The organism is Flavitalea plasmicola (assembly GCF_030546645.1).
Taxonomy (GTDB): domain Bacteria; phylum Bacteroidota; class Bacteroidia; order Chitinophagales; family Chitinophagaceae; genus Puia.
Window position 1 is genome coordinate 115343 of record NZ_JAUOTO010000003.1, and the last position, 115343, is coordinate 230685.

At 51.7% G+C, this 115343-nt stretch carries 88 protein-coding genes (2 of these 88 running past the window's edge); 57 read left to right on the top strand and 31 right to left on the bottom strand.

What is annotated here, in order from left to right:
• The 5 genes in view from Q4E93_RS10530 to Q4E93_RS10550 are tightly spaced (at most 34 nt apart) and all read right to left on the bottom strand, a layout consistent with a single transcriptional unit that may run on beyond the window.
• A protein-coding gene (locus Q4E93_RS10530) for a DUF3570 domain-containing protein (RefSeq protein ID WP_303584964.1) crosses the window boundary here: on the bottom strand, positions 1 to 633 show its 5' portion. It extends 612 nt beyond the left edge of the window; only the first 633 of its 1245 coding nucleotides appear in the window; its start codon is at positions 631 to 633; the stop codon falls past the left edge of the window.
• Positions 634 to 638: 5 nt separating this feature from the next.
• Positions 639 to 869, bottom strand: coding sequence for a DUF4266 domain-containing protein (locus tag Q4E93_RS10535; RefSeq protein ID WP_303584966.1), 231 nt, complete (start codon positions 867 to 869; stop codon positions 639 to 641).
• Entirely contained in the window at positions 856 to 1779 is a 924-nt protein-coding gene (locus Q4E93_RS10540) for an FAD:protein FMN transferase (RefSeq protein WP_303584968.1), read from the bottom strand. Before Q4E93_RS10540 ends, Q4E93_RS10535 begins: the two co-directional genes overlap by 14 nt.
• Before the next feature lie 2 nt (positions 1780 to 1781).
• Positions 1782 to 2228: a thioredoxin family protein gene (locus tag Q4E93_RS10545; protein ID WP_303584969.1), complete on the bottom strand. Its 447-nt coding sequence runs from the start codon at positions 2226 to 2228 to the stop codon at positions 1782 to 1784.
• Between the two features lie 34 nt (positions 2229 to 2262).
• Complete coding sequence (locus Q4E93_RS10550; RefSeq protein ID WP_303584970.1) at positions 2263 to 3777, bottom strand: T9SS type A sorting domain-containing protein; 1515 nt, start codon at positions 3775 to 3777, stop codon at positions 2263 to 2265.
• Positions 3778 to 4028: 251 nt separating this feature from the next.
• On the opposite strand from Q4E93_RS10550, the gene Q4E93_RS10555 reads away from it, so the two are divergent.
• Positions 4029 to 4469, top strand: coding sequence for a carboxymuconolactone decarboxylase family protein (locus tag Q4E93_RS10555; protein WP_303584972.1), 441 nt, complete (start codon positions 4029 to 4031; stop codon positions 4467 to 4469).
• 81 nt (positions 4470 to 4550) lie between these two features.
• On the opposite strand, the gene Q4E93_RS10560 is transcribed toward Q4E93_RS10555, so the two are convergent.
• From Q4E93_RS10560 to Q4E93_RS10570, 3 genes are all read right to left on the bottom strand, one after another.
• Positions 4551 to 6851: a transglycosylase domain-containing protein gene (locus Q4E93_RS10560; protein WP_303584974.1), complete on the bottom strand. Its 2301-nt coding sequence runs from the start codon at positions 6849 to 6851 to the stop codon at positions 4551 to 4553.
• A gap of 68 nt (positions 6852 to 6919) precedes the next feature.
• Positions 6920 to 7648 carry a LytR/AlgR family response regulator transcription factor gene (locus Q4E93_RS10565; protein ID WP_303584976.1) on the bottom strand — a complete coding sequence of 243 codons (729 nt, stop codon included), beginning with the start codon at positions 7646 to 7648 and terminating at the stop codon, positions 6920 to 6922.
• Positions 7627 to 8664 carry a sensor histidine kinase gene (locus tag Q4E93_RS10570; RefSeq protein WP_303584977.1) on the bottom strand — a complete coding sequence of 346 codons (1038 nt, stop codon included), beginning with the start codon at positions 8662 to 8664 and terminating at the stop codon, positions 7627 to 7629. The genes Q4E93_RS10565 and Q4E93_RS10570 overlap by 22 nt, the downstream gene beginning before the upstream one ends.
• A gap of 189 nt (positions 8665 to 8853) precedes the next feature.
• Here Q4E93_RS10570 and Q4E93_RS10575 point away from each other — a divergent pair, with 189 nt between their 5' ends.
• The 6 genes from Q4E93_RS10575 (at position 8854) to Q4E93_RS10600 (ending at position 15044) form a co-directional block, all read left to right on the top strand.
• Positions 8854 to 9660 carry a DUF3108 domain-containing protein gene (locus Q4E93_RS10575; protein ID WP_303584979.1) on the top strand — a complete coding sequence of 269 codons (807 nt, stop codon included), beginning with the start codon at positions 8854 to 8856 and terminating at the stop codon, positions 9658 to 9660.
• Positions 9661 to 9984: 324 nt separating this feature from the next.
• Positions 9985 to 11370, top strand: coding sequence for an ammonium transporter (locus tag Q4E93_RS10580; protein ID WP_303584981.1), 1386 nt, complete (start codon positions 9985 to 9987; stop codon positions 11368 to 11370).
• 144 nt (positions 11371 to 11514) lie between these two features.
• Entirely contained in the window at positions 11515 to 12642 is a 1128-nt protein-coding gene (locus Q4E93_RS10585; RefSeq protein ID WP_303584983.1) for a sensor histidine kinase, read from the top strand.
• Positions 12639 to 13331, top strand: coding sequence for a response regulator (locus tag Q4E93_RS10590; RefSeq protein ID WP_303584985.1), 693 nt, complete (start codon positions 12639 to 12641; stop codon positions 13329 to 13331). Before Q4E93_RS10585 ends, Q4E93_RS10590 begins: the two co-directional genes overlap by 4 nt.
• 39 nt (positions 13332 to 13370) lie before the next feature.
• On the top strand, positions 13371 to 14018 hold the full coding sequence (locus Q4E93_RS10595) for a YdcF family protein (RefSeq protein WP_303584987.1): 648 nt from the start codon (positions 13371 to 13373) through the stop codon (positions 14016 to 14018).
• Positions 14019 to 14084: 66 nt separating this feature from the next.
• Positions 14085 to 15044 carry a TonB family protein gene (locus Q4E93_RS10600; protein WP_303584989.1) on the top strand — a complete coding sequence of 320 codons (960 nt, stop codon included), beginning with the start codon at positions 14085 to 14087 and terminating at the stop codon, positions 15042 to 15044.
• A gap of 5 nt (positions 15045 to 15049) precedes the next feature.
• Here Q4E93_RS10600 and Q4E93_RS10605 read toward each other — a convergent pair whose 3' ends face one another.
• From Q4E93_RS10605 to Q4E93_RS10615, 3 genes are all read right to left on the bottom strand, one after another.
• Complete coding sequence (locus Q4E93_RS10605) at positions 15050 to 16204, bottom strand: acetyltransferase domain-containing protein (protein ID WP_303584991.1); 1155 nt, start codon at positions 16202 to 16204, stop codon at positions 15050 to 15052.
• 112 nt (positions 16205 to 16316) lie between these two features.
• Positions 16317 to 16979: a LytR/AlgR family response regulator transcription factor gene (locus Q4E93_RS10610; protein WP_303584993.1), complete on the bottom strand. Its 663-nt coding sequence runs from the start codon at positions 16977 to 16979 to the stop codon at positions 16317 to 16319.
• Positions 16976 to 18070, bottom strand: a complete 1095-nt coding sequence (locus Q4E93_RS10615) for a sensor histidine kinase (RefSeq protein WP_303584995.1) — start codon at positions 18068 to 18070, stop codon at positions 16976 to 16978. The genes Q4E93_RS10610 and Q4E93_RS10615 overlap by 4 nt, the downstream gene beginning before the upstream one ends.
• A gap of 77 nt (positions 18071 to 18147) precedes the next feature.
• On the opposite strand from Q4E93_RS10615, the gene Q4E93_RS10620 reads away from it, so the two are divergent.
• Complete coding sequence (locus tag Q4E93_RS10620) at positions 18148 to 19083, top strand: hypothetical protein (RefSeq protein WP_303584997.1); 936 nt, start codon at positions 18148 to 18150, stop codon at positions 19081 to 19083.
• On the opposite strand, the gene ppk1 is transcribed toward Q4E93_RS10620, so the two are convergent.
• Positions 19075 to 21147, bottom strand: coding sequence for a polyphosphate kinase 1 (gene ppk1, locus Q4E93_RS10625; RefSeq protein ID WP_303584999.1), 2073 nt, complete (start codon positions 21145 to 21147; stop codon positions 19075 to 19077). The two genes, Q4E93_RS10620 and ppk1, sit on opposite strands and share 9 nt — an antisense overlap.
• Before the next feature lie 54 nt (positions 21148 to 21201).
• Between ppk1 and Q4E93_RS10630 the strand changes: the two genes are divergently transcribed.
• Entirely contained in the window at positions 21202 to 21543 is a 342-nt protein-coding gene (locus Q4E93_RS10630; protein WP_303585001.1) for a hypothetical protein, read from the top strand.
• Positions 21544 to 21612: 69 nt separating this feature from the next.
• Complete coding sequence (locus tag Q4E93_RS10635) at positions 21613 to 21807, top strand: YqaE/Pmp3 family membrane protein (RefSeq protein WP_303585003.1); 195 nt, start codon at positions 21613 to 21615, stop codon at positions 21805 to 21807.
• Positions 21808 to 21812: 5 nt separating this feature from the next.
• Here Q4E93_RS10635 and Q4E93_RS10640 read toward each other — a convergent pair whose 3' ends face one another.
• Complete coding sequence (locus Q4E93_RS10640; protein WP_303585005.1) at positions 21813 to 22721, bottom strand: AraC family transcriptional regulator; 909 nt, start codon at positions 22719 to 22721, stop codon at positions 21813 to 21815.
• A 161-nt stretch (positions 22722 to 22882) separates the two neighbouring features.
• On the opposite strand from Q4E93_RS10640, the gene Q4E93_RS10645 reads away from it, so the two are divergent.
• The 20 genes from Q4E93_RS10645 to Q4E93_RS10740 all read left to right on the top strand — a co-directional run bounded on the left by Q4E93_RS10645 (position 22883) and on the right by Q4E93_RS10740 (position 51404).
• Positions 22883 to 25969: a SusC/RagA family TonB-linked outer membrane protein gene (locus tag Q4E93_RS10645; RefSeq protein ID WP_303585007.1), complete on the top strand. Its 3087-nt coding sequence runs from the start codon at positions 22883 to 22885 to the stop codon at positions 25967 to 25969.
• Between the two features lie 16 nt (positions 25970 to 25985).
• Positions 25986 to 27557 (top strand): RagB/SusD family nutrient uptake outer membrane protein, encoded by a 1572-nt coding sequence (locus Q4E93_RS10650; protein WP_303585009.1) that lies wholly within the window; start codon positions 25986 to 25988, stop codon positions 27555 to 27557.
• A gap of 3 nt (positions 27558 to 27560) precedes the next feature.
• On the top strand, positions 27561 to 29747 hold the full coding sequence (locus Q4E93_RS10655) for an alpha-amylase family protein (protein ID WP_303585011.1): 2187 nt from the start codon (positions 27561 to 27563) through the stop codon (positions 29745 to 29747).
• Between the two features lie 11 nt (positions 29748 to 29758).
• The gene (locus Q4E93_RS10660) at positions 29759 to 33058 is read left to right on the top strand and encodes a DUF5107 domain-containing protein (protein ID WP_303585013.1); all 3300 of its coding nucleotides are present in this window, start codon (positions 29759 to 29761) and stop codon (positions 33056 to 33058) included.
• Positions 33052 to 34119: an aldose epimerase family protein gene (locus tag Q4E93_RS10665; RefSeq protein ID WP_303585015.1), complete on the top strand. Its 1068-nt coding sequence runs from the start codon at positions 33052 to 33054 to the stop codon at positions 34117 to 34119. Before Q4E93_RS10660 ends, Q4E93_RS10665 begins: the two co-directional genes overlap by 7 nt.
• Positions 34120 to 34129: 10 nt before the next feature.
• Complete coding sequence (locus Q4E93_RS10670; protein ID WP_303585017.1) at positions 34130 to 35461, top strand: sugar porter family MFS transporter; 1332 nt, start codon at positions 34130 to 34132, stop codon at positions 35459 to 35461.
• 131 nt (positions 35462 to 35592) lie between these two features.
• Positions 35593 to 38805 (top strand): SusC/RagA family TonB-linked outer membrane protein, encoded by a 3213-nt coding sequence (locus tag Q4E93_RS10675; protein ID WP_303585019.1) that lies wholly within the window; start codon positions 35593 to 35595, stop codon positions 38803 to 38805.
• Positions 38806 to 38822: 17 nt separating this feature from the next.
• On the top strand, positions 38823 to 40739 hold the full coding sequence (locus Q4E93_RS10680; RefSeq protein ID WP_303585020.1) for a RagB/SusD family nutrient uptake outer membrane protein: 1917 nt from the start codon (positions 38823 to 38825) through the stop codon (positions 40737 to 40739).
• 22 nt (positions 40740 to 40761) lie between these two features.
• A complete protein-coding gene (locus tag Q4E93_RS10685) occupies positions 40762 to 42036 on the top strand; it encodes a DUF5000 domain-containing lipoprotein (protein ID WP_303585022.1) in 1275 nt (424 codons plus the stop codon).
• 42 nt (positions 42037 to 42078) lie between these two features.
• Positions 42079 to 43284 carry a DUF4998 domain-containing protein gene (locus Q4E93_RS10690; RefSeq protein ID WP_303585024.1) on the top strand — a complete coding sequence of 402 codons (1206 nt, stop codon included), beginning with the start codon at positions 42079 to 42081 and terminating at the stop codon, positions 43282 to 43284.
• A 20-nt stretch (positions 43285 to 43304) separates the two neighbouring features.
• Entirely contained in the window at positions 43305 to 44525 is a 1221-nt protein-coding gene (locus Q4E93_RS10695) for an enolase C-terminal domain-like protein (RefSeq protein ID WP_303585025.1), read from the top strand.
• Position 44526: 1 nt separating this feature from the next.
• Positions 44527 to 46173: a sodium:solute symporter gene (locus Q4E93_RS10700; RefSeq protein WP_303585026.1), complete on the top strand. Its 1647-nt coding sequence runs from the start codon at positions 44527 to 44529 to the stop codon at positions 46171 to 46173.
• A 21-nt stretch (positions 46174 to 46194) separates the two neighbouring features.
• On the top strand, positions 46195 to 46998 hold the full coding sequence (locus Q4E93_RS10705) for an SDR family NAD(P)-dependent oxidoreductase (protein WP_303585029.1): 804 nt from the start codon (positions 46195 to 46197) through the stop codon (positions 46996 to 46998).
• A gap of 222 nt (positions 46999 to 47220) precedes the next feature.
• Positions 47221 to 47802 (top strand): phosphatase PAP2 family protein, encoded by a 582-nt coding sequence (locus Q4E93_RS10710; protein ID WP_303585031.1) that lies wholly within the window; start codon positions 47221 to 47223, stop codon positions 47800 to 47802.
• Positions 47803 to 47870: 68 nt separating this feature from the next.
• Entirely contained in the window at positions 47871 to 48551 is a 681-nt protein-coding gene (locus Q4E93_RS10715; protein WP_303585033.1) for an NUDIX hydrolase, read from the top strand.
• A gap of 48 nt (positions 48552 to 48599) precedes the next feature.
• A complete protein-coding gene (locus tag Q4E93_RS10720) occupies positions 48600 to 48752 on the top strand; it encodes a hypothetical protein (protein ID WP_303585034.1) in 153 nt (50 codons plus the stop codon).
• A complete protein-coding gene (locus tag Q4E93_RS10725; RefSeq protein ID WP_303585036.1) occupies positions 48749 to 49162 on the top strand; it encodes an ADP-ribosylation/crystallin J1 in 414 nt (137 codons plus the stop codon). The genes Q4E93_RS10720 and Q4E93_RS10725 overlap by 4 nt, the downstream gene beginning before the upstream one ends.
• Complete coding sequence (locus Q4E93_RS10730) at positions 49159 to 49701, top strand: RNA 2'-phosphotransferase (protein ID WP_303585038.1); 543 nt, start codon at positions 49159 to 49161, stop codon at positions 49699 to 49701. Before Q4E93_RS10725 ends, Q4E93_RS10730 begins: the two co-directional genes overlap by 4 nt.
• A gap of 31 nt (positions 49702 to 49732) precedes the next feature.
• Positions 49733 to 50674, top strand: coding sequence for an ADP-ribosylglycohydrolase family protein (locus Q4E93_RS10735; RefSeq protein WP_303585040.1), 942 nt, complete (start codon positions 49733 to 49735; stop codon positions 50672 to 50674).
• 1 nt (position 50675) lies between these two features.
• Positions 50676 to 51404 carry a metallophosphoesterase gene (locus Q4E93_RS10740; RefSeq protein ID WP_303585042.1) on the top strand — a complete coding sequence of 243 codons (729 nt, stop codon included), beginning with the start codon at positions 50676 to 50678 and terminating at the stop codon, positions 51402 to 51404.
• A gap of 2 nt (positions 51405 to 51406) precedes the next feature.
• On the opposite strand, the gene Q4E93_RS10745 is transcribed toward Q4E93_RS10740, so the two are convergent.
• Complete coding sequence (locus Q4E93_RS10745) at positions 51407 to 53725, bottom strand: glycoside hydrolase family 31 protein (RefSeq protein WP_303585043.1); 2319 nt, start codon at positions 53723 to 53725, stop codon at positions 51407 to 51409.
• A 142-nt stretch (positions 53726 to 53867) separates the two neighbouring features.
• On the opposite strand from Q4E93_RS10745, the gene Q4E93_RS10750 reads away from it, so the two are divergent.
• The 10 genes from Q4E93_RS10750 to Q4E93_RS10795 all read left to right on the top strand — a co-directional run bounded on the left by Q4E93_RS10750 (position 53868) and on the right by Q4E93_RS10795 (position 67269).
• On the top strand, positions 53868 to 54449 hold the full coding sequence (locus Q4E93_RS10750; RefSeq protein WP_303585045.1) for a TetR/AcrR family transcriptional regulator: 582 nt from the start codon (positions 53868 to 53870) through the stop codon (positions 54447 to 54449).
• Positions 54450 to 54509: 60 nt separating this feature from the next.
• Positions 54510 to 55256 (top strand): SDR family oxidoreductase, encoded by a 747-nt coding sequence (locus tag Q4E93_RS10755; RefSeq protein WP_303585047.1) that lies wholly within the window; start codon positions 54510 to 54512, stop codon positions 55254 to 55256.
• Between the two features lie 12 nt (positions 55257 to 55268).
• On the top strand, positions 55269 to 56822 hold the full coding sequence (locus Q4E93_RS10760) for a DHA2 family efflux MFS transporter permease subunit (RefSeq protein ID WP_303585049.1): 1554 nt from the start codon (positions 55269 to 55271) through the stop codon (positions 56820 to 56822).
• Between the two features lie 98 nt (positions 56823 to 56920).
• Positions 56921 to 57523, top strand: coding sequence for an RNA polymerase sigma factor (locus Q4E93_RS10765; protein WP_303585051.1), 603 nt, complete (start codon positions 56921 to 56923; stop codon positions 57521 to 57523).
• Between the two features lie 63 nt (positions 57524 to 57586).
• Positions 57587 to 58759 carry a FecR family protein gene (locus Q4E93_RS10770; RefSeq protein WP_303585053.1) on the top strand — a complete coding sequence of 391 codons (1173 nt, stop codon included), beginning with the start codon at positions 57587 to 57589 and terminating at the stop codon, positions 58757 to 58759.
• A 287-nt stretch (positions 58760 to 59046) separates the two neighbouring features.
• Positions 59047 to 62409, top strand: a complete 3363-nt coding sequence (locus tag Q4E93_RS10775) for a SusC/RagA family TonB-linked outer membrane protein (RefSeq protein ID WP_303585054.1) — start codon at positions 59047 to 59049, stop codon at positions 62407 to 62409.
• Between the two features lie 10 nt (positions 62410 to 62419).
• Entirely contained in the window at positions 62420 to 63889 is a 1470-nt protein-coding gene (locus Q4E93_RS10780) for a RagB/SusD family nutrient uptake outer membrane protein (protein WP_303585057.1), read from the top strand.
• Between the two features lie 10 nt (positions 63890 to 63899).
• Entirely contained in the window at positions 63900 to 64712 is an 813-nt protein-coding gene (locus Q4E93_RS10785; protein WP_303585059.1) for a DUF4843 domain-containing protein, read from the top strand.
• Positions 64713 to 64731: 19 nt separating this feature from the next.
• On the top strand, positions 64732 to 66153 hold the full coding sequence (locus Q4E93_RS10790) for a PKD-like family lipoprotein (protein WP_303585060.1): 1422 nt from the start codon (positions 64732 to 64734) through the stop codon (positions 66151 to 66153).
• A 24-nt stretch (positions 66154 to 66177) separates the two neighbouring features.
• Positions 66178 to 67269 carry a TlpA disulfide reductase family protein gene (locus tag Q4E93_RS10795; RefSeq protein WP_303585062.1) on the top strand — a complete coding sequence of 364 codons (1092 nt, stop codon included), beginning with the start codon at positions 66178 to 66180 and terminating at the stop codon, positions 67267 to 67269.
• A gap of 10 nt (positions 67270 to 67279) precedes the next feature.
• On the opposite strand, the gene Q4E93_RS10800 is transcribed toward Q4E93_RS10795, so the two are convergent.
• Both Q4E93_RS10800 and Q4E93_RS10805 read right to left on the bottom strand, forming a co-directional pair.
• Positions 67280 to 69532: a response regulator gene (locus Q4E93_RS10800; RefSeq protein WP_303585063.1), complete on the bottom strand. Its 2253-nt coding sequence runs from the start codon at positions 69530 to 69532 to the stop codon at positions 67280 to 67282.
• Positions 69529 to 70137 carry a DUF6436 domain-containing protein gene (locus tag Q4E93_RS10805; protein ID WP_303585065.1) on the bottom strand — a complete coding sequence of 203 codons (609 nt, stop codon included), beginning with the start codon at positions 70135 to 70137 and terminating at the stop codon, positions 69529 to 69531. The genes Q4E93_RS10800 and Q4E93_RS10805 overlap by 4 nt, the downstream gene beginning before the upstream one ends.
• A 194-nt stretch (positions 70138 to 70331) precedes the next feature.
• Here Q4E93_RS10805 and Q4E93_RS10810 point away from each other — a divergent pair, with 194 nt between their 5' ends.
• The 4 genes from Q4E93_RS10810 to Q4E93_RS10825 all read left to right on the top strand — a co-directional run bounded on the left by Q4E93_RS10810 (position 70332) and on the right by Q4E93_RS10825 (position 76162).
• The gene (locus Q4E93_RS10810; protein ID WP_303585067.1) at positions 70332 to 72185 is read left to right on the top strand and encodes a sensor histidine kinase; all 1854 of its coding nucleotides are present in this window, start codon (positions 70332 to 70334) and stop codon (positions 72183 to 72185) included.
• Between the two features lie 71 nt (positions 72186 to 72256).
• The gene (locus tag Q4E93_RS10815) at positions 72257 to 73366 is read left to right on the top strand and encodes an NHL repeat-containing protein (protein ID WP_303585069.1); all 1110 of its coding nucleotides are present in this window, start codon (positions 72257 to 72259) and stop codon (positions 73364 to 73366) included.
• A gap of 101 nt (positions 73367 to 73467) precedes the next feature.
• Positions 73468 to 75795 (top strand): glycoside hydrolase family 95 protein, encoded by a 2328-nt coding sequence (locus tag Q4E93_RS10820; RefSeq protein WP_303585070.1) that lies wholly within the window; start codon positions 73468 to 73470, stop codon positions 75793 to 75795.
• A gap of 127 nt (positions 75796 to 75922) precedes the next feature.
• Positions 75923 to 76162 carry a recombinase zinc ribbon domain-containing protein gene (locus tag Q4E93_RS10825; RefSeq protein ID WP_303585072.1) on the top strand — a complete coding sequence of 80 codons (240 nt, stop codon included), beginning with the start codon at positions 75923 to 75925 and terminating at the stop codon, positions 76160 to 76162.
• Between the two features lie 10 nt (positions 76163 to 76172).
• Here the strand turns inward: Q4E93_RS10825 and Q4E93_RS10830 are convergent, their stop codons facing one another.
• On the bottom strand, positions 76173 to 77522 hold the full coding sequence (locus Q4E93_RS10830; protein WP_303585074.1) for a vanadium-dependent haloperoxidase: 1350 nt from the start codon (positions 77520 to 77522) through the stop codon (positions 76173 to 76175).
• An 83-nt stretch (positions 77523 to 77605) separates the two neighbouring features.
• Here Q4E93_RS10830 and Q4E93_RS10835 point away from each other — a divergent pair, with 83 nt between their 5' ends.
• Positions 77606 to 77965, top strand: coding sequence for a SnoaL-like domain-containing protein (locus Q4E93_RS10835; protein WP_303585076.1), 360 nt, complete (start codon positions 77606 to 77608; stop codon positions 77963 to 77965).
• Positions 77966 to 78003: 38 nt separating this feature from the next.
• Positions 78004 to 79686, top strand: coding sequence for a GMC oxidoreductase (locus Q4E93_RS10840; protein WP_303585078.1), 1683 nt, complete (start codon positions 78004 to 78006; stop codon positions 79684 to 79686).
• Here Q4E93_RS10840 and Q4E93_RS10845 read toward each other — a convergent pair.
• From Q4E93_RS10845 to Q4E93_RS10880, 8 genes are all read right to left on the bottom strand, one after another.
• Complete coding sequence (locus Q4E93_RS10845) at positions 79681 to 80958, bottom strand: DUF1501 domain-containing protein (protein WP_303585080.1); 1278 nt, start codon at positions 80956 to 80958, stop codon at positions 79681 to 79683. The two genes, Q4E93_RS10840 and Q4E93_RS10845, sit on opposite strands and share 6 nt — an antisense overlap.
• Positions 80959 to 80969: 11 nt before the next feature.
• A complete protein-coding gene (locus tag Q4E93_RS10850; RefSeq protein WP_303585082.1) occupies positions 80970 to 82793 on the bottom strand; it encodes a DUF1800 domain-containing protein in 1824 nt (607 codons plus the stop codon).
• A gap of 78 nt (positions 82794 to 82871) precedes the next feature.
• Complete coding sequence (locus tag Q4E93_RS10855) at positions 82872 to 83663, bottom strand: hypothetical protein (RefSeq protein ID WP_303585083.1); 792 nt, start codon at positions 83661 to 83663, stop codon at positions 82872 to 82874.
• A gap of 53 nt (positions 83664 to 83716) precedes the next feature.
• Positions 83717 to 84157, bottom strand: a complete 441-nt coding sequence (locus Q4E93_RS10860) for a hypothetical protein (protein ID WP_303585084.1) — start codon at positions 84155 to 84157, stop codon at positions 83717 to 83719.
• A 327-nt stretch (positions 84158 to 84484) separates the two neighbouring features.
• Complete coding sequence (locus Q4E93_RS10865) at positions 84485 to 85348, bottom strand: creatininase family protein (RefSeq protein ID WP_303585085.1); 864 nt, start codon at positions 85346 to 85348, stop codon at positions 84485 to 84487.
• An 8-nt stretch (positions 85349 to 85356) separates the two neighbouring features.
• A complete protein-coding gene (locus Q4E93_RS10870; protein WP_303585087.1) occupies positions 85357 to 87159 on the bottom strand; it encodes a RagB/SusD family nutrient uptake outer membrane protein in 1803 nt (600 codons plus the stop codon).
• Positions 87160 to 87180: 21 nt separating this feature from the next.
• Positions 87181 to 90441, bottom strand: a complete 3261-nt coding sequence (locus tag Q4E93_RS10875; RefSeq protein ID WP_303585089.1) for a SusC/RagA family TonB-linked outer membrane protein — start codon at positions 90439 to 90441, stop codon at positions 87181 to 87183.
• Between the two features lie 63 nt (positions 90442 to 90504).
• A complete protein-coding gene (locus Q4E93_RS10880; protein WP_303585090.1) occupies positions 90505 to 91698 on the bottom strand; it encodes an ROK family protein in 1194 nt (397 codons plus the stop codon).
• An 87-nt stretch (positions 91699 to 91785) separates the two neighbouring features.
• Here Q4E93_RS10880 and Q4E93_RS10885 point away from each other — a divergent pair, with 87 nt between their 5' ends.
• The 3 genes from Q4E93_RS10885 (at position 91786) to Q4E93_RS10895 (ending at position 96184) form a co-directional block, all read left to right on the top strand.
• Positions 91786 to 92433 (top strand): bifunctional 4-hydroxy-2-oxoglutarate aldolase/2-dehydro-3-deoxy-phosphogluconate aldolase, encoded by a 648-nt coding sequence (locus Q4E93_RS10885; protein ID WP_303585092.1) that lies wholly within the window; start codon positions 91786 to 91788, stop codon positions 92431 to 92433.
• A 71-nt stretch (positions 92434 to 92504) separates the two neighbouring features.
• On the top strand, positions 92505 to 92729 hold the full coding sequence (locus Q4E93_RS10890; protein WP_303585094.1) for a hypothetical protein: 225 nt from the start codon (positions 92505 to 92507) through the stop codon (positions 92727 to 92729).
• Between the two features lie 77 nt (positions 92730 to 92806).
• Positions 92807 to 96184, top strand: coding sequence for a polysaccharide lyase family protein (locus Q4E93_RS10895; RefSeq protein ID WP_303585095.1), 3378 nt, complete (start codon positions 92807 to 92809; stop codon positions 96182 to 96184).
• 21 nt (positions 96185 to 96205) lie between these two features.
• Here the strand turns inward: Q4E93_RS10895 and Q4E93_RS10900 are convergent, their stop codons facing one another.
• A complete protein-coding gene (locus Q4E93_RS10900) occupies positions 96206 to 96685 on the bottom strand; it encodes a hypothetical protein (protein ID WP_303585096.1) in 480 nt (159 codons plus the stop codon).
• 432 nt (positions 96686 to 97117) lie between these two features.
• Here Q4E93_RS10900 and Q4E93_RS10905 point away from each other — a divergent pair, with 432 nt between their 5' ends.
• The gene (locus Q4E93_RS10905) at positions 97118 to 97720 is read left to right on the top strand and encodes an RNA polymerase sigma factor (RefSeq protein WP_303585097.1); all 603 of its coding nucleotides are present in this window, start codon (positions 97118 to 97120) and stop codon (positions 97718 to 97720) included.
• An 8-nt stretch (positions 97721 to 97728) separates the two neighbouring features.
• Positions 97729 to 98487 carry a tetratricopeptide repeat protein gene (locus tag Q4E93_RS10910; RefSeq protein ID WP_303585098.1) on the top strand — a complete coding sequence of 253 codons (759 nt, stop codon included), beginning with the start codon at positions 97729 to 97731 and terminating at the stop codon, positions 98485 to 98487.
• A 331-nt stretch (positions 98488 to 98818) separates the two neighbouring features.
• Here the strand turns inward: Q4E93_RS10910 and Q4E93_RS10915 are convergent, their stop codons facing one another.
• The 3 genes from Q4E93_RS10915 to Q4E93_RS10925 all read right to left on the bottom strand — a co-directional run bounded on the left by Q4E93_RS10915 (position 98819) and on the right by Q4E93_RS10925 (position 105644).
• Positions 98819 to 101605 (bottom strand): CHAT domain-containing protein, encoded by a 2787-nt coding sequence (locus tag Q4E93_RS10915; protein WP_303585099.1) that lies wholly within the window; start codon positions 101603 to 101605, stop codon positions 98819 to 98821.
• 82 nt (positions 101606 to 101687) lie between these two features.
• The gene (locus tag Q4E93_RS10920) at positions 101688 to 102620 is read right to left on the bottom strand and encodes a hypothetical protein (protein ID WP_303585100.1); all 933 of its coding nucleotides are present in this window, start codon (positions 102618 to 102620) and stop codon (positions 101688 to 101690) included.
• 213 nt (positions 102621 to 102833) lie between these two features.
• On the bottom strand, positions 102834 to 105644 hold the full coding sequence (locus tag Q4E93_RS10925; protein WP_303585102.1) for a TonB-dependent receptor plug domain-containing protein: 2811 nt from the start codon (positions 105642 to 105644) through the stop codon (positions 102834 to 102836).
• Positions 105645 to 105997: 353 nt separating this feature from the next.
• Between Q4E93_RS10925 and Q4E93_RS10930 the strand changes: the two genes are divergently transcribed.
• The 4 genes from Q4E93_RS10930 to Q4E93_RS10945 all read left to right on the top strand — a co-directional run bounded on the left by Q4E93_RS10930 (position 105998) and on the right by Q4E93_RS10945 (position 112512).
• Entirely contained in the window at positions 105998 to 109708 is a 3711-nt protein-coding gene (locus Q4E93_RS10930; protein WP_303585104.1) for a histidine kinase, read from the top strand.
• Positions 109705 to 110460, top strand: a complete 756-nt coding sequence (locus tag Q4E93_RS10935) for a LytR/AlgR family response regulator transcription factor (RefSeq protein WP_303585106.1) — start codon at positions 109705 to 109707, stop codon at positions 110458 to 110460. Before Q4E93_RS10930 ends, Q4E93_RS10935 begins: the two co-directional genes overlap by 4 nt.
• A gap of 249 nt (positions 110461 to 110709) precedes the next feature.
• A complete protein-coding gene (locus Q4E93_RS10940; protein ID WP_303585108.1) occupies positions 110710 to 111927 on the top strand; it encodes an acetyltransferase domain-containing protein in 1218 nt (405 codons plus the stop codon).
• Positions 111928 to 111978: 51 nt separating this feature from the next.
• Complete coding sequence (locus tag Q4E93_RS10945; protein ID WP_303585111.1) at positions 111979 to 112512, top strand: type II secretion system protein; 534 nt, start codon at positions 111979 to 111981, stop codon at positions 112510 to 112512.
• 11 nt (positions 112513 to 112523) lie between these two features.
• Here Q4E93_RS10945 and Q4E93_RS10950 read toward each other — a convergent pair whose 3' ends face one another.
• Positions 112524 to 113159: an HAD family hydrolase gene (locus Q4E93_RS10950; protein WP_303585112.1), complete on the bottom strand. Its 636-nt coding sequence runs from the start codon at positions 113157 to 113159 to the stop codon at positions 112524 to 112526.
• Positions 113160 to 113210: 51 nt separating this feature from the next.
• The gene (locus Q4E93_RS10955) at positions 113211 to 114680 is read right to left on the bottom strand and encodes an aminotransferase-like domain-containing protein (RefSeq protein ID WP_303585114.1); all 1470 of its coding nucleotides are present in this window, start codon (positions 114678 to 114680) and stop codon (positions 113211 to 113213) included.
• Positions 114681 to 114765: 85 nt separating this feature from the next.
• On the opposite strand from Q4E93_RS10955, the gene Q4E93_RS10960 reads away from it, so the two are divergent.
• Together Q4E93_RS10960 and Q4E93_RS10965 are read left to right on the top strand one after the other, a co-directional pair.
• Positions 114766 to 115209, top strand: coding sequence for a carboxymuconolactone decarboxylase family protein (locus Q4E93_RS10960; RefSeq protein WP_303585116.1), 444 nt, complete (start codon positions 114766 to 114768; stop codon positions 115207 to 115209).
• Positions 115210 to 115222: 13 nt separating this feature from the next.
• Positions 115223 to 115343, top strand: partial view of an MBL fold metallo-hydrolase gene (locus tag Q4E93_RS10965; protein ID WP_303585118.1) — the 5' portion only. It continues 671 nt past the right edge of the window; 121 of the gene's 792 nt are visible here — the first part of the coding sequence; its start codon is at positions 115223 to 115225; its stop codon lies off the right edge, out of view.

The following is a 115343-nucleotide window of genomic DNA, read 5'->3' on the forward strand; positions in this document are numbered from 1 at the left end:
AAAGGAAAGGTTGTAGGAGTTGCGCCGGAAGTTGTGAAACCAGGCGGTATCCCGCAGCTCGGCCGGGTAGATCAGCCCTACCGGATATCCATAGTCGGCGCTGATCCGGCCGTAGCGGAGATCGTCGAAATAACATTGCAGCGCTGCACTCCATTCCTGCGACCCCGTCCGGCTGATATGGCTTACTGACACCCCGGCAGGAAACGAAAGATAAGCGGACTCGACGGAAATGCCTGTCCCCAGGGTTATGCGTGTATCCGATCTTTTAAGTTTCCAGGTGTATGAGGGGCTGATATGCGTCCGCGCCGAAAGCTTCGAGGCCGAAGAGACGATGAAGTCGATGTTATCCAAAGACGCGGAGGAGATGACGTCCACTCCGGCGTTAAGCGACCAGCTACGGGTGGAATCAAGATGATGCGTGATAGTGAATTCCGGGGAATAGACATGGAGCTTTTCCGTACCAGTTCCGCCCGTGATGGCGGAATGGTTGCCATTCTGGGTGTAATACCCGAACAGCACCTGTATATCTGTTTTGGATATGCGTTGTTGCTTATAAAGACTGTCCTGGCGTCGCTGCCCATGGGTATGTATTGCGGCTGCCAGCAGTGCGAGCGTAAGGTATTTGTGCTTCATGAGGATCAGTTGCAGCCGCAGCCTCCGCTGGCTTTTCCGTTGCCGCCTCCGCTGGCGCCTTCCCGGTATGTATGTGCGCTTATGTCGAATTTTTCCACATCGGCCCTGCCCGGCCGCATAGCGGCGTCATTGAGGAACGCCCGTTGGTAGGGTTTCACCGGCGTGCAGCCAGGAAGGATGCCGACAGCAGTAAGCAGCAGGGTTGCGAGGATAACAGGTTTGTCAGGTAGGTGCATGTGTCGTGATGTTTTTGGATGAAAAGAGCTGGTCCTTATCATCAATAATTATACCATGGACATGCGGCAGCTGTCCGATAAGGTGCAGACCCGCCGATACCCCCATGACAGTGACAGCCGTGGCAAGCGCATCGGAAAGCTCTGCTGAAGGACTGACGATGGTAACACTTTTAATGCCTTTCACCGGCAGGCCAGTGCGGGGATCGATATTATGCGAATAACGGACGCCGTCCAGGTCGAAATATTGTTCATAATTGCCCGAGGTGGCCACAGCCATATCGTCTACGGGCAGCCAAAGCAGGATGCGGGAAGGATCGTGGGGGTCCGCCACACCCACCCGCCAGGGACTGCCGTCGGGTTGTTTGCCCCAGGCCGTGAGATCGCCGCTGGCATTGATGACGCCAGCCTTCACCTGCTGTGACTTCCATAACGTCCTCACCCTGTCCGCAGCATATCCCTTGCCGATGGCTCCGAACCCAATGCGCATACCTTCCCTTGATAGGAATACCGTATCGGGACCCAGCTTAATGTACCGGTGACCGACAGCTGATAGGACATCCGACAGCGAAGCAGCGTCCGGCCAACGGGCCTGCCGCTGCTTAAAATTATACAAGACTTTCAATGCGCCAGCCGAAATATCGAAGGCGCCCTGGGTAATGGCGGAAAGCCGGAGACAACGCCCGATCAGTTCGTGGACTTCCGGGTCTACGCTGACAGGCCCCACTCCGGCATGCCTGTTGAGTAAAGCCGTTTGCGAATCAGGGCTAAACTCCGTCAACAGCGCCTCGATCCGCCGGATCTCCGCGACGCCCTCCTCCAGCCGACGGCCGGCGATGACCTCGTCTTCTTCCACCACGATCAGCTCGAACGAAGAGCCCATCAACCGGGTATGGATCTGGCGTTTGACCATGGCTAAGGGAGGGGAGAGGCCGCCTCCTTCAGCGACTTCTTTACTTCTCCGATGAAGTCGGCAGGCGTCTGGCCAGTGTAAGGAAGGACGGCCAGCAGGGCCTTATCGGGATTGAGCAAAATGATCTTTGGAAAGGCCCCTTCTGCATTGAATTCGCCGGCCAGCGCCTCATACTGTGCCTTCATCTCTTCAGGGATCTTCTTACGCTGGGGAAAATCGGCTTCCAGAACGACAAGGCGCTGACCGGCGAATTGCCGGAAAGCGCTGTCTGTCAAAATATTCTTTTCAAATCGTATACATGGAATACACCAGTCGCTTCCGGAGAACACCAGTAAGATCTTTCTGCCGGATTGCCCGGCCTCCCGGAAAGCGCTGACCGGGTCCCGTTGCACCTGTGCATGGGCGGCGATCAGGGTCGATAAGGATAACAAGAGAAATATGGTACGCATGCTGCACGCAAAGGTACACTTTTGCATGCATACGCTAGCGCACGATGACCACCTGTTGGGCAAGGATCGAACGTCCGTCCGTCAGCCGTGCAACATATGCGCCTGCCGGCAGATGGCCATTACTCTTAACATTCACCTGCCGGCGACCGTCCAATTCGGACCAGGCCGCTGACTGGATCCTGTTCCCTCCCATATCAAACAGCTCGAACTTTACTGCGGTAAGGGGCTTGCTGGTCTCGACAGTAAGATCATTCTCCACGACGGTGGGGTAGATCTGTATGGATGAAGTATTGTGCAACGAAATGCTGATGATCTTTGAATAGTCCACCGCACCGTCGATATCTACCATCATCAGCCTGTAGTACACGGTGCCGCTGTTGGCATGATTGTCCGTATAGGAGTAATCTTTGAGGTTGTCGCCGATACCTTCGCTGGCCGCCGTAGTGTGTTCATTAAGGAAGGTCACCCCGTCCGTGCTGCGCTGGATAACATAGTGGTCAAAATTCACCGCATTCGTCGCCTGCCAGGTCAGCCTGGCTTCGTTGGTTGCAATGGCGCTGGCAGACCATCTTGTCAGCGTCACCGGAAGCGTCGTGGAGGTCAATGCAAAGCTCACCCTGTCGGCTCCGCCATTGTCATAATATTCCAGCACCATATTATAGGTGCCATTCAGCAGCGCACTATAGCTGGAAACCGAATAAGTTTGATCGTTCCATTTGTTGATGACCCAGGTAGCGCCGCCATCCAGGCTCAATCGATAGCCGTCATCGCCCCCTACCGTGAAAACATAGTTCTTATTGGTAAAGGTCTGCGTCAGCCTGTAACGTGCGCTGAACTGGTAGGTCGTCACGGCGCAGCTGCTGGTGTTGTAAATGGCGGTATTGCTGTTGGAGGTATTGCCGAAGTTCTCATCGAAGTTGGGACTGGCCGCCGAGCCTTCCGTCATCTTTCCTTTGAACATGCCAAAGCTCATGCCCTGGTAGATATATCCATTCCATATATTATTGGTACCATAAACCGCCGGATCTTCCGTGCCCATACAGATCTGCGTGATATTGAAGGCTACGCGGTTGTCACCCCCATTCTCATAATATTCCAGCACCAGATTGTAGGACCCGTTGAGGGTGACCGTGTAAGTAGTAGTGGTATATGAATGGTCATTCCAGTTATTGATAACCCAGGTAGCGCCGCCATCCAGGCTAAAACGGTAACCATCGTCGCCACCTACGGTGATCGAGTAGCTGGCGTTTGAAAAAGTCTTTGTCAACTTATAGCGCATGGCGAAATCCTGCGCGGTGATGGGACATCCGTTCGTGTTATACGTACCTGAGACTGTTCCGAAATTTTCATCGAAATTGGGACTGCCGGAAGCGCCTTCGTTGACATAACCCGAATAAGTGGTGAAGGCTCGCCCCTGGTAGGCATAACCGATCCAGGTATTGCCTGTGCCGTAAGTCGTCTGGTCGCCCAGGGCGGTACAGGCGTGTGTATGTAACGAGGAGAGCAGTAGTACTAGCGTAAGTGAGCAAAGGGTGTTAATAGTTTTCATAACTATGGACTTTTAAGGGACAAACACCTTATTTCCATTGATATGCCATTTTTTAAGTTTTTGGTTATTAATATATTAAGAACGGTTGTTCGAAATCTTTATTCTAGAAAACGGAAGAGATTCCATGAAAGGGAAGGAAGTTCATGAGGGGGAATACCGCAGGGCGAATGCTGGCCCACCCATTTTATCGCATCTGGCCCCCTTTTGCAGGACGGCGCGCAATAATTTTGTGGTATAAAAGACGAATTAAAATGGAAAAAAGATTCAGGATGCGGGAGGTACAGCCCGCTGCTTACAAACCACTGATCGAGCTGGACAATTTCATCGCTACAACGGAGATATCTCCCCTACACAGGGAGATGATAAAGATAAGGGCCTCCCAGATCAATGGCTGTGCCTATTGTGTCAACAAGCATGCGAAGGACGCGCGGAAAATCGGAGAAACGGAGCAGCGTATCTATCTGCTGTCCGTATGGCGGGAATCTCCCCAGTTCACGGAAGAAGAACGGATAATTCTGGAAATGACGGAAGAGATCACCCTTATTCACCGGCATGGGCTTTCAGGACCGGTGTATCAAAAGGCTATTGCGCTTTTAGGTGAAGAAAGGACGGCGCAGATCATTATGGCCATCATCAACATCAACGCCTGGAACCGGATTGGCGTCAGTTTGCATATGCAGCCGGAGCTTTGAGCTACAAGCTACAAGCTGCAAGCGTCAAGCTGGTCTTATTAGGTCTTTACTTGTAGCTTGTAGCTGGTAGCTTGCAGCTTCTTAGTACTGGCTCGGATTTACGCGGGCGGCACTGTCCACGATGTACTGACTGGCGTTCCCATTCCCCTGGTCGACGCCTTCCGCGCCAGGGGGAGGGACCTTATCGATCAGATTCTGATAGTCATATTGCGGCCCCAGGCTGTCAGGCCGGGCGAAAAGCGCTTTTTTATCCAGGCCCAGGGTGCCGTCGGCGAGGGCTTTGGCGAAGAAGTACTCCCATACGGGCCTGGCCACGTGACCGCCATCAGCCCTTCTGCTGTCCAGACGGATAAAGCGATCGTCACAACCTACCCAAACGCCTGCCTGGAGCTGGGGGGTATAGCCCATGAACCAGGCGTCGGAATTGTCATTAGTCGTGCCCGTCTTACCGCCCATCTCGGTAATGCCTAATCGCTGGCGTAATCCTGCCGCCGTACCGAAGTCCACCGGACCCTGCATCATCCGGGTCATCGTAAATGCCGTCGCATGGCTCAGCACCTCCTTGTGATCCGGAGGAAAACGTACCAGGACATTCCCATGCTTGTCCTCGATCCGGGAGATATAATAGGGCTGCGTACTGATGCCGCCCGAAGGAAAGACCGTATAGCCCCACATCATTTCGTACAGCGATAGTTCGCAGGCTCCCAGGGCCAGGGAAGGGTAGGGCTGCACAGCCGTAGGGATGTTCATCTGGCGGATGAACTCGGCAAAACGTTTGGGGCCTTCGGGCCCAAACTGTTTCATGATATAGGCTGCCACCTCATTGATGGACCAGGCAAGGCCATTGGCCATGGTCCGGGTCCCGCTGACCTTCGGGTTGGCCCTGGCAGGCACATAGGCCTTGTATTCCGGGAAATATTGTTGAACGGCATCACATTGTGTCTGCGGCGTAAAGTTGAAATCCTCGATAGCCAGGCTATACAGGAAAGGCTTGATGGAGCTGCCCACCTGCCGCTTAGTATTGATATTGACGTGGTCGAACTTATAGTTTTTGAAGTCAATTCCTCCTACCCAGGCTTTTACGGCGCCCGTAACAGGGTCCATTACCATAAAGCCTGTCTGCAGCATCTGCCTGTAGTATTTGATGGAATCGAGGGGTGTCATCACCGTATCCTTTTCATGGGCGGCATTCCATGCAAAGACTTTCATCCTCATGGGCTGATGGAAGCTGTTGCGGATAGCCGGCACCGACATGCTATCCTCTTCTTCCAGCTTCCAGCGCTCACTGTTCCGCATAGCTGCTTCCAGCACGTTGAGATGCCCTTTCCAGATGTCGCCGTTGACTATATTGGGCTGTGCGTTCAATACCTTCTGCCATTGCGGCATCGCCTGCATGACAGCTTCGTCGGCATACAGCTGCATGCGGGGATTGATGGTGGTATAGATCTTCAATCCGTCCTGGTAAAGATTATAGGGCTCTCCCGACTCAGGGTTCATGTGTTCTTTGCACCATTTTTTCAGGTCGCCTCTGAGCACATCCCGGAAATAGGGGGCCAGCCCATTGTTCTCGTCCGCCTTACGGTAATGCCCGATGTCGATGGGCTTTACCTTAAAGACAAGCGCATCTCCTTCCGCCAGGTAGTGATTGGTCACCATCCTGTTGATCACAATATTCCTTCTCTCCATTGCGGCCTTGGGATTGGTACGGGGATTGAAGAAACGGGGATTATTCACCATACCTACCAGGACGGCCGATTCATCCACGCTGAGTTCCGCCGGCTCTTTCTGGAAAAAGGTCCTGGCGGCGCCCCGGATGCCATATACGTTGTCACTGAAAGAAACGTCGTTCAAATAAAGCGAAAGGATCTCTTCCTTCGTGAAATTCCGCTCCAACCGAATGGCGATGATCCATTCCTTCAGTTTCTGGATGACCCTCAGTACCCTGTTATGGCTTCGTTCTCCATTGAACATGTTGAGGGCCAATTGCTGGGTGATCGTGCTTCCCCCGCCGTCCCTGCCAAATCGCAGCACTGCGCGCATGACGGCGATATAATCGATACCGGAGTGCTCATAAAAGCGCACGTCCTCCGTTGCCACCAGCGCATGGATGATATTGGGCGAGATGTCTTTATAGTCCACATGGGTCCGGTTGCCTTTCTCGGTATAAAACTTTCCCATGGAAGTGCCGTCATCGGCCAGTACTTCAGATGCCAGCACCAGCGTAGGATTTTCCAGCTCATGCAGGGATGGCAGCTTGCCAAAAGTGCCCATGCCGATGAGCACCAGCAGCAGGATAAATGCCAACAGGCCGCTGAAAAAGCTGATCCAGAAGATGCGGACGAGCCGGAATTTCTTTTTTGGGGGATTTTTTACAGGCGCCAATGCTTCAAGGTTTTGAATATTAACGTCAAAGGTCTGGCATTAGTACTAAAAGTAAGTCTTGATCCCTGTTAAAAAGTCCTCTCCCGGATGATATTCATAAAGGGGTCCCTGAATTTTTCGCTGATGGGGATCTGCTTGCCCCCGATGAAGATATGGTTGTCCCGGATACTGTCCACCTTCGCCACATTGACGATGTAGGAGTTATGCACCCGGGTAAAGGAGGGAGACAGCTGTTCCTCAATGTCTTTCAATCTTTTATAGATCAATATTTTATCCTGCGTGCTTACCAGCCGGGCATACTCCTTTTCCCCTTCAAAATACAGGATATCCTTCAGCAGCACCTTGCTCAGGGTCCTTCCGGATTTAATAAAAAAATACTCTTCCCTGGAAGGGATGAGAGGGGCAGGGGCGGTCTGGGACTGTTTTTGGCCCTCCAGCATGCTGAAATGGGCCTCTATTTTCTGCAGCGAGGAGTAAAACCTACGGAGTGTGATGGGTTTAAGCAGATAGTCGATCGTTTGAAAGGAATAGCTTTCCGCCGCATACTCGGAATAAGCTGTGGTAAATACGATGCGGATATCCGGGGGTAGGAGAGAGGCCATTTCCATGCCCGAGAGCTGCGGCATATTGATGTCAAGAAAAATAAGGTCCAGCGGGTGTGCCTTTATAAAGGTCAGGGCTTCCCGCGCGTTGTAACACTTGCCCAGCAGCTGCCAGGAGGTGTTTTGTCCAATGAACATCTCCAGGAGGCTTACTGCATTGGGTTCATCATCCACTATGAGGCAACGGAGGGGCATAACAGAGGAATTTTTAGATAAGCATGAAAAGTCCTTTCAGACTTCGAAACACTTAGTTGAGCATGGGTACCGTATAGTAAGGTAAGCCGTCTTTTCAGATTTTCAAGCCCGAAACCCTGTGGCGCAGCCACTACCGGAGGTTCCTGCAGCTCATTTTCCGTCCGGAAGATAAGGTAGCCTTCGTTTTCCAGCAGGGAAAGCGTCACCTTGTTCTCCGTACCCGCGCGATCGATCCCATGCTTAAAGATATTTTCTACAAAGGTCATCAGCAGCATCGGCGGGATAAGATGCCTGACATTGCATTCCCGCAAGAAAACGACTTCCACGCCATGTCGGATACGGATCTTCTCCAGCGCGATGTAATTTTCCAGGAACTGTATCTCCGTGGCCAGCGCTACTTTTTCTTTGGGGCTTTCGTCGACGAAATAACGCATGATCTCGGATAGCCGGCCGATGAGCAGGGCTGTGCGGGGCGCTTCGCGGAAAGCCTCATAATAGATATTATTCAGCGTATTGAAAAGAAAATGCGGCTGGACCTGGGACTTCAGCAGGTGCAGCTCCACCAGGCTTTTCTGCTCCTGCATCTGCTGGGCCTGGCGTTTCAGCGTGAAATAAGCCAATGCGATACGGAATACAAAGCTGAGGATGAATACGACGACGCATCCTACGGTCACGTAGACCGTGTTCTCCCAGGTGAGCGCATAATGTTTTTTAGCAAACCAGGCATTGTAGATCAGCTGGCTGATCCAGGTCTTCAGCAGACCGGTTGCCGCCAGCAACAGAATGGCCGAGACCACATACCATCCTGTCCTTTTGCTTTGATACAGCTTCGGGAACAGAAAATAGATGTTGCCATAAATGATCACGGCATAGAAGAAGGTGTTCAGAAAGGTATAGGCGATGGATTGCAGGAGTCCATCCATCGGCAGCAGGGAAAAGAAGTTGATCAGGAAGATCACCCCCCAGATAAGAATCTGTAATTGACGCGGGCTTGCTTTTTCGTTAAAGATGTTCATCAGCTATGGTTCGCAAATTACTAAGGTTTCGGCGGCTGACGAGTGATTTTCAATGATCGGCCCCGCCCATTCAACGACGTTGGTATTGAACGATCTTCCTGCCTGGTTAAAAAGGAGCGCGCGGCAATTGAATGGAGTTGTGTATTCCGCCGGGTATAGGGAGATTTGGCCACTGTTAAAATCATCCATATGCGCACATTCATCTATATTTCCCTGCTGTTGATCCATTTGCTGGTTGCCGCCATTTCCCGGGGACAGGTCGGCCAGGCCGACACTATACGACCCGGTGAAGGGCACCTGCTGACGACTGTATTGAAGCCGGGTTTGCGTCAATACCTGGTCTATTATCAATATCCTCAAAAGGCGGACAGGCTGGGGTTCTGGTACTGGATGCGGGATATTGCGATGGAAGACAAAGGCGGCAAGCGCTATTTCGCGATCACGCAGCATTGGTATGGCGGCGACTCCGCCTCTTACAGAAAAGTGTACTCACTGAACAGTGTGACGGATTTTGCCCCTGTGTACCACTGCGAGACAGTACGGGGAAAGATAGCAGCCTATGACTGGAGCGGAGAGAATATCAAGGGCGCTGACACCGTGGCGGACAATGATAAAAAATCCTTCAACCTCAGATTTTCCGAGCCCAACTTCAACTGGAACCTGGACATCGAGACTTTCGAGATGCTGCCATTGGCCGCAGGCAAGTCCTTTTTGATCAATTTCTATGATGCCGGCGCGGCACCCCCCAAATACCTGCTCTACCGGGTGACGGGGAGTGAGGCGCTCACCTTAATGAATGGGGAAAAAATGGACTGCTGGAAGCTGTTCACTGAAGGGGAAAGTCCCCGGGGGCCTTACACTCAAACTTTCTGGATCAGCAAGGAGACCCATGAGTTCCTGAAAGAGGAGGATGCTTTCGGCGGCAACTACAGATATAAGGTAAAAATGCCGGGCACCGCACCCGACCTCCTGTCCAGGTTTGCTACAAAAGATTAGCTGTCAATGTGGACGATGCATCCATTCATGGCTGTCGGTGTGTTACCGGCGGCTTTTGTCATATGAATACTTGCTAAATATGATATAGGTAATGAATATTTTGCAATTTCGACCCCCCTTTAATAAAGAATTAATAAAAATTTTTTGTACCATTTATTGTGTAAGAATATATAAATACCTAATAATAATGCAATTGTAGAGTTATTTACATTGTATTATAATTTTAATGCATACAATAATCTTATTCTATTTTATAAATTCTTTATAACTTTCCATTCTGGTACAACAAATTATTGTTTTTTCTAACGTGAAATCTACGAGATTATGCAAAAATTCACTCTTAAAAGCACTTTGCCATTTATTACGCTGGTAGTGATAGCTGTCGCAGCTATATTCGTTCCGACACTACCTAATTTTGACGAGGGGAAATACAATGTGGCCGACATCGCCTGGATCCTGGTCGCGACCGCCCTGGTTTTTTTAATGACCCCCGGTCTTGCTTTTTTCTACGGCGGTATGGTTAACCGGAAGAACGTACTTTCCACTATGATGAAAAGCGTAGTTGCGGCAGGTGTGGTAGGAGTGTTGTGGATCGTGGTCGGGTATAGCCTCTGCTTTGGCGATTCCATCCATGGGATCATTGGGAGCCCCGCTACACATTTGTTTTACAAAGACGTCATGTCCGGTAAGCCCTGGGTTGCCGCGACCTCTATTCCCAAGGGGCTCTTCTCCATGTTTCAATTGATGTTTGCCATCATTACCCCCGGTCTGGTGGTAGGCGCCATTGCTGAGCGCATGCGGTTCTCAGCCTATGTGCTTTTCACCGTGCTGTTCAGCCTGCTGGTTTACGCTCCCCTGGCTCACTGGAGCTGGCATCCCGATGGGTTCCTCGCCAAGATGGGCGCCCTTGACTTCGCCGGCGGTACCGTAGTGCATATCTCCGCCGGTTGCGCCGCTCTGGCAGGCGCCCTGGTGCTGAAACGCAGGAAGTCTCATATTGACAATCTGACAACGCATCCAGCCAACATACCTTACGTACTTATTGGCACCGGCCTCCTGTGGTTTGGATGGTTTGGCTTCAACGCAGGTTCTGCCGTAGCTGCCAATACCCTGGCCGTTTCAGCTTTTTCCACTACCAATACAGCTGCGGCGGCGGCCGGCCTCTCCTGGATGTTCTTCGACGTAGTGAGAGGCAAGAAGCCATCTGTGGTTGGTTTCTGCGTAGGCGCTGTTGTTGGCCTGGTGGCCATCACGCCCGCAGCCGGCTTTGTCGCCGTGCCGCAAAGTATTTTCATTGGTGTATTTGGAGCGCTTGTTTCCAATATCGCCGTACATATTAAAGCTACCAAAACGGTGTTGGATGATACGCTGGACGTATTCCCCTGCCACGGTATCGGCGGTATGGTAGGTATGCTCATGACGGGCGTCTTTGCTACCAAGGCCGTGAACAGCGCCGGCAACGACGGCTGGTTCTATGGCAACTCCGCTTTCTTCTTTACACAGCTGAAAGCTATGGCCATTGCGGTTGGATATAGCTTTTCCGTATCCTTCGTCATCTTCAAAGTGATCAATGTCATCGTTCCCCTCCGTGTAACAAGTGATGAGGAAGAAGAAGGCCTGGATGCCAGCCAGCATGATGAGAAATACGTACAGGGCACCTTGCTCGTGGCAACGCCCAATGGCTTAAAAGAGCAGGAAGCAATGCATTAGAAATTGTTAAAATATTTGGTTTACTCCCATTTTGCACCTAGAAAGAAGGCTCCCAGGCCTTCTTTCTTATTTTATACATATATTGCCTAGAATATATTACGCTTATTTCGTAAATTAGATATATCAATTTTATTATTATATAGCATGCAGGATGCATATGTTCCTCCGTTCTTAGGCTCCAGGATTAGTAAACGCTGGCAATACCTGCTCAGCATTCAGTCCGTTTGTCTCGTATCCGCCGTCTGCTTCCTTTTTTCCGCTTATATTGGTGCTGAAGTCGTCGCCTTTGTCCTGCTGCTGACCCTCTCGCTGATCGCCATGTTCTTCGATATTCTCCCCGTCCTGCTAACTGCGGTGCTCAGCGCCCTGATATGGGATTATTTTTTCCTTTTACCCCGCTATAACTTCCGGGTAGGCAATACGGAGGACGAGATACTTCTGTCCATGTATTTTGTTATTGCGCTGGTGAATGCCGTTCTTACTTTTAAAATAAGGCAGATTGAAAAGATCGCCCGTCAAAAAGAGGAAAAAGCTAAAACCCTGAAATTGTATAATACATTGCTGAACTCCCTTTCTCACGAGTTCCGGACCCCCATCGCCGCGATTATCGGCGCAACGGACAACCTGCTGGAAGAGCCATCGCGCCTGTCCAGGGAAGATAGTAAAAAGCTCCTCACCGAAATATCCGTCGCATCCATGCGTCTCAACCGGCACGTGGAGAACCTGTTGAACATGTCCCGTTTGGAATCCGGCTTTATACAGCCTAAAAAAGATTGGCACGACATCCATGAGATGGTCTCTTCCATCCTGCATCAGCTGGAAGAGCCGCTGTTCCTCCGAAAGCCTGAAGTGGCCATCAGCGATGGCTTCCCCCTGGTCCGCCTGGACTATGGTCTCATGGAGCAAGTGCTGTATAACCTGCTTTTTAACGCCGCCCTCTATACGCCTGAAGGAAGCTGGATACGCATCAGCGCAGAAGGTTTCGACGAGCTCCTGGTCATCATCGTGGAAGATGACGGCCCAGGCTTTCCTGAAGAGGAGATCGATAGAGTGTTTGAGAAATTCTACCGTCTGAAGGACTCCCGCATCGGCGGGTCAGGCCTGGGGCTGTCTATTGTCAAAGGTTTTGTGGAAGCGCATAATGGCACGATAGCGCTGACTAACCGGCCCTCCGGTGGCGCCCGCTTTCTCATCAGCCTGCCGGCATGTCTCCCTGCCCGCTGCAATCCATTGCCCAGCGAAAACCTAACGCTTCAACTATCCGTATCATGAACCCTACAGCAGAGATCCTGGTCATCGATGACGAGACCTCCATTCGTAAGATATTGGAAATCACCCTGCAATCCAACGGGTATACGACCCTCCAGGCTGCCACCGGCCGCGAAGGGCTGCAGATGACAGCCGTACATTCTCCTGATCTGATCTTACTCGACCTCGGCCTGCCGGATGAAAGTGGACATGCCACTTTGAAAAAAATGCGAGAATGGTTTGGCAAGCCCGTCATCATCCTTTCCGTGCTCAACAGCGAAGAGGACATCGTGACGGCCCTCGACAATGGCGCCAACGATTATCTCATCAAGCCTTTCCGCACCGGCGAACTGTTGGCCAGGATCCGATCTGCCCTTCGCAGCGCCGGACCGGAGGACGATGGTCCCATCATCCGTCTCAACGGGCTGGAGATCGACCTGGCCACCCGCACCGTAAAAAAGGACAACGAGCTGCTGAAGCTCACCGCTACCCAGTACGCCCTGCTGGCGCTTTTTGGAAAAAATGCGGGGAAAGTCCTCACCCATCAATATCTGCTCCGCGAAATATGGGGCTCTGACTTTGTCGATCAGCTGCAATACCTGCGCGTATTCATCGCCCAGCTGCGAAAAAAGATCGAAAAAGACGTCAATTATCCTGAACATATCATTACTGAATCAGGGGTAGGTTACCGCTTTCTGGCGGGCAGCAACTAAAATTACCGCTATATTTGCGCTGTCCATTATATCCCTATTATGATCACTCAGGAAGTACTCATCGAAGCCAGGAAACTATGGGACTATCATCATTTGAATCATATCCCTGAAAAAGCCGATTGCATCCTTGTATTGGGCAGCCATGATCTGCGGGTTGCCGACAGAGGGGCTGATCTCTACCTGCAGGGCTGGTCGCCCATCCTCATCTTCTCCGGCGGCCTGGGCAACGTGACAAAAGGGATATGGAAAGATCCCGAGGCCGACAAGTTTGCCCGCATTGCCCTCGACAAAGGCGTTCCGTCGGAAGCTATCTTCATCGAGAACCAATCCACCAATACAGGAGAAAATATTCTGTTTACGCAAAAGCTGCTCCGGGAGAAAGGCCTTGACCCTCAAACTTTCTTACTTGTGCAAAAGCCTTATATGGAAAGAAGGAGCTATGCCACTTTTAAAAAGCACTGGCCTGACAAAAAGCTCATCGTCACCTCTCCGCAGATCAGCTTCGAAGGTTATCCCACCGATGAGATCCCCATGGAAAAGGTTATCAATATTATGGTCGGCGATCTCCAGCGCATCCGGATCTATCCTGCCAGGGGGTTCCAGATCCCGCAGGACATCCCTGATGAGGTCTGGGCGGCTTACGAACGGCTGGTCGCATGGGGTTTTACCAGTCACCTGGCTACCTAAAGGTGCCTGGCTCCATTGACAGGATGCGAATTAAAAACTATCTTTAAGGCGTAGAGAGCAAAAGTCATGACCAGACCCCTTGTGTTCGCATTGCTCTGTTCTTTGGCTGTACCCGCAGCCCGTTGTCAGAAGACAGAGAAATATTTCGACTATCTCTGGCGTGCCACGGATGTCGCTCATGCGCGTTTTTACAGCATCGCCGAAAACACAGATTCCGGCTGGCACAGGAAAGACTATTATTTACGCAGTCTCACTTTGCAGATGGAAGGTCTCTATACGGACAGTTCCTGTAAGGTCCCTTCCGGCTATTTCCGTTATGTCCATCCCACACGTATTGTCGAATCGTCAGGTACTTACCGCAACGGTAAGAAGCAAGGCCTATGGCTGAGCTATTTCAGTGACGGCCTTATGGCGGATTCCACCGTATATGACAACGGCATTCCCATTGGCGTCCGCATCGGCTGGTATCATTCCGGCTATCTGAGAGACTCCGGTAACTACAAACCGGATGGCAGTGGAGTACATATTGCCTGGTTTGACAATGGTAATCCCTCTGTTGCCGGCCGCTATGCGCCCGGATATAAAAAATACGGTAAATGGCAATACTTTTATAAGGCAGGAGGGCTCAGCGCTACAGAGATCTACGATGCCGGGGGAAGGTTGCAGGCAAAAACATTTTACGACGAGAAAGGGGCGCCATTGACTGACACGACCAATGATGACAGGGAAGCATCATTTCCCGGTGGACAGAGGGCCTGGGCCAACTACCTGGGCAGGGCCCTGTATTTTCCCGATCAGTATAAGATCTCCAACGCGGACGAAGCAACAGTGGTAGTAAGGGCCACCATCAATGAAGATGGCAAGGTGATGGACGCGGAGGTGGAAGTCCCTTTTTATCCTGCCTTTGACAAGATAGCTCTCGAAGCCATACGTCGTTCTCCTGACTGGATCCCCGCCATGGATCATCACCGGAAGGTGAAAGGCACCATCCGGCAGCCTGTCACCTTCAGCCAGCCCGTCCAATAGCCCGCCTACAGGTATCTCAGCCAGCGCTTTTCGGGGTGAAGGGTCTTGTAACGCCCATACCAAATGCATAGAGGATACAATGATGCGACCACGCATAACCATACCAGGTAGACCCATGGAAGACTGATCCCGCTGTTGGGGGGCCTGCCGAACTGAAACGTCCCAAATTCCAATTGATCGGCATGGAAGCCTTGTAAAAAGACCATTGCCAGCATCAGCAGATGAATAAGGTTCCAATGTATCAGGTAATAGAACATCGGCACTTTGCCATACACGGTTGCTATCCGCGTAAAGGCGCTTTCCTTTCCGTCGATGAAGGAAAGGAAGAGAAACAGGAGGCCCAGGGTCACCAGCGTATAAAGCAGGGAAGGCGGGTATTTGCTGACATTCATAAAGGACATGAAAGTGAATATAGGGCTCTTCTGCACGCTCCACGGGGCCTGGTCCCCATATACATTGGCGGCTCTCAGCAATATGAAGAGGCCCAGGGCGATCAGCCCGATACGGCGCAATTGTTTTTTGCGCACCTCGATGGGTGATTCGAATAGCCTGCCGCAAGCAAATCCCGCCAGCATGAGGCCGAACCAGGGCAATACGGGATAGCCAAAGATCAGGGTCACATTACCCAGTTTGACAATGCCGCCTCCGAAGGACCAGGCGCCTGCCACCTGCAGGCCCGTAATGGAGGTCATGGGTATCAGCAGCAGGAGATCATGCAGACATATGATCGACAGTCCTATAATGCCCAGCGTTTTGGGTGAAAGCTTATACATCAGTCCCAGGCCGATGAACCCAAACCCGATGGCGGCAATGACCTGGAATATAATAGACCGGAAGTGAATGTCATACCAAAGGCTGAAGTTGACAAGGGTCAGCTCCAGCGCTACGAGAAAGATCCCCCTTTTGAACAGCCACCGGCGGCTTTCCCGGGCATCTCCTTTCCGGGCAGACAGCCACGCGGAAGCACCTGACAGGAAGACAAAGCTGGGAGCGCAAAGATGGGTGATCCAACGCGTAAAGAAAAGAACGGGCGTCGTGGTGGCCAGGTTAGTGGGACTTTGGACGATGGAATCTGCATGCAACAGGTCCCTGGTATGGTCAAGTGCCATAATGATCATCACCAGCCCCCTGGCGATGTCGATGGAGTAAATTCGTTTCATAAATACTAAATGTACCAACCCTCCCTTGCCGGAACAAGTAAAAATTCAACCTCCGTGCAGAAATTCGACAAAGTGTGTTTTTTTGTCGACGGATGACAAGGTCCGTGGTCACTTATGCCTGCAGCCGACGTTTCACTTCCTGACTATGCTCCCTGGATACAGGGATGGCTTTGCCGTGGATATGCACGCAATTGTCCACGAACAGGTTGATCTTGTCCAATGCCACGGTATAAGAACGATGGAGCCGAAAGAATTTTTCAGGTGGCAGCTTTGCCGTGATATCCGTGAGCGTCTGATGGCAGAGATATTCCCCCGCTGCCGTAAGCACCTTCACATAATCTTTCCTGCTTTCAATGTACAGGATATCCTTCATCGCCACCTTTACCAGCTCTTTGTCCACTTTCAGGAAAATGTGATCCACTCCTTTCCAGCGGTTGAATTTTTCCATGGTCTGCTGCAACCGGGGAAAAGAAAATGGTTTTACCAGATAGTCCAGGACTTCCAGCTCAAAGCCTTCCACGGCAAAATCCCGGTAAGCGGTGGTGATGACCACGGCAGGCCGGTGAGCCAGGCTTTTCAGCAGGCTGATCCCGTTGAGGCCCGGCATCTCAATGTCCAGGAACAACAGGTCGAAATGGCCTTCCTGCAGGCGCCTGAGCGCTTCGATCCCATTCCCGCAACAGACTGGGCGGATCTCCAGCCTTTGCAGATAGGTTACTACCACATCGATTGCCAGCGGCTCATCATCCACGACGAGGCAATGGAGCGCGTTCATGACAGCGGGATTTTTAGTTGTACTTTGAATATACCATCCATCCGTCGCAGGTCGAGAGAATAGCCAGTCCCATAAAGTATGTCCAGTCTGCGGGAGGCATTCTTCAACCCTATGCCCCCTTGTTCTTTTTCTTCCGGCTCCTGTTGTGCGGGATTGGAGACCTCGAAGAATAGCCAGTCTTTCCGTACATCCAGCGACAGTTCGATCCGTACAGGACCCATCCGGTCTTTGAGTCCATGCTTAAATCCGTTTTCCACGAAGGCCAGCAGCAGCAGCGGCGGCGTCCTTACGGCGGCAGTATCCCCCTTTTTTTCAAAGCAGAGCGTCAACCGTTGCCCGAAGCGGAGCTTTTCCAGCGCCATGTAATTTTCCAGGTTGGCAATTTCCTTGTCCAGCGGAACGGTGGCGGCGCCGGATTCATATAACATATAGCTCATCAGGTCGGAGAGCCGCAGCACTACTTCAGGCGCTTCTTCGGACTTTCGGATGGTGAGTGAATACAGGTTGTTCAACGTGTTGAAAAAAAAGTGAGGATGGATCTGGGATTTAAGGAAGCTCAATTCCGTCTCGATATGCTGCTTTTCGCGCTCCCGCCATCGCTCCTCCTGCAACATCCAGTCCTTCAGGAATTTAATGCCCGTTGTCAAACCGACCAGGGAAAGGATATTCAGGCTCTGGATGCCCCAATTACCCAGCGTAAAATCCATCACGTAGGCAAAGGCCGTTTCCCCCGACAGCATATATTGTCTGTGCAACCAGATAAACAGCGCCGTTTGCAGGAATATGCATGCCAGCAGGGTGGAAAAATAAAGAATGTATTTTTTCCTGAACAAAAGCAATGGGATCAGCACATAGATATTGAGGTATACCTGCAGCATGTCCGGCGGCAGCAGGGTCAATAGCTGCAGAAAAAAGGTCCAGTGCCGGACCTGGCGAACGTTCACCGCGATTAGTGCCGCCGAAGAAAAGAAGCATAGCCAGAACAGTGAATGATACAGCCATCTCCTGCGGAAAAGCCCTGCATAACCTTTACCGGCGGAAAAGGCAGGCAGCTTGTTAAGCAAGACGTGCTGTTGGGAGGAATAAGACAATTTTGTTGGGATTGCCTGGTAAAAGTACGGCGGATAGCTTATATTTAATCGCTGGAAAATAGAAAATGAATAACACTATGATCCTTAACCCGGGTAAAAAATACATCCTACTTCTGTTTCTGCTACCGGCATCGATGCTGTCCCAAGCGCAGGGGGGTATGAACCCGGAGCCGGCCGCCCATTCTTCCCGTCTCTCCTTCACTCTCTCCGCCGGGTATCAGTCCGAAGATCTCCGTTGGTCCATTGCAGGCAACACACAGGGCGCCAACCCGAATATCCTCTCGGAGTTGAAATGGAAGAAACTGGCCGGTCCCACCCTGGAGGCTGCAGTGAAATGGAAATGCTGGAAGTCATTCGAATTAGGCTCCACATTTTCCCATCATTTTATTACCTCCGGCAGCGTCACCGACATGGATTACCAGGGAGACAATAGAACCAACCGTTCCTATTATGGCGCATTCGATGCCAATAAGGGCATGAGCTTTTCCTGGCGGACAACGTTGGGATATCCGTTCCACTTAAGCCGTCTGGTCACGCTTACTCCCAGCCTGGGCTATGCGCTGCACAGGCAATCACTTTATTTGTTGTCTTCGGACCAGTCGGGTGCAGCAGCAGGGCTTAAGAGTACGTATGCCACAAAATATGAAGGCGCCGTCATAGGTCTGCGGGGAGATCTTCACTTTTCTGCGCGTCTTTCCCTGGAAGCCGCCTTGTTTTACGACATCGTGCACTATAGGGGAAGAGCCAACTGGAATCTTATCTCCACTTTCCGCCATCCCATCAGCTTTGAAGACCAGGCGAATGGATATAATCTTGAAGGGAATGTAAAATTGAACTATTCCCTCAACGGCAGGTGGATGTTCTTTCTTGCCGCGGGCATCTTACATAGCGCGACCGGCACGGGTACCGACTGGCTTTATTTGCAGACGGGGCAGAATATTCCTACACAGTTCAATGGAGCAGTGAGGGACTACGTCAGGTCGGCAATAGGCGCCCGGCTGTCTTTATTCTGATCTTTTTTGGGTGATATAACGATAAATCGCTTCCTGCGAACGCACCTGCAACTCTCCTGCGGTGACCGGCACATTATTGAGGCCCGCATCCAGCATAACCGCCGCGACATTATCCGCCGTCTGCAATCGAAGGATCTCCTTTATTTCCTTGCGCAGCTGCTCGTCATATAACGGGAAGCATACTTCGATCCTGCGGTAGATATTCCTATTCATCCAGTCGGCAGAACCGAGGAAGATCTCTTCCTGTCCATTGTTGTGAAAGACGAATATACGACCGTGTTCCAGGTATTTGTCCACGATCCTCCGGATGACGATGTTTTCGCTCAACCCGGGTATGCCCGGGATACAGCAGCAAATGCTGCGTACGATGAGCGTGACGGATACGCCTGCATTGGAAGCCTCATACAATTTATTGATCAATACCCGCTCTTCCAGGTTGTTGAGCTTGATGGTGATGGAGGCAGGCAGTCCGAGCCGTACATTGCCGATCTCCCGGTCGATGAGTGAAAGGAACCTGTCCTGGAGATTGAACTGGGCCACCAACAGATGTTTGAACGGTATCTTTTCAGCATTGCGGGGTTCCTTGCGCCGGCTGAGGAAAATGAACAATAGCTCCAGCTCCCGCATCAGATCGTGATTGCCTGTCAGCAGGATATGGTCCGTATAGAACCGGGCCGTTTTTTCATTCAGGTTCCCTGTTGCCAGCAGACCATAATAGACCATTCGCCCCTGCACCTTTTTTTTTACCAGTGCTACCTTGGCATGCACTTTCAGGGCAGGGATGCTGTAAATGATCCTGACGCCGGCCTGCTTCATCTGTTTGGCCCATTGGAGATTATTGGCTTCGTCAAACCGGGCTTTCAGTTCTACGAATACCGTGACCTTCTTGCCATTACGGGACGCGCTGATCAGGGCATTGGCGATCCGCGAGTCCCGGGCTATACGGTACATGGTGACATAGATCTCTTCCACGGCGGGATCGATGGCTGCCTCATTAAAGAATTGAAGCACGGGATCATAGCTCTCATAAGGGGCATGCAGGAGGATGTCGCCTTCAGCTATGCGATCAAATACCCCGGGATCACTGTCCCCCTGGAACCGAACAGCCGGCCAGGCAGGATAGGAGAGGTGTTTGTCCTTTACAGGGAAAGAGGCCAGATCCCGCAGATTATGATATCGGCCTCCTTGCACAATGGATGCATTATGAATTCCCAGGGCATCGACCAGCGACTGCAGTATGCCTTCGGGTATGCCCGGCTGGTGTAAGAACCTGGTGGCCAGGCCGGCGTCTCTTTTTGCCAGCTTCTTTTCTATTTTATCCGCGATATCTCCTTCGTATTCGTCTTCCAGCTCCAGCTCTGCATCCCTGGTTATTTTTATACTACAGGCCCCCTTCACCGGCAGACCTGGAAAGATAAAGTCCAGGTTGTCTCTTATGATGTCGTCGATGAAGAGAATGTATTTGCGTCCCTCATCTTCCGCGGTAAAAAAACGGGAAACGCTGTCAGAAGGTATGTTGAGGATATAAATATCCTGTGCCGGTTCGCCAAGGACAACCGCAAAATAAAGTCTTTCATTCCCCGGGAAAAAGCTGTCTTTTGCCATGGATAAATGCACTGGCTGCAGAAAAGCCAGCAGCTCCGTATGGAAGTATCCGGCAGCGGCCTTTTTCACCGCAGCAGGCACGGACAGGGAATAAGGCATGGCCGTTTGAGCCGCAGGCTCATAAATGAATTCGATTCCCTGTTGAGACAGCTGGGGCAGCACATTATCTACCAGGAGCTGGCCATAATGCGTCAGTTGACGGTCCACCTCCTGCGTGATCTTTTGCAGCAAGGCAGCGCTGTCAGCGCCGGCCACCGTCTCTTTCGCTTTTTTGATCTTGCCCAGGGCGGCCAAAGCAGGCACCCTGACCCTATAGAACTCATCCAGGTTGGAGGAGTAGATGGACAGGAAATTCACCCGCTCCAGCAACGGCGTCGCTTCCCGGGCTGCTTCTTCCATTACGCGGTAATTAAAGGAGAGCCAGCTCAGGTCGCGGTCGAAAAAGGAGGTATCAGGCATAATATGTAACTTGGCCGTTCGGTTGGTATTCTTATCCTCCGCAAAATACTGATTTTGAGAACAGAACTGAAGAAATTAGACGAGCAGCGGGATCTATTCAGAGGGGTGTTTAAAAAATACGGCCTTAAGTCCGGCTATAAAGGGTCTTCCACCGAGACCGTCCTGCTGACGGGCATCCGTGATGGTAATGGAAAATTAATATCGGACCATCTCTGGTTCAATATGACGAAAGGCTTTGAGAAGTTGGGAACATTGAAGGAAGGGGATATCGTTCAGTTCGAAGCGCGGGTGAAAAAGTACAGGAAGGGTTATGTCAACCGGCAGGCTGGGATCGATCAAAGTAAATTCGACTATAAGCTGAGTCATCCGACGAAGATCGAGCGGGTGCCGCAATAGTTTTATACCAGCGGTAACTACATCTTTCCTGTTTTTCTTATTTTCGTATAAACCAGCAAAACGGCCATCATGCTCCTCCTCGCCATCCTTCTTCCATGCGTGTCATTCCTTCTGCGAGGCAGAATACTGCACTTCATTGTCTGTTTGATCTTACAGATCACCCTCATCGGCTGGCTGCCCGCCGCCATCTGGGCCGTCGTCGACCTGCAGAATTCCAGGGCTGAAAGAAGGAACCGCCGTCTTATCAGGGAGATGAAACGCTGACCCACTCACTGACTTGCCGACTTATTCCTTTTCCTGTATTCCACGGGAGAATACCCCATTAGTTTGGAGAACATCCGGGAGAAATAATATTGATCGTCCACGCCCAAACTGATCGCCATCTCCTTTACGGTCATGTTGGTGAGCAATAGGTATTGGCAAGCCTTCTGGATCTTCAGGTGGTTGAAATATTCGATAGGCGAATAGCCTGTCTTTTCCCGGAAAACTGCGGAAAAGTGAGATACTGATAACTTGGCGAAGTCCGCGAATTCCTGCAGAGACACGATCGTGTGGATCTTTTTCTGCATGAGCTCTATCGTAAGCGCGATGACATCCCCTTCTTTCCTGTTCTCTATATAATTGAACTTATCCTCATACAGCAAGGAGGAAAGGAAATGGTAGAAGATCATATTGACGTAGCGAAGATTGTCCTGGCTGTAGCCCTTCTCGAGGTTGGCATAGATGTCCGCGAATAGCTTTATCCTGTTCTCGTTATAGGCAAGCTCCGGTTGATAGTTCTTCGAGTTCTGCAGGATGAGCTCCACGATATAGGCCGCAATTTCACCTTTGAAATGTATCCAGTAAATAGTCCATGGATCCTTCTCATTGGCCGCATACTTATGTGCGACATTGGCGGGAATCGCAATGAACTGGGAGGGGCCGATCTCCATTCTTTTTTTGTCGATCTCGATCCAGCCCCTTCCCTCCACACAATAGATAATGATATGCTGGCTGATGCCGCCGGGCCTTTCAACATAATGAAATTTAGCCTTTGGATAATGTCCGATGTCAGTGATATACGTCTGCCGGGTGATGGGATCTTTGGTCAAAAACTCCGTCATGATCTTCTTGGGAAGAACGATGAGCTTTTGCCCTTCGAATCCCTGCCGCTTGCGTAGCGATCTAGTTCTTTCCAATTCATATGGATTTTATGCAAAGTACGAAAAGCAGAAAAAAGTCCATCATTTTCATAAAAAATACTATTCTTTTTCATTGGCTTAAAGTCGAATTTTGATGAACTGAAACTAAATCTCTCACTTAACGCAAGAATTAACTCTTATTGTCTAAAACGATTGTAATGCCACTAATACAAACATGTAAGGTTGGTGGACGTGACCGGTTTTTCCGTAGCATTGTCCATCTGATTTTTTTTATCGCCTGCCTAGGTACTTTCCACCAGGCGGCTGCCCAGCAGCGGCAGGTCCAGGGACTGGTCCAGGACGCTTCCACCCACGCGCCCCTGCCACTGGCGACCATTAATATTAAAGCAAAAGGCGCCGGTACTGTTACGAAAATTACAGACAGCCGGGGGAGGTTCAGCTTCCCGGCTGCATCCGGTGTAAGTATCGAAGTAAGCTATGCCGGCTATAAGACCCGCGAGGTTGTCGTGCATGACGACAGCACTTCCATCACCATCCTGCTGGAAACAAGCGATCGTAAACTGGACGACGTCGTGGTCATCGGTTATGGCAAGGAAAAAAGGACCGACCTTACCAGCGCTATTTCCAGCATTTCCTCTAAAGAGATCAATGAGTTGCCCGCTACCAACCTGGCCAGTGCCCTTGCGTCAAGGACCCCCGGCGTGGAAGTCCACAGCTCGGGGTATGCGCCGGGGTCAGGCAACAGCATTAATGTACGCGGTCTCAACTCCATCACGCAAAGTGAGGGTCCTCTTTACGTAGTGGATGGGGTGGCGATCACAGGGGATATCCGGGACCTCAACCCTGCTGACATAGAGTCGGTGGACGTCCTGAAGGATGCGGCGGCAGCGGGGATCTACGGCTCGCGGGCGGCGGCAGGTGTCATCATCGTCACGACCAAACATGGCAAGGCCGGCGTGGCTACCATCGACTTCAGCATGTATTATGGTATTCAAACCATGAACAACCCTTACCATATGCTGGATGCGAAAGGATATGCTCAATTGAAGAAGTTTGCTTTCAATGACGCTGACCCCATCACATTTGGCGTGGACAGCCCGGACGCCAAATTCTTTAATCAATATGAGCTGCAGAGTATTGCCAAAGGATACAAGAGCTACGACTGGCTGAAAGCTGTCACCCGCCGGGCAGCGCCCATGCAGAACTATTCCATCGGCATCTCCAACGGAGTAGGGAAGAACAAGGTCTACTTCAGCGGCAACTACCTGGATCAGAAAGGCATCATCATCAATACCGGCTTTACCCGGTACAGCGGCCATTTCAGCATCGAGTCGGAGATCAATAAGGTGTTCAAACTGGGCGGCAGCGTCAATGTGGACCATAACTTCACCAAGGGCGTTACATCCAACGTATACCAGCAGGCGCTGACCCAAAGCCCCCTGATGCCTATCTTCGATTCCACGGGTGCTCCCCTGGTCGTCACGGACAACAGCACGGGTGCGCTGACCATTCGCAATCCCATGACCTCGGCTTTGTATTCGGTGAATAATTACACCTCCAACAGGACTTTTGCCAACTTTTATGTCGAGGTTACACCCCTCCGCAATCTCTTGTTGAGGAGCAGCGTCGGCGCCGACCTGCTCAGCGGTGAAAACGATTATTATTATCCCAGAAATACGGGAGAAGGATTTGCTGTCAATGGGGCTGCCGAGGTATACCAGACAAAGTCAACGGATGTACTGTGGGAGAACACGGCTACCTATACGCTTAGTAAAGGCGATCATGACCTCAATATTTTGGCTGGCGCTACTTACGAACGAAGAGAGAATACGGCCATGGATATGAAAGGTCAGCAGTTCCCCACCGACCTGCTTACTTTCAAGAATATGGGCAGTGCCGGTATCAAGACCCAGGACAATACCAACTACGACGGCTGGATCGTACAATCTTTCCTGGCCAGGGCGATCTATAAATTTAAAAAGCGCTACATTCTGAACCTGACTGGCAGGCGTGATGGTTCTTCGCGTTTCGGCCAGGAGAATCGCTATGGCTTCTTCCCCTCCGCCAGCGTCGCATGGCGGCTGATAGACGAGCCCTTCCTTGGATACAGGCTCAAATCGACATTAAGCGACTGGAAGATCAGGGCCAGCTACGGGCTCATCGGCAACCAGAACCTTCCATATGACGCCATCTACACCCGCTATAACAATGCACAGTATCCTTTCAACGGCAGCAATGCCACCAGCGGCTACCAGGTCGGCGGCACGGCCGGCAACCCCACCCTGGAATGGGAACGTCAGCATCAGACCAACCTGGGCATGGACATCGCCGCTTTTAACAATCGCATATCCCTTAGCGTGGACCTTTATAACAAGAAGATCACCAGCCTGCTGATGCCCTTCACCCTGGCGCCTTCCTCCGGCTTTTACAATGAGCAGGTGAATGTTGCCGCCATGAATACAAAGGGCATCGATATCAATTTCCAGGCTACGCCTGTAAAGACAAGGAACTTCGAATGGCAGATGACGTTCAACTGGTCGAAATACAAGAGCAAGGTCACTCATCTGTTGCCGGGACGTGATTCGGTCAGTCTTGCTTTACGGGTAGGTGAGCCACCCAGCGGCGTACTGGTCAATTATGTGTTCAACGGGCTTTACCAGGAAGGCGATGACTTCAGCCTGAATCCCAACGGCAAGCCGGGAGACGTTAAAATACTGGACCGTAACCATGACGGCAAGATCACCCCGCAGGACCAGACCATCGTAGGATACAATATTCCCGGCGGCTGGGGCGGGTTCTGGAACTATTTCCGGTATAAAGGGATCTCGATGACCGTGCTGGCTTCCTATGAGTATGGTCAGCAGCTGAACAACCTGCCCTATACCAACCTTACGTGGTACAACACCTGGTTTGGTAATATTGGCAACGTTACGAAGGAGGGGGCCAACTACTGGACGAAGGACAATACGCATACCAATATTCCCAGGCCCAATGCATTTGCCACGTCGCTGAAGCCGCTGCCAGGCGGACCCGATCAAGGCTCCAGCTATTCCATTCAGAAAGGGGACTATATCCGGATAAAGAGCATTAACCTGGCGTACGATATCCCGGGCAGCGTGACGCAGAAGATGAAGCTGAGGAGCCTCAACGTATACGTCCAGGCCATCGAGCCATTCCTTTTCACCAAATACAAGGGACTGGACCCTGACAACGGCAACCCTACCCAACTGGAAAATTATCCCAGGTACAGGACCTGGCTGATCGGCGCAAAACTAGGCCTCTAATCATCAAAAACATTTTATGCAATTCATCCATCCATATAAAATAAGAACATACCTGGCAGCACTGTCCGGCCTGGTGATCATGGCCGCCGGCTGCAGGAAGGGGCTGAACTATACCCCGGAGGTCTTCGTAGCGCAGCCCCAGGTTTTTAAGGATCAGGCCGGCGCAACTGCGGCCGTCACCGGGATCTATACGCAGCTGCAGACGCTGAAGAAGTCGGACTATGCACTGATCGGCGTCGTCGGCACCGACGAGGTCCGCTGTACCTACCAATCCCAGGGCTATGGGGATTATTGGGCCAATGTCACCGGCCTGGACGTCTATGACATAAAGTTCGGCAGCCAGAACTACCAGCTTTCCGGCTTCTGGCAGGACTGCTATATTGGGATCGCCAATGCGAATGCTGCCATCACAGGTATCCCGAACGCTTCGATCGCCGACCCCTCTGTAGGCAACCGGCTGTTAGGGGAATCCAGGTTCATGCGGGCCCTCTTCTATTTCTACCTCGTGCAACTCTATGGAGATATACCGCTGCGCACGGAAACCACTCCCTTTTCCGCCGGCGTCAGACGTACTCCTGCCGCTGATGTTTATGCCCTGATCGTCAGCGATCTTAAATTTGCAATTTCAAACCTGTGGGCCAGGAGCAAAAATGCCGACAAAGGCAGGGCCAGCATCGAGGCCGCCAAGGCGCTCCTGGGAAAGGTATATCTCACCATGAAGAATTACAATGATGCAAAGACCTTATTCGAGGATCTGCAGACCAATAACAGCCTGACGCTGCTGGACGACTATGCCCAGCTTTTCGACGGCCAGCATGAGAACAACGCCGAGTCGTTGTTTGAGATCCAGTATTCTACGGACCCCAACAATACGCAAGGTCTTCAGAACCTATTCGGCTCTTATGCAGGTCCGGGTATTCCCGGCAGCGCCTTTAATAACCATACGCCCGGCGCCGGCGGTACGGTGGTGATGGCTACTTCCTTTTATTCCGACACTGTGTTTGACAAGGCCAATGACAAGCGCTATCTCGCGTCCATCTGGCCCCACCGTTATGATGGCAATGGAAACACGATGGATTGGTGGGTTGATCCGGGCCTGCCTACGGTGAAGAAATACGACATCAGCAGTTCGGATATCGATATCTATAATTCGGGGAAGAACGTGTATTACCTCCGTGCGGCGGATGTCTTCCTCATGTATGCAGAAGTGCTGAACGAATTGGGACAGCCGGGGGCAGCGCTTATCCCGCTGAACAAGGTACGGAGCCGAGCGGGCCTTGACAAACTGGAGAATGTCCTGGGACATACACCCACCCAGACGGAGCTGAGAACGGAGTTGCTGGATGAGCGCACCCGTGAGCTGGGCGGCGAAGGCTGGCGTTGGTTCGACCTCAAGCGGACTGGTACCCTGGTGACGCGTGTACAGCGATATAACAACCCCAGAGCCTACTATGTGCCCATCAATGGAACGGGCGATCCGCATCCGGCGCAGAATGTTTCCGAAAAGAATAATCTATATCCGATACCTTTAAGCGAGCTGCAGACAAACGCCGCTCTGTCTTTGAATGATCAGAACCCCGGCTACTAATATATGAAGATACCTGCCATCGTCGCTTTGTCGTTCCTGTGTATGCCGGGGCCATCCCTGCAGGCTCAAACCCTGCGCGAGTATCCGGATAGTGTTGTACTGGGCAATGAACAGGCCCGTGTGATCCTGCGCCTGGCAACGGGGAAAGTGGACTATCGATTTTCAGGGGCCACCCTGACAAACACCGTGGGATATCTGAGCGAACCGGGGGGCGATGTTCTTTCCACGTCAGATCTCGCGCAACATCCTTATAGCATCGATGCCGTACAGGACAGTCTGGGCAATGGCATACGGATCAACATCCGCCACATGGATGGCAAGCACGCCATCTATCTTTTGCAACGTATCACCCTTTATGGTGAACATCCCTGGATATTGACAGACCTGCAGGCAGGCAGGACGGACCAGGCGCCCGTGGAAACAAGGAATATCAGTCCCATGGCAGTAATGCCCGGGCAAAAAGGGCAGCTGACGATCTCCGGCAGCGAGCCGCGCATACTAGACGAACCCTTTGACAATGACGACTGGGTAGGGATCGTCGAAAGGCACTGGCCGGGAGCGGCGGGCATCAGCTATGAGTTCAGCAGCGTATATGATAACAACTCCCTTTCCGGCATGGTCGTGGGTAGTGTAAGGCATGACTTTTGGAAAACCGGGATAACGTACAGAACCGCTGCTATCAAAGGGCAGCTGGATTCCTTTGTGATATATGGGGGAGCTGCCACGCCTGATGTGGCTTCGCTACCGCGCACTGACGGCGGACTGGACGGTACCCATGATCATATGCCTCACGGCACTATGATGGGCAGCACGGTTACGTCTCCGTTGATCTATCTCAGTGGCGGGAGCGATGTTCGAACTGCTTTCATCGGGTATGGACAGGTGAATGCGCAGCTGAATGGCAGTCTCTCCTGGAAAGAATATGCTCCTGTCTACTGGAATAGCTTTGGTGTGGAAGGTGTATTGGGCTATGAAAAGGTGATGATGCCACCGGGAGCAGGGAAAATATCCGACTTCCTTCACACGCTGGATAATTTCAGCCGCCGGGCGCATCCCGTTCTCAGCATCGACTCTTACGATCAATCGATCTATACCACTGAGCTGCTAGCCTCCCTTGGTAAATATGCGAAGCGGAACGGCCAGCAGATGGGGTTTTATTTCATCCCTTTTGCTATTTGGACCTGGAAGAACAACATGGACAATACGATGGTGGCAGGTACGACATACCCATTAAAAGAAGTGATCCTGAAGGATGCGAATGGTAAACCCATTGCTTATAAGGACGGAGACTGGGGCGCTTTTCCCCTGGACCCGACCCATCCGGCTACGCGCCAATCCATCATCGCCCAGCTGCAGAAAGCCAAAGCGATCAATGCCGCTTTTTTAAAGATCGATTTCCTGACGGCCGGAGCGCTGGAATCTTCCAGCCGATGGGATCCAAAGGTTCGCACGGGCATGCAGGCTTACAACGAAGGCATGATGATGCTGAAGCATCTCATCGACTCCATCCTGGGGCCTGATATATTCATCACCCAGGCCATATCGCCCATGTTCCCTCACCAATATGCGCATACACGATTTCTGTCCACCGACGTCTACTCTCATTTAAGGGACGATGAGAAAGGATTTCCCAATTGGGGCAGCACTGAAGCTTCCCTGGCGACGGCCTCTCACCTGGGCTGGGTGCAGGGCACATTGTGGCCCTATACCAACCTGGATGTATGCATCATGCAGCATTTTCAGAAGAACCCGGACCTCAGCGAGCAGGAGATCAGGGTAAGGCTGTACGCAATGATGACAATGGGCAGTATCCTCGGTGACGGATCTGACTTCCGGCAGCCCCTGGCGGCAGAAAGAGCAAAGAAGTTCCTCGATAATCCAAAATTTTGCGCTTTCTTCAGCAAGCCGCGGGCTTTTACGCCGTTGAGATTCTCCGATGGCGACAGCTTCGATCAGCAGATGGCCTTTTTTTTAAAGGATAGTTTGCTCCTGTCTCTTTTTAACTTTAACCTGCAACAGCCCTACAGCCAGGTGATCCGGCTGCGGGAAATCGGGCTTAGCAAGGGCAACTATATACTAAAAGACTTTATCACGGATGCCCCATTGGGCCGGATAGAAAAGGACCAGGATGCATTTTCCCTGACCGCACCTCCGAAAGATGCGCTGATGGTGAAGGTGGTCCCGGATTAAAAAATATGATTATGACGGATGCAAAGGCCTGGGTGGAGAAGATCTCCATCCCTACTTACAGGATCGGACAGCCAGAAAAAAATCCTATGTTCCTGGAAAAAAGAGTCTACCAGGGCAGCAGCGGAGTGGTGTATCCTCATCCTGTGATCGAACAGATCGACGACAGGAAAACAAGCCAGGAATACACTGCTGTATTTTTAGAGAACGAGTACCTTAAGATCATGATCCTTCCGGAGCTGGGAGGCCGGGTCCAACGTGCCTATGATAAAGTGAAGGAACGCGACTTCGTCTATTACAACCAGGTGATCAAACCTGCGTTGGTGGGGCTGGCGGGACCCTGGATCTCCGGGGGCATTGAGTTCAACTGGCCCCAGCATCACCGTCCCAGCACCTATAGTCCTGTCGACTTCACCATCGAAGAGAACCCCGATGGAAGCAAGACAGTTTGGGTGAACGAGATAGAGCTCATGTTTCGCACGAAAGGTATGGCGGGATTTACTTTATATCCGGACAAGGCTTATCTGGAGATCAAGGGACGGCTGTTCAACCGGACCGCTTTTCCCCAGACCTTTCTCTGGTGGGCCAACCCGGCTGTAAAGGTCAACGATCATTACCAGTCCGTCTTTCCCCCGGATGTTTACGCCGTCTTTGACCATGGCAAGCGGGATGTGTCCGACTTTCCCATCGCCACCGGTACTTACTATAGGGTCAACTATGCTCCCGGAACAGATATCAGCCGGTATGCCAATATCCCCGTACCTACTTCCTATATGGCCATCCGCAGCAAATACGACTTTATGGGTTGTTATGAAAATGATACAGAGGCTGGTATGCTGCATGTGGCCAATCATCACTTTTCCCCCGGCAAAAAGCAATGGACCTGGGGCAATGGCGATTTTGGACAGGCGTGGGACCGCAACCTCACAGACGAGGATGGTCCCTATATCGAGCTGATGACGGGTGTATTCACCGACAACCAACCGGATTTTTCCTGGCTGCAGCCCAATGAAGAAAAGACCTTCGAACAATATTTCATGCCATATAGCCAGGTGGGTGTGGTGAAGAATGCCACAAAAGAAGCCATGCTGAACATGGAATGGGAGGGGGATCGATTGCACATCAGGACCTATGGTACGGCGAAATATGAAAAGGTAAAGGTCTCTCTGCTGAAAGACGACAAGCCCGTAAAAGAGTTTATCACAGATCTGTCACCTTACCATATTTTCGACGAATGGTGCGCAGCGCCGGGCGAACCGCAGCAGTGGAAGGTCGTCATCAGCGAAGAGACTGGTAGCGTCCTCGTATCATGGCAACCGGAATCATCCGAAAAAAGAGAAACACCGCCGGCGGCTACGCCCGCCCTGGCGCCCGGTGACATTCAACAGGTGGAGGATCTATACCTCAATGGCCTGCACCTCGAACAGTACAGACACGCGACCTTCAACCCGGTGGATTATTATGAAGAAGGGTTAAAAAGAAGTCCCGGTGACGTTCGTTGCAACAATGCCATGGGCCTGCTGCTCCTTCGCCGGGGGCAATTTGAAAAGGCCGAGTCTTATTTCAGGAACGCAATCAGGACCCTCTCCAGCCGTAACCCCAATCCTTATGATGGGGAACCTTACTACAACCTGGGATGGTCGCTGAAACTACAAGGTCGTCCCGATGAAGCCTTCGAGTCATTTTATAAGGCCACCTGGAATGACACATGGCAGCACAGCGCCTTTCTGAATTTAGCCAGGATCGCCACGGCGCAAAAGAAATATGCAGAAGCTCTATCGCTCATAGAAAAATCCCTTATCCGGAATTATCACAGTCACACGGCACGGCACCTGAAGGCTGTGTTGCTGCGAAAAACGGGAAAAGACAACCGTGCGTTGATCAGGGAATCCATGGCCATTGATCCCTTTAATTTCGGCTGTCTTTTCGAAGCCTATCTTCGGGATGGCGATCCGTCACCTTTAAAGGCGTTGATGCGGAACAGCGTGCAGAATTATCTGGAGATATCTTTGGATTATGCGCAGGCCGGGCTTTACGATGAGGCTGGCCGGCTGCTGTCGTTCTTCAGCGGAGAAAACACATTGGCGGCCTATTACAAGGCATGGTATGCACACGAGGATGGACGCGTTGAAGAGGCAAAGAACCTTTACATTTCAGCCGCGGCACAACGTCCGGAAGGCACCTTCCCCAACAAGATCGAAGAGATCCTGATCCTGAAAAAAGCCATCGAATTAAATCCGTCGGATGCCAGGGCCCGTCATTACCTGGGCAATTTATGGTATGACAAGCGCCAATATGCCGAAGCCATCTCCTGCTGGGAGGAGTCTGCCAGGATAGACGCAAGCTTTCCTACTGTCTTCCGCAACATGGCATTGGCTGTCTGCAACAAGCTGGGGAAAAAAGAGCTGGCATTGCAGTACCTGGAAAAAGCCTTTTCCCTTGATACCTCCGACGCACGTGTGCTGATGGAGCTGGACCAACTGTATAAGATCATGGGGCGGTCGTTCGAAGCGCGGCTGTCGCTGCTTGACACCTATCCGCACCTGGTGGAGCTGAGAGATGATCTCTACCTGGAAAAGGTCACCCTTTATAACAACCTTCGGCAATATGAAATGGCCCGTCACCTGATGGCCGCCCGAAAGTTTCATCCATGGGAAGGAGGGGAAGGAAAGGTGGTGGGACAATACCTGCTCAGTCATATCGAACTGGCAAAGCAGGCGCTGTACAAAAAGGAATACCAGCAAGCCATCGGGCTATTATCTGCCACGCGATCTTACCCGGCGAACCTGGGCGAGGGCAAGCTCTTTGGAGTTCAGGAGAACGATATTGACTATCTTATGGGATGTGCTTATGAGGGGCTGGGGGACGTGGATACCGCAATTATGAAGTTTAGGGAAGCCACGGTCGGCATCAGCCAACCTGCCCAGGCCATCTATTACAATGACCCGCAGCCGGACAAGATCATCTACCAGGCGTTGGCCTGGATCAAGCTGAACGACCCGGACAAGGCCGCCGCCATCTTTCGCCAATTCATCTCATTCGGTCAGCAGCATATGGAGGACCATATCACCATCGACTATTTCGCCGTGTCACTGCCCGATATGCTTGTATTCGATACGGATCTCAACCTACGCAACAAGATCCATTGCACTTATCTCATCGGCCTGGGACATCTTGGACTGGGAGAAGAGCGCACCGGTCGCAAATACCTGGAAGAAGTCCTGCAACTGGATATGAACCACCAGGGCGCAGCCGTTTATCTACAGATGTCCTCCTTTATTACACAAGCAATAAAACAGGATCTGTCATGTTGAGCACTGAGCGTACATATACTGCCGGAACCTTATCCTGGTCCAATACCCTTTATGACAAACTGGACGGTCAGGAGGTGTACTGGATCACGCTGAAGAATGGTGCAACCACGGTCCGTATCACTAACATAGGCTGCTCGATCACGTCCATTCATACTCCGGACCGCCATGGGGTGCAACGGAATATTGTTGCGGGCTTCGACAGCCCGGTCGATTACCTCCGGAACCCATGGTATTTTGGCTGTATCATCGGCAGGTATGTCAACCGTATTGGCGGGGGCCGTTTCCACCTGGACGGCCAGGCCTTTCAACTCTCCAGGAATGATGATGGCAACCATCTGCATGGCGGCTTCGGAGGCTTTCATAGGAAGATCTGGGGCATGGGAGGCGCCATACTCAATGCACAGGAGGTGGGAGTTATCTTCGAATACACCAGCCCGGATGGAGAAGAAGGGTATCCCGGCAATTTGCAAGTACGGGTGAAGTATACCTTAGATCAGCAGAACAGATTAGCCCTCAGCTATACGGCGGTGACAGACCGGCGGACGCCTGTCAACCTGGCTAATCATTCCTATTTCAACCTGACGGGTTTTGACGATCCCCTGATCGCGAATCACAGGCTGATGATTCATGCAAAAGCTTATACGGAGAAATCCACACACAATCTGCCAACAGGCAACCTTCTGCCTTTGGCGGGCACGCCGTTGGATCTGTCGGCGGCTGCACGTATTGGCGACCGCATCGGGCAGCTGGCAATGGACAAAGGGTTTGACCATAATTATGTGCTGGATGGCATTCGTCCGGCGGCAGCGCTTTATGACCCTCTTTCAGGGAGGATGTTACGGGTGACGACTGATCAGCCCGGGATCCAGGTGTACACTGCCAACTGGTGGGACGGCGCCATAAAAGGAGCGCACCCGGAACCCTACAGGCAGCACGGCGCTATAGCCCTGGAGACACAGGCGTTTCCAGACAGCCCTAACCGGCCGGATTTCCCCAGTACCATCTTGAACCCTGGTGAGACCTATCATGCCAATACGGTTTTTGAATTCGATTTAATATAAATTGCTGTCTATGCCACGATCCGCCTATAACAATGCCTATATCCTGGGGATCTCCTTTATCTCCGCATTGGGAGGATACCTATTTGGATTTGATTTTGCCGTGATCGCAGGAGCGCTGCCTTTTTTACAGCGGCAGTTTGGGCTGGATGAGTATTGGGCGGGATTTGCCACGGGCAGCCTGGCCCTAGGCGCCATCCTGGGCTGCCTGATCGCCGGCGCCCTCAGCGATAGGTATGGCAGAAAGAGAGGGTTGCTGACGGCTGCCGCCATCTTTGGGCTCTCTTCCCTGGCGATGGCTTTTGCACCGGTGCGTGGTATCTTCATTGCCTCCCGTTTTATGGCAGGCATAGGAGTTGGTATGGCATCCATGCTTTCGCCGATGTATATAGCAGAGATATCACCGGCCCATTTACGCGGCCGCATGGTAGCGATCAATCAGCTGACGGTGGTCACGGGGATCCTCGTCACCAATCTCGTAAATTATTCTTTGCGCAACATGGGCGAAGACGCATGGCGATGGATGTTCGGCCTGGGGGTAGTGCCTTCCGCCTTATTTTTCGCCGGTGCATGGTGGCTGCCGGAAAGCCCCCGTTGGCTGGTGAAAGCAGGCAGGTCCGACCTTGCCAGGACCACGTTGGAGAAGATCGGGGGACAAGCTTTCGCACAATCCAGCCTGGCCGATATACAGCGGACAACCGGGAAAAACGTTCGCATAAGCTACGCGGCTGCATTTCAAAAGGCAGCGCTGCCAGCAGTGCTTGTCGGCATTGGCCTGGCGGTATTCCAGCAGTTGTGCGGCATCAATGTGGTGTTTAACTACACCACGCTCATCTTTCAAAGCATCGGCGTACCCAGGGATGGACAATTATTGCAGACGGTCTTCATAGGCGGTGTGAACCTGCTGTTCACCTTACTGGCAATGCTGCTGGTGGATAAGATAGGCCGCAAACCCCTGATGCTGCTGGGTGCATGTGGACTGGGGATCTTGTATATCGTTGTCGTCCGCATGCTGGCCGTAAGATCATCGCAGGTGTCCTGGTACCTGCTGGCAGCTATCGGCACCTATGCCATGTCGCTGGCGCCCGTCACCTGGGTGCTGATCTCCGAAATATTCCCCAATAAGGTCCGCGGCGCCGCTACTTCCATTGCTGTACTGAGCTTGTGGACCGCTTATTTTATATTGGTTTTCACCTTTCCCATTCTATATCGTCATTTACAGGACAGCACCTTTTATATTTACGCCGGTATCTGTGCATTAGGGGCGCTGTTCATCGGCCTGAAAGTTAAAGAGACAAAGGGAAAGACATTGGAAGAGCTGGAAGAAGTGATCATCGGTCACTAGCCGTCAGCCCCCATGTAATAATCGAATTATCCATCAAAATAAACGAATCCACTATTCTCCGCGGTTAGCTTCACGTATAATTTTGGTGTTATTCTGCTTTATTAAATAACTACCAAAACGATGCTTGTATTATGAAGAAATTCGGCTACTATGGAAGCCTGATGATTTTCTTTCTTGTTATCTTCTGTAAAGCTTTCTCCCAGGCCCCTCCCAGATCCCAAGGAACCAAGATCACCGTCACCGGCACTGTCACTGATACGGCCGGCAAAAAAATTGAAGGCGCCAGCGTCGTCTCTCAATCCCAACGTAATGTAGGTACGTCTACGGATGGCAACGGCAGATTTATCCTGGACGTAGCGCCGGGTTCGGTCATTGTCATTTCTTATGTTGGCTATTCGGATGAGAAGATCCAGGTCTCCGAGAACCTCAGGACGTTGAATGTGGTGATGAGGACGGCCCCTGCAGGTGAGACGGTGATCGTAACCGCTTATGGACAGAAACAACGTAAAGAGGCGGTGGTGGGGTCAGTCTCCAGCATCAACCCCGACCAGTTGAGGACGCCTACCAGCAACCTCACTAATGCCCTGGCAGGACAAGTCGCCGGGATGATCGCTTTTCAGCGTGGAGGCCAGCCGGGACGTGACAACGCCCAGTTCTTTATCCGGGGCGTCACTACTTTCGGGTACAGTCCCAGCCCGCTGATCCTCGTGGACAATATCGAGCTCAGCGCCAATGACCTGGCCCGCCTCAACGTAGACGACATCGCCAGCTTTTCCATTCTGAAAGATGCCAGCGCCGCCGCGCTCTACGGCGCCCGTGGCGCCAATGGCGTCATCCTCGTTACCACTAAAACAGGAAAGACAGGCCGGGCCAGAGTAAATCTGCGGTATGAGCGCTCCATATCCAAACCAATCCAGAACGTGGAGCTGGCGGATCCTGTCACGTACATGAAAATGTTCAACGAGGCGGTAACCACCCGCAGCGAATTGGCGACGCCTCAATTCACGCCCAACGATATAGCGGGCGCCCAGGCCACCTGGACCCATGCACCCGGCAACGATCCCTATAGATATCCTGCTGTCGACTGGATGTCCACCCTTTTCAGAAAACAGACCACTACCCAACGAGCGGATCTGGGCCTCAGTGGTGGTACGGATTTTTCCCAATATTATATTTCCGGCTCCTATAGCAGGGACAATGGTATCATGCAGGTCAACCCCGTGAATAACTTCAACTCCGGCATGAAATATGAAAATTACCAGCTGCGGGCCAACGTCAATATGAAGCTGACCAAGACCACCGAGGCTGTCGTCCGGCTTTGGGGTAATTTCAACGACTACACAGGTCCGATCACGGATGATGCATCCGGCTTTGCTACAGACCTTTATGACAGGGCCCTCCACACCAGCCCCGTCGCTTTCCCCGCTTTCTTTCCTCCGGACAGCGCCAACCGGCTGACCAGGCATATCCTTTTCGGTAACAATGGGCGGCTTACCGGCGGTCTCCAGGATAATCCTTATGCCGACCTGATGTACGGCTATAAAAGCTTTTCGGAGTCGCGCATGTCCGCCCAGTTTGAGCTAAACCAGCACCTGAATTTTATTACGCCCGGATTGAACTTCCATGGATTGTTCAGCACCAACCGGTATGCCTATTTCGATCTTACCCGGTCTTACAAGCCTTTCTATTATGCCGTCAATGAATATGAGCCGGCCACCAATAAATATTCGCTGACATGGCTGAACAACCAACCCGGGTCCGCACAGGAATACCTCAGCTATTACCCCGGCTCCAAAAACGTCAATACATATATTTACTTTCTGGGAACGGTGGACTATAGCCATAGCTTCGGCGATCATAATATAGCAGCCACCCTGGTGGGCACCCGGGAGCAGACCCTCACTGCCAATGCAGCTACCTTACAGCTTTCGTTGCCTCACCGGAACCTGGGCGTGGCGGGCAGGCTCACGTACAACTATAAGAGTACCTATTTCGTCGAAGGTAATTTCGGCTACAACGGCTCCGAGCGATTTTCTGCCGATCATCGTTTCGGCCTTTTCCCTACCATCGGGGCAGGCTGGATCGTGTCGAACGAGAAGTTCTGGCTGGACGGCAACATCGGCAACATCCTCACCCGGCTGAAGCTGAGGGGCAGCTATGGATTGGTCGGTAATGATAACATCGATAAGGTGGAGAACAATCGTTTCTTCTATCTTTCCAGCGTGACGCCCCATGCAGGCCCGGGCGCCACTTTCGGCACCAACAACAGCTTTACCTTAAATGGTCCCAGCATACAGAACTATCCCAACCCGGACGCCACCTGGGAAACCGCCCACAAAAGCAATCTTGCCGTGGAGTTCTCTCTTTACAAGAAATTCAACGTCATCGCCGAATATTATTGGGAGTACCGGGAAAATATCTTTCAGCCACGAGGGTATATACCCGTTACGGATGGACTGGAGTCCACCATCAAGGCGAATTTAGGTACAGCCTATGCCAAGGGGCTCGACCTGCATATGGATTATAAGCAGAATTTTACAAAAGATATTTGGGTTTCCATGCTGGGCAATTTTACCATTACTTCCAGCAGGTATGGACACTATGAAGAACCACAGTACAAATATCCCTATCGCTTTCAGTCCGGGCAACCTATCAACCAGCCCTTCGGGTACATTGCCGAGCGGCTCTTCGTCGACGACAAGGAAGCGATCAATTCCCCTCCCCAGACCTTCGGCTCGGCATTACAGCCGCAGGGCGGAGATATCAAGTACAGGGACGTCAACAAGGACGGCATCATCAACCAGGATGACCAGGTCCCTATCGGGTTGCCTACCACTCCGCAGATCATTTACGGTTTCGGCATATCCACCGGCTATAAAGGCTTTGACATCAATGCCTTCTTCCAGGGCCTGGCAAGGGAATCCTTCTTCATCAACCCGACCTCGCAGAACGACCGTTATAACGGGTATTATGGCACCACACCCTTTGTCAACAATGCCCAGATCCTGAAAGCCTATGCGGATAATCATTGGTCCGAGGAGAATCAAAACCTATACGCCCTCTGGCCCCGGCTCTCCACGTACGACAATGTCAACAACCAGCAGCAAAGTACCTGGTGGTTGAGGGACGGCAGCTTCATGCGCCTGAAATCCCTGGAGATCGGTTATACTTTTCCCAAGAACCTGGTAAGGCATGCGTTCATGGAAAACCTCCGTATCTATTTCAATGGGCTGAACCTGGTGACCTGGAGCCATTTCAAATTATGGGACCCCGAAATGGCAGGGCAAGGCTTCGGATATCCCATCCAGAAAGTCTTCAACGTAGGGATCAATGCCAACTTCTAAAAAAGAAAAATTAAAGGATGAAAACGATTGTAAAAATATTGCTGACCGTGTCGCTGCCGGTGGCCATGCTGTCATCTTGTAAAAAGTACCTGAATGTCGTGCCGGACGACGTCGCCACGCTCGAAAGCGCTTTTGTCAATGCCAATGAGACGCAGGCCTATCTTTTCGGATGTTACAGTACGCTGCAGAACCTGTCCGATGTCCGGCGCAATGCAGGCTTTACTACTTCCGGTGAGATCATTTTTCCCTATCCCCTGCAGGATCAGTCCATCCTCGGCGGGCCAGGAGGGGATGACGGTTTCCAGATCCTCCGGGGTACGCAGAACAGCGCAAACCCGATCCTGAATTACTGGGACGGGTACAATATGGGGCTGAACCTCTGGCAGGCCATCCGGCGATGCAACACCCTCATCGCAAATATCAATATACCGCAAGACCTGCCGGCTTACAATAAGACCAGGTGGGTAGCCGAAGCCAAGTTCCTGAAAGCCTATTATCACTATTGGCTGATCCGTCAATATGGACCCATTCCCATCGTGGACGTAAGCCCTTCCGTCGACGCTACGACGGAGCAGGTGCGTGTCAAACAACAAACAGTGGATTCCTGCTTCAATTATGTGGTTGGCCTCCTGGATCAGGCAGCCGCCGACCTCCCTGCCGTCATTCAGAATACGGCTCTGGAAGCAGGCCGGATCACGTCTACCATCGCGCTGGCGGTGAAGGCTGAAGTGCTGGCCACCCAGGCCAGCCCGCTGTTCAACGGCAACCCGGATTATCTTGCGATGAAAGGCAAGGATGGCACCAGTTTCTTTCCCGCCACCTATGATCCAGGCAAATGGCAAAAGGCCCTCGCGGCGACGAAAGCTGCCATCGATGCGGCCAATGCCGCCAACGCCAGTTTGTACAGTCTGAAGCTCACCGGTAATATAGCCCATCTCACGGATTCCGTCCGGCAGCTGCTCACCATCCAGGGCGCCTTCGTAGACCCCTGGAACCAGGAACAGATATGGACCCTGAACCCCCAGTTCGGCTGGCAGTACATGGCTTCTCCCCGCGTAACGGCAGATGCGGCAGCCAATGTCTTTGCAGTGTATTCCAATTTTTCCGTGCCCATCGCCGAATCCGAGCTGTTCTATACCGATCATGGTGTGCCTATCGCCGAGGACAAGACCTGGGATTATGCAGGCCGGTACGCGGTGCAGTATGGCGACCAATCCCATTACTACTATCTTCGTAATAACTATCCCACTGCAAAGGGGAATTTCCACCGCGAGCCCCGCTATTATGCTGACGTGTCTTTCGACGGCGCCAATTGGTTCGGTTCCGGCAATACGGATGACAGGAACATGAACTACGTCAATGCCGTCAATGGATTTGCGGCTCCTCCCGACAAGCTGAGATACAACACAACAGGCTATTGGGCGAAAAAACTGGTGCCTTATCAATCCACAGCCGGGCAAAGCAGCGTCTGGCAGGGATATTCCTGGCCGTTCATGCGGGTCAGCGGTCTCTGGCTCCTGTATGCGGAATGCCTGAACGAGGTGAACGGGCCCAGCGCGGAGGTGTACAGCTGGATCGATAAAGTGCGGGCAAGGGCCGGACTGCAGGGCGTGGTCGATTCCTGGAATAATTATTCCATCAACGCGGGCAAACCTTCTACCAAAGATGGTCTCCGGTCGATCATCCACCAGGAAAGACGCATCGAGCTGTCCTTCGAAGGGCAAGCCGGATGGGACCTTAGAAGATGGAAAGAGCTGCAAAGCGTTCTCACGGGTCCGGTGCAGGGATGGAACGTCTTTAACAAGACGGTGAATGGATACTACCAGGTAGTGAATGTATTCCAGCCCATCTTCGGACTCCGGAATTATTTCTATCCTATACAGGATTATGACATCCTCACGAACCCCAACCTCACACAGACCCTATATTGGTAAATCAATGCTCAAAGAAATTTATATGACAGCATACACATTATTCACACAGCTGCAACGTCATCGCCTCCTCGGAGGAATGATGATCCTGCTGCTGGCCCTGCAGCCGGGCTGCAAAAAAACGGACGGGTATAACACCATCATTTCCACCGACAAGACCAAGCCGGGCGTCGTGACGAATATTAAGGTCGCCAACTTCAGCGGCGGAGCCTATATTACCTACAGCCTCCCCGAGTCGAAGAATATACTCTATGTACAAGCCCAATACAAGATCAATGACAAAGCCAGCCGGCAATCCAAATCTTCTTACTATTCCGACAGTATTACAGTGGGTGGTTTTGCAAAAAGCCAGGATTACCAGGTGGTGCTGTGGACGGTGAGCAGGGCGGAAGTCCGCTCGGACTCTGTAGTCGTGACCGTGCATCCCGATACACCCGCCTATATGAAGGTCGGACGTACCGTGAAGATGGCCAATGATTTCGGAGGCGTGCATATCATGGCCGTCAACAAAGAGCATGCCCCCGTCGGCGTTATAACTATTTCGCCGGACGCACGGAATAAATGGCAGATCGTATCACAGAACTATTCGGACCAGGATACCATTCAATTCAGCCTCAGGGGATATGACACGGTATTGAGAAAGTTCGGCGTATACGTTACTGACAAATGGGGGAATATATCCGATACGGTATTTCAGGACATACTTCCCATTTTTGAGGCGCAGATGAGTAAATCGAAGTTCCAGCCCTATGTATTGGGCACCGACGTTGCCACCGGCTTTGGTTGGATACTGCAAAATATATGGGATGGCAACACCGGCTCACCCGGCTATCACACCGCTCAGCCCATTCAACCCCTGGTCTGGCCAGCTGTGATCACCTTTGACATGGGACAGGATGCGAAATTGAGCCGCTATACGATCTGGAACAGGGGCATCGATGGCAGCGGTAACTGGCTATGGCAGGCGGGCGCTCCGCTCACCTGGGTATTGTGGGGCCGCACCACCACGCCCGTCGATGAAACGATGCCGACGGCGGACAACCTGCCGCCTGTCGGGGGTACTACACCTGGCGGATGGATCAACCTGGGCACCTTTGTCCTGCCGGATAAACCTTCCAAACTCCCCAATCCTCAGTATACCAATGAGGACCTGGCTTTCTGGAATGCAGGCTTCTCCTATAATTTTGACCTGGCCCTTCCCAGAGTGCGGTACATGCGGTTTGAATGCCTGGAGAACGTATCGCAGACCAATAACTTTTTCAATATAGCGGAGATGACATTCTGGGGCGACCCAAGATAGTGTGCATATCAGGCGCGAACACTAACGGTTAAAAATATGACAATGAAAAAATATTATAAAAATTCCTGGATTTTACTCGCCTGCTTCCTCGCAGTTGGGGGATGCAGTAAAAAGCCTACGGACTACCGGTCCTTTCTCAACAATACGGAGATCACCTATCCGGGTAAAGTAAACGGCACTCAGGTCCTGCCTGGCAACGGAAGGCTTATGTTGACATGGCATCCCAGCCCGGATCCCAGCATTGCCAAATATGTGGTCACCTGGAACAACGGCGCTGACTCGGTGGTAATGCCGGCGGCTTCCCATAATACCAGCGACACGGTGAAATGTATCATTAACAATCTGTCTGAGTACTCCTACACATTTTTCCTGTATTCCTATGATGGGGAAGGCAACCGGAGCGTCGTGACGGAGATCGACAACGCCCAGGTATATGGCAACATCTACCGGTCAGGATTGCATAATCGCATGCTGGACTTTTCCAAACCGAGCCTTCTCAACGGCGATGGGTCTGCGACCCTGAACTTCCTGCCGCCAACGGACACGATCAATATAGCCACCCGCTGCAAATATGTCAACAACAGCGGTGATACGGTTTACGCTTATTTGCCCTCAAGCAATAGCACTGTCACCCTGCCGGACTTTAAAGAAGGTACGAAAATTACTTTTCAATCCTCTTTCATACCTTCCATCGGCGCGATTGACACCTTTTACAGCATCATCAATGACAGCGTTCCGTATCTCATGTGCGATAAGACCATTTTCACGGAAGTTCATCTTCCCAACGACCTGAACCCGTACGGCAGCGATACCTACCTGGCACGTATCTGGGACGGCAATATGCAGCCGAGGGGTTATCCAGAGATATTCCATAGCAGTGGCGGCCCGGGCATACCGGGTACGATCACGTTCGATATGCACAAGATATATAGCAACCTGGGCAAGATCGAGGAGACAGGGAGGAGCTGTTGTCACAATCCCCTGGATTTCGAGATCTGGGGCATCGCTGATACCACCGGCGCCATCACAAGCCTGACGCCTGGTGATGGGGGATGGGCAGCGGATATGACAGCCAAAGGTTGGACATTGTTGAAAGAAGTCGTAAGAACCGACGATGGGGTCGCGCCATATGATGCGATCCTCAATAATCCACCCACGCCCGTGAGGTTCGTCGTCATCCGTATAAAGACCGTTGCAACCAACCAAAGCTATACCAATATCAGTCAGGTGACGTTGTGGGATAAGTAATAATCAAAGCGCAGGCGATCATGATAAATAAGATATCCGTTGTTGATACCCGTTATCCCCTCGGCAATGGCGCCGGAAGCGACGCCATTCACCGGGACCCCGTCTACTCCTATGCAGTCACCCAGCTACATGATGACAGCGGTCTCACGGGCGTCGGCCTTGCCTTCACCCTGGGAGAAGGGAATGATATGGTCTGCAAAGCCGCGCAGTTATATGCCGAGAAACTAAAGGGAAAAGATATAGAGGAATTGATGAGCGACTTTGGCAATATCTTTAACAGCCTGTCCAACGAACAGCAGTTGCGATGGCTCGGGCCTCATAAAGGCGTCGTGCATCTGGGGCTGGCTTCCGTGACGAATGCCTGCTTCGACCTCTGGGCGAAAAAAAGAGGCGTCCCGTTGTGGAAACTGCTCATCGACCTTTCCCCGGAAGAACTGATCAGGACCCTGGACCTTTCGTACCTGGAAGACGAGCTGACAAGGGGGGAGGCCCTCGCCCTGCTGAAAACAAACGGGAAAGGGAAAGATGTCCGGCAGGGAATATTGACCGCAGGCTATCCCGGGTACGACACTTCCATCGGCTGGTTCAATTATCCTGACGATAAGGTGAGGGAAAATACGGTGAAGGCGGTTGCCAATGGATTTACGGCCATGAAATTGAAGGTGGGTTCGTCCGACCCGGAAAGGGATATACGCCGTGCCCATATCGTAAGACAGGCGGCGGGCGACAAGGTGAAAGTGATGCTGGACGCCAACCAGCAATGGACACTGCCACAGGCTTTCCGCATATGCCGGCAGCTGCAGGATATCGATCCCTATTGGATCGAAGAGCCGACGCACCCCGACGATGTCCTTGGACACAAGACCCTGGCCAGGAGCATTGCGCCCACAAAGCTGGCGTTGGGCGAGCACGTACCCAATCGTATCATATTTAAGAATTACCTTCAGGCGGAATGTGCCGGGTTCATACAGGTGGATGCCGTCAGGGTAGGGGGAGTGAGTGAGTTCATAACAGTGAGCCTGCTTTGTCGTAGATTTGGGATTCCTGTAGTTCCGCACGTGGGGGACATGGGGCAGCTGCACCAGCACCTCGTATTGTTCAACCACATCACTCTTGGACATCAGGCCTTATTCCTTGAACATATTCCCCATCTTCAAAAGCATTTTGTACATCCGGTGGTCATTGCCGGCGGTGTTTACAAAACACCGCAGGAGCCGGGTAGCAGCTGCGATCTGAAATAGCATGATAAAGAAGCCAGATATCATTATCAGTGTGCTTTATATACTCGGCATCGTCACCGTGGGGTTATGGGCGGGCATCCGCCGGAAAAGACAGGAGGCGTCGTCCAATGATTATTTCCTGGCAGGAAAGACCCTGCGCTGGCCCATGATCGGGCTGGCGCTCTTTGCTACCAATATATCCTGCCTTCACCTGGTAAGCCTGGCGCAGAGCGGGTTTGACACGGGATTGCTCAGCGGTAATTTCGAATGGATGGCCGCTTTTACGCTCATCCTGCTGGCGCTTTTCTTTGCCCCGTTCTATATCCGCAGCGGTGTCAGTACCCTGCCTGATTTCCTGGAAAGACGATACAACCGCGCCTGCCGGGATTGGCTGACCTTTGTGTCCATTCTTTCGGCCATTATCATTCATATTGCCTTTTCATTGCTTACGGGAGGGATCGTACTGGAAACGCTTTTTGGTATCGATATGTACACCAGCGTTACTGTGATCGCCGTGGTCACTGCTGTGTATACCATCATCGGAGGGCTCCGGGCCGTAGTCGTTACCGAAAGTATCCAGACAGTGGTGCTCGTAGCCGGCGCCGTTGTCATCACCATTGCCTGTTTCACAAAAATGGGCGGGTGGGGCGCCATGGTAGCTACCTTGCAGGAGACGCACCATTTGGAGAAGCTGTCCATGCTGCGTCCACATGGCGATGCCGGCGGACTGCCCTGGTATGCGGTATTCCTGGGATATCCCGTCCTGGGTATCTGGTATTGGTGCGCGGACCAGACGATCGTTCAGCGTATTTTGGGAGCGAAGGATGTCAACGAGGCCCGTGCCGGGGCGCTGTTCTGCGGATTCATAAAAGTATTGCCTGTCTTCATATTCATCGTGCCGGGGCTGCTGGCCTATACGCTGTCGCAAAAGGGCTTGTTGGACATCCATACTTTGCAGAAGACAGATGCCGCCGGCAATACGATCACCAACAGTAAAAGCATCTATACATTGATGATCACCCAACTTGTGCCCACGGGCTTTGCAGGCATTATTGTGGCGGCCTTGCTGTCCGGCCTCATGAGCCAGGTGTCCGGAGCCCTGAATTCCATCAGCACCCTGGTAAGCTTTGATCTCTACAAACGCTTCCGGCCGGCGGCTGATGAACGGCAACTGGTGAGGATGGGGCGGATAGCGGCAGGCATCGCGCTGGTACTCTCCATTTTTTTATTGCCTTTGCTCAATAGCTATGGCAGCATCTTCAATGGGATCAACGATATTATCGCCCATATCGCACCTCCCATCACCTGCGTATTCGTATTGGGCGTTTTCTGGAAACGTGCTTCCGCAAAAGCGGCACAGATCACTTTGCTTGCGGGGTCGCTCATGGGCGCACTGGTCTACGTGGTCAACAAGCTATATCCTCATACTGCCATGGCGGCTATCCCTTTTATGATGATAGCGTTCTACCTTTTCATAGTCTGCCTGGTCATGCAGGGAGTACTATCTTATGTATATCCGGTGCACCATACCCCGGAAAGCGCGGCCCTGTATTGGAAGTCGCCCCTGGAGCCGCTGCGGGATAAAGGATGGAGCGGGTGGGGCAATTATAAAATGCTGTCCGGCGTACTGCTGGCAGTGATGATAGTATTATATTTCATATTCTGGTAAAATGGAAAAGCAAACCTTATAATGAAACTATTAGAAGATAAAGTTATATTCCTCACCGGAGGCTCGAAGGGAATTGGACTCGAATGTGCGAAGAAATATGTGGAGGCAGGCGCCCGGGTGGCTATCGTATCCAATGATCTCACCTCTATGACGGAAGCCGTCGGGATCCTGGGGCATTCCGGCATGGGCATACTCTGTGACGTATCCAATCCCAGGGATGTAAAGGCCGCCATACAGCAGACCCTGGATAAATATGGGCGAATCGACGTCATTCATAACAATGCAGGTATCGCACATCCGGCCAAACCTCTGCACGAGACGGAAGAGATGGAATGGGATGCGCTGTTCAATGTCAACCTTAAAAGTATTTTATATACGACGAAACACGGGCTGGAAGCGTTGCAGCGGTCTGAAGGCTGCATCCTGAATACCAGCAGCCTTGTGGGGGATATCGGGCAGGATAACCATGCCGCTTACACGGCCACTAAGGGAGCCATCAATGCGCTTACCAAATCGATGGCGCTGGATTATGCTCCTTTCAGGATACGGGTGAATGCAGTCGCGCCTGCGGGGGTTTGGACGGTCATGCTGCGCGAGTGGGGACAAGCCCAGGAAGATGCAGCAGGCATCGAGCAATACCTGGACGGCATTCATGCACTGGGCTACTGCCCCGAAGGAGACGTAGTGGCCGATGCCTGTGTATTCCTCATATCCGACAAGGCCCGCTTTATCACCGGCAATATACTGCCCGTCAGCGGCGGAGCAGAACTGGGATATCGTCGAATCATGCATCGGGGCGACCAGGCTGCGGTGCCAAAAAATTAGCCGCCCCCGAAGGGGCGGCCCTCTTCATGAACCCTGCCTTTTGTGTTGCCTGCCATAAGAAACGTCTTCCGAATGCCTGTCTTTATATTGCTGCCATTTCAATGCCTTATCTGCTAAGATCCGATGAGACAAAGATAACACGTATGCCGCCCCGTGGCAATGGCTGTATCCCCCCATCTGTTGTACAAATCCTCTCTTTATTTTTTTCTGTATCTTCCGGGCATGATGAAGCTGATCCTCGGTGGTGCCCTTTGTATGATGTTTTACACCATACATGCGCAATCCGGCCTGCAGTCATTGGACGAACATATCCTGGAATACCTGGCTGCCCATAGGACTCCCGGACAGACAGCATTCTGGCGCGCCCTATCAAATGCGAACACCTATGTGGATGTGGGCATCCCCACCGGCCTGCTGGCAGCCGGGCTTATCCGGAATGATGTGGATATGAAGAAAAATGCCTTGTATACAGCCAGCAGCACGGCCTTGTCTATTTTAGTGAACTTTACCATTAAGCGCATTGTCAAACGTCCCCGTCCCTTTATCACCCACGTTCACTTCACCCCTGTATACCGCCCCGGGGATTATTCATTTCCGTCCGGGCATGCTGCTTCTTCTTTCGGCGCTGCAGTCGCTCTCGCAAGGGCTTATCCGAAATGGTATGTGATGGCGCCGGCTCTTTTATGGTCATCCGGTATCGGCTATTCCCGCATGTATCTCGGCGTGCACTATCCGACAGATGTCGGCGCAGGAGCGCTTCTGGGTATTGGCAGCGCTTTTGGGATGGGATTTTTACGTCCTTAAGATCTTTTCCGCTGAAAACTTGGTTGGAACAAAAGAAAGTGCTTACTTTGCGTCATATTAACGCAAACATGCTTAAATTTCATGAATACCGGAACCCCGCACTTGCCATCGACCTGGTGGTGTTTGGGTATTACGAGAAGGTGCTATCTGTCCTTCTGCTCAACAGGAACGAGGAGCCGTTTAAGAATGGCTGGACCCTGCCGGGCGCTTTTTTGCAGATGGAAGAGCGATTTTCGGAAGCTTGTGGCAGGATACTGAAGACGAAGCTGGGGATGGAGCATCTGTTCCTGGAGCAATTGTACAGTTTTGATGAGCCGGGAAGAGACCCTCGCGGCAGGGTAATATCCGTGACCTATTTCGCCCTGGTAAACCCCAGGAATTTCGGGCTCGCGGCGGGGAAAATGGCCAACGACGTATCCTGGCATGATATTAAGAAAATGCCGGAACTGGGATTCGATCATAAAAAGATCTTTAAAAAAGCGCTGGAGAGGCTTCGTTCGAAGATCCTTTACTTCCCGGTGGGATTCGAGCTGCTGGATGAGATGTTTACGATGACGGAGCTGCATGAGTTGTATGAATGTATCCTGGATATCAGCATTGACCGGAGGAATTTCCGCAGGAAGATCCTGGATTCGGAATATATCATAGATACGGGGCAAAAAAGAGAAGGGCTGCAGAACAGGCATCCTTCCTTGTATAAGTTCAATAAAAAACTAAAACAGCATAATTTTAACCTTAATGTTTCCTGATCATGCGCAAGACAGACGGTGGTACGAAAAAGTTGGCGAAAGGGCTGAATGATGTATCGCTCTGGGTGGGGGAAAAAGGAGAATCAGCAAAAAGTCCATGTAGACAACAAACGCCTGGACCTGCTGGAAGTACCTGTGGAAAGAGTATGGGATGCCTTTGACAATGCGCTTAAAAGGAAAATAGGGGTCAATATTTCATGAGAACGACAACATTATACAGGCCCGTTGGATTAAAGGAGCTGGAACTTATCAAACAGTCCGGGTGGAGAAAATTTCCGCCAAGATTGGAATGGCAACCCATATTCTATCCGGTGCTGAACCATAAATATGCGGCACAGATCGCGTCCGAATGGAATGCTCCGGATGAATTTTCCGGGTACTGCGGTGTTGTTACAGAATTCGATGTGCTCGAATCTTTTTGTTCGAAATTTACTGTTCGGAATGTTGGAGGCGAGATGCATAATGAATTGTGGGTTCCGGCTGAAGAGCTGGAGGATTTTAATAGCAACATAATTGGCCCTATTCGGATAGTGGAAGTCTACTTAGGGAGCTCTTTTCAGCAGCCAGCTGACATTGAGCTTGCAAATGAGTTGCAAAAATTTAAGAAATGAACGAGGAAGAAAAATATAGAACCAGCAAATTTTTGAGTCTTGTCCTGCGGCATAAGCCGGAAGAGATAGGTCTCCCATTGGACGTAAATGGCTGGGCGGATGTTGATGAGCTGATCAGCAGGTGTGCTGTGGCAGGAAAAAGATTTTCAGCTCAGGAACTGGAAGAGATCGTCGCCACAAATGACAAGAAACGTTTCGCCTATAATAGTGACAAGTCGAAGATAAGAGCCAGCCAGGGTCACTCTATTGATGTAGAGCTGCAATTGGAAGTGAAAGAACCTCCGGAGCTGCTATTCCATGGAACAGTTGAAAAATTTTTACCTGCCATCAAATCTCAGGGACTGCTGAAAATGAAGAGGCAACATGTGCATTTGAGCCGGGACAGGGCTACCGCTGAAAAGGTGGGAGAGCGGCGGGGCGAAGCCATCATTCTCATCGTTCGGAGTGACGAAATGAACCAGGATGGTTTTGTCTTCTATCAGTCGGCGAACGGGGTATGGCTGACAGACCACGTGCCAGCGAAGTATATTGATTTTTAAGGCCTAGGAAGTGGGATAAAATCATTAAGAAATGAACCGGGATTTTGTAAAGGACGTTTTATTGGGTGTAGCAACCGGCGATGCCATCGGTGTGCCGGTGGAATTCAGATCTCGTACTGAGTTATTGGTAAATCCTGTCACAGGTATGAGGGGATACGGCAGCCATAATCAGCCTCCGGGAACGTGGTCGGATGATAGCTCATTGACCTTCTGCCTCGGGGAAATGCTCTGCGGAAAATATGATCTTGAGGACCTTGGCAACCGTTTTATAAACTGGGCGGATCGTGGCTACTGGACCCCTTATGGTGTAGTCTTTGACAAAGGAATTGCGACAGCCAGCGCCATCACCAGGCTGAAAATGGGGGGTTCCACCATTCTTGCGGGAGGCAACGAGGAAAGTAGCAATGGGAATGGATCATTAATGCGGATACTGCCGTTGTTGTTCTTAATAAAGGACAAAGGGATTGACGAAAGGTTCCTGATCATAAAGGATGTTTCTTCATTAACACATCGCCATATCCGCTCAGTACTGGCTTGTTTTATCTACCTGGAAATTGCAATGGAGATACTTTCAGGAAAAGAAAGGACTGAAGCGTATCGGCAGGCTTGTATTAGGGTACAAACCTTTCTTGATGAGACAGCCACCTGTACAGAAAAAGAGAAAGCCAATTTTACGAGGATACTTTCAGGAAACTTGTACAAAGACGCAGAAGATGACATCTTGTCCAGCGGTTATGTGATACACACACTGGAGGCCTCAATCTGGTGTTTGTTGAAAACCAACAATTATAAAGATGCGGTCCTGAAAGCTGCTAACCTGGGACAAGACACGGATACGACCGCGGCAGTAACAGGCGGGCTTGCCGGATTATTGTACGGCTGGGAAACCATACCCGAAGAGTGGCTTGCTGTTCTGGCAAAAAGAGAAGAAATAGAAGAGCTTTGCCGCAGGCTCAACAAAAAATTTAAATAGTATGTCAAGGACCTATGTAATAGGCGATATTCATGGCGCACTCAGGGCACTCGACCAGTTATTGGCCAGGATAAGCCTGAAAAAAGGCGACCGGCTCATTTTCCTGGGCGACTATGTGGACGGCTGGTCCCAATCCTCAAACGTATTGGAAAGACTGATGGAACTGGATGAACAATACGCCTGCATCTTCATCAAAGGCAACCATGACGTCTGGTGCGAAGAATGGCTGGCAGGAGAAACCCCGGACGTTAACTGGCTCTTACACGGAGGGCTGGCTACCGTCGCCAGCTATGAGCCGCTTAGGCCGAAAGAACGCCAAAAGCATCTCGCGTTCTTCAATCGCATGCGGAACTACTACATCGAAGAGGATCGTCTTTTCATCCATGCCGGTTTCTCCTCTATGCACGGCCCGCAGAACGAACATTATTCCAGCAATTATTCCTGGGACAGGACTTTGTGGGAGATGGCGCTGGCGTTGGATACAAGGATAAAGAAGACCTCTTATAGGTACCCTAAAAGATTGCTGCTTTTCGACGAGATCTACATCGGCCACACACCCACTGTGAATTATAACATATTTGAACCTATGCGTGCGCACAATGTCTGGAATGTTGACACGGGCGCTGCTTTCGACGGCAGGCTTTCCGCTCTTGAAATACATACGAAGGAATTCTGGCAGAGCGATATTATTCTAACACTTTATCCCGGTGAAAAGGGAAGGAATAAATAAATTCAGAACCTGACACTCGTAGCTTTCCCTTTAAATTTCATCGTCTTTTCCGCACCTCCGGTCATCAACTGTACACGGAACATCTGCTCTACTTTCATGTTGCCAGGGTTCCCGCCGGGTTTCATCCTTAGTACGCTGTGCGCATCATCCCATGTCATATGGATCAGTGAAGCCTTCCCCTGCAGATAGCCAAGGCTGATGCCATCATCCTGGTAAAGTGTAAAAGCTCCATCTGCACCCGGATAGATCCGTAAACACATCGGCGCCGTCACCACCTCATCCGAATACTGCCGCACCGGATCGAAAGGCAGGATGGCCCCTGCACGTACATAAACAGGCATGACAGACAGGTCGACCTCCCTGAGGACCCACTGGCCGCCCGCAACGGGGACTCCGCTCCACCAGTCATACCAGGTTCCCTTCGGCAGGTAAACATTGCGGTGGGTGGCGCCCTTTTCAAACACAGGCGCTATCAGCATGTCCCGCCCCCAGAGATATTCGCTGCCGAGAGCACGGGCCGTAGTGTCGTCCGGATAATGCAGCCAAAGGGCGCGCATCAGCGGCATACCGGACCGGCGGGCTTCCCATGCCAGAGTATAGGTGTAAGGCAGCAGCTGGTAATGCAGCTCATCATATTTTTTGGCCACCGGTTCGATGGCCGGGTTGTTCATCTCGGATGCCAGCACATTGCGGCGGATATTCGTGCTATCGGCGGGATTGGTCTCGAGCTCTCCCCGGTCGCCCTGACCCCAGCCCCAGGGCAAGATGGTCATGGTCGTACGGCCATGACTGCGGAAAGAGGGGCAAAAAGCGCCGAACTGGAACCAGCGGGCAAACAGCTCTCCCGTTTTTTCAGCGTTGGGATAGAATCCTCCGATGTCCGAACCCCAGTAGGGACTTACACTAAGGGAATAATTGATGCCGACTGCCACCTGCGCTTCCAATGTCTTCCACGAAGATTCCGTGTCACCCGACCATACCCAGCCGCCCCAGCGGGCTATGCCTAAGTAACCATTGCGATGAAGGCTCCAGGGGCGGACATTGGGAAGCGTGGACAGCGGTCCCTGGTAGTACAGCTGATGACGCTTTATACGCTCATAAAGATTGAACCAATCTCCTTCGTCGGGCCAAAAAGCATCTGCGCCTGCCTTCATCAGGGCCACATGCTCCTGCCAGTAACCTTGTATATGTCCGTTGTCGATTGGTTCCCCGGCAGCTGGTGGTATCGACCCATGCAACGTAGGGAGGCGATCCCGGTCCCACGGTACCATATGCAATACTACTTTTACATGCCTGGCATGGAGATCCGCCAGCACGACGGCAGGATCCCGATGAAAGATTTCCGGGTTAAACTGAAAGGAAGGCTGCCTGGTATTCCAACCCCGGGGAGTAAAGCCGGTGCCCAGGTAGATGACGGCATCCACCGGGATCTTTTTCGCGCGAAAGCTATCCACGATGCCCAGCATCTGTGACTCATCCTTCAACGTACGATGCGACTGCATATATCCCAATGCCCATTTGGGGGGCATGACCGCGGGGCCCGCCAGGAGAGAAACATCCGCCATCAGGAAGGATGGATCATGGGCATCGAAAACGAACACATCATAAAGCCCTGGAATGACAGTAGACGCGGGAGGCAGGCCTTTGGCCTGCGCCAGTCCCTGGTTCCTTTCATTCTGTTGTACCGAATCCTTCGCAGTGGGCTTCCACGGAACAAAGATCCCCTTGTGCGCGTCCCGGAGGTCCACCTGTACCCAGGGAGATGCAATGAACAGGGCCCAACCGTCCGTGCCGATCAGCAGGGGGACAGGGTTCCGGGAACCATAGGCATCGCTCTGCCAGCGGGGCTGCATTTCCTGCCATCTTCCCCTGCGATCGAATTCGATGGCAGCATGCCGCCAGTCCATGCCAGGCTCAGGCCGGCGTCCTCCTTCGCCCAGCCCCAGCACCGGGGAGTTGCCGCACCGGAAAGCAAGGGTATTATCATCCCCGAAGACCAGCTCCTGTACAGGACGGCCATCAGCTGTTTTTACGACGACCGTCAACGGATGGGGCAGGACCTCCACCAGCAGGCTGCCTATGCGCCGCCTGACAGGGGCGGAAAGGTGGGTAAGCCGAAGATCCGCAGGGGCATAGTGATGGTCCGCCAACGCGGGAGACCAGGGGAATTCCTCGCGAAAGGTCTCCGGCTTAAGCGTCACCCGTATGCTGTGGCGTCCTGCCTGCCGGATCGTCAGCACGGCAGGAGCGCCCGCTGTCGTTATGGGTTGTGCCCCGGTGACACCAGCATATAAGAGGATCAGGCAAAGAAAACATCTCATGTGCATAAAGATGAATAATTCTCCCCAATGGCCAAACCTGCATTTTACCAGGGGGCAATCACATTTTAACCCGGATCCCGGAAAAAAAGATTTGGAAAATAATACCAATCGGTATAATTTTGCTTTATCAAATTAGTCCAGCATGAGCAAGGCCGAAAAAACAAAACAGTTTATTGTGGAGAAAACGGCGCCCATCTTCAACAAGAAAGGATATGCCGGCACGTCTATCAGCGATATGACGGAAGCAACGGGCCTTACCAAAGGGAGCATTTACGGCAACTTCGCTAACAAGGATGAGGTGGCCCTGGCCGCTTTCGATCATAACGTGCGGAAAGTGACTTCCATGATCCGCGCCGAAATGGATAAGAAAAAGACCATCCGGGAGAAATTGCTGGTCTATGCGGATGTATATAATAACACGCATGGCTTTCCTGAAGGCGGCTGCCCCATACTCAATACCGCCGTCGAGTCGGACGATACGCATGAGGAACTGAAGAAGAAAGTTGTGGACGTCCTCATCTCCTGGAAAGACCTTATCATATCCCTGTTGCAGCAAGGCATTGAGAACAAAGAGTTCAGGGAGATCCGGGACCCCGAACAGACCGCCCTCTCCATCATCGCCACCATCGAAGGCGGTATCATGATCGCCAGGGTGACGGGCAAGCCTCACTACAGAAGACAGGTGATGGACCACGTGGGAAAAATGATCCGGAACCTGAAGTAAATTTTTTTGACTAAAAATATACCGATTGGTATAATTTATAAACATTTAAAAAAACAATGTATGAACACGACCAACAACACCGTCCTTATCACAGGCGGCAGCGCAGGCATAGGATTCGAGATCGCCGCTTTATTATCGGAAAAAGGGAACAGGGTGATCATCACCGGCAGGGATGAACAACGGCTGAAAGCCGCCGCCTCGAAGCTCAAAAATACGACGGCCATTGCCGGCGATGTATCGGACCCCGCACAGGCGGACGCCCTGGCCGAAAGGATCGGCAGGGAATTTCCTGACCTGAATATTTTGATCAACAATGCGGGTAAAGCATATTACTACAAGCTGGGCGAGGAGATCGATGTAGCCCAAAAAGCGGATGAAGAGATGCAGACGAACTATATTTCTCCCATACGCCTTACGGAAAAATTATTACCTCTCCTGAAGAAACAGGATGAAGCCGCCGTCATCAATGTAACATCCATCGTGGCCTTTGCCCCCGGCCGCCGCCTGGCCACCTACGCCGCCAGCAAGGCCGCCTTGCACGCTTACACACGAACCTTAAGACTGACTTTAGAAAAAACAGCGCCCAATGTCAGGGTATTCGAGCTGATGCCTCCGCTGGTCAACACCGACTTCTCCAAAGAGATCGATGGTCACAACGGCATTCCGCCCCGGCAGGTGGCAGATGAGCTCCTGACGGCATTGGAGAACCACCAATACGAGATCCATGTAGGTAATACAGCTCAGCTCTATCAACTTTCATTGTCTTCACCCGCCGAGGCTTTCCGGGTGATGAATGCAGTTGAATAAAAAAGTACGAATATGACCGGGCTAAAAAGAAATATCCTCCTTTTCACCGTCATCGGCGCCGCCATGATGGAGCTGATAGATACGTCGATCGTCAATGTCGCCCTTTCACATATGAGCGGCAACCTGGGAGCTACCCTGGAAGATACTTCCTGGGTCATCACTTCCTATGCGATCGCCAATGTGATAGTCATTCCCATCACCAGCTTCCTGGCAGTGAAATTAGGCAGGCGTAGTTATTACATCGGGTCCGTGATCCTTTTCACCCTCTGTTCTTTTTTATGCGGACAGGCCACTAATATCTGGATGCTGGTGGCCTTCCGCTTTCTACAGGGCATGGGAGGAGGGGCGTTGTTGTCCGTATCCCAGGCCATCGTATTCGAGCTGTTCCCGAAGGAAAAGAGAAATGTAGCCAGCGCGCTTTTTGGCATCGGCGTATTCATAGGGCCTACTATCGGGCCGACGCTGGGTGGTGTCATCACGGAGTATCTATCCTGGCCCTGGATATTTTTCATAAATGTTCCCATCGGTATTGCCGTGGCCGTGCTTTGTTTTATGCTGCTGGGAGAGCCGGCATTGAAGCAGGAGGCAGGCCGGATCGACTGGGCGGGAATATTTTTGCTCGCTGTGGGCGTGGGATCATTGCAGACGGTGCTGGAAAGGGGGGAGACGGAAGACTGGTTTGATACAACCTATATCATTTATCTCACCGCCACGGCTGTCCTGGGTATTTTCCTGTTCATCTGGTGGGAGCTGCGGGTAAAGGAGCCTGTGGTGAACCTGCGTGTATTGAAGAGCCGTAATCTGAGCGTTGCGGCCATCCTCACCTTTGTCTCGGGCGTAGGCATATTTACTTCCGTCTTTATAACACCCGTCTTCGCTCAGCGCCTGCTGAACTTCACGCCGACACAAACAGGGCTGTTGCTGCTGCCCGGAGCTATTCTCGCCCTCGGCGGCCTGATGATCTCAGCGCGGCTGCTGCAAAGAGGGCTCTCGCCCCTGGTGATGATCTTTACAGGCATCGGGCTCTTCATCCTGTTCAGCTGGCAGATGTCCCGGCTGAATATAGCCGCGGGCCGGGCCGATATTTCCATACCGCTGATCTGGCGTGGCGTGGGACTGGCCATCATCACGGTCCCGCTCACCGCCCTGGCCGTCTCGGGGCTCGAGCCCAGGGACATGCCCCAGGGGGCTGCCCTCAACAATATGATGCGACAGCTGGGTGGCTCGTTCGGCATCGCGCTGGTCAATACGTATCTGACCAACCGCAACGCCATCCACCGGACAGACCTCCTCTCCAATCTTACCCCCGGCAATCCGCTGCTGGCAGAGCGCTTGTCAGGATATACCTACTATTTTACTACTAAAGGCGCGACCGCTCCGGAGGCGCAGCAACAGGCATTGAAATTATTGGATAATGCCGTGGTCCGACAATCGAATGTGCTGAGCTTTGGAGATGCGTACCTACTGATCGGGACCGTATTTCTTGCGGCGCTGCCCCTGCTGCTGCTGGCTGTCCGGAAAAAACCGTCGGCGCAACCTGCGCCCGTTATACTATCGGATCATTGAGAGAAACGTCGTATCTTCACCCGCTGCCACCTGCACCTTCGACCATCTGACTTATCCTTTGAGCAACGCGTAATTGCCATCCAAACAAAATTTTAATATTGTCTCTATCTGCATCCAATACAGATAACGACCTGTTTCACCGGATCGCCCGGGGAGATGAAAGGGCCTTCGAAGAGCTGTTCCGCCGGTGGGACCGCCGTATCTATCCTTTCGTGCTTAAAATGATCCGAACCCCGGCACTTGCCGAAGAGCTCACCCAGGAAATATTCATAAAGATCTGGCAACACCGGGAAAAACTAGTCGAAGTGGTCAACACCGAGGCATATATCCTCACCATTGCCACCCGCCACACACTGGACCAGATCAAGCGCCAGCTGAATGAGAGCCGGATGCTGGAAAAATTCTCCGCTATCAGGCCTCTTTCTCACAATGATACGGACGAGATGCTGCTCTTTCGTGACCGGGCTGCCCTTGTACAACAGGCTGTCGATCAACTCCCCCCGCAACAAAAAGCCGTTTACCTGCTCAGTCGCCAGGAAGGGCTGGACTATGATGCCATCGGGCGGCAGCTGCAGATCTCTCCCAACACGGTCCGCAATCATCTCGTAAAAGCCCTGCAGTCCATCCGGGCTTACCTGCATGACCAGGACCTGCTTCCCACTTTCCTTCTCACCTGCGCCTTTCTCCTGGTGAAAAAATAATTTTTTCATAAGACTAGTTCAAGCCTTTTTTTCGATCGTCTTTCATATATAAGATAACCAGACATGACTGCCCGCGAAAGGATCCACGAGCTGATAGATAAATACGCCGCCAATGCCGCCACCGTCGCTGAGCAGGAAGAACTGGCCCATTTGCTGCAGCAATCCGAGGGGGACGAAGCGGCAAAAAATTATCTGCTGGGGCTCCTGCAACAAACAACACCATTAGCAGAGCACAGCGATGCGAGATGGCTGGCCATTCGGGCGGCCATTGGTCTCAGCGCTCCCGGACCCCGGATCAGGAAATTCTCCCTGATCTTCCGGTGGACAGCAGCCGCAGCCATTATCGCGGGCATCACCACCTGGTACCTGTTCATGCCTGGTCCAACGATCAAGACACTGCCGCCATCGGCGGCTGTCCGGCACGATCGCCTTCCCGGCGGCAACGTCGCCCTGCTTACGCTGTCCGACGGCTCCGTCATTGCGCTGGACAGCGCCAGAACAGGACTCTTGACGCAACAAGGCAACACAAAGATCGCCAAGCTCAACAATGGTCAGCTGGCATACAAGTCATTGAACGAAAAACCAACCGCCCTTCTTTACAACACCCTCACCACACCAAGGGGCGGGCAGTACCGGCTGATCCTGCCCGATGGCACAGGCGTCTGGCTGAATGCCGCTTCCTCCATCACCTATCCCACCGCTTTCAACGGGGATGAACGGGTCGTGCGCATTGCGGGAGAAGTATATTTCGAAGTGCAGAGAGATCCCGCGCACCCCTTTAAAGTAACCTTCAACCCCGGCGCCGATTCGGGTTCCGTTGAAGTCCTGGGAACGCACTTCAATATCAATGCGTACCCGGATGAGACCACGGTGAAGACGACGCTGCTGGAAGGCAGAGTACGCGTGGTGAGCAAAGCCACCACGCTCCTGAAGCCGGGTCAGCAGGCAAGCCTGGACAATACGGGCCATGCGGCTATTTTCCAGGACGTGGATCTGGATGAGGTCATCGCCTGGAAGAATGGGCGTTTCCACTTCGAGGACGCAGACATCCGCACGGTGATGCGACAGATCGCCCGCTGGTATGACGTGGAAGTGGTTTTCGAGGGAACGATCACGACAGAAAAATTTGTCGGTGACATCCCGCGCAACAGCCGGCTGACAGAAGTATTTAAGATATTGGAATTAAGTAACGTGCATTTTAAAGTAGAAGACAAAAAGGTCACTGTTTTACCCTGACCTATTCAACAAACCAAACTAACATACTGAAATGAGAAAACTTCCCAACGCCCGCGAGGCCCCCTAAGTTATTGCACCGTCCCCTCGACGCTCAGGCGTCGTGGAGACCCCCACATAAAAGAAGCCGGGAGTGGTAGCACACCCCCGGCCGAAATGGGCCAACTTCATAAAAAGCATTGCAACTATTTTATTCGCTTAAACCCAATTTTTATAAAAATATGGTATTTACCGCTTTTTGCAAAGCCGGCCTGTTCAGCCTGCCTGCAAAGCCCAAAACTATGCTGGTTATGAAATTAACCACGATACTTATACTGGTTGGTTGTCTGCAGGTGTCCGCCGCAGGCTTTGCGCAGAAGGTCTCTATTACAACAAGGAATACACCCCTCAGGAAAGTCTTTTCGGAAATAAAAAGGCAAACAGGCTACCTGTTCTTCTATAATTCCGGGCTCCTGGAAAAGTCTCACAATGTCACGGTCTCTGCCAATGATGAGGAGCTGAAGGCCGTATTGGACGAATGTTTCAGGGATCAACCACTGACTTACGCCATTGTCAACAGGACTATTGTCGTCAGCGCCAGACCCCTGGTGGAAATGCCGCCAGCCATACAGCCAGATACGACCCCGACGCTGATACGTGTCAACGGAAAGGTCACCGAAGCACAGAACAATACGCCTCTGGCGGGCGCCAACATCACCGTGAGGGGCTCGGACATGGGGACGCCCTCCGGCTCCGACGGTTCCTTCACTATTCTGGTAAAGCCCGGCGCCGTGCTGGTCATCAGCTACGTGGGCTTTCAAAACCGTGAGATCCGGGTAAGGGACAACAGCTTCATTGCCGTCAAATTGTCCCTTAATGCCAATAAGGATCCCCTTGCCAATATGGTCGTGACAGGTTACCAGGTCATCAACAAGGAAAGCTTCACCGGCAATACCACCGTCATATCCGGCGAAGACCTGAAGAAGGTCAACCCACAGAATTTCCTTCAAAGTATACAGGTCTTTGATCCCTCCTTTGCCATCGTGCAAAATAACCTGGCAGGCAGCAATCCCAACATTCTGCCCCAGATCAATGTGCGCGGCTCCACAGCCCTCCCCAGCGGCAACGGCGACGTGCTCAGCAGGACCAGCCTGAACAGCAATGTCAACCTACCTACCTTTATCATGGATGGCTTCGAGGTGTCCCTGGAAAAAGTATATGACCTGGATGTCAACCGCATTCAGTCTGTCACACTGCTGAAAGATGCTGCCGCCACCGCCATCTATGGTTCACGCGCTGCCAACGGCGTGCTGGTCATCACCACTAAAGCGCCCAAAGAAGGCAAGCTGCAGATGTTCTACAACTACGAGCTCAATGTTACGGGCCCGGACCTTTCAGGCTATCATGTGCTGGATGCACGGCAAAAGCTGGATTATGAAATGCTGGCTGGCCTCTACAAACCCGTAGCCGGCATCACCCAGGACGATCAGGATGTTCGCTATTATGCCAAGGACAGAAATGTGGTCAGCGGTGTCAACACCTACTGGCTGTCTCAGCCTTTACGCACCACTTTCGGGCACAAGCACACCCTCTACCTGGAAGGGGGCTCTAGCTCCGTCCGTTATGGCCTCGACCTTCGTTACCAGACCTCTCCTGGTGTGATGAAAGGATCCACCCGTGACAGGTATACGCTGGGAATGGATCTTGCTTACAACCCCAACAGGGTCTTTTTATTTAAGAACGTGCTCACCGTCAACCAGGTCAATTCCAGCGAGTCCCCATACGGCGGTTTCTCCACCTACGCGACGATGAACCCTTATTATCCAAAGACGGATTCTGCCGGTCGGGTCATACAGGAGCTGGATTCCTGGATCATCGATACACATGGTTATGGAACGTCGCAGTATGTGACGGATGTCGTTCTCAACCCGTTGTACGACGCCTCCCTTCATAGCTTTAATAAATCCTCTTACCTGGAACTGATCGATGCGTTTTCGGGAGAGTGGAATATCTCCAAAGGCCTGCGCTTACGTTCACTGATCAGCTATACCAAAAAGAAATCTTCCCAGGACGTTTTCGAATCTCCCCTCAGTAACAAATATTTTTTCTACCCCACCTATCTCTTGTCGCAAAGAGGCGCCTATGCTTATCAGTCCATTGATGAGAATACGTTTGACGGCAGCGTAACGCTGAACTATAACCAGCAGTTGGGTGACCACTATGTCAACTTGATGATGGGATCCAATATCCGCACCTATACCTCGGACCTCAAAGGCTTCGGCGCCATTGGATTTACAAACGATAGATTTACGAACATCGGATTCGCCAATAGCTATCCACTGACCGGTTCACCCGGCGGCAATTTTAACAGAGAAAGATTGTTCGGAACGTTGCTGGGGCTCAACTATTCGTGGAAGAATAAGGTCTTGATGGACGTTAACCTGCGAGCTGACGGCTCTTCTAAATTCGGGTCTGACAACAAGGTGGCTCCCTTCTGGGCGGTCGGCTTGGGCTGGAACGCTCATAAAGAATATTTCTTCGCCCATAACTTCCCTGCCATCAGCCAGCTTCGTTTTAGGGTCAGCACAGGTATGACAGGCTCCGTATCCTTTCCGCCCTACCTGTCCAAAACGACCTACAGCTATTATTCCAGTTACTGGTACAGCACCGGTGTAGGTGCTTCGGTCAACAACTATGGCAACGATGCTCTCAAATGGCAACGCACCCGGGAAAGCGACATCGGTATGGACCTGGGATTGTTCAACGACAAACTGTTGTTCTCCCCACGCTATTACTACAAGATCACCAATGGCCTGCTGGCGGATATCAACCTTCCGCCGTCTACAGGCTTTGACTCCTATAAAGCCAACCTGGGCGACATGGCTAACCGTGGTTTTGAGCTGAATGTAAAATATACCATCGTTCAGAATAAGACCTGGACGGTCAACGTATTTACCAACCTCGTGCACAATGCCAATAAGATCCTAAAGATCTCCGATGCTCTCAAGGCATACAACAATAAGGTAGATCAGGCCCAGCAGACCGACAGCCTCAAAGCATCGCCGCTGTTGCGTTACAACGAAGGCCAGTCGGTGAATACCATCTACGCCGTACGCTCCCTGGGCATCGATCCCGAGAATGGTAAGGAGATCTTTATAAAGAAGGACGGCACCCATACCTACACCTGGGATGTGCGTGACATCGCACCGGTAGCAGACCCCACTCCAAAGGTCACCGGCAGCTTCGGGACCTCCATCGGCTATAAGCGATTCCTGTTCAATGCCAATTTCTTTACCATGCTGGGCGGAAAGGATTATAATCAAACGCTGATCGACAGGGTGGAGAACGCCGACCCGCGTTACAATGTGGACAGCCGTGTGCTGGCAGACAGATGGAAGAAGGCAGGAGATAAGGCGCTCTTCAAGAACATCTCGGACCTGAATACGTCCGAGCTCTCCGATCGTTTTATTCAGAAAGACAACGAGCTAACCTTGCAATCCGTCTACCTGAGCTACGACCTGGTCCCGGCCTCCACCGCACGGCTGGGTATGAGGACCTGCCGGCTGGCATTCACTATGAACGATGTGTTCCATTGGAGCACCATGAAAATTGAACGGGGTATTGACTATCCGTACGCCCGCAGCTTTACTTTTTCTGTACAAACAAGCTTTTAAACGTAGTAATATGAAGATATTTATTTGGACCCTTCTGCTTGCCGTCATGTTCTCCTCCTGCAAAAAATGGCTGGACGTGAAGCCCGAGTCCCAGATAGAAAAGGATGAATTATTCCAGACTGAATCGGGTTTCCAGGAGGCGCTGAACGGCGTATACACCAACTGTACCGATGCGAATTCCTATGGCTATCAGCTGACCTTCGCCATGCAGGACGTAATGGCCCAGAACTATACCATACCTCCCAAAGATTATTTGAAATATCTGCAACTTTCGATCTTTAATTACCTGGATCCGCACGTAGTGGAAATAAAGGACATTGCCTGGAGCAAACTGTACAATGCCATCGTGAATTGCAACCTGATCCTGCAGAACGTCGAGACGCACAAGACCTTGCTCAGCAACATCAATTATGGCTTGATCAAGGGAGAAGCATTGGCCCTGAGGGCTTACATCCATTTCGACCTGCTCCGGCTGTTCGCGCCTTCCTATGCTTCTGGAGCGACGGCAAAAGCGATCCCCTATGTCAAAGACTTCTCCAATACGGTCACACCCACTTCCACCGTCACGGAGGTGCTGAATGCAGCCATTGCGGATCTCAACGCAGCGAAGGATATCCTTAAGTCCGTAGACCCCATCCTTTCACCCGGCTACATCGTCGGTTACCCGGCTGCTAATGACGTCACATCTACCGAAGAGTCGCTGTCATCCCTCTTCTGGCAGAACAGGCGGCACCGGATCAATTACTACGCCGTGTGCGGAGAACTGGCCAGGGTCTATCTGTACATGGATAAAAAACAGGAAGCGCTGACCAATGCGCTGGAGGTCATCAACTCACGGAAATTTCCCTGGACAAAGGTCCCGGATTTCATCTCTGCCAATCCCCAGACTATCGACCGTATCCTCTATAAGGAACTTGTCTTTGCCTGGTACGATCCTTATAGGAAGGACGACCTGGTCTACCTGTTCGGCTCCGGCCTGTCCAGCCTTTACATCGAGAAGAATGCAGGCAATACATTATACGAAACGGGCGGTGTAGGAGGGGAGGATCTCCGCTTCAAGCAGTGGTTGAAGCCAGTGTCTGATGTATCGGGTGATCGGTACGAGCTGCAGAAATATGTCCGCGACAAGGATGCCAATCTACACTACCTGATGGCGCCTGCCCTTAGGCTGAGCGAACTTTACTATATAGCCTCCGAGTGTACTTACGACATGGACCCTGCAAAAGCCACGGCATACGTGGACTCCGTACGGTACCACCGGGGCATCAATGCGCCGTTGGCAGTCTCGGATAAGACGTCTTTTCTGAACGAGCTGGTAAAAGAGGCCCGCAAGGAGTTCTATGGAGAAGGTCAGATCTTTTATATGTACAAGCGGCTGAACATGAACCTGGTCGGACTCACCGGGATCAGCTACCCAACCTCCGATAAGATCTTCGTTCTGCCCTTGCCTAACACAGAGATCGATTATGGTCACCGATAATCAAATGAACATGAAAAAAATATTCCTTATAACAGGCATTTTTGTCATCCTCCTGGCATCCTGCCGCAAGGCGGCCTACATGCCCTATCATTCTTCCGATAATATCTATTTCGATTTTGACCCTGCTACCAGCGATAGGGACAGCATCGTTTACACTTTCGCCTATACGCCGGGAAAGGAGCTGGACACCGTCTGGCTTCCCGTTCGCATCTCCGGCAACAGGATCGACAGTCCCCGCACCTATAAAGTCGCGGTGACCGACAGCGGTACAACGGCCAAACCAGGGGTCCACTATGCCGCCTTGCAGCCGCAATATGCCATGCCGGCACATGAAGGCTACAGCGTCTTCCCCGTCGTGATCTACAATACCGATACATTGCTTACCACACGATCGGTAGCACTCAACCTTCATCTGGCGCCCACCGGCAGCCTGGGCACGGCCTTCTCCTCGCTTATTAAGGCGCGTATCATTATTTCCAATAAGCTGGAAAAGCCCTACTGGTGGAACATGTGGCTCGGGGGCTATTATTCGCAGGTCAAGCATGAATTATTCCTTATTTCCGTCGGCGTGCTGGACCTGTCTACAGATGGACTGGATGCACCAAAGAACCTGTACTACGTAGGGAAGCTGAACAGCTTCCTGGCCAACCCCTTCACATGGATCAATAACAACCCCGATAAGCATTACGTGCTGGAGCTCCGGCCGGACGGGAACTATGACTTCTATAATGAGAATACGCCTAACCACCGCATCCTGTACAAGAAAGATCCATCAGCCGGCAAATTCTTTTTTATCGACGAAAATGGTGCCAACGTCATTTGACCTGTAAAAACATACTGCAATGAAAAAACATCTTATATATATACTGGCGGTCTGGGGATTATTTGCCGCCTCCTGCTACAAGGACAAAGGTAACTATAGCTATCATATACCTCCCGCACCGGTGTTGAAGAACTTTGACACAGTGTACAGCGCCATAGTAGGGGATAGCCTCATCATTGCGCCGACAGTGACCATCGACGGCCCTGATCACAAGCTGGGATTCGAGTGGAAGATCGCCGTTCCCGAGGAGATGAGAGAGCTGGAATTTCATGGGCCCGCGATTCGCACCGTGTTTGGCCTGAAGCCCTCCCGCTATTTCGGACGTCTGACCATCATCGACAGCTCCAACGGTATGAAATATTTCTATGATTTCGCCGTCGACGGCAAGACCGTGTTCGCCACCGGTACCACCGTCCTGAGCAATGAATCGGGTAAATCGCAGATATCCTTTATATCGCCGGATGGTACGGTATTGCCCCGTCTCTACAGCGCCATCAATAATGGCGAAGAGCTGCCCGGGACGCCCCAGCAGGTGGTGGCCATGCTCAACCAGTACATCGTACCTACGGTCATCAATAGCTACTGGTTCTTCTTCGGAGACGGCACGGACAGGGGTATCCAGATAGATGCCAACACCTTCAAAAAGATAAAGACACTGCGTAGCAACTTTTTTGACCCTCCCACAGTGCCCGTGGCAGGCACCTTCTTTAACAGCCCAAATGGTGTCCTGGAAGGCGTCATCAACGGGAAATTATATGTGGGTGCAACACAGACCTGGTCCGGAAGCCCCGTCTACGGCATGTTCGGCCAGGCCGCAGACGGCGACTATACCATGTTTAAGGAAGCCATCTTCAACACCGTCATGCCTTATTTCGTAGGGTATGACATTAATCGCAGGCAATTCCTCTCCTTCACTAATTTCGGCAGTCCCGCTTACGCAGGCAATGATTACCCGGTGACGGATACGACGGCATTCGATCCCAGGAATACCCGCCTGGACCTTTGGCACCTGGAGCAGATCAACAACAACAACTGCTACGCGTTTGGGAAGGCTGCCAACGACTCGATATACCGGCTGAAGTTCGGGGTCAATTTTATCGGTGTCACCCAGTTCGCGCCCATGGAGAAAAAGCCCTTCCCCCGGCAGGATCTGGTCAGCGTAAACGCAAAATGGACCTCCTCGCCGACAGAGATCTTTTATTTCACATCCGGCTCGCATATCTACAGGTACAATCCGCTGAATGAGGAAGTAAAGGTGCTGATCACAGATTTCGGCGGCAAGGATGTCTCGATGATAAAAGCCATCGAAGGCGGCAATACCCTGATTGCAGGCGTAGACGGTGCCCTGTATATGCTGGATGTCAGCACAGGGAAGTTCGGAGATATAAAAAAGAAGATCGACGGAATACCCGGTACACCGGTGGATGCAGTGGTCAAATAATCAATAACAAAGTAAATCATCAATATGAAAAAGTCCCTCTTTATCTTATTTGTACTCTTATCGGCAGCAAGCTTTGCCCGCGCAGACCGTGGCTTTATCGTCACCGGACAGCTCACAAATTTCAAGGACAGCATCCTCTACATGAACTATGGATCTTTTGCCGGCTCGAGGACGGACACCGTCAAAGTCATCAATGGCCAGTTCGTATTTAAAGGCTCCGTGTCCGAACCCGTGCCGGCCATGATCTTTACACCTACATTCCGGGTCAAGATCGACCTGTATGTAGACAATACGACCATTAACATCACTGGCAACGCAGATTCCATGTCCTCTGTAAAAGTAATGGGCAACGCGGCCGTGGATGAGTTCGAAGCATTCAACCAGGCCGTGCAGGCCAACAGGCAGGCCACCATCGCCCTGTTCAACGAAGCCTATAACAAGAAGATAGCAGGTGATACGGCCGCCGCCGCAAAAATACAGGCGCAGGCAGACAAACAGTACGCCTACGAACACGAGATCCGTCTGAACTTTATAAAGACGCACCCCGCCAGCTATATCAGCGCGCGGGAGCTCCTGCAGATGACAAACAACGAGTCCCTGGCCGAAAGCCGGAAACTCTACGCCGCGCTGGACTCGAAGGTGCAGCAGTCCGCACAGGGTAGGGAAGTAGCCGACCGCATAGCTCTGCTCAGCAAGATCGAAACAGGCCGCCAGGCGCTGCCCTTTACACAAAGCAGCGTGGATGGCAAAACCGTCACCCTCGCCGACTTCCGCGGAAAATATGTGCTTCTGGAATTCTGGGCCAGCTGGTGCGGACCTTGCAGGGCGGAGAACCCCAATCTCCGCAAACAATATCAGCTGTATAAGGACAAAGGCCTTGAGATCGTCGGCGTATCACTCGACCATGACAAGGGTGCCTGGGTAAAGGCCATCGAAAAGGACCAGCTGCCCTGGGTGCATGTATCGGATCTGCAGGGTTGGAAGAACGCCGTATCCACTTCTTATGGCATTATGGGTGTACCCGCGAATTTCCTGATCGACCCACAGGGAAAGATCGTGGCACAGAATTTAAGGGGCGAAGCGCTTAATAAAAAGCTGGAAGAAATATTGCATTGATGCTTCCTGGTCACTGGGGATATAGCTCCCGGCTCCATTTCCCGAGCTTTTCCACCAGTTCCTCCAGCTTCACCGGCTTGCCGATGTAATCATTCATGCCTGCATTCAGACATTCCTCTTCATCGCCCTCCATGGTATTGGCCGTGAGGGCGATGATCACAGGCTGCGATCCGGCTGTTTCACGTATGAGACGAGTCGCCTCCAGTCCGTCCATTTCAGGCATCTGGAGGTCCATAAAGACGATGTCATACGCCTGCTCCAATATGAGATACACGGCTTCCCGGCCATTGGCCACCAATGTGGGCGTATAGCCCAGCTTCTGTAAAATATGTTGTATCACCTGCTGGTTGATCACATTATCCTCGGCCACCAGTATCCGCAGCGGATGCTGCTTCGACATATCGGATGGCAGCCTGGTCTGGAACGACGTACCGCCGGCGGCCTGCGCCGGGCGTTTCTGCAGGGCCGCAAGGATATTGCGGTACATCAGCTGCTGTTTGATAGGCTTCGTCATGATGGCGCTGAAGAGCTTCATATGCGCCTTCTTATATTCGTCCCCAACGGAGCTGAGCAGGATAATGGGCAGGTCGGGATGCTTATCACGGATGCTTCGTGACAGCTGTAAACCGTCCATATGCGGCATCTGCATGTCTGTCAGCACCAGGTCATAGTCATCCTCTTTTGCCAGCAGGGCTAAAGCTTCCACGCCGGACACGGCCGGCACGGGTACCAGGTTCCAGTATTCCAGCTGGCTCTGAAGGATCGTGCGGTTGGTCTGGTTGTCGTCCACGATCAAGACCCTCCGGCCTGCATAAGCGGAAAGGCCATTGCTGGTGTAATTCGGCACTACTCCTGCGCCTGCCTGTGTAAGGATGGTAAAAAAGAAGGTAGATCCATTGCCTGGCCGGCTATCCACGCGGATATCCCCTCCCATGAGCTTGACCAGCTTGTCGGAGATGGCCAGTCCCAGGCCTGTACCTCCGTACTTGCGGGTAGTGGAAGTGTCCACTTGTGAGAATGCTTTGAAGAGGCGTTCGTGCTTGTCAGCCGGAATCCCGATGCCCGTATCCTTCACCTCGAACTCCAGCTGCATGGAGCCGTCCTGGTAGGTGCCGGCATTACGCACTCTGACAAAGATCTCTCCTTTCTCCGTGAATTTCATAGCATTCCCAACAAGATTGGTAATGACCTGTCGCAGGCGAAGGTCATCTCCCCGTATAAACATCGGCACATCCCTGTCCACCTGGTACAGAAGCTCCAGGTCCTTTTGTGCTGCCCGCATGCTGAAAATATCCAGTATATGCTCGATACTGTCATAGAGATTGAAGTCCTCATCTTCCAGCTCCATGCCACCTGATTCGATCTTGGAAAAATCCAGGATATCATTAATGACATTCAGCAGGGTCTCTCCACAGGTGGCAATGGTCTCTGCATACGTCTTTTGCTGTGAGGTGAGGTTGGTCTCCATCAGCAGGGAAGACATCCCGATCACTCCATTCATGGGGGTGCGGATCTCATGGCTCATCGTTGCCAGGAAAATGCTCTTGGCCTGGCTGGCTTTCACGGCTTCCTGGCGGGCTTTTTCCGCATTCAAATAGGCCTGCTCCAACATTTGCTCATTTTTCTTTCGTTCTTCATGCAGTATCGCCTCCTTCTGCATTCTGCCCATTTCCACCGCCTGGCGGATCTGGATAGCTCCGCTTTTTTTCAGCTGATAAGCCCATAGCCCGCAGATGAAAAAGACGATCCCTGCCAGCACAATATGTATAATGAAGGTGGAAAGGTCCAGGTATTCCAGCCGGGTGAAAAAGATACGATCGTTGCCTGAAAACTGTAAATAGTCGAACACTGCGTGGTGCAGAATAACAAAGATCATAATAGGTATCTGCAACTTCCAGTTCTGATAGGTGATAAGGATAGCGCTGCCGATAAAAGCAAAGAAATGCATCTCGAAAAGACCATGCATCTGGTAGATGTATTGGGCCATAAAGATGGCAATGACCAGGCTCAGGACGTATTGATAAAGGGTCGAGTCGGGCAGCAGAAGCTTGACGGAATAGTAGGCCAGCAGCGATAGCCCTCCCACGCCCCAGGCAATGGTCCAGGTATCGAACCAGGGGGCGAAAACGAGACCGGCCACGAAAAAGCCGGTCAAAAAGAAATTCATAAGCACGTCAGATCTCCGTTTCACCTCCAGGAGGTAATGGGCGGCCTGTTGATGGAGCGCTGAGTCTGCAGGCAAGGTATTAAATAAGGGTGTCATTGCGTACAGGTCGGAAGTTTACAGCCATATGCCTTCAAGGCCATGGGATCAAAAATGGGATGAAAATTATGGTGCAGCAGGTCTTCCATGGCGAGCCTGGCATAGCTGCTTTTTTCATCCGTGCAGTACCGGTTGCGGTTATAATTGCCCCTGTAAAATAATTCACAGTTCGAATCCAGGATCACGGCCTGCGGGGTGGAATAAACGCCACAGGCGGCGGCGATCGATGAGTCCCTAAGAACAGTCACGACTTCCGGCAGATCAAACCGCTGCCGGATCCCGGCAGGTGTATATTTTTCATGGGTCATCAGGACCATTGCAAAATCCGCCTGTTGTTCGTATCGTTTCACCAGATCTCTGAAATGCGGAACATTAAAACGGGAACAGGGACAATCGGGATTGAAGAAATGCAGGAACAACGGCTTGCCTGACGGCAGCGCTGCGAGGGCGCTCCGCGACAGGTCGACCTTTGTACCCGCTGCCACCGGATGATAGTTGGCGGGAACAGGGGTAGGTAGCGCATATACCCATTCGCTTCTCCAAAAAAAGCCTCCAATAGCCGTAAGCAACAGGATCAACCAGGCTATTACTATCCCTTTTCTCATATGAATCATTTCTTTAAAATAAGGACGCAGATAAATTGCCCGACTTTAAATAACGCAGGATGCAACCCCTTTATTAGGTATAAACCCCTAATTATTTTAGGTTGGCGGTAGATAATTTTACTTAAAATTATAATTTGAACAGCTCGAGGACGTTGAATAGTTACCATCAACCTGATCCTTAAAACCTGACCTGATTGCAACACCTGTTAAAAACCAAAGCGCTTATACTTTTAAGCGTACTGCTGCTATTGACGGCCGGCGTTCCGCTGCCGGCGCAATCCCGTGCTCAGGCAACTACCGATAGTATGCTTCTCCGGCTGAATGCAGCCGGCTACCGCCTGCTGTATACCAACCCGGACAGTTCGATCTTCTATAGTCTCAAGGCCCGGCAGAGGGCGGAAGAATTGCAGGATGGGCTGGCGCTGACAAAGGCGCTGGACCACCTGGGATATGCGTATTATGTCAAAGGATCTTATGAGCAATCATTGAAATACACCATCGGCGCCCTGGCCCAGGCTGAAAAGATCGGCGACAGGCCAGGCCTGGCTTCTGCTTACAATGGAATAGGGCTGATCTATCTTGGGCATGATCAATATGACCTGGCGCTACAGGAGTTTCGCCGGGCCGTTGACCTGGCAGGCGCCGACGGAGATTCATCTCATATCGCACCCTATCTTTTTAATGCCGCCATTTGCTTCGAGCAGACCGGTGAGTTCGCAAAAGCGCTGAGCTACTTCAACAGGGCCCTTGTTTCCGACAGAGGGCATCATGTTTCGCTGATGTCCCTCAACAGGCTGGGAGAGACCTGGCTGCACATGAAGCAATATGACACGGCGGTGCGGTACTACCGGCGTCTGCTGGCGGACCCCCGGTCACAGGACGACACCTGGGAAAAAGCATTCGCTTATGCAGGCCTGGCCCAGGTGTCTTCCGCCCGCGGGCAACATGATTCGGCCATCATCCAGGCCAGGCTAAGCCTGGCTTTTGCCCAGCAGATCCACGCAAAATGGGATGCCGAACGTGCGGCCAGGATACTGGCGGACAGCTATGCGGCCCTTCACCAATATCAAAAGGCCCATGAATACATGGTGATAGATAAGATCTATAATGACAGCCTTTACCATGACAGCCGGGAACAGATAGTCAATTTCCTGAAATTACAGCAAAGAGAAAAAGAGAACCAGCTGCTGAAAGATCTTTCCGGACAGGACCAGAAGACCATTCAATTGCGGACCGTGCTGCTGACGGGCGCCTGTTTCCTGGCTGTGCTGCTGATAGGTCTTGCCCTGCTGTTCTATCGTAACTACACCGTGAAGAGCAAGCTGAACCAACAGCTGGCCACTTCCAATCAGCTGAAGGACCAGATGTTCTCCGTCATCAGCCATGACCTCCGCAGCCCTATGGCGGCCATGCAGCAAATGCTGGAGCTGATGAAGGCGCGCAACCTGCCCGAGGAAGAAAAGAACAAGCTCTATGACCTGTTCTACAAACAGGTGATCCTCAACAACAACATGTTGAACAACCTGCTCCAATGGGTCTCCACCCAGCTGGCCGGGCCGGGCATCGTGGCCAGGAAAGAAGAGGTGGATCCCTCACAGATCATAGAAGAGGTGCTTTCCGTATATACCTACCTGGCCGGACAGAAAAAGATAAGTATGGAGAATGAGATCAAAACAGGGATGACCATCCGGGGGGATAAAGAGCAGTTGAAGATCATCTTCCAGAACCTCATCGGCAATGCCGTCAAGTTCACTCATCCCGGCGGCACCATCCGGCTTTTTCATACGCTGGAAGATCATACCGTCACGCTTCATGTAAAAGACAATGGCGTAGGGATCCCCGCTCCGAAGCTGGCGACGCTCCTCGACCATTCGGGACCTTCTCAATCCACCTACGGCACTGCCAGGGAAAAAGGAACGGGCATTGGACTCTTCCTCGTCCGGCAATTCGTAGAGCACAATGACGGAAAGATATTTATCTCCAGCACCGAGAACAAAGGCACCGAGACCTGTATCTCCTTTGCCTGCGTCGGACTGAAGGAATCTTAAACGGACAATTATGGTGGCCAGACGAATTTATCTTAACTTGTTGTCTGAAAAACCCTATAAAGTTTGCCATCATGACATCCAGAAGAGAATTTATCCGCCATTCCGCCCTTGCCTCTGCCGCAGCAGTTGCAACACCGGCCAGTACTTTTGCCATCCTTCATAAAGACCGTCAACCTGAGGATATCCTCGCCGGCCACGGCTCCCACACCTATAAGGTAGACAAGGGCTGGGCCAGGATCAGCATCAATGCAAACCCCCTTTCCAATTGCCATGAGATGGTGCAGGACAGCAAGGGCCGCCTCATCATGCTGGGCGATTGCACCATGAACAATATCCTCATCTTCGATAAGTCCGGCAAGCTGCTGGATTATTGGGGCAATTCCTTCCCCGGCGGACATGGTCTGACCCTCTCCAAAGAGGGAGGGGACGATTTCCTGTTCCTCACCGACTGTGGCTGGTACCAGGACAGGACCGGCGCCACTAAACGCCAGGCCGGGCAGGTGATCAAGACGGATCTCACCGGCCGCCTAATATTTGCCATCGGCCATCCCAGGACCATCGGCGTCTATAAGGACGATGAATATTTCCAGCCCACTGAGACGGCCGTGGCGCCGAATGGAGATATCTATGTAGCGGACGGCTACGGCTCCGACTATATCATCCAATACAATGCCAGGGGCCAGTATATCCGGCATTTTGGCGGACACCACAATGCCAACCCGGAGCACAACCTGGTAAATGCCCACGGTGTTTGTGTCGATCTCCGGGATAAGGACAAGCCCACGCTCATCTGCACTTCCCGTGAAGAGAATTGCTTCAAGGTCTTTACGCTCGACGGAAAATTCATTCGTCGCATAGACCTTCCCGGTATGTATGTCTGCAGGGCCGTACCCAGCGGTGAACATATCTACGCAGGCATCTGCTGGTCGAAAGACGCCAATGGCAAAAGAATAGACGGAGATTCTGGCTTTGTCACCATCCTCGACGGAGCCAATAAAGTGATCTCGAACCCGGGAGGCGAAGCACCCGTCTATAAGAACGGCGTGCTGCAGCCGACCCTAAAGGCTGCCAATACCGTCTTCCAGCATGGTCATGATGTATGTGTGGACGATGATCAGAACCTATATGTATGCCAGTGGAATGCCAATCACACCCCTCCGGTGAAATTAACCCGTGTTTAAATGCTGGTGGCGGCATTAATAGTATTGTCCATCCTTTTTAGAAGATTATCTATTTCCCCCGGAAGCGCTTTCTGCTATTTTTGGCGTCGTAAAACTTGCCAATGCGAAAAGCGCGTAACATCCTGCCTGTTCTTTTTCTTTTGTTTAAGGCCCTGATCACTGATGGACAACAACCGCCGTTGCGAACCTGGTATGACCAGCCCGCCCGCCAATGGGAAGAGACCCTGCCCCTGGGCAACGGCCGGCTGGGTATGATGCCGGACGGCGGCATTCTCCGGGAACATATCGTGCTGAATGACATTACGCTGTGGTCCGGCGCTCCGCAGGACGCAAATAATTATGACGCATATAAAAAGCTGCCTGAGATCAGGCAGTTGCTGCTGGCGGGAAAGAACGAGGAAGCGCAAAAGATCATCGACCAGTCCTTCATCTGCAAGGGAAAAGGATCGGGAGGCGCTAACTGGGGCTGCTTCCAGACGTTGGGAAACCTCGATATCACGTTCCAATACGAAGACGCCCACTACACGCAATACGAGCGGGAGCTTTCCCTGGACGAAGCCATTGCCCGTTGTCACTACCGGATAAATGGCGTCACCTATACGCGCGAATATTTCACCAGCTTTGGCGACGATGCTGCCTTCATCCGGCTAAAGGCCGACAAGCCGGGACAGCTCAATCTGCGACTGACGATGAACCGGCCCGAGCGGTCCAGTCTATCCACTGAAGGCGGCACCTTGCTGATGCAGGGACAGCTGGACAATGGCATCGACGGCAAAGGCATGCGATACCTTGCCCGCGTACAGGCCCGTCTCAAAGACGGGCAGCAGACGACAGATGACACGGCCATCACCATCCGTAATGCCACGGAAGTCATCATTGTTCTATCCGCTGGCACCGACTGGAAGAATCCTGGTTTTCAACGGCATATCCGGTCCATCCTTGCCCAGGCCTGGAACAAATCCTACGCTGCACAGAAACAGCAGCATATCGTCCATTACCGGAAGTTATTCGACCGTGTCAGCATAAGCCTTGGCGGACCGATGGCAGACAGCCTTCTCACCACAGACCGCCGTATCGCAGCATACCATGAAAACCCCGCCATGGATAACCAAATGGCAGCCTTGCTCTATCAATTCGGCCGTTATCTCTCTATCAGCAGCACCAGGGTAGGCCTGCTACCACCCAACCTGCAGGGACTCTGGGCCAACCAGACGCAGACACCCTGGAACGGCGATTATCACCTGGACATCAATGTGCAGATGAACCATTGGCCTGTGGAAGTCTCCAATCTCTCCGAGCTGGACCTTCCATTGAAAGACCTTGTGCAGGGGATGATCCCCAATGGCCAACGCACAGCCAAAGCCTATTACAACGCAGAAGGCTGGGTAGCCCATGTCATCACCAATATCTGGGGCTTTACCGAGCCCGGGGAAAGCGCATCCTGGGGTGTGACCAAATGCGGCTCCGGATGGCTCTGTAATAACCTCTGGGAACATTACGCATTCACCAATGACAAGAAATACCTTGCCAGCGTATATCCCATCCTGAAGGGATCCGCACAGTTCTACAACAGCATGCTGATCACGGAACCAACGACAGGATGGCTGGTGACGGCGCCATCTTCTTCGCCCGAGAATTGGTTCATATTGCCCAATGGCAACCATGCCAGTATCTGCATGGGACCCACTATCGACAATCAGATCATCCGGGAGCTTTTCACCCATGTCATCACGGCCGCAGAAATACTTGGCATAGACCAGCCTCTGCGGGATACCCTGACTGCCCATCTAAAAAACCTTCCTCCGCCCGGACGCATTGCAAAGGACGGCCGGCTGATGGAATGGATGGAAGATTACAAAGAGGTGGAGCCGCAGCATCGCCATATCTCCCATCTATATGGCCTCTACCCGGCCAGTCTTATAACGCCGGAGACAACACCCGATCTGGCAGCGGCCTGTAAGAAAACACTGGAAGCAAGAGGGGACGATGGTCCCAGCTGGAGCATCGCTTACAAGCTGCTCTGGTGGGCAAGGCTGCACGACGGGAACAGGGCCTGCAAGCTATTGCGCGAAATGATGAAATCCACGTTAAAGACCGATATGAACTATGGCGCCGGAGGAGGTGTTTATCCCAATCTGCTTTCGGCAGGCCCTCCCTTCCAGATCGACGGCAATTTCGGCGTTGCGGCCGGTATTGCCGAAATGCTGCTGCAAAGCCACGCGGGCTTTATCGAGCTGCTGCCGGCGTTGCCCGATGCATGGAAGGCCTCCGGAAGGGTACATGGGCTGAAAGCCCGCGGCAATTTTACGGTGGATATGGAATGGAAGGATGGCAGGATCACGCATTACCGTATTGGTTCGCCGACGCCAGGGAAAGTCAAAGTGAAGGTCAATGGAGAGATGAAGGAGATGGTAGCGGAGATCAACTAGCCTTTATAGAAACCCTTATTTTTTACCTAAAATCGGCTAACAGGGACATATTCCGGCCACTAAAATAACAAAGATAGGCAGGCGTTTATAAGCGGGGTATTATGCCCCTCTGTAAAACCGTACCCACATGCACATTGAAAACGGATCCTGGGAGACCTTCAAGCCCGAGATCAGATGTAAGGTCTGTGGCCATACCCTCTATTCCACCGACTGGGGCAACCACCAGATCACCTATCATTGCTCTTCTCCCGAAGCGCGTTTCTGGGATTTTCACCGGGGGACACCCGATCAGCACAAAGCAAAGGAACATTGGGACCAGTCCAAAGAGGAAATATTCTTCAACGAAGACCTGCATGCCACCGGCTGACGAATTACCGTCACTTCTTCATTTTTAACCGGGTCGCCACCAGCTCCCCGATCTGCTTGCCCATGCGGTTGCTGACCACGGTGCTGTACCGGAAATGTATGCCCCCGAAGAAACGGGAATCCATCGTCTCCAGCGCCGCTTCGCGGAATGAGGAAAAGGATCGCTTGTTGATGCCGAATTCCAGCTCCGTCGTATCCGTATAGGAGAAATTGTCGCCGAATACGCTGGTGAGCGCCTCCGAAGCCGCAGCGGAAATAGTGCAATGCCCGCAGGTGTATTCCGGGAAAGGCGGCGTTTGCAGATGCGGCCGCCAGTTGGGATCAAAATATTTATCGATCACCGTCTCCGGCCGGGCGGTGTTATAAATGTATTTTACATTCCAGCATTGAATAAAAGCATCGAACAGGGCAATAGCCGTCTTCGCATAGGCCGTTGCGGTAGTGGGAAGGTCCGCCTTTGCTTTCTCGGCTGCAATACCGGTGATGCTCATCCAATGCCCGCCCGGCGAGAATTTTTTAGTGCCGAACATAAGATGTCCGGAAACATTCAGCTTGAAGGGGTTGTCGTCCCAGAATTCGGCGATAAAGGATTCTTCCTGCGTCAGACTATCTACCTTGTTCTGGATCAATTTCACTTCCTTATAGTAAGGGCTATTCTTATCGGTGACGTTGAAAGGCAGGGGAGGCGGGGGAATGAACTGGTCGATGCTGTCCATCACCACATACCGGATCGTGCTCCAATGTGGCTCCATGGCAGAGGCATAAGCAGGAGGGGTGGGGACCCAGCGACCCGGAGAATCCTTCACCGTATATTCCGGCGCACCTCTTGTCTCCAGGTATCTATCTTTTTTGCTCCAGCGCATGATGGCGGCGGCGACCGTATCAGCATAAGCGAGAGAATTACTGTACATGTCGGCTGGCATGCCGTGCTCCTTCGCCATTTTTTTCAGGCTGTCCGTATATGTACGCATGCTGCCTTCCGGGAAGGTCACCGCCTCCCCCAGCTTGCAATAGGCCAGCAAGGCGGCAAGCCCGTAATTGATCTTTTCACCGGCCGCCGGAGCCGGAACGGTTCCCAGGCCATGCAGCTGGCCGCCCAGCGAAGCATATTCCTTAGGATGGCCCGCGGCGATCACTTCATAGCCGGCGATGGCTGCATATAGATAATTCCTGGATGCTATGATGGGGCCAAAATTGTTTCCCATGACCACCGTGTTCAGCTCGTGAACGGTATTGGAGTAAAGGAGCGGGTTGTTGAATATCTTGTCATAATCGTCCGGAGTATGGCATCCGGTGATGAAGACAATGGAACAGCACACAACGGTAAGGTTGTGTCTGAGGCAAACAATGGGATTTCGCATCTGGCAAAATAAAGGAATTTCGGGTAATGTCTCAATTCTTTTCCCGGGCACCGGATTTGCATTATCTTTCCTAAACATTAACCATGAACACACAGGAAATTGCCAACCGGCTGGTAGCACTGTGCCGGGAAGGAGAGTTCGAAAAAGCGCAGAAGGAGCTGTTTGCCAAAGATGCCGTCAGCATCGAGCCTTATGCCACGCCTGATTTTCAAAAGGAAACCAAGGGACTGGATGCCATTATCGAAAAGGGGGAAAAATTTTCATCCATGGTAGAAAAATATCATGATATGCAAGTTTCGGAACCGCTGCTGACTGAGAACTCTTTTGCTGTCAAATTGTCCATGGACCTTACGATGAAAGGAAAAGGCCGCATGAATATGTCGGAGCTTTGCCTCTACCAGGTGAAGGACGGAAAGATCGTTTCCGAGTCCTTTTCAGTATAGTGCGGAATATTATCCGCTGATTGTTGATAAATTGCCATATGAATAATTATGACGCTATCGTCGTCGGCTCCGGTATCAGCGGAGGCTGGGCCGCCAAAGAGTTATGTGAGCTGGGTTTGAAGACGCTTGTCCTTGAAAGAGGACGCAATGTTGTTCATCTCAAGGACTATCCCACCGCCAATATGCGCTCCTGGGAGTTTCCGCACAGGGGGCAGATGCCCAGGAGCTTTGCAGATGAAAATCCCCTCATTACCCAGGCCGCGGGGTTCGGCGAGGATACGGCTCACTTCTTCATCAAAGATAAAGACCACCCCTATGTACAGGACAAGCCGTTTGAATGGATCAGGGGCTACCAGGTAGGGGGCAAATCCCTGATCTGGGGACGTGCCTGTCCAAGGTGGAGCAGCAATGAATTCATCGCTCCCGCAAGGGATGGTTATGGTATTGAATGGCCGATCACCTATGACGAGATAGCTCCCTGGTATTCCCATGTAGAGATCTTCTCCGGCATCTGTGGCAACAAAGATGGCATCGAGGCCATGCCGGACGGGGAATACCTGCCGCCTTTCGAATTCAACTGCCCGGAAAAGGAACTGAAAAGGAGAATAGAGGCGAAATATAAGGGACGCTATTATATTCAGGGGCGCTGGGCGCAACTGACCGAAGCAAAGGAGATCCACCTGAAACAGGGAAGGGGAAAATGCCAGGCCAGGGACCTCTGCATGCGGGGATGTCCATTCGGCGGGTATTTCAGTTCCGTCTCCTCGACGCTGCCCTGGGCGCAGAACACAGGCAATCTCACCATACGGCCTTTCTCCGTCGTGCATTCCATTATCTATGACGAAAGAAAAGGCAAGGCCGTCGGCGTAAAGGTCATCGACGCCAACACAAAGAAAGAAGAGGATTATTATGCGCGGGTGATCTTTATGAACGCTTCCGCACTCAATACAAACCTGATCCTGCTGAATTCCACCTCCACCCGCTTCCCCAATGGGTTTGGCAATGACAATGGCCTCCTGGGAAAATACGTCTGCTTCCAGAATTACCGGGGCTCTGTGGGAGGGGATATCGAAGGTTTCAGGGACAAGTATTATTATGGCCGCCGCACGACGGAATGCATGATGCCCAACTTCCGGAACCTGGGAAAGAATGATATGGATTTTGTCGGTACTTATATGGCATTCTCCGGCTGCTACCGGGAAAGAGGCGGAGAGCCTCAGGGCCCCGGCATCGGCGCCGGTTACAAGACATCCATGAGCGAACCCGGCGGATGGGGCATGTACATGTATATGCAGGGCGAGACGGTGCCTAAAGAATCGAATCACGTATCGTTAAGCAAGGATAAAAAAGATCAATGGGGCATTCCCTTATTGGTGACAAACGTGGGCTATGACGACAATGACGAAAAATTGCTCAAAGACTTCCTGACACAAAGCAGTGAGATGCTGGACAGCTGTGGGGTGAAGAACATTCGTCAGTATGATAATCACTGGGCGCCGGGCAGGGATATCCACGAGATGGGGGGATGCAGGATGGGCAAGGACCCAAAAACCTCCCTTCTGAACGGGCATAACCAATTTCATCAATGTAAGAATGTGTTTGTCACCGACGGCGCCTGTATGACGAGCACTGCCAACCAAAGCCCCTCCATCTTATACATGGCGCTCACCGCCCGGGCCGTCCACCATGCAGCGGAAGAAATGAGGAAAGGGAACTTATGACGGGCTGTTCATAACCCCGATGTTACTCCCATTCCAATCGGGGAAGAGTGCCCGGTCATTGTCGAGGTGCAGGTGCTTATCCGCCACTTCGCTGAATACAGCCCTGAAGTCCGTGGTGACGGCGAGGTCACGACCGTCCTCCAGATTTTCCACGGCCAGCGTTTCCACCTTACCGTGAACCAGGCCACCATTGACATCATTGCCCAGGATGAAATTGCAGGATGCGCGGCCATGGTCCGTTCCTCCCGTACCATTCTGCCGGACCGTCCTTCCAAATTCAGTCATGGTCATCACCGTGACGTCATCCTGGTAAGCCGAGAGGTCAGTCCAGAAGGCCGTGATGCTATTGCTAAGGTCGGTGACATTACGGGCAAATATGCCATTGGCCGCCCCCTGGTTAAAGTGGGTATCCCATCCGTTGGATTCTGTAAATGCGATCTCAAGGCCCACGTCCATTTTTACCAACTGGGCAATCTGTTTTAAGGAATTTCCCAATGGTGAATTCGGGTATACTGCGTTGTTATCCGGCTTGTAATTCCGCGTATCCGCTTTTTGGAGCATCTTCATCGCCTCGAAGCTTTCTTTACCCGTGTCTTTTAGCAGACCAGGCGAGGTCTGGTCATACAGGTCCTCAAAGCTGCTGGCTACCTTCCCAGCCGCAGCAGGATTACCCCTCATCTGGATGGCAAAATCCTGCAGATTGCTGATGGCAACCGAAGGGTTGTCCCCGTAAAAACAACGGGGCAGGGCAGAGGTGATACTGACAGCCGTAAAGGGCGTGAGGGCATCATGGCCCAGCAGACCTACAGCCCTGTTCAGCCATCCGCTGGCAGTGCCTTTATTGAAAGGCGTACCCGACTCCATATAATCCTGGGCATCGAAATGGCTGCGTGTATTGTTGGGTGATCCGATGCCGTGAACGATGGCCAGCCGTCGGTCCTTAAAGAAGGGCAGGAAAGATTGCATTGCCGGGTGCAGGCCGAACCTGCCGTCCAGATCGATCAAAGGGCTGGTATTGCCGCCCTGAGATGCAGGGATGAATAGGGTAGGCCTCGCCGATTGCAGGTAAGTGTCGGTGAACGGTGTTACGGCCATCAATCCGTCCATGGCGCCTCTCTGAAAGATGCACACCATCACTTTCCTTTTCTTATAAGGCCGCACGATCTTGTCACTGGCGGCAGCTTCTGCAAGAAATCCCGGTATGCCGCCCATGAGACCTACGCCCAGCAAAGTCAGACCGCCTCCTTTTAAAAATCCTCTTCTCGTGACCATATTTTACAGTTTTAACGTCGTTGATATTCCGGTGAACCAATAATAATACCCACCACCTGTGCGGTCGTTGCCGGCGCTATCGGCGCCGGCGCCGGTGGCGACATCGTTTCCTTCGTGGTCATCCTTTCCGGTCCTGCCAGGTCCTCGTTGACCTTGTTGCTGGCCGCGTTTACTTTTTGCTGCAGGGCGGGGTCATTCAGCATCGGTGTCAGCCGCCGGATCGTCTGGTCCAGGTCCCTTTCCGGCATGATGAGCTTACAGTAGGCCACCAGTGCTGCCTGGGCGCTCTCCGGTTCGTGGTTGTTGTTGAGAACGGCCAGGTCAAAGGTCACCCCGGGAATGCGATCGGTTGCCAGGGCCAGGCCAAAATTCATACGATTGAGCAGCGATCCCGTATTTATCCAATACTGGCCTTTGTCAGGGAAGCCGGTCGGCGCCTGGTAGAAATACATTTTCTCTCCCATGCGTGTTACCCAATTATACAGCTGGAAGGGTTGGTCGATCCTGGCCCGGAGGCTGCGGACGGCGCCAATGGCCAGCTCGAAAGGGGACTTCGTTTTCTCCCTGATAGCAGCAGCACTCCAGAATTCCGGCGCGGAGACCATGGTCGTCAGCACATCACGGATATCTCCGTCTTTGTCCAAAAAGGTTTTGGACATCTTATCTATGAGTGAGGAAGGCGGATTGTCGCTGACGAAGCGAACGGCTAGTTTCCGGGAGATAAACCGGGCAGTGGACACATGGTGCGCCAGCATCTCCAGCAGCTGCATGCCTTCTTCATAACCGCCGTCAGGTCCAAAATGCCTGCCTAACACCACTTTCTCGCCTTTGTCATGCCGGTTGGCGGCAAACAGGAAGTCGCCTTCGTGTACAAAACCTTGTCTTTCCAGCTTGTCATCGCCCATCCTGTTCATTTTTTCCCCGGCGGCCTTGCCATTTTCCCCCATAGGGTAGACCGTCCAACCTGTCAGTACCCTGGCCGCCTGTGTAACGTCCTGCTGCGTATAGCCACCGTCGACGCCTAAGGTATGCAGCTCCATCAGTTCGCGGGCATAGTTCTCATTCAGCCCCTGGGCTTTCCGGGGTCCGGCGTTCCCTGGTTTGGCTGCGTCCATCGGACCGCTGCTGGTGAAATTGTCCAGATAATACAACATGGCTGGTGAATGGGCGGTGGCTTTCAGCAAGTCGCCGAATTTGCCCAGCGAACCCCGCCGTATGACATCCCGCTCATACACGGGGATGAATGCGGCACAGTCATTTTTGGTAATAGAGACATTGAAATGATTGAACCAGAAGTCGGTCATGACCTCCCTCAGCTGGTTATCGGAATAGGCCGCCCGTAGGATCTTCTGGCAATAGAGCTGACGGAACAGCTCCTGCTCCGGCTTATAACCTTTCTGCTGCATATAATTTTTCAAAACTTCCCGGTAAGCTTTCTGATCCGTCTTCACGGAATCCTTATCGATGAAGCCGTCACGCACCGCCATGCGGAGTAATTGCCCATTCCTGGGAAAGGTCTCGGCTATTTGTACATTATTCAGCTTAAGTGCATCGTATGGCTCCAGCATCTTTTGAAGCGAGTCGTCGGGAAGTGATCCTTCCAGCTGCTGGCGGAACCATTTTTCCAATCCCATCTTAACGACCTCATCCACCTGTCCGGGAGTGGCCCCATAAGAAAAACGGCTGATCAGGTGCGCCGCTGCCTGTCGCTCGGTAAGTCCTGCCTCCCGGTAGGGAAAACGATGGGGACGGTGTCCCCCTAAAAAAGATGATAGCAAAATGGCCCCGCCGAAGATAGGTAAGGCCAGACGTAGGAATTTGGCGGTTGCGTTCATAACAAATGGATAAGAAATGAATACGCCGGTTCGCCGGCAATTCCATATGACTCCCGTCCGGGCCGCCGGTTTAATGCCTTAAAAAGTAAATTTCACGGTGGCGGTCGTATAGAATAGATCTTTTGCTTCGTCCGTGGTCAGGAGGTGCTGCGGCAGGACGTAAGCAGGGGAAAGTATGAAAACAAATTTCTGCCATGCAAACACCACCGGCAGACTGAGCTCATAGGAAAGGACGCTGAATTGCCGGCCTTCCTTCGTCAATTCCTCCTGTCCCGCAGGGAGGAACAAGAAGTTCTTTTGTTGCAGGTAGGTCTGTGTAAAATGTTGCGTACCGGCATATACATAGGCCGAAGGGTCCAGCACTACGACCCCCTTGTGGAAGACTTTGGTCCAGCGGACGATGTGATCCAATCCGGCCTGCACACCGGGATCGGCCTGGTTACTGAACTTTACATCCCCACCCAGGGTAATATTCAGGATCTTGTTCAGATGCGTGAGGCTCACCGTGATGGATTGCTTTACGGCCGACTGTATAAGGTCCGTATTGTCCTGGTAAAAATAGCGGGTAGCCGAGAGATTCCCCGCCCAGCTGTTTTTCTTATTCCTGAAATTATAGCCGCCTTCCACCAGTGTGGCCGCATATTCGGACTGAAGCTTATTGTGTATAAAGACAAAATTCGTGTTGAGATAGAGTCCGTTCTTAAAGCTGACCCCGATGAAAGGGATGATGGCGCTGCTATGCAGGCTGTCTACCCTGCCATAGTAGTTCAGAGCGGAATTACCGGTGACGCCTACGTTGAAGTGAGTAAGGGAATCCTGCGCCCGGGCTGTGTCGATGAGTATCGTAAAAAATAGTAGGTACCGTAACATAAATAAGAATTAAAAGCAGCGGCGCCTTGCGGCAACCGCTGCCACATAGGGGTTTATTGTTTTTGAACGCTGGCGCTGGCGGAGCTTTTCACCGCCACGTCGGCAGCGGTGGATTTCGAAGCATCGGAAGAGCCGTTTGCCTGGACAGACGTCGAGCCGTGCACGGCCGTACCGGAGGACACATTCGAGGCCGTAGCCGTTGTACTATTGACCGCTGCGGTCGTCTTGCCTTCTATCTGACGACCGGTGGCCACCGCCTTCGATCCCGCATGGTCGGCCGATGCTGCAGCTGTACCCGCTACCTGCGAGGCCGTACTGACCGAAGCCGCAGACGAAGCCCGCAACGCATTGCTCACCGAAGGCGTATTCAATGATGCTGCTGACGTTAAATGGGTAGTGCTGACGGCGCCCAGCCTGATCTGAGCAGAAGCTGAGCTGCTGATCGCTCCAACGATGAGACAAATCGCGATGATCTTACTTGTTTTGCATTTCATATATCCTGTTTTAGTTGTTAAGAAAAACCTGATCCGTTTGTCTTATATCCGCCGGCTTCGCGTTTTGTTACCCCCCAGGCAAAAAAAATCCTCTTCCTAATTTGGGAAACCTTGCTCAAATCAGGAAGAGGCGTACATTTTGGATTGTTGATTTTCAATTAACTATGCGTGGCATGTAGGTTGTCTTATTAAACATGAGCAAATAATCACAAAAATGAAACAGATCCATACCTCCCTTACCTATAAAAAACCTGTCTCTATTTCCGGGTTGGTCTTGTCCTTTGTCGCCGGCTGTTTAGCCGCGACGATCTTTTGGTACTTCCTCATCTAATGGTCCTTCACCCGGTCGAAATATTCTTTCTGCAGCTTCAATGTTGTTGTATCCGCCTTTACGGCCTTTAAAGCTTTCTCCAGCGATCCGACGATATAGTCCGTCACAAACTGGCCAAGCTGGCGGGTAGCTTTGGCTCCATCTCCTGCATAGTGATTGGGATAGGCTGCATACCACCATATAGCGGTGTACATACCAGGAATAGATAACCTTCGCTGGTTAGCACCCGATTCGATGGATGCGCTGTCCATTTTCACCAGTTCCGGCCGCATATATAGCAGCACGGATGTCTCCCGTTCGCCGGCATGGGCGTCGTTGGCAGGATCACTCTTATGCAGCCTGGCATATCCGGCATTATAGGTAGAGTCCTTGTCGGGCTGGAAAAAAAAGACTGCATAATCGTGTCGCTTCTCCAGCCGGGTCTGGATGAAATAGCTGAGAAATTCGGGATTGCCGCCATGTCCATTGATGATAACGATCTTGTCGAAGCCATTGCGGGCAATTTCGTCACAGGTGCTTTCCAACAGCTGCCAGACCACTTTTTCCGGCAAGGCAAAAGACCCGGGCTGATGTCTCGCCTCGTTGATCTGTCCATAAAAATAATCGGGGAATACGACAGCATACTCCTTTTTGGTCGCCCTGGCAGCCCATTCGCGCACCTGGATCAGGTCTGACCCGATAGGCGCATGAGGACCATGTTTTTCCAGGATGCCGATGGGAAGGATACAGGTCCTGGAAGACTTTTCCAGGGCCTTGGGCCAGTCGCTGGCGGTCAGCTCGTCCCAGCGGGCGGGTAAGTTTTGCGCATTGGCGCATCCTGCTATTAGCAGCAGGATGGCCAGCGCTTTGAGTTTTTGCATATGTATGTTTATTTGTAGCCTTTGTTTTGGGTCAACGTCGCTTTTCCATTTACAAACGTCAGGTCTATCTGGGCCTGAGGGATCGGCATATATTCATTCTTATTAGCCGTGAACTTTGCCGTTCTGACATCCGTGGTAAATTGCCCCTCAAATTGGAAAAAAGCATTGAGTACAGTCGCTGCAAGACCCCAGCGGGAAAGGTCGAAATAACGGTAGCCTTCCATTGCCAGTTCAAGCTTGCGTTCGAAATAGATGGCTTTTAGCGCGAAGTCCTGCGATACGAATGCCCCATTCGGATAGAGGCCGATGACATATTTCGCCGCAGGCGTATGGGTGAAGCCCGCAGCGGGATTGGCATTGTCGATATAGGTATGTACCCAATGCGCGGGATCCACCATCCGGCTCCGCACACGGTTGACATACGTCTCAGCCAGTGGAAAGTTGTTTAGCTGCGCTTCCACTTCGGCTGCCATCAGCAGAACGTCCGCGAAACGAATGATATACACATTGATGGATGAACCGGGAGCCCATTGGGAGTTATCGGCATCGGCATCCGCCGTCTCATTCCAGTAGACATTCTTCACAGGCGCAAAGGGGCCGGCATAACTCTGGTCGCGGACCCAGTCCTGTCCGGGATAAAGGCCGTAATCGAGATAAGGGATGCCCCTGCGGCCGACTGTCCAGTCCAGGCGGGGATCCAGGTTGCCGTTGTCAGGTGTAAAGGGTTGAGCGCTCGCTATCCCCTGGTCATTTGCCACGGCGTGGGAATTGTAATCGTCGAGGTAGGGGAGTCCGTTGGCATCCGTCCTGTATGAGTTGACCAGGTCTATCGAAGGCCCGAAGAAACCACAGCAGGAGAAGGGGCTGGTACTCGAATAGGGAAAGTTCAGCATGTCCCCCTGGTTGCTGCTGGCGATGGCGCCGGTGCCGACATTGGCAGCCATTTCCACCTGGAAGACAGCTTCGGGATTGGAGGTTTCGTAGGACGGACGACGGAGGTCCTCAAAGTCCGGGCTGAGATCATAAGGCAGACCGTTGGTGGTCATGCCATTATTTATCACATCCGTAAAAATGGGCTCAGCAGCATCATATTTCTTCTCATAAAGGTAGGTCTTGGCCAGATACGCTCCCGCTGCCCATTTGTTGGCCCTTCCGATATCGGTCTGCGTTGGAGGAAGACTGTCATAGGCGAATTGGAAGTCGGCTTCGATCCTGGGCCAGATGTCCGTGGTATTGGGTTGCTTCAGGTCCATTGTAGTTTCGTCGATCCATGGGACATTGTTAAACAGCTTTTTTAGCTCAAAATAATAATGCCCCCGTAAGAACCTTGCCTGCGCTCTTATATTTGTAATGTCATTCCTGTCTTTTATATCCGTGACATGTGGCAGCACCTTCAGCACGTTATTGCATCGGGTGATCCCTTCATAAACTGCCTTCCATCTGTCGTTGATCAGGTCGTTGCCCGGATTGATGGAAAACGTGGCTACAGGGATCATGGATGGCTGGTCACCTCCGTCGCTGCCTTTATGGGCATCGCCCCCGGCGACGCTTCCCCATAGCCAGTTGCTGGGTGAGCAGGCCCAGGCATTGCCGCCGCCCAGGCTTTGAATATTGCCGGCATCGGCATCATAGTCCTGGCCAGACAGCGCAGCATAGGCGCCTATCAGCAGTACATTGACACCTGCCTTGTTGCTAAGGGCCAGGGAATCCACCGATCCTTGCGGCGGGTGGTTCAAAAACGTTTTCTTACATGAAAGGAATATGCCTGAACAAAGGATCAGTCCAAGCGATATATATTGTAATGGTTTCATTTTCTTAAATTTATACGGGAATTAAAATTTCACGTTAAGGCCTACCAGGAATTGGCGTGTGTTGGGGTAGGAGCCCTCATCGATGCCAAACTCCGTCACCCCCTTTCTGCCGTTGATCTCCGGGTCTAATCCGGAATATTTGGTGATGGTGAAGAGGTTGGCCGCCTGTACATACACCCTGCAGCTTTCAATACCGGTCTTTTGCAAAAGTGATGGCTTGAAAGTATAGCCCAGGAGCATGTTCCTGGCTCTCAGATAGGAGCCGTTCTCGATATAATATGAATTGGGAAGGTTAGAGGTGCTGCCGTAGCCGGAGGTCTCGAGTATGGGCGCTTTGGCATTATGATGTGCCGGTGTCCAGGAATCATACAAGGCGGTTTTGCTTTTGGCGCCGCTGAAAGCAGGATAAAAATCCGTCCACCATCTTACCATATTCCATATGTCGTTGCCTTGCGAGCCATAGAAAAAGACGCTGAGATCGAAGTGCTTGTATGTCAATCCCAGGTTGATACCATATGTGTATTTCGGATTCGGATTGCCAATGATCGTTCTGTCGTTGTCGTCGATCTGCCCGTCCCTGTTGACGTCTGCATAACGGAAACGACCCACGCCCGCTTCTGTCTGGTAGACAGCCTCCGGATTGCCAGTAGCTTGCTGCGCCTGTACATCAGCTGCGGCTATCGACGCGTCGTCATTCCAGAACCCGATTATTTTATAGCCATAAAAAGCGCCAACGGGATGCCCCACCTGATTTCGGATAAATTTAGTGCCGAAATTCCTCCCGTCGCCCGACAAAAAATAATCGATGGTGTTGGTCACCTTTGTGATCTTATTGTTATATGTCGTCAGGGTCAACGTTGCGTCGAACCTGAGGTCCTTTGTAATTTGCGTATTGCCATTCAGCGTAAGATCGATGCCATTGTTCTTTGCATGCGCGACATTCTGGTAGGGCTGCACACCTCTGCCATAAGTGCCGGGTAGTTCAGGGTTGAACAGCAGGTCCGTGATATTCTTGACATAATAGTCGGCCGATAAATTGATCGCTCCCTTAAAGAGACTGGCATCTATGCCGACGTTCGTATTGGCGTCCCTTTCCCATTTGGCGTCGGGGTTGCCGATCTGGCCCGTCTGGAAGCCCTGCTGGATGGAATTGTTCGTACCTCCGATGTCGTAGTAGGAAGAATTCCTGTTCGAAGTAAAAGTGGAATAGGCATTATCCGGGTTCAGGTTGATCTGGTTACCCATAACTCCCCATCCACCCCGGACCTTCAGGTCCGTCAGCCAGGAAATACCCTGGAGGAATGGCTCCTGCGATATACGCCATGCGGCCGTCACCGATGGGAAAATGCCATACTGGTAGGTTTTGAATTTGGATGATCCGTCCCTGCGGATGGTAGCGCTCACCAAATATTTATCCTTGTATCCATAGTCCAGTCTCCCGAACTGCGACCATAAGCCTTCCGCGGACCTGGTGCTGTAATTGGTGACGGTGCCCGACCCGCTGCCAAGTGTCGTAAAGTTGGGGTCGAATGTAAGGTAGCCAAAAGTGGTTCCCCCAACCGTCTGTCCCCTCGATTCATACGATTCCGTACCCGCCAGGACCTGCAGGCTGTGGACCTCTGCGAAAACTTTATGGAAGCTCAGCGTATTTGTCCAGGTCCAGGTATTGCCATAGGTAGAGCCTTCGGTATAACTGTTGGAGGTGGTGTTCTCCTGGTTCTCATAGGTGGGATAGGTGAAATTGTGAGCGTTGCTGGTATAGCTTTCACCGCCAAAGCTGCTGTGCAATGTAAAATTTTTCAGGATATCAATGTCGACAAACACATTTCCAAACAACCTGTTGTTGATATTTCTGTCATTGGCCGTCCTCCTTTGTGTCGCTACGGGATTGCTGGCATCCCCCAGACCGTTGCTGCCGTACCCACCCGCATAATTACCCTTGATATCGTAGACCGGGATGATAGGCTGCTCCCTGAACGTATATGCAATCGCCCCGTAAGCCTGCAAAGCATCTACTTTTGGATTTTGCGTGATGGAATAGGCCAGGTTTTCTCCTACCCTGATATTTTTAGCTATACTGAAAGTTGTATTGGCCCTAAGCGTATATCTTCTAAGATAAGTGTTGATCAGGGTACCCCGCTGGTCGAAATAATTTACGGACATGAGGTATTTTGCCTTGTCATTGCCGCCGCTGATATTGAGGTTATGACTGGTGATGGGCGCATTTTTAAAGACCTGGTGGAACCAGTCGGTCCCCGTCTTATTGGCCTTCACGATGTGATAGAAGGTGCCCAGATCGGCGGGGTCGGTGTAATTGGGGTTCAGAAAATAGAGGGATGGGTCCACGGAAGGGTCACCTTCATGGGCACCGGCCGGCAGCAGGTAATCCGGCAGTACAGGGACAGGACCCGCACCATATAGCCCATCGGGATTGCCGCTGTTAATTGGGGTCCCCGAATTGGTATTCGCGTCGAATTTGATCTGTGCCATCTCCTGAGGATTTAACAGATGGTAGACATTTCCGCCTTTGGGCCTTTGTGTCCCATAGTAAGCATCATACGATACGACAGGTTTGCCGTTCCTCCCTTTTTTCGTAGTGATGATGATCACTCCGTTGGATGCCCTGGACCCATAGATGGATGCTGCGCCAGCATCTTTAAGGACCTGCATGGAAGCTACATCGTTGGGATTGAAATCAGAAATGTTCTGGGTAGGAACGCCATCGATGACGAACAAGGGAGTATTGTCGCCAAAGGTATTGATACCCCGGATGCGTATTTGTGGCGTCTCTCCCGGCTGCCCTGATCCGATGACGGTGACGCCCGCCGCTTGCCCCTGTAGCTGATTAGCGATCTGACTATTGGGCTGTTTGTTCATGTCGGCCACGTTCACCACTGTAACAGAGCCGGTGACATCTTTTTTTCGCTGGGAAGTATAACCGGTGACGACCACGTCGTTCAGCACCGTACTGCTCTCTTTCAGCGATATGTCTACCCTGTCGGTGGCGCCTACATCCACTTCCGTACTTTCATAGCCTACCGAGGAGATGACAAGACGTGTTTTGCCTGCGGGAAGCGTAAGAGAGAATTCACCGGTGGCGGAAGTGCTGGTGACGACCTTCGTGCCTTTTACGGCCACGGTAGCGCCCATGACGGGCTGTTGGTTAGAGGTGCCAATGACGGTGCCCGTCACTTTTTTCTGAGCCCATACACCCATGGCCGTGCAGAGGGCCAGGAGGATCAGGCAGGAGCGTAAGCCTCTTTGCTTAAGCTGACTGTTCATAAGCTTTAGTTTGAATGGTTAAGAAATCTGATTACAAAAGGTGATCTGTTGATCTACAGTAATCTAGGGTTGGGTTTCTCCGAATTTTTCCATGACAAGGGCGGCGGCAGCCAGGAGACCCGCGTCATGCCCCAGCTGAGAGACTTTCACACCCGTGTGTTCTGAAAGCCTGGGAATACAGTACTGATTCAAAGCTTGTTGGATTGGAGCGATCAATATCTTGCCCACTTCTGTTCCGCGACCGCCTAAAATGATCAGCTCAGGATTGACGATGTGGATCAGAATGGCGATGGCCTTGCCTATCTTAAATCCCATTTCCGTCAGCAGCTCGATGGCATACTGGTCGCCCTGGTTGGCGGCAGACATAATAGCCTCGCTCATTTTCTCCGGATTGTTCAGGGGCCTGAGGCTGGAAACTTTGCCTGACCTGATCCCTTCAATGGCTTTTTTTGCCACGACACGTAAGGTGGCCTCCGTCTCCAGACAGCCGCGCTTGCCGCATTCACAGAGTGTATTGCTTTCCGAAATAGGGATATGACTGAGCTCTCCCGCATAGCCCGTATGCCCTCTGAACAAGCCTCCGTTGACGATCATGCCCAGACCGACGCCCCAGCCAATGTCGATGACCATGACGTCCTGCAGGCCTTTCGCCAACCCCATCTTCAGTTCTGCCAACGCCAGCACGTTGGAGTCATTCTCGATATAAATAGGGATGTGGAGCTGCCGTACCAGGTAATCCCGGAGGCTTTCCTTACTGTTGGTATGCAGGTAGGTGAAATTGATGCCGCTCCGGGTATTGACAAACCCCGGCATGCTGAGGCCCGCGCCGATGATCTTTTTACGGTCTTTGCCCATACGGCTTAGCACCCTTGTCAGCGCCTTTGCCAGCAGGGGCAATGCATCATTATTGTTCAGCAGCCGCAATTCGATGGTCTCCACCTGGAAGAGGAACTGGTTTGACAGGTCCAGGATGCCGATGCGGGTGTATAGCTGGTCGATGGCTACGGAAAGAATATACATCTTATCCGGCTGGAGGGAATAGATCAGCGGCGGTCTGCCGCCATTGGAAGGTGCATACCCTTTCTCGATGACAAAACCTTCATCGATCATCTCGTACAGCGATTTAGCGATATGGGGAAGACTTTTGCCGAGCGATTCACTCAGGTCGTTGCAGGAGGCGACGCCGGAGAAGTAAAGTTGGCGGACAAGCCGGTACTTCAATTGTGTATTGAATGGAATGGTTTGTCTGACGATCATTCCTGCAGATAGTTTAGTAATGGTTTCTAAACTTAATAAAATATTTAATAAGTAGCAAAATCTTTTTTGGGCTAAATTGCTATACCTATGAGCGGATCAACCACCCTGCAGCAAATCCTCGAAAATAAGATAGTGGCCATTCTGCGCGGCGTTCTTCCCGAAGCCGTACCGGAGGTAGCAGCGGCTTTGTATGCGGGCGGCATCAGGTGCCTGGAGATCACGCTGAACTCTCCCGATGCATTGGCAGTCATCCGTAATCTCTCTGTCCGGCTGGGAGACCGACTCGTGGTGGGCGCCGGCACTGTCCTGGATGCCGCAGAGGCCCGGGCGGCCATCGACGCCGGCGCCCGTTTTATCATTTCACCTGCATTGGACATACCTACCATCCTGGTCACCAAGCAATCACAGGCCGTCAGTATTCCTGGCGCCTTCACGGCTACGGAGATCCTCACCGCTTACAGGAATGGCGCGGACATTATAAAAGTGTTCCCTGCTTCAGTAGGAGTCGGCTATTTCAGGGATTTGCGGGGACCGCTTCCCCATATCCCCCTGATGCCTACCGGCGGCGTCAACCTGGATAATATTGCCGACTACCAAAAAGCGGGCGCTGTTGCTTTCGGCATCGGCAGCGCGCTGGTGGACGGAAGGCAATCCGTTACGGATGAATACCTGCGCCGACTGACCGAAACGGCACGCAGATTTTCCAATGCCATTCCGCATATGGGAAAGCCGTAGAGGGCAATTCCTTATAAGCCCCAGATAACCAATATCCTTTTAAATGGCATGTTTTAGGTGGATGCCATTGTATGAAGGTTTTGCACGACTTGCTGCACTTTATCAAAGGGACCATCCATTACCGGATCTTCCACAAAGGTCTCAGGGATTTTTCCAGACGGGCCATCGTCGTGCCGATCAATACCTACCGGTTTACCGCCTTGCCCGGCCGGCGCCGGAATGGCATGAAAAAAGCGAAAGCTGACGGAAAAGTCGTCTCCCTTCATCAAACGCTACAGTCCGCGTCTTCCCACTGATGGCTTTTCGAGCCGCACAGAAAATATTTTCCCAATCCCGAAATTGTAAGTATGTTTGAACATTCTAATATACTTGTATGAATCACGTAGCCTGCCTTCTAATTGCCTTTACTTTATCCGTAAGCCTATGCGCCCAGCACAAGGGCGGCACCTATCTCTGGCAGATCGGAAAACCCGACAACAGTTTTAATGAATTTGCCGGTGCTCCCGATCAGGGCTCAAGATTTGAGAGGGACGGAGTTTTCATCGTCGGCCGCAGCCATGAAAAGACGGATTGGCCTTTTGCGCATCCCGGACCGGACGATGCATGGGCAGGCAGCAGGCAACATAGCTTTTCCATTCTCTTTGGCGTGAAGGACCTGTCGTCCACGGACAGCTGCCGTCTGCAATTCAAGCTGGCCGACACGCATGATCGCACCCGGGACCAGCTGCAGATCCTTATTAATGGACATGAATTCACAAAGACCTTACCAAGCGGTGCAGGGGCTGCTATTGACGGAGATGTTTCCAAAGGAAAAAAGTATGCGTTTACTATCACTTTTCCTGCGGATGTCCTACGCAAAGGGGATAATAGCATTACCATCACTAACGTTGCCGGCAGCTGGTTCCTCTACGACTGGGTAGGGCTGGAAACACCCGCCGGCATTACCTCGCAGGCCGTCGGCGCCGCTGTATTCATCTCTGAGGTCAAGGGGCAGCCCTGCATCATCCGGCGTGACAATGTCCTGTATCAGACGGCGCAGATGGAGTTGTTGAACACAGGCAATCCGGGTGAGCTGACGGTAAAGGTCCAGGGGGTCGCGCCCCAGGTCTTCCAGTTGTCCAGCGGCAGTCAGCAACTGGAGCTTCGTACGCCTGTGGTGACAAAAGATTCCATGATCACCATTGCAGTGGAGAAAGATCGTAAGGTAGTAGCAGAAAGAACGGTGGCTGTGCAGCCCGTCACCCTGAAAACGGTATACATCCTTCCCCATTCTCACAACGATATAGGCTATACGGAGATACAGACGGCCGTCGAGCAGAAACAGATAGACAATCTCCTAAAAGGCATTGAATATTCCCGCAAAACAAAGGACTACCCGGAAGGGGCGCGCTTTGTATGGAACCTCGAAGGGACTTACGCGGCGGACCTGTTCCTGCAAAGGATGAACGATCGGCAGAAGAAGGAATTCATCGAAGCGCTGAAGGATGGCGGAGTTGCCTTAAACGGCATGTACCTCAATACACTCACCGGGCTTTGCCGGCCGGAAGAGCTGCTGCAGCTGTTTAAATTCTCCACGACCCTGGCGCGGCAGACGGGCGTAAAGGTGGATGCCGCGATGATCAGCGACGTACCCGGTTATACCTGGGGTACGGTGGCTGCCATGGCACAGGCCGGTATCAGGTATTTTTCCGCGGCGCCCAATTTTTTCGACAGGATCGGCGACATTCTCCCTGCCTGGGAAAACAAGCCTTTCTATTGGCTGTCTCCTTCGGGTAAGGAAAAACTATTGGTGTGGATACCTTACAAGGGATATGCTTTATCACATACCCTGGCACATCCCACCGCCGCATTCGTCGTTGCTTATGCAGAAGAGCTCAGGAAAATAAAATACCCTTACGGAATATCCTACCTGCGGTGGAGCGGGCATGGAGACAATGCCGTGCCGGACCCGGAGATCAGCGAATTCGCAAAGGAATGGAACCAGAAATATGTATGGCCTCATTTCATCATCTCTTCGACCAGCCAGGCATTCAGCGCATTTGAGAAAGCCTACGGTCCTCGTCTGCCCATCGTGCAAGGGGATTGGACGGGCTATTGGGAAGACGGAGCCGCCTCCTCCGCCCTGGAGACATCCATGAACAGGGCCACCTCCTCCCGGTTGTCCCAGGCTGAAGCCTTATGGGCCATTACCAGTTCCGGAAATTTCCCCGCTGACAAATTCAACGATGCCTGGCATAATGTGCTGTTATATTCGGAGCATACCTGGGGCGCCGACATTAGTGTCACTACACCCCTTGCGCAAAAGACCATTGAGCAATGGGATATCAAGCGATCCTACGCCGTGGCGGCGGACTCCCTGTCGAGGATACTCCTGGCGGCAGCCGTACCACCGGCGACAGCTGCAGCGCCTTCCGGGGCCCTGGACGTATTCAACACCAGTTCCTGGATGCGGACGAATCTCGTACTGGTGTCACCGGAACTTTCTTCCGGGGGGGACCTTGTACATGACGCAGCCGGTAAACTTGTCCCTTCCCAACGTCTTTCCACGGGAGAGCTGGCCTTTGTAGCTGCGGACGTACCGGCATTTGCCGCAAAACGATACCTCATATCCCGATCTCCTTCCTCAAAAACGGCCACTCCAAAGGATGTTCAGGTCAACAGGGGCTTGCTTGACAACGGGGTCATCAGCGTCAGCATCGATCCAAAGACAGGAGCGCTCACCAGTGTCCGTCGCAGCGGCATGGACAATAATTTTGTGGACTCAGCGACAGGTAACTATGCCAACGACTATCTTTTCCTCAATGGCAGCGACACGGCCAACCTGCAACGCAACGGTCCCGTTGCCATCACCGTAAAAGAGAAAGGTCCCGTCCTGACCACCTTATCGATCACTTCCGCCGCCCCCGGCTGCAACAGCCTGACACGCGAAGTAAGACTGGTAAACGGATTTGACTATGTGGAGCTGATCAATATCGTCGACAAGCAGCGTGCGGAGCTGAATCCTCATCCGGGCGATTATGCCTGGGCCAACACAGGCGGAAAAGAGAGCCTCAATTTCGGCTTTCCCTTCAATGTGACGGACGCTGCGGTGAAAATAGACATCCCGTTCGCTGTGATGCGGCCCGAAGCCGATCAGATCCCGGGATCATGCAAGAATTGGCTGGAGGTGGGACAATGGGCAGATGTCAGCAACGACCGCCTGGGCATTACCTGGGTCACGTTGGACGCACCGCTGGTACAGGTGGGAGGCGTTACCGCCACTTTGTTGGGTGGTCAGACAAATCCCGACGTCTGGCGCAAGAAGATCGCGCCTACCCAAAAGCTATATTCATGGGCCATGAACAATCACTGGGAGACCAACTACAGGGCGTACCAGGAAGGCATCGTCACTTTCCGCTATGCCTTACGCCCACATCGTAATTTCCAGCCGGCGGAAGCCACCCGTTTCGCTACCGGGCTGACCCAACCGCTGATCATAGCAAAGGCGGATGGGCAGGATCATTCCCTGCCCAAACTAACCCTCACATCCAACGATATCCTGGTTCAGGTACTGAAGCCCAGCGAGGACGGCAAGGCCTGGATCGTCACCTTGTTCAATGCATCGGCTAAACCGGCAAAGACCTCCCTGCGCTGGTCTGCCGCAACAGGAGCTATGCATACCAGTAACACCTCCGAACAGCCTATGGATGAAGTAAAAGACGCTGTCGAGCTCGCTCCCTGGGATGTGGTGACATTGAGAGTGGAGAAATAGAGTTGCCCATTAATGGCCCTATTAAGAATGACGGGTACTGTCCGGAAGTACGGGCGTATCGACAGGCTTAATTTCCACCGGGGCGGCCACTCCTGTAAAAACGGACAGCTTTCTTTGTTCGCCCAAAATCTTATCATCCAATTTTGCGATCTCTTTGTAGAGATCATGCAGCTTGTCGTTGGCTGCTCTCGCCTTTTTTGAATCCCGCCTGGCGTCTCCTGCAGATTGGTCAGCCTTTCTCGCAAGACCCTTATTTTGCGGATCGTTGGTTAGCCGGTTGGCGTCCTGGCTGCTCTGGTTGGCGGAATTTTGAACTTTTGTTGCAGCATCTGCTTTATCCTGCATTGTCTTATCCACTGTGTTCTGAAGCTTGGCCCTTTTTAGCTGATACTCGCTTATTTTAGATACAAGGCTGAGTGAATCCGTGTTAATTTTTTGGGCGCTTGCCGCCAGGGAGAATGCAATCAAACCCGCAATGATCAAACCACTTTTCTTTTGCATATAACTAATTTTATCAAAGGTAGGCTATATCTGCCGGGCCGATCCTTCCTACCATTATGACTATCAAGGACAAATGAGGCGATCACCGTCTTAATTCGCGTCCTTTTCCCTATATTAGGCCGTAATTCAATACTGATCGTTCAAATGTCTGCAAAAACCTTATTTCTTGCCCTGGTACTTTGCTCTGCGATTTTAAGGGACGATTGCCATTCTACCCAGACACCCCTGGTCCTTTGTCGTTCAATGATCAACCATTTCTGGTATGATTTTTATCATTCAACTATAAGCCCGTCAGTATTAATAATGTAGAACTGCGGCCTTCTATAACTCCCTAACATACAATTCAATGTCAATCAATTCGTTTACATAAATACAGATAAACCCCTAATTCTGGCACCCGGTTACATTTCATCTTTCAGAATTTACCAATATATGAACGTTGCGGAAAAATATACTGATGCTGAGTTGATAAGAGCCGTTCAGGAAGAAAAGAACCTTAACAGGGCTATCCTGTTCATTTATCAGCAGTATGCCCTCTCAACCAGTTCTTTTATCATTCATTACGGAGCAAGTGAACAGGATGCCGAAGATGTTTTCCAGGAGACGGTCATATCCTTCATCGACATTGTAAAAAAAGGGAAATACCGCATGGAAGCCAGCATCAAGACCTTTCTGGTATCCGTCGCCAGAAATATCTGGTTCAATGAATTGAAGAAGAGGGAGCGGTCCGGCCATCGGGAAAAATTATACGAGCATGACCGCGATCAAAAGGAAGACGACATCAGCTTTAAGATCAGTGACCTTGAAAAGAAACGGCAGCTGCGTGATCTGGTCCATCAGTTGGGAGATCCCTGCAAAAAGATCCTGATGCTCTTTTATTACGACGACCTGTCCATGAAAGAGATTGTCGAACACCTGCCCTATGAGAATGAGCAGGTGGTGAGAAATAAAAAATACAAATGTCTGCAGTCGCTGACCGGACTAATAAAGAACAATCCGGAGATAGCGAGGCAAATCAGTGAACTAGTAAAATAAGGTAACCTATGGAACAGCATCAAACTTTGGTAGATCACCTCGATAAAAGCCTTCAGGGCGAAGGATCTTCCGAGATGGAGCAGTTGATCAGCAATGATCCGGAAACCGCACGCGAATGGAATTATCTCCTGCTGGCCGTGGATGCGATCCAGGAAGCAGGCCTGCAGGAACAGGTTGCCGCTGTAAAACAGGAATGGAAGCTACAGCAGATGGTTGCGACAAGGCCTTCGGGAGGTGTCGTCCGCCGGATCTCCCGCAATTTGGTAAAGGTTGCCGCTATTCTCGTAGTAGTGGGGGGCGGCGCTGTTTTCTACAAATATGCCACGATTAGCTCCGGAAGCCTTTATGACAGATATTATTCGTCTTATGAACTGAATACGAGCCGCGGCGCCGGCGATGCCGATGCCATGGAGAAGGCATACCACGCCAGGGACTGGAATGCGGTCCTGGCCAGTTTCAGCCAGTCAAAAAGGGATAATAAGACGGATTTTCTTGCCGGCATGGCCGACATGGAGCTGAAGAAATACGATGATGCCATCGAACATTTCGAGCAGGTGATCGCGATAAATGCGCAGGCAGGCAGCGACTATTTCATGGACGAAGCACAATACTACCTGGCTATCAGCTGGCTGGCGAAAGATAAGGTCAATGAAGCGCTTCCAATTTTGGAAAAGATCAGGGCCAATAAGGAACATCTATTTCACGATAAAGTCACTCATATGTCCTTCCTGGACCTCCGCCTGGTCCAATTCAAGGAAAGCAGGTGATTGAAAAAAACAATATTTCCGGTTACATCCGCCTTCACGGCGCGTACTAATATTTGTAAGTCAGTTATCCAGATCCTTTAAAAAACGAATTGATTGATCCAATACCAGGAAACCGTTAAGCCATATCCCTGAAAAACCAACATCCAATGCCCTGAAAACCTGAACCAGTAGTCCCGTCTTAAAAAACCAATCCAATCCAAATGAAGTTCCATCTGAATCCGATCCTTTAAAAGACCATCCATACCTGGAAAAACCAATTAGCATTAAGCCCTGAAACAACAAAAAGTCGACGTAGTGCCCTGAAGAAAAAATTTTCAACAACGTCCGTCCGTCAAATTCCATCGTCCTTGAGAAACGTCGACTTTTTATTTTTCCTTCTCCACCACCATGCTATACCCCCTATCAGTGGTATCAATGACAAAATCCAACGCCAGTTCATCCCCCGCGCATATACAGGTCCGGTATCTCCCATCAATACCAGGTGTGCCCAGAAAGCAGGACTCTTATTGATCGCATCGCTGGCCAGGTAATCCAGTTTCGCCTGCTGTAACGCTTTCGCCTTGGTATATCCCTTCCGCAGGTGTATATAGAACCGCCGGAGAATGTAGGAAGTTGCCTTATCATCCGCCCTCCAAAGGCTATTGATCGTGCTTGCACAGCCTGCATAGGCAAAGGCTCTGGACAGGCTGATAACCCCTTCCCGGGCGACCAGCTCGCCCTGTCCTGTTTCGCATGCGCTGATGATCACCAGCCGGGTGGCGTTCATGTCGAGCCCATAGAGCTCTTCCAGAAAGAGACAATCTTCAATAGTGGAATGTTTTTCAGGATAAAAAGCAATAAATGACGCAGCCGCATTGGACGGGGAAGAAATGGCATGCGTCGCCAGGTGTACGACAGAGTATTTATTGATCTCCTTCAGGAACTGCTCCTTTGTAGCCTGTGCATTCAGGAACCTGGCTCCCTGCAAGTCAGCGATCTCTTCTCCACTGGCCGGTAAGGCAGGAAAAAGCGACCCCTGTCCTCCGCCGGCAAAAGGCGCAAAGGAAAGGATCGGAGCATCTGCAGCTACTTTTGGTCCCGGGCTACCCATCGTTAACAGCCGGGAGGAAAATCGATAGCTGATGGTAGTAGTCTCCAATAAGGTCCTTGAACCTTTCTCATCAGCCGGCAATGACTCAAAAGGAAGAAAATAAAGAAACCCATCGGGAATGATGATCCATTCGTCCTTCGATTTGATGCCTTGCTGCAGGGGCTTTACCAGCAATTGATACAAACGCCTGCCGATGTTGCCTGCTTTGAACTTTTTTCCGCTGCCGGTACTTTTCAGTGCATAGAGCCATGCTTCCGCATCCTGTTGTATCCGGGAAAGGGAGTCGATGCGGGTATAGATAAAACCATTACTCGTGACCGTGAATGCATACAGGATACCGCTACCCGCATAGAAGCTGATCAGGGCCTGGTTGCCTTCCAGCTGTCGCTGCAGCTCCCGGACTCCCGGACCGGAATCCTGGTATTTCAGCTTGTAATAAGCCCCGTTCTGTTCCAGCTGCTTTTGCAGACGGGACAGCTCGATCTCGTAATTCACCTTTTCTCTGCCGATGGCTTCTATCTCTTTCTTATCCGTCGCTTCCTCACTCCTGACATTGAGACGTGCAATATTGTATTTGATATTCCGCTCGTTCTGCAGCAGCTCCGCATCGATGCCCGGCGCATGGGCAAAGGCATTTTCTTCCAGGTTGGCAGTAATGATGGAAGCCTTGCTTTTTTCACTGATCTTAAAAGCTTGTTCGAGATAGTCCAAATCCGGATGGCGTCCATGGAACTCCAGACATACGGATAGGGCCCCCTCATAGGCCTGCCCGCTCTTTTTCTTCAGGAATATTTTCGCGTCGTCCGTATCGTAGCTTTTTTCAATGGCGCGCAAAAGGGAAAGGGCGGCCTGGTAAGCCTTATATGAGCCTTCCAGGAAGATGTCCTTACCGGGTTGAGTCTTGTACAATTGCCTGAACACTTCCGCTTTTTTTACCAGCGCGTCAAATAGCCGGTAGTAAGCAAAAGTACCCGTAAAGCTGGTGGGGTTGGTATAGATATCCTTATTGGAAAAATTCCGGGAGAAGATGATAATGGCTTGTTGAAGCAGGTTTAGCGCGGGCATATATTCCTGACGGTCTGCCAGCAGGTCGGCCCGGTACATATGGTTGGTGCCCAGGTCCAGCTCATTCAGCGGGAGCTTATGTGCGCCCAGCTGCAACTGATCCAGGAACCAGGCGCCGGAATCAGGCTTGTTCAGTCTCATTTGAGTATAGCCCATCTCGTTGAGGACACCTGGTATTTTACCTGCATCCACTTTCCGGAAACAGGCGAGGGCTTCCTGGTATTTGTGCAAATTGATATTGGCATTGCCCATATTGATGTACACGTAGCTGCTGAACATATGATAGGACAGGAGCTTTTTATAGATAGCCAGTGCCTCTTCGTACTGCTCCAGGTGGTAGAAGCAGGTGGCGATGTTGGTCTGGAGACTCGCCGCGGATGCCGTGTCCAAAGGCTTTTTGCGCTGGACGATCTCCAGCGCCCGGCTAAAATAGTTCTTGCCCTGACGGTAGTTCCCATTGTCAAAATAAAGGACACCCAGTGTATTGTACAGCCTTACTTCATCTTCTTTTCCCCGGAAATGCCCCGTCATGCTGTCGGCGCGAAGGAGAAAATAACTGGCGGAATCGAAATGATTGAGATTATAGTAGACACCGCCGGTGTTGATATAAGTGACAAACAGCAGGCTGTCGTCAGGATGAGAGAACCCCAGGGTCCGCCGATAGGCATCCCTGGCGCCTGTGTAATTGGACTTCGAGTCGAGCAGGATCGCTTTTTTCAACCAGGATTGGAACAGCAGTGTATCCTTACCGTTAAAATCGCCCATCTTTCCCACCTCGGTGATGATCTCTTCAAAGCCTGCCAATGCGGTGCTATCGTCGGCGGGGGTGGCATTGATGATATGAAAAAGCCGATCGGACTGCCGGTACCGGGAAAGGATGCGGCTGATGGGATCGCCGGGCATCGCCAGTGCAGTGCTAAAAAAAAGAAAGAAACATAGCCAGCCTACGGTCCTCCCATACATAAAGAAACGATTAGATATATATTCGTGTGAATATACACCTAATCATAGAAAAAAATTACACAATTACCGGAGCGGAGCCTCATTAGCGCCGCACGATAATGATCAGCGGGGGCCTTGGATTGGCGTAATTACTGATCCTATTTCCACTGAGCAGGTTGTTCAGTTTATTGATCACATTGCCTAACAGCCCTGCCCCGATGGCGGACCGGGTGTCAAAATATTGCAGCTGGACATCGATATGCTGCAAGGCCTGGTTACTGGCGTCGTTCAGCTTGTAATAAATCCGGGTGGTGATGGTGGACCCATTCACAGGCAGCAGACCGAACGCTCCACCCAGCCCCAGCAGCGTGCCATTCAGCGTCTTTTCCAGATCGATCACACCGGAACTCGTGTTGATGATCACTTTCTGCTGACGGGCCGCTTCGCCGACGTCGAAAGTACAGCCATTACCCTGACAGATAGGAGGCAGGTAAGGATTGGCATCGAAATAGGGGAGGGCATTCTTCTGACCATCCTGAATGACATACACGCTATCCATATACGCCGCACCACCGATGACCAGTGTGCTCATACAGGTATCGGTGGTCCCATCTTTTACAAATCCAATGGCGTATTTCAAGCCCGTTTCACTTTTTGTAACGTTGATGGCGCCGGTGTTGGGATCGATCACCATACCCTGGGGCCATGCAAAATATTTACCCGTACCAGGGCTGTTGACAACGTTGAATATATAATCCTGTCCACTGACCGGCTGTGGATAGATAATGGTATCCCCGTATATAGGTAAAAAACTGCAGGCCGCAGCGGAGGCAGGCGTATTCACCGGGAAAGGAGGCAGCACCCTTGTCGTGTCACCTGTGGGCGGCTTCGGCGTGGAATCATGGATCCCTTGTGCAGCAGGCCGGGAAGATCCTGTGGATTGCTGCTGATCAACTGTGTTGAGCTCTTTATGGCAGGCTGTTATCGTAAGGAGCAAGGTGCAGGCCACGAGGGCAGAGGTGTAACAATTTTTCATTGGAACAGGAATAGGTTAAGTGTTTACGCTTACCAAAGTACATATTTTTTCAGGTATTTGCAATAATCTATAATTAGTACAAACTAATGCCTGAAATGTAATCTGCGGGGAGTCTGTGTATCTGATTGATTATCATATAAATGCAGGAAAGCCGGTGGACCTCCTTCCACCGGCTTGTAATTCCTGACCCGATCAACCTACCCGATCGTCTCGCTACCTATGCGCAGCTGACCTCCTTTCAAACTGGCCGATATCGAGAACGATTCGGGTAAATAGGAATCGACCGTTGTATCCGAATTGATTAGTGCCGAATAAAAAGCGTCCCCGGTTAGATGCGTCCCTTCCTGAATTGTATCCTCCCGGCGTCTTATTCGCTCCCGGGATGGGATTGTCATGCACTGCCTGCAATGCATTCCTGGGATCCACAAAGATCCTGTCAGGATAGACGTCGAAAATATTGGTCCCTCCTGCAGACAGCACCACCCCCGGTGCGACATGACAGGACACCACCAGGTCTGTAGTGACCTTGGCGCTGAATACCTGGTCCGTACCCGGGGCAATGTCGTTGAAGAAGGCGCCCGTGGTCTTATTGACCAGCATCGGATCGATGTTATTCAGGAACTGTACGGAACCAAACCTGACGGTGCGGGCAAGGAACTCCCACTGGCTGATGCTATAGCTAAGCGTGAGGTTGATCTTGTTTTGTGGCTGGCCCGTTTCGATGCGGCCACGCTGCTGGCGATCGAACAGCGTGAGTGCCAGGTCATTGGCGGGATTGGCCCCAGGGTTGGTCGTGCTGGGATTGTTCTTCGGATTGTCGATGATGCTGTTGGTGTGCAACTTGCCGACCACCGTATTCCTGTTGAAATTGGCAGACAGGGAGATCACGGCATTGCCGCCGCCCAGGCGGAACCGATCAGTGATCACTGCATCGATGCCTTTCGTTTCCGTGTTGACCGCATTGGTCCAGAATTGCAAGGCCGAAGTGGAGGAATCAACGCCTCCGTTCTTCAGGATAGCGTCCACCAGCGGATTGCTCCGGTTGAATGGCGCGGAGAGGACTATACGGTCCTTGATAGAGATGAAATAACCGTCAACCGTAACCGTAAGGCCCGGTGCTATTTTCCCGACGACGCCCAGGGAATAGCTGGTGGACTTTTCCGGCTTCAGTTCCCTGATACCGAAGGCGTCCCGTACAATGGGATTCTTATTATTGGCGGTAAGTGAGTTGGATGGCTGAGCGCCCACGAACTGAGTAGACGTATTCTGGAAATAGCGTTGATGCAGAGAGGGGGCACGGAAACCATTGCTCAACGAGCCCCGGACGGCCCAGCGGGAAGACAGTTCATAGCGGGCGCTCAGTTTGCCGCTGAGGTTATTGTAGCTGAATCCCTGTTCCGCATAGTTCTCATAACGACCTGCGCCGTCCAATAGCAATCGTCCCAGCACCAGTTCGAGGTCGCCGTATGCGGCATAGATATTCCTTGTGGCTTTTACGGCATCTACGTTCTTGAAGCCTGGGAATACCTGGGCTCCGGATGCGGGCGCTACATTGTTGAATGTTGTCCATTTCGTGGTTCCCGGATAGGGTGCGATCGAATCCACGTGTGCGATCCTATGCTCATTGTTGTAGGAGTCAGGCTCGCCTGAAGTGATCTGGAAGGCTTCATGTCTGAACTCTCCGCCGAATGCCACGTTCAGGCTCCGGCCGGACTTGTAGTCGAAACGACGGCTGATGTCCAGGTTGCTTGTATTCTGGAAGAAGGATAGTTTCCCCGCATCGAATTGTGTCTGTACCATATCGCTGGCCGGCAGGGATGCATTGCCGGAGTTCTTAACAAAATAATGGATGGCATTCCGCCCGGCCATATTGCTGATATCGATATTCCAGCTGCCTGCCTTGATGTTCAAGCCCAGGAGGATATTCCAGTCATCGAGCTTAGGGGCGATCTGCGGCAGAAAGCCATTGTAATAATACCGTTCTCCATTGGCGAGCACCGGCTGCTGCGCCACCGAATTAGGGTTACGGCTCTGCCCGGTGGCTTTTCCGTCACGATGGGAGATGCCCGCTGTCAGGTAGAGATCGATATTGCGGGACAGCTTCGTACCTCCGTTGAGATACGTCGTCAGGTTGCGTGAAAAGGAATTACCCGCGACAATATTATGCCGATCATATCCTTGCCTTCTTACCATGGCTGCATCGGCATCCATCAGGTACCTTCTGTAGTCGGCGTCGCTTACCTGCGCGGCCGGATAAGGATTGGCGGGAAAGGCACCGGCGTTGCCCAGGTAGATCAGGGGAAAATTGTCGTCACCGCTGCGGTTGGTGCTGAAGCGCTGAAGGAACTGACCGCTGAGATTCAGATAGGTGCCATTGTTCCTGGCGATCCCAGCGGTGAAATCTACCTGCTGGTTTACCCCGTCGTTGATCCGCATGCCTCCTTTATACGGCATGGTGGTGAAATTTTCTCCCAGCATGCTGGAAATATTCAATCCGTTATAGTTCTTTTTCAGCACTATGTTGATGACGCCTGCAATGGCATCCGAGCCATATTGCGCTGCGGCCCCGTCCCTCAGGACTTCGATCCGTTCTATCGCTGCTGCGGGAATCGTATTGAGGTCCGTACCTACCGAGCCTCTTCCGACAGAACCGTTGATATTCACCAGTGCCGTAGTGTGCAGGCGCTTGCCGTTGAGCAACACCAGTGTCTGGTCAGGTCCCAGTCCACGCAAGCCAGCAGGGTCGATGTGGTCCGTACCATCTGTAATGGTCTGGCGGGCCGATTGAAAGGAAGGAACCGTGTAGCTCAGCATTTGGGATACATCGGCTTGTGCAAAGGGTTTGACTTCGCTTGTTCTGATAACGTCCACCGGCACAGGAGTGGACAGCTTGCTTCGTGCGCCCCTGCTGCGAGAGCCCACGACCACTATTTCCAGGTCCGCAACTTTCATCGAATCTCCGGCCGCAGCGTATGCCACATTGTCCCTCTTCCCGCCGGGCTGGGCCGACACCTCTTGAAACATAAGCAGTAATCCAGTAGAAACCAATATTATAGGCCATTTGTAGGCGAAATTTGTCATAGTTCTTTAAGAGATTTTGATAGGCTTAATAATTAAAGCTGCGAAATTAGAATGCAGTCGCACGCCTATGGACCATCTTTTCCCTCCGGTCTTTGCTTTTTCCCCAACGGAAACGCGCAGCGGGCCTGGAGAATAATTTTACCGGCGTTTCTGAGCATATCACCGGTGGGTTGGATCTATCCATCGGCGGATGCCGGTCTCCCATTGGTTTTGGGGGGCTCGCGTGCAAAGTGTAATAATTACGAAAAGTAGGAGCAAAAGAGTAGTTTTGTCACAAAACAATCTGCAACTATCCAATGAGATTGAGATTGACTGGCGTCCTGGTGCGTGCGGGGTTCTTCCTATGCTGCCTCCTGTCGGGGAAAGGACTGTTAATGGGCCAGGGTGTTGATGGACGGAATTTTATTCGATATACTCAGCAGGACGGACTTTCTCACGATGTCGTAACCAGCGTTACCCAGGACTCCACCGGCTATATCTGGATGTCTACTTTTTTCGGGGTGAACAGGTTTGACGGCAGCCATTTTGTGCAGATGAACAGCTGCAGCGACAGCGCTTCCATGCAGCCGGACTACCTGCGCGGCATGATCTGGCTGGACAGGAGACGACTTGCGGTCTACAGCGACGGGCTACACATCTTTGATACCTACACCGGCAGTATCAAAAGCCTTTTCGTCCCCTTTACGGATAGGAAGTACCAGTATAAATACAACGAGGTCCATTCTGTGCAGTCCGATGCTTCAGGCAATATTTTCCTCCTGACCTACTCAGGCTTTTACCACTTCGATAAGGATTACCAGCTGGCATTCCGCTATGATCATTACGCAAAGGACTCGGTGGCGGGCACCACGTTTGCTTTCGGAAGGAAGCTCATGTGGCTCGATGCCCACCGGCTGCTGGTCGTCACTATTGACGGGTTGTTTTATTACAATATAGATAAGAAGGAGTTCAGGCGGTTGAAGACTTCTGATGCCCCTTTGCTGGCGGATTTTACGCATTTACCCGATCCCGGCTACATATACTTTCAAAACAGGCCCGGTTGTTTTTTTATCATGAACAACCATAACGATACGCTTCGTTATATCGACATGGCAAAAAATATCAGCACTGTCACGGAACTGTCCTGCCATGTGGCCAGGGATGAATTTGGCTACCGGTCAGTTTTGCTGCCCGTCAACGATTCAACAATATACATCACCGCCCACACTTCCGGGTTCTACAAGATCCATTTCGATCCGGGCACGGGGGACGTTGATTTTTACACGGATAAATATTTTCCGTTGTATTCCTGCCGCAACCTGTTCATCGACAGAGACAGGAATCTTTGGGTGGCTACCAACAAAGGGTTGTTCAGACAGGGATATAGCCAGTGTTATGTCGAACAATCACCCATACCCAGCAAAGTGCAAGCCCTGTATCCGAACATCGTAATGGATGATGTCCACGTTCTGGGAAAAAACATCTACGTGGCCACCAGGGGCAACGGCGGATTACTGGTTTTCGATAAAGAGACGCTTCAGTTCATCCGGCGCATTGGCCTGGAAGAGTACAACAGCAAACGAAATGGGGGGATCTATTGCCTCACCGCGCTAAGCGACACAACGCTCCTCGTAGGCCTCAATGGCCCTCTGGTCCGGCTGAACCTTCTGAATGATCATGTGACGCCGGTGAAGCTGGATAAATGGGATGCGCTGCATGACTGGATAGCTGACATATATAAAGATCGTCATGGCAATATATGGGTGGCATCAGGCAATATCTACAGGTATGATGCCGCTTCCAGGAAGTTTTCCGTCATGTCGGTCAACGGTCAACCTTATTCAAGAATAGAAGAGGCCAATATTATAACCGAAGATCACCCGGGCAATATATGGATAGCGGGTCATGGACTGACCCGCTATAATTCGATCCTGAAGATCTTCGATAAGGTGGTGGACACGTTCCCCTCTATAAAAATGCCCGACAGCAGGGTCAATTCATTTGTCGCAGATCACGACAACCACCTTTGGGTGAATGTATATAATAATGGGCTGGCCTGCTACGATTTCAATAAAGGGTTTATCCGCCATTTTACAAGGGACAATGGATTGCCGGATAATAATATTTCCGCGATGATACTATTGGGCAATAAGCTATGGCTGGCAACATTTTCAGGCATCGCCTGCCTCGATATACCCACATCCCGGATCACCAGCTTTGGAAAAGAGGATGGTTTTCCGGACCTTCCGATCAATATAGGCACCAAGTTCTACTATGACGTTGCCGAGAATATGCTTTACATCGGCTTCGCAACGACATTGGTAAGGTTTAACCCTGATATAGTGTATCGAAAAGAGCCGCCTCCGCACTTTTTTATTGAAGGGATCAGAGCAGGCGATCTAAGGGAATACATTTATCCTCAAAAGGCGGTGGAAGCCCGCTGGAATGACAACGATATAAGGGTTACCATTGGTTGTATCAACTTTTCTTCCAGCAACACGCAGCGCTTCGCTTATCGTATTTTAAAAAATGATAGCACTCTCTGGCAACCTTTAGGCGCCCAGAATACGTTTAGTATTTCCAGTTTGCCACCAGGGGACCATCGGATACAGGTGAAAGTTTTCTCGGCGCACAACCGATGGCCCGAACAGGTAAAGGAGATTTGGATAACTATATTGCCTCCTTTCTGGAAACAAAACTGGTTTACCATCACCTGGATATTATTATTGGCACTTTGTGTTTATTTATTACTGAAATGGAGGATCGAGCTCACCCGCAAAAAAGAACAGGCAAAAACGCATATCGAAAAATTAAAGGCCGAAGAGTACAAAAGTCAGTATGAGCTGGAACAGATCAGTCATTATTTTTCTTCTTCCCTGGCGGATAAAAAGAACGTGGAAGGAGTTTTATGGGACGTGGCGAAGAACCTCATAGGCCGGATGAATTATGTGGATTGTATGATCTACCTGTGGAATGAAGATAAAAGCAAGATGGTCCAGAAGGCATCCTATGGTCCAAAGGGGTCTCCGAAGGCCATTCGGGAAAAAGTGTTCGATGTGTTGCCGGGACAGGGGGTTGTCGGACAAGTGGTGCTGACCCGCGAGCCTTTGCTGATCGCCAATACCCGTGAGGATGATCGCTATAGAGTGGATGATATAGCCCGGTTAAGTGAAGTTTGCGTGCCTATTATACACAATAACGAGCTGATTGGCGTTATCGATTCTGAACATCCTGAACCAGACTACTATAAAGAAAGGGACATTAAGATCTTAACCACTATTGCCACACATGTCGGCAATAAGATCAAACAAATAGAGTCCCAGCAGTCGCTTGAGATCAAACAAAGGGAGCTGGTGTCCATTAACCAGCAGCTTGCGGAGGCACAGCTGTCGGCATTACAGACCCAGATGAACCCTCATTTCATCTTTAACTCCCTGAACAGCATCAAAGGAATGATCCTGGACAACGAGCAGAAGAAGGCTTCCCGTTATCTCAGTAAGTTCGCCCAGATGATCCGTATCACCCTGAACCAGTCAAAGGAAACCTTCACCACCTTGTATGAGAACATGGAATATCTTGAGAGCTACCTGATGATGGAAAAGCTCCGGTTTGGCGACTTCTTTACGTTCAGCATCGATGTCGACGACGAGATAGACAAGGAAGATGTCCTCATCCCCACCATGATGATCCAGCCCCTGGCTGAGAATGCCATCTGGCATGGGATGATGCACAAAAAGGGTGAGATGAAGCTACTAGTACGTTTTTCAATGGAAGGGGAGACCATATCCTGTACTATCCAGGACAATGGCATCGGAATTGAAGAATCTCAGCGGCTGAAGCAAATACAAAAGCCGACACATCAATCCGTGGGGCTCAGCAACCTGCGCCACCGGATCAAGATCCTGAATGAGAAGTTCGATGCCGGCTGCAGTCTTGAAATTAAGGATTTAAGCCATGTTCCAGGCAACGGTACGGGTACTTGTGTTGTCCTACGATTTAATACTATCACTAACAAACCATGTGTATGAAGGCAATTTTGATCGATGACGAACCCGATGGTATCCGCACCTTAAAGAGGATGCTGGAATGGAACTGCCCCGAGGTAGAGATCGCCGCTACCTGCCTGGACGTCGATGCCGGAAGGGAAAAAGTTGAAGATATCAGTCCCGATGTAGTGTTCCTCGACATCCGGATGCCGGGCAAGAACGGCCTGGAAATGCTGACCGAATTACCCGAGCGGAATTTCGAGGTCATATTCGTGACGGCGCATAATGAATATATGCTGCAGGCACTGCAATTCAGCGCCGTAGACTACCTGATGAAGCCGGTGGACGAAGACAGGCTGGTAGAGGCTGTAGACCGTGTATGCAAAAGATTAAGACAGGAAAAGAGCTCAGAACAGGCCGAGGCGCTGATACATAATATTAATAAAGCTAATAAACCAATGGAGATGAGACTATGCCTTCCCACGCAGAGAGGATTCACCATCGTAAAGCTGGAAGAGGTCATGTATTGCGAGGCAAAGAGGAGCTATACTGTCTTTCACTTCACGAACAACAAATCGCTGCTGATATCAAAGCCCCTTTTCGATTATGACAGACTGCTAAGCAATATCTTCCTTCGGGTCCACAAATCTTTTCTCATCAATTTATTGCATGTAAAGGAATATGTACGTGGCGAAGGCGGTGTCATCGTCATGACCAATGGCGCGGAAATAGAGGTCAGCCGCCGGAAAAAAGAGCAGTTCCTGATGAAGGTGAAAGAATCTTTTAAATATTAGCGACTGTCGCAAGCCGTTTGGTAAATGATACAAGCCGAAGATCATGTTGCCATAGCCCATAGATCATTTCCATTTTTCTCCATCGAATTGTAACATACTTTTGACCCGTTGAATAGTTCATAGCAAGGGTCAACATGGTTTGAAACAGAAAAGACCCGGCAATTCTTTGTCCGGGTCTTTTATTTTATGTTCCGCCCCTTATCTGCCTGCCTACCCCCCTTTTCATCCCTTAAACTCGAATTGCACGTTATGTCAGCCGTTAAGAAACGTATTGAATCAATAGACCTTTTGCGAGGGATCGTGATGATCGTCATGGCCCTGGACCACGTCCGCGACTATTTTCACCACGATGCCTTCCTGTATGATCCGACGAATCTGCATCGCACCAATGCCTTCCTTTTCTTTACCAGGTGGGTAACCCATTACTGCGCACCCATCTTCGTGTTCCTTTCAGGAACTTCCGCATATCTATACGGTCTCAATAAAAGTAAAAAGGAGTTGTCCATATTCCTTTTTACCAGGGGAATATGGCTGGTGCTGCTGGAGCTGTTCGTTGTCACCTTTGGCTGGACGTTCAACGCCGCCTATCCGGTTCATAATTTACAAGTGATCTGGGCCATAGGCATTAGCATGATGGTCCTGTCGGCCGTCATATACCTGGACAGACGTCTTATCCTGCTGCTCGGCCTGCTGCTGGTAGCAGGTCACAATATGCTGGATGGCATACACTTTCCGGGGGAAGGTCCCGTCTCCATCTTTTGGTCCTTTTTACATGATCCGGCGACCTTCCGGTGTGGACATTCGATGTATATGATCCGTTATCCCGTCGTGCCCTGGATCGGAGTGATCACGCTCGGGTATTATTTCGGCGCATTATATGCGCCTGAGGCAAACCCCGAATTAAGGAAGGTCTCGCTGTTGTCGATAGGTTTCGGTGCTATCAGCCTCTTCCTTGTCCTGCGGTCCGGCAATTTTTATGGCGATGCCGCCCATTGGACCCGCCAGAACCACCCTCTTCTCACGCTTTGCTCGTTCGTCAATGTCACCAAATACCCTCCTTCCTTTTTGTATGTGCTGATGACCCTGGGACCTGCCATGATCTTCCTGGTGTTTGCGGAAAGGTGGCAGCCTTGCATCACCCGTCCCGTCCCATTCAAGCCGCTGAGAAAGGTCAGGGAGAAGATTGCTGTCTTCGGGAGAGTGCCCATGATCTACTACCTGGCGCATATTTTCCTCATTCATCTACTGGCAATAGCAGGCGCCCTCTTTCAGGGATATAAGGCTTCGGCTATGATCCTCCCCAGCCGCGTGAACCAAACCGCGGAACTGAAAGGATATGGATTTGACCTATGGGTCGTGTACATGGTCTGGGCCGTCACCGTCCTGGCATTATACCCCCTGTGTAAGTACTACGATCGTTATAAGCGGGCGCATCAGCGGCAACAATGGTGGTTGAGCTATCTGTAATAATGACCGGGACCAGTAGAATTATAACGGATTTTTATTATTTTGGGGCTTATGCAAACTCCCAACACCCGGCAAAAGCCGCCCTATTTGCTGGGCCTGCTATGTTTATTCCCGTTGATCGGGGCATTTGTTGGATTGGCGTTGCTGCTATATGGAATCTTCAAATACAAAGACAAGCTCCTTATCGCTATCGGTGCTTTCGGAATACTCTTTACAGTGGCCATTTATTCCTTTCTCTTCTATTCAGTCTTTAATAATCCGATGTTTAAGAAAGGTTTTCGCGAGATTTCGCAAATGCAGCTCAATAGTCTCGTCCATAATATAGAATTCTACAAATTGCAGCATGGACAATATCCCGATAGTCTCATTCAAATACAGAAAGATGATCAACTTGCACCCATCGCTGATGCGCTAATGGTCAGCGCGACGGCCAAGAATATCTATTACAATTACGGCAGGGTAGGAGATCGGTATTTCCTCTTCTCGTCCGGCATGGATGGCCTGCCTGGGACCAAAGATGATTTTTATCCACAGATAACCATATCAGATAGTAGCAGGATCGGTCTCGTAGCTCCCCCGCGATAGCCGGCCTTTCGCTATAATGTCAGTCCCATTCCTTCCAGCGCCTCTTTTGTCTGCGCCACATTCCTGTGGTTGTGGACGACACCCCGAAGTCCCAATCCCTGCGCCACCTGCACAAACATAGGGCGGTCGTCAATATACACCACTTCTTCCCTTGGCACCTGTGCAATATCCAGCGCGATCTTCCAGATGTCCGCATCCGGCTTCCTGAAATGTACAAAACAAGACGAGATAAAGAAATCCACGAATTCGTTTAGCTTATACATCTTTATCCTGTGTTCATTGAGTTCCCTGCCTTCATTGTTGACCACGGCGATCCGGAGCTTGTACTTTGCTTTCAAAGCTTTGATGAGGCCGATCATTTCGGGATAAGCCACGGATTGCTGGAACATAAAATCGCGGAACGCTTCCATAGTGAATGGGCGATCCTTATAAAAGACGGAGCTCTTCAGGTATTCATCCAGACTGAGCTTGCCGGTCTCATAAGTATCGAAAGTCATGCGATGCCTGTCGTTCAGATCATCCAGGTCCAGTCCGAATTGCTTTGCCGCCGCTTCCCTTGACTTCCTGTCCCAGCCATTGGTAAGCATTACGCCTCCAACGTCCAGAAAAAGGGCTGTTACGGGCGCCGGGGTAGAATTTGTTGCCATTGCTATAGATTAATATTTTAATGCAATCTAACAAGAAATACCCTTCGTTGTTCAATCGATCGCTGCTTTCAGTATGCCGATGGCTTGCTCCTGCTCCTTATGATCGAGGGACGCAAATCCCATCCGCACGGAGTTGTACCTCCTGGTGTCAGCGTCATAAGCCGTGCCATCCCTGATGATCAATCCCTTCGCATAGGCCTTCTTCGACACTTTCACCATATCGGCCCGCAGAAATTTCACCCATACGGACATGCCCCCGTCCGGCACTTTAAAATCCACGTGATCTCCCAGTTCCGACGACAACAATTCGCATAGATGGTCCCTTCTTTCCTTATAGAGCTTTACGGACTTTTTGATGTGACTGCTGATCGTACCATCCTTATAGAGTCCCGCAACGGCATTTTCCATGAGACTATCGCCTTGTGTATCCAATGCTTTTCGTAGCCAGACGGCATGACGGATGAAAAGTTCCGGGGCCACCATAAAGCCGATCCTGATAGCCGGCGCCAATGTCTTTGTCAATGTACCGATATAGATTACGCTCCCATGCCTGTCCAGGCTGGCCATTGGCATCATGGGCCTGCTGGCGTAATGGAAGTCGTAGTCATAATCATCTTCTATGATGGCGAATTTATATTTCACCGATAGTTCCAGCAGCCTTATCCTTCTTTCCGGAGTTAGGGTCACGGTCGTGGGGTTGTGGTGATGCGGGATCACGTAGACCATCCGGATCTTTTTGCCCCGGCAAAGCTTTTCCACCGCGTCGATATCCATACCTTCCCCATCTACAGGAACATGGTTGATCCTGGCGCCCAACTGCAGAAAGGTAAGGTCGGCGCCTGAGTATCCGGGTGTTCCGACAATGATGGCGTCACCGGGTGACAGCACTATGCTGGCAGCGATATAGGTTCCCATCTGCGCGCCGCGCGTAATAAGGATATTGCGAGGCGTAATGGGCAGGCCCCGTGTATCGCTTAAAAATCCGGCCAGCGTCTCCCGTAACAATCCAGTCCCCTGGGCGCCGCCATACATCAGGTATTTCTTATGAGTGGCCATCCGGGAAAAACTTCGCATGCTTCTGATCAGTTCCTCCGTTGGGGCCAGGCGGCCGTCAGGGAAGCCGTCATTGATAATGAGCTTGCCTGCCTCAGGAAAATCTCCCAACGGCACCGGCACGATCTTTTTTTCATCAAAGGGAAACATCGTCTTTTCCGGCATACTAAAGACAGGCTGCGCCGCATCGATCCTCCCGGGTGTCAGGACAGGCAAATCCTTTTTTACAAAAGTTCCTTTACGCGCCTGCATCTCTATCCATCCCTGCGCCTGCAGCTCGTCATAGGCCGCCACCATGGTCATACGGTTGACATGTAAAATTTCCGCGACTTCACGGCTCCCCGGCAGCTTCAATCCTTTGCGTAGCCGCCCTGACCGGATATTGTGAATAAAGGCATTGGTGATCTGCAGATATATGGGTGTCCCGGACTTTTCGTCAATCCGGATCAATTCTTCCAGGAGTTGCATATCTGGATTAGTTGTTTTGTTGTTTCTGGATTAGTTAGCTAATCCAGAAAGATACTACTTTTATTCCATCAATAAAGCACATTATATGACAGAAAGAATGAATATAGACAAGGCGGAGCCCCGTATTTACAAGGCAATGGACGCCGCCGACAGGCAGATCGCCGCATTTGACCTGGACCCAAAGCTGGTAGAACTGGTAAAGTTGAGGGCATCTCAGATCAATGGCTGCGGCTATTGCGTCAATACGCACTCCAAAGACGCCCGGAAGGCAGGAGAGACGGAACAAAGGGTTTTTGCCATCGCCGCCTGGTGGGAAACCCCTTTTTTCACGCTGGCGGAGCAGGCTGCGTTGAAGCTCACCGAAGAGATCACCCGGATAGGCGAGGGGGGCTTGTCAGAAGACACTTATCAAAAAGCGCTGCAGCACTTTGGGAACACCGGCGTGGCACAGCTTATCTTTACCGTAGTGACGATCAACAGCTGGAACAGGATCGCTATTTCCATGCACATGATAGCGGAAAAGGATTAAAAAATTCATCGATATGCAACCGTCAAAAATTTGCGCCACCTGCGGCACCTACTATTCTTCGAATGCCTCATACGATGTTTGTCCCATTTGCGCGGACGACAGGCAATATCTCCCCGAAGGGGGGCAACGCTGGA

Excerpts from the sequence above, each read along its gene's own strand:
- Q4E93_RS10880 (WP_303585090.1), bottom strand. The coding sequence starts at position 91,698 with ATGATCGTCAGACAAACCATTCCATTCAATACACAATTGAAGTACCGG.
- Q4E93_RS10760 (WP_303585049.1), top strand. The coding sequence starts at position 55,269 with ATGACCGGGCTAAAAAGAAATATCCTCCTTTTCACCGTCATCGGCGCC.
- ppk1 (WP_303584999.1), bottom strand. The coding sequence starts at position 21,147 with ATGCCTGATACCTCCTTTTTCGACCGCGACCTGAGCTGGCTCTCCTTT.
- Q4E93_RS10720 (WP_303585034.1), top strand. The coding sequence starts at position 48,600 with ATGATGTATCGCTCTGGGTGGGGGAAAAAGGAGAATCAGCAAAAAGTC.
- Q4E93_RS10800 (WP_303585063.1), bottom strand. The coding sequence starts at position 69,532 with ATGACACCCTTATTTAATACCTTGCCTGCAGACTCAGCGCTCCATCAA.
- Q4E93_RS10890 (WP_303585094.1), top strand. The coding sequence starts at position 92,505 with ATGAAGGTTTTGCACGACTTGCTGCACTTTATCAAAGGGACCATCCAT.
- Q4E93_RS10920 (WP_303585100.1), bottom strand. The coding sequence starts at position 102,620 with ATGAAAAATTGTTACACCTCTGCCCTCGTGGCCTGCACCTTGCTCCTT.
- Q4E93_RS10815 (WP_303585069.1), top strand. The coding sequence starts at position 72,257 with ATGACATCCAGAAGAGAATTTATCCGCCATTCCGCCCTTGCCTCTGCC.
- Q4E93_RS10805 (WP_303585065.1), bottom strand. The coding sequence starts at position 70,137 with ATGAGAAAAGGGATAGTAATAGCCTGGTTGATCCTGTTGCTTACGGCT.
- Q4E93_RS10860 (WP_303585084.1), bottom strand. The coding sequence starts at position 84,157 with ATGAAATGCAAAACAAGTAAGATCATCGCGATTTGTCTCATCGTTGGA.
- Q4E93_RS10930 (WP_303585104.1), top strand. The coding sequence starts at position 105,998 with ATGAGATTGAGATTGACTGGCGTCCTGGTGCGTGCGGGGTTCTTCCTA.
- Q4E93_RS10710 (WP_303585031.1), top strand. The coding sequence starts at position 47,221 with ATGATGAAGCTGATCCTCGGTGGTGCCCTTTGTATGATGTTTTACACC.
- Q4E93_RS10935 (WP_303585106.1), top strand. The coding sequence starts at position 109,705 with ATGAAGGCAATTTTGATCGATGACGAACCCGATGGTATCCGCACCTTA.
- Q4E93_RS10555 (WP_303584972.1), top strand. The coding sequence starts at position 4,029 with ATGGAAAAAAGATTCAGGATGCGGGAGGTACAGCCCGCTGCTTACAAA.
- Q4E93_RS10790 (WP_303585060.1), top strand. The coding sequence starts at position 64,732 with ATGAAAAAACATCTTATATATATACTGGCGGTCTGGGGATTATTTGCC.
- Q4E93_RS10905 (WP_303585097.1), top strand. The coding sequence starts at position 97,118 with ATGAACGTTGCGGAAAAATATACTGATGCTGAGTTGATAAGAGCCGTT.
- Q4E93_RS10635 (WP_303585003.1), top strand. The coding sequence starts at position 21,613 with ATGCTCCTCCTCGCCATCCTTCTTCCATGCGTGTCATTCCTTCTGCGA.
- Q4E93_RS10850 (WP_303585082.1), bottom strand. The coding sequence starts at position 82,793 with ATGAACGCAACCGCCAAATTCCTACGTCTGGCCTTACCTATCTTCGGC.
- Q4E93_RS10845 (WP_303585080.1), bottom strand. The coding sequence starts at position 80,958 with ATGGTCACGAGAAGAGGATTTTTAAAAGGAGGCGGTCTGACTTTGCTG.
- Q4E93_RS10595 (WP_303584987.1), top strand. The coding sequence starts at position 13,371 with ATGATCACTCAGGAAGTACTCATCGAAGCCAGGAAACTATGGGACTAT.
- Q4E93_RS10685 (WP_303585022.1), top strand. The coding sequence starts at position 40,762 with ATGACAGCATACACATTATTCACACAGCTGCAACGTCATCGCCTCCTC.
- Q4E93_RS10960 (WP_303585116.1), top strand. The coding sequence starts at position 114,766 with ATGACAGAAAGAATGAATATAGACAAGGCGGAGCCCCGTATTTACAAG.
- Q4E93_RS10900 (WP_303585096.1), bottom strand. The coding sequence starts at position 96,685 with ATGCAAAAGAAAAGTGGTTTGATCATTGCGGGTTTGATTGCATTCTCC.
- Q4E93_RS10650 (WP_303585009.1), top strand. The coding sequence starts at position 25,986 with ATGCAATTCATCCATCCATATAAAATAAGAACATACCTGGCAGCACTG.
- Q4E93_RS10580 (WP_303584981.1), top strand. The coding sequence starts at position 9,985 with ATGCAAAAATTCACTCTTAAAAGCACTTTGCCATTTATTACGCTGGTA.
- Q4E93_RS10545 (WP_303584969.1), bottom strand. The coding sequence starts at position 2,228 with ATGCGTACCATATTTCTCTTGTTATCCTTATCGACCCTGATCGCCGCC.
- Q4E93_RS10770 (WP_303585053.1), top strand. The coding sequence starts at position 57,587 with ATGACTGCCCGCGAAAGGATCCACGAGCTGATAGATAAATACGCCGCC.
- Q4E93_RS10795 (WP_303585062.1), top strand. The coding sequence starts at position 66,178 with ATGAAAAAGTCCCTCTTTATCTTATTTGTACTCTTATCGGCAGCAAGC.
- Q4E93_RS10775 (WP_303585054.1), top strand. The coding sequence starts at position 59,047 with ATGAAATTAACCACGATACTTATACTGGTTGGTTGTCTGCAGGTGTCC.
- Q4E93_RS10950 (WP_303585112.1), bottom strand. The coding sequence starts at position 113,159 with ATGGCAACAAATTCTACCCCGGCGCCCGTAACAGCCCTTTTTCTGGAC.
- Q4E93_RS10700 (WP_303585026.1), top strand. The coding sequence starts at position 44,527 with ATGATAAAGAAGCCAGATATCATTATCAGTGTGCTTTATATACTCGGC.
- Q4E93_RS10755 (WP_303585047.1), top strand. The coding sequence starts at position 54,510 with ATGAACACGACCAACAACACCGTCCTTATCACAGGCGGCAGCGCAGGC.
- Q4E93_RS10655 (WP_303585011.1), top strand. The coding sequence starts at position 27,561 with ATGAAGATACCTGCCATCGTCGCTTTGTCGTTCCTGTGTATGCCGGGG.
- Q4E93_RS10550 (WP_303584970.1), bottom strand. The coding sequence starts at position 3,777 with ATGAAAACTATTAACACCCTTTGCTCACTTACGCTAGTACTACTGCTC.
- Q4E93_RS10785 (WP_303585059.1), top strand. The coding sequence starts at position 63,900 with ATGAAAAAAATATTCCTTATAACAGGCATTTTTGTCATCCTCCTGGCA.
- Q4E93_RS10730 (WP_303585038.1), top strand. The coding sequence starts at position 49,159 with ATGAACGAGGAAGAAAAATATAGAACCAGCAAATTTTTGAGTCTTGTC.
- Q4E93_RS10820 (WP_303585070.1), top strand. The coding sequence starts at position 73,468 with ATGCGAAAAGCGCGTAACATCCTGCCTGTTCTTTTTCTTTTGTTTAAG.
- Q4E93_RS10670 (WP_303585017.1), top strand. The coding sequence starts at position 34,130 with ATGCCACGATCCGCCTATAACAATGCCTATATCCTGGGGATCTCCTTT.
- Q4E93_RS10645 (WP_303585007.1), top strand. The coding sequence starts at position 22,883 with ATGCCACTAATACAAACATGTAAGGTTGGTGGACGTGACCGGTTTTTC.
- Q4E93_RS10540 (WP_303584968.1), bottom strand. The coding sequence starts at position 1,779 with ATGGTCAAACGCCAGATCCATACCCGGTTGATGGGCTCTTCGTTCGAG.
- Q4E93_RS10605 (WP_303584991.1), bottom strand. The coding sequence starts at position 16,204 with ATGAAACGAATTTACTCCATCGACATCGCCAGGGGGCTGGTGATGATC.
- Q4E93_RS10585 (WP_303584983.1), top strand. The coding sequence starts at position 11,515 with ATGCAGGATGCATATGTTCCTCCGTTCTTAGGCTCCAGGATTAGTAAA.
- Q4E93_RS10620 (WP_303584997.1), top strand. The coding sequence starts at position 18,148 with ATGATCCTTAACCCGGGTAAAAAATACATCCTACTTCTGTTTCTGCTA.
- Q4E93_RS10665 (WP_303585015.1), top strand. The coding sequence starts at position 33,052 with ATGTTGAGCACTGAGCGTACATATACTGCCGGAACCTTATCCTGGTCC.
- Q4E93_RS10610 (WP_303584993.1), bottom strand. The coding sequence starts at position 16,979 with ATGAACGCGCTCCATTGCCTCGTCGTGGATGATGAGCCGCTGGCAATC.
- Q4E93_RS10910 (WP_303585098.1), top strand. The coding sequence starts at position 97,729 with ATGGAACAGCATCAAACTTTGGTAGATCACCTCGATAAAAGCCTTCAG.
- Q4E93_RS10915 (WP_303585099.1), bottom strand. The coding sequence starts at position 101,605 with ATGTATGGGAGGACCGTAGGCTGGCTATGTTTCTTTCTTTTTTTTAGC.
- Q4E93_RS10875 (WP_303585089.1), bottom strand. The coding sequence starts at position 90,441 with ATGAACAGTCAGCTTAAGCAAAGAGGCTTACGCTCCTGCCTGATCCTC.
- Q4E93_RS10725 (WP_303585036.1), top strand. The coding sequence starts at position 48,749 with ATGAGAACGACAACATTATACAGGCCCGTTGGATTAAAGGAGCTGGAA.
- Q4E93_RS10955 (WP_303585114.1), bottom strand. The coding sequence starts at position 114,680 with ATGCAACTCCTGGAAGAATTGATCCGGATTGACGAAAAGTCCGGGACA.
- Q4E93_RS10715 (WP_303585033.1), top strand. The coding sequence starts at position 47,871 with ATGCTTAAATTTCATGAATACCGGAACCCCGCACTTGCCATCGACCTG.
- Q4E93_RS10735 (WP_303585040.1), top strand. The coding sequence starts at position 49,733 with ATGAACCGGGATTTTGTAAAGGACGTTTTATTGGGTGTAGCAACCGGC.
- Q4E93_RS10925 (WP_303585102.1), bottom strand. The coding sequence starts at position 105,644 with ATGTTTCAAGAGGTGTCGGCCCAGCCCGGCGGGAAGAGGGACAATGTG.
- Q4E93_RS10855 (WP_303585083.1), bottom strand. The coding sequence starts at position 83,663 with ATGTTACGGTACCTACTATTTTTTACGATACTCATCGACACAGCCCGG.
- Q4E93_RS10660 (WP_303585013.1), top strand. The coding sequence starts at position 29,759 with ATGACGGATGCAAAGGCCTGGGTGGAGAAGATCTCCATCCCTACTTAC.
- Q4E93_RS10835 (WP_303585076.1), top strand. The coding sequence starts at position 77,606 with ATGAACACACAGGAAATTGCCAACCGGCTGGTAGCACTGTGCCGGGAA.
- Q4E93_RS10570 (WP_303584977.1), bottom strand. The coding sequence starts at position 8,664 with ATGAACATCTTTAACGAAAAAGCAAGCCCGCGTCAATTACAGATTCTT.
- Q4E93_RS10590 (WP_303584985.1), top strand. The coding sequence starts at position 12,639 with ATGAACCCTACAGCAGAGATCCTGGTCATCGATGACGAGACCTCCATT.
- Q4E93_RS10825 (WP_303585072.1), top strand. The coding sequence starts at position 75,923 with ATGCACATTGAAAACGGATCCTGGGAGACCTTCAAGCCCGAGATCAGA.
- Q4E93_RS10885 (WP_303585092.1), top strand. The coding sequence starts at position 91,786 with ATGAGCGGATCAACCACCCTGCAGCAAATCCTCGAAAATAAGATAGTG.
- Q4E93_RS10940 (WP_303585108.1), top strand. The coding sequence starts at position 110,710 with ATGTCAGCCGTTAAGAAACGTATTGAATCAATAGACCTTTTGCGAGGG.
- Q4E93_RS10870 (WP_303585087.1), bottom strand. The coding sequence starts at position 87,159 with ATGAAACCATTACAATATATATCGCTTGGACTGATCCTTTGTTCAGGC.
- Q4E93_RS10600 (WP_303584989.1), top strand. The coding sequence starts at position 14,085 with ATGACCAGACCCCTTGTGTTCGCATTGCTCTGTTCTTTGGCTGTACCC.
- Q4E93_RS10690 (WP_303585024.1), top strand. The coding sequence starts at position 42,079 with ATGAAAAAATATTATAAAAATTCCTGGATTTTACTCGCCTGCTTCCTC.
- Q4E93_RS10895 (WP_303585095.1), top strand. The coding sequence starts at position 92,807 with ATGAATCACGTAGCCTGCCTTCTAATTGCCTTTACTTTATCCGTAAGC.
- Q4E93_RS10745 (WP_303585043.1), bottom strand. The coding sequence starts at position 53,725 with ATGAGATGTTTTCTTTGCCTGATCCTCTTATATGCTGGTGTCACCGGG.
- Q4E93_RS10750 (WP_303585045.1), top strand. The coding sequence starts at position 53,868 with ATGAGCAAGGCCGAAAAAACAAAACAGTTTATTGTGGAGAAAACGGCG.
- Q4E93_RS10840 (WP_303585078.1), top strand. The coding sequence starts at position 78,004 with ATGAATAATTATGACGCTATCGTCGTCGGCTCCGGTATCAGCGGAGGC.
- Q4E93_RS10535 (WP_303584966.1), bottom strand. The coding sequence starts at position 869 with ATGCACCTACCTGACAAACCTGTTATCCTCGCAACCCTGCTGCTTACT.
- Q4E93_RS10675 (WP_303585019.1), top strand. The coding sequence starts at position 35,593 with ATGAAGAAATTCGGCTACTATGGAAGCCTGATGATTTTCTTTCTTGTT.
- Q4E93_RS10695 (WP_303585025.1), top strand. The coding sequence starts at position 43,305 with ATGATAAATAAGATATCCGTTGTTGATACCCGTTATCCCCTCGGCAAT.
- Q4E93_RS10680 (WP_303585020.1), top strand. The coding sequence starts at position 38,823 with ATGAAAACGATTGTAAAAATATTGCTGACCGTGTCGCTGCCGGTGGCC.
- Q4E93_RS10830 (WP_303585074.1), bottom strand. The coding sequence starts at position 77,522 with ATGCGAAATCCCATTGTTTGCCTCAGACACAACCTTACCGTTGTGTGC.
- Q4E93_RS10575 (WP_303584979.1), top strand. The coding sequence starts at position 8,854 with ATGCGCACATTCATCTATATTTCCCTGCTGTTGATCCATTTGCTGGTT.
- Q4E93_RS10740 (WP_303585042.1), top strand. The coding sequence starts at position 50,676 with ATGTCAAGGACCTATGTAATAGGCGATATTCATGGCGCACTCAGGGCA.
- Q4E93_RS10780 (WP_303585057.1), top strand. The coding sequence starts at position 62,420 with ATGAAGATATTTATTTGGACCCTTCTGCTTGCCGTCATGTTCTCCTCC.
- Q4E93_RS10865 (WP_303585085.1), bottom strand. The coding sequence starts at position 85,348 with ATGCAAAAACTCAAAGCGCTGGCCATCCTGCTGCTAATAGCAGGATGC.
- Q4E93_RS10705 (WP_303585029.1), top strand. The coding sequence starts at position 46,195 with ATGAAACTATTAGAAGATAAAGTTATATTCCTCACCGGAGGCTCGAAG.
- Q4E93_RS10565 (WP_303584976.1), bottom strand. The coding sequence starts at position 7,648 with ATGCCCCTCCGTTGCCTCATAGTGGATGATGAACCCAATGCAGTAAGC.
- Q4E93_RS10945 (WP_303585111.1), top strand. The coding sequence starts at position 111,979 with ATGCAAACTCCCAACACCCGGCAAAAGCCGCCCTATTTGCTGGGCCTG.